We start from the raw sequence: 111,993 nt of genomic DNA, 5'->3' as shown, positions 1-111,993 counted from the left end.
CTGGAGGATCTGTGGACCTGAAGGTGAACGACTACACCACCGACGATGGCCTCACCGTCATCAACGTGGAGGGCGAGATCGACGTCTACACGGCGCCGAAGCTTCGGGAGAAGCTCATCGATCTGGTCAACAAGGGCAAGTTTCACCTGCTGGTGGACATGGAGAAGGTCGAGTTCCTCGACTCGACCGGGCTCGGCGTGCTGGTCGGTGGGCTCAAGCGGGTCCGCGCCCACGACGGTTCGCTGGAACTGGTGTGCACCCAGGAGCGCATCCTGAAGATTTTCCGGATCACCGGACTGACCAAGGTCTTCGGGATTCACGACTCCATCGAGGAGGCGCAGGAGAAGCGGAAGGGCGCCAAGTAACGGCTGCACACGAGACGGCCCCCGAGATGGCGACAGTTGAGGTCTCGTTCAGCGCGCTGCCCGTCCATGTGCGGACGGCACGCCTGATCGTCACCGCCGTGGCCCGGCGCAGTGGTGTGACGGAGACGCTGCTGGACGAGGTACGGCTGGCGGTCGGTGAGGCATGCTCGCGGGCGGTGGAGGCCCATCGACGGCACTGCCCGGACGAGCCCGTACGGCTGGAGTTGACCGCCGACGGCCGCCGGTTCGAGGCCGTCGTGAGCGATTCGGTCCCCGGAGACGACGCGGCGGGCACCGCGGCCATCGACCCGGCGCCCGCCGTGCCGTCCCTGCCGGCCGGTGAACCGCAGTACTCCGAGGACGCCTTCGGCCTGGGACTGGCCGACGACACGGCGGAACTGGGCCTCGCGGTGATCGCGGGCCTGGCCGACGACGTCGAGATCGAGACCACTCCCAAGGGCGTCCAGATCCGCATGAGCTGGCCCATCGGCGCCTGAAAGCACTCATCCCCCGGCAAGGGGCCACCCGTCCTTTGCCGGGCCCTTCCCGTTCGCCCTGCACCGGACGGCCCGTCCGGTGCAGGGCGCTCTGCTGCGTACCGGCCGGATCATCGGATCGGCTCGTGCCGAGGGTCGATGACCCAGTGGCAGGCCCGCAGGGTCCGGCCGGCGAAGGTGATGTCGAGTTCCCCGACGAAGCTGAAGCCGACCGAACGGCAGATGCCGTTGGACGGGGCGTTCGCGGCCCCGGGAAAGGCGTGCACCGGCCCCCAGCGGCCGTCGTCGCGGGCCAGGGTGAGCAGGGCGCGGACCGCGCGCCCGCCGAGCCCGCGCCCCTGGAACTCCGGCAGCACCATCCAGCCGATCTCGGAGATCGGCCCGGTGCCCACCGCGGGATCGGCCTCGTGCGACCACAGCGTCACGGTCCCGGCCACCTCGCCGGGCGAGCCCGCGTCCGGGACGATCATCTTGACCCAGGCGGTGTCCGCCACGGCGGCCGCGACGTCGCGCCGCACCTTCTCCTCGATGCCCGCACGGGGGAGCGGCCCGCCGAGCTCGGCCATCATGATCGGATCACACCGCATCCGGACGTAGGCGTCGACGTCGCCGGGCTCCACATCGCGCAACCTCATCCGCCGCTCCCTTCCTCAGGCCCGGTAGGCGTCCTGGCCTGATCAATGATGCGGTGCCCTCTCGCGCCCCCGCGGCGGTGACCGCTCGCCGCGCAGCGTCCCGGCACCGGCACGGCCGAACGGCAGCTCTCCCCGGTGGGCACATGGCAGCGGCCTGCCGACGGTCACTCTGCTTGGGAGGCCGTTCGTCCGCTGGGGTGGGCGGCGTGGTGGGCCGGGGTGGTCGATGGTCGCTCTGCCTGGGAGGCCCTGTGGTGCGGCCGTCGTTCGGGGGATGTCGGACTTGGGGTGGCCTGAGGGTGGCTTGATCCGGGGTTTCGGAGGCCCCCAGGTGCGGGAGGTGGGTTCCGTTATGAGATCATCTTTGCTGCGAAATTAATGATCTTGATATTCCGGTGCTGTGGTTAATTGTGTTTATCGCTCGGCCGTATGCGGCCCAGGTTTGCCGGGTGTCCTGGGGGTGCTGGTTCGGGTGTTGCCGGTGTGGCCGAGTGATTTTCTGATAACCGCTCTGACCTGCGTTGATCGGTCAAGGATTGAAAGCTGGAGGTATGCCGGGCGACCTTGTGGGGAAGCCGGGATTCGCGGATTCGAAGGCTTCTCATTCGGACGGGGCCTGCATAGACTCCCGGCACCCGCTACGCCCTGCGAGGTGTCCGAATTGCCCCGGCGGGGTAAGCGGTAAAGATCGTCCATTTGGCGGTCTCGATCGCAACGCCCTGTCGAGGAGGACGGATGTCTGGGCTTTCCCTGTCAAGCCCGGCCGGCAGTGCAGACGTCGATCTCGGCGGCGGCGACCTCACCCTGGTCGCCGTCGTCGCGGTGGTCGCACTGCTGGCGCTGGTCGTCGCCGGGCTGCTGGTCCGGGAGGTGCTGGCCGCCGGCCAGGGCACCGACAAGATGCAGAACATCGCGCGGGCGGTGCAGGAGGGCGCGGGGGCCTACCTGAAACGCCAGTTCCGCACAGTGGCGATCTTCGTCGTGCTGATCCCGCTGCTGCTGTTGCTGCTGCCGGCCGACGACACCGGGGTACGCATCGGCCGCTCGGTGTTCTTCGTGGTGGGGGCACTGTTCTCGGCGATCACCGGATTCGCCGGCATGTGGCTGGCCGTACGCGGCAATGTGCGGGTCGCCGCCGCGGCCCGTGACGGGGACCTTGCCGCCGAACGCAAGGCCATGCGCATCGCGTTCCGCACCGGTGGCGTGGCCGGCATGTTCACCGTGGGCCTGGGCCTGTTCGGCGCGGCCGTGGTCGTGCTGTCCTACCAGGGCGGCGCCCCGGGCGTGCTGGAGGGCTTCGGCTTCGGCGCCGCGCTGCTGGCGATGTTCATGCGGGTCGGCGGCGGCATCTTCACCAAGGCCGCCGACGTGGGCGCCGACCTGGTCGGCAAGGTCGAGCAGGGCATCCCCGAGGACGACCCGCGCAACGCGGCCACCATCGCCGACAACGTGGGCGACAACGTCGGCGACTGCGCCGGCATGGCCGCCGACCTGTTCGAGTCGTACGCGGTGACGCTGGTGGCGGCGCTGATCCTGGGAACGGCGGCGTTCGGCACCGACGGGCTGGTGTTCCCGCTGATCGTCCCGATGATCGGTGTGATCACCGCGGTGATCGGGATCTTCGCGGTGGCGCCGCGGGCCCGGGACCGCTCGGGCATGTCGGCCATCAACCGGGGCTTCTTCATCTCCGCGATGATCTCCGCGGTGCTGGTGGCGGTGGCCGCGTTCGTCTACCTGCCGTCGAGTTTCGCCGACCTGGAGGGCGTCACCGACACCGGCATCACCGGGCTGGACGCCGACCCGCGGATCGTGGCGCTGGGCGCGGTGCTGATCGGGATCGTGCTGGCCAGTGTGATCCAGTTGCTGACCGGCTACTTCACCGAGACCAACCGCAAGCCGGTGCGGGAGGTCACCGAAAGCGCCCGGACCGGCCCGGCCACCGTGGTGCTGTCGGGCATCTCGCTGGGCCTGGAGTCGGCGGTCTACTCCGCGCTGGTGATCAGCGCCGCCGTGTACGGGGCGTTCCTGCTGGGCTTCGGCAACACCACGGTGGCGCTGTTCGCGGTGGCCATGGCCGGCACCGGGCTGCTCACCACGGTCGGCGTGATCGTGTCGATGGACACCTTCGGCCCGGTCTCCGACAACGCCCAGGGCATCGCGGAGATGTCCGGCGACGTGCAGGGCGAGGGCGCCAAGGTGCTGGAGCGGCTGGACGCCGTCGGCAACACCACCAAGGCGATCACCAAGGGCATCGCCATCGCCACCGCCGTGCTGGCCGCCACCGCGCTGTTCGGCGCCTACCGGACGACCGTGGAGAAGGCGCTGGCCGAGGCGTCCGAGAGCGCGCGGGACGCGCTCGGCAGCTACGCCGACTTCAGCCTGTCGATCGACTCGCCGAACGTGCTGATCGGGCTGATCGTGGGCGCCGCGGTGGTGTTCCTGTTCTCCGGACTGGCGATCATGGCGGTCAGCCGGGCGGCCGGCCGGGTGGTGATCGAGGTCCGCGAGCAGTTCCGCACCAAGCCCGGGATCATGGACTACACCGACAAGCCCGACTACGACCGGGTGGTCGACATCTGCACCCGGGACGCCCAGCGCGAACTGGCCACCCCCGGCCTGCTGGCCATCCTGACGCCGATCGCGGTGGGCTTCGCGCTCGGGTACGCCCCGCTGGGTGCGTTCCTGGGCGGCGCCATCGCGGCCGGGGTGCTGATGGCGGTGTTCCTGGCCAACTCCGGCGGCGCCTGGGACAACGCCAAGAAGCTGGTCGAGGAGGGCCACCTGGGCGGCAAGGGCAGCGAGGCGCACGAGGCCACGGTGATCGGTGACACCGTCGGCGACCCGTTCAAGGACACCGCGGGCCCGGCCATCAACCCGCTGATCAAGGTGATGAACCTGGTGTCGCTGCTGATCGCGAACGCGGTCGTGACGTACGCGGCCAACCTGCCGCTGCGGGTCGGGGTCACCGTCGCCGCGGTGATCGTCGTGGTCGGTGCGATCGTGTGGTCCAAGCGGCGGGCGACCGAGGCCGGTCCCGGTGCGGGCACACCGCCCGCCGTGACCGAAGCCGCGCAGCCGGTCGCCGTGGGCGCCCCCGTCGGCGCGTCGGCGGCGGAGTCGGCGTCCGGCGCCGAGGCCCGGCAGCCCGCCGAGCCCGCCGAGACACCCGTGCCCAAGGCGACGAACAACACCCAGACAGCGGACAACATCCAGCCAACAGGCAACGCCCACGTGACGGGCAACGCTCCGGCAACGGGCAACGCCCAAGCGATGGGCAACGCCCAGGCAGCAGGCAACGCCCAGGCAGCAGGCAACGCCCAGGCGACACAGCCCGAGCCCGCCGACGACGCCGCGTCCGAGCCCAAGTCCACCTGACCCGCCCGCCTGTCATCCCCTAAGGGCTCCCCGCCGCACCGCCGATCGCCGCCACGCGATCCCGGGGCGGTGGGGAGCCCTCGGTTTCTGCCGGTATGGCCCAGGCCAAGGCGTGACCGGCACCGCGCTGCTCCGAGAGGCCTCCGACGCTCGCCAGGGTGCGCGGCTCAGACCCGAGGCACTGCCGATATCGCCGTAGGCACCCCGCAGCCCGGCGAGCCGCCCCCAACACCGCCGCCCAGCCGACCACCAAGCCCCTCAAATCCGTCGAGGGTGAGGAGGTCTGTGCCTTGGCGTGGGGCCGATGCCGAGGTTGGGTGGGCGTTCGTGTTCGCGCTGGTTGTGGTGTAGATAACGGGGGCGGGCCGAGCCTGACGGCGGGGGTGCGGGCGGGCGGTCGTACGCTTGGTGGAAGAGCTCTCCGGCCTCAGCCGGTGGGCATTGATGGAGCCCCGTCCGGCGATGGGCGCGGCGGCGAGGACGCTGCGTTCAACCGCCTTCCGCGGCACCGTGCGTGCCGCACGGGGCGCAGGGGCCATCGCACCGAAGGGAAGGCGGCGGGATGAGCGGCGGGAAGGCTCCGATGTCGGGGGCGAAGGGATTCGCCGTGGTCATCGGCGGGATGTTCGCCATCATTCTCGTGCTCTGGGTGCTTGCTGCCCTCCTCGCCCCCTGAGCCTGCGCACGGCCGGGGTCTAGGCCGCCGTGGGCGTGTGTGCGGCGGCACTAGGGTGGGGGGATGCCCACGTTGATCGTGCTGCGTCATGCCAAGGCCGCCGAGGGTCTCGGGCTGGCCGACATCGACCGGCCGCTGGCCGGCCGCGGCCGCCGCGACGCCGCGGCCACCGGTGACTGGCTCCGCGAGAACGACCTGGTGCCCGATCTGGTGCTGTGCTCCACGGCGCTGCGCACGCGCGAGACCCTCGAAGGGCTGGCGCTCCCGTCGCCGGTGGAGTTCGAGCCGGGCATCTACGACAACCACGTCGACGTGCTGCTGTCGCTGGTGCAGGCGGTCGACGACGAGGTGGACAGGCTGCTGCTGATCGGCCACAACCCCTCGGTGCACGGGCTCGTCCACGAGCTCACCAACCAGGCCCCCAGGGAGTTCCCCACCTGCGCGCTCGCGGTGATCGAGCTGTCCGGCGGGTGGTACGACACCTGGTCCGGCACCGGCACCCTCGCCCTGTACCGCACTCCGAAGGACTGAACGGGTTATAGGCGTTGACTTATATAAGCGGTCATTAATAGGTTCGTCTCGTGCATGCGTTCGACGTACTCGGGGATCCGGTACGGCGCAGGATCCTGGAGCTGCTGGCCGAGGGGGAGATGACCTCCGGCGCGGTGAGCTCGGTGATCCAGGAGGAGTTCGGGATCTCCCAGCCGGCGGTGTCGCAGCATCTGCGGGTGCTGCGGGACGGCGGGTTCGCGACCGTACGGCCCCAGGGAGCCCGGCGGTTGTACGCGGTCAATCCCGAGCCGCTGCGGGACGTCGACGCATGGCTCGACCGGTTCCGGGGCTTCTGGGCCCCCCGTCTGGACGCGCTGGCCACCGAGCTGGCCCGGGGCAGGCGGGAGCGGCGCCGGAACGGGTCCGACCATCGAGACGAGACGGGAAGTGACCCATGATCGATGCGACCGAGCAGATCAACGCCGTGCGGCGGCAGATCGGCGAGCGCGTGCTGGAGGCCGGGAAGGCGCGGGTGTCGACCATCGGCCAGACCTACGAGGCGCCCATCGAGGACGTGTGGGACGCCTGCACCAACGCCGAGCGGATCCCGCGCTGGTTCCTGCCGGTCAGCGGGGAGCTGAAGGTGGGCGGCCGCTACCAGCTGGAGGGCAACGCCGGCGGGACGGTCGAGCGGTGCGACCCGCCGCGGAGCTTCGCCGCCACCTGGGAGTTCGGCGGGCAGGTCAGCTGGATCGAGGTGCGGCTGACCGAGGAGGGCGACGGCCGCACGCGGCTCGAACTGGAGCACATCGCGCACGTCGACGACGACCTGTGGGCCCAGTACGGGCCGGGCGCGGTCGGCATCGGCTGGGACCTGAGCCTGCTCGGGCTGGCGACCCACCTGTCGTCCGGCGCCGCCCTGGACCCGGCGGAGGTGGCGGCGTGGTCCGCCTCCGAGGACGGCAGGCTGTTCACGGCGCTCAGCAGCGAGCGCTGGTGCGAGGCGAGCATTGCGGCGGGCACCGACAAGGACGCCGCACAGGCCGCCGCGGAACGGGTCTTCGCCTTCTACACCACCCCGCCCGAGGGGGCCGGAGAGCCCGCGCAGACGTGAACCGGCCGCCCAGAGCGGGCGAGAGGTTCACACGGCCGTAGGGGTCCTGAGGGACCGGCGCGGTGGTGGTGGACGTCCTGGACGTTGGGCGAGCTCATACGGACGCATGGCCTTGAGGACCTGTGTGGCGGTGGCCGTGTCGTCCGGAGGGCGGGAGGCCGTGTGGCTCCCGTTACTCGGCGGGTGGCGGGTCCTCGGCGTCGGCGGCCTCGATCTCGTCGCGGGAGATGCCCAGCAGGAACAGGATGGTGTCCAGATAGGGCACGTTGACGGCGGTGTCGGCGGCCTGGCGGACCACCGGCTTGGCGTTGTAGGCGATGCCGAGCCCGGCGGCCTGCAGCATGTCCAGGTCGTTGGCGCCGTCGCCGATCGCCACCGTCTGGTTGATCGGGATGCCGGCCTGCTGGGCGAAGTGCTCCAGCGCGCGGGCCTTGCCCGCCCGGTCGATCACCCGGCCGGTGACCCGGCCGGTCAGCTTGCCGTCGACGATCTCCAGCGTGTTGGCGGCCGAGTAGTCGATCCCCAGATCCTCCACCAGGGCATCGGTGACCTGGGTGAAGCCACCGCTGACGATGGCGAACTTGTAGTCCAGCCGCTTGAGGGTCCGCACCATGGTGCGGGCGCCGGAGGCCAGCCGGATCTTGTTGCGCACCTCGTCGATGGCGGCGGCGTCCAGCCCGGCCAGCAGGGCGACGCGCTCGCGCAGGGAGCCCTCGAAGTCCAGTTCGCCGCGCATGGCCGCCTCGGTGACCTTGGCGACCTCGTCCAGGCAGCCCGCGTGCTCGGCCAGCAGCTCGATGACCTCGCCCTGGATCAGGGTGGAGTCCACGTCCATCACGATCAGCCGCTTGGCGCGGCGGTGCAGGCCGGACCGCTGGACGGCCACGTCCACCTGCTGCTGGGCGGCCTCGGCGGCCAGCGCGGCGCGCAGCGTCTCCGGGTCGGCGCCCGAGACGTCCATCTCGATGCAGGTGACCGGGTAGCGGGAGAGCCGTTCGATGCGGTCGATGTTGGCGCCGCCGGCGGCGATCCGGCCGGCGATCCCGGCCATCGCGGCGGGCCGCAGCGGGTTGCCCAGGACGGTGACGTGCAGCCGCCCGCGCCGCCGGGGGGTGTCCCGGTCCCGGCCGGTGGAGATCTCGATGTCCATGTCCAGGTCGGCGGCCACCTTCTCGGCGGACGACCACACCTGACCCATGTCGGTGCTCGCGGGGTAGGACAGCAGTACGCCGAGGATCAGCCGGCCGCGGATCACGACCTGCTCCACGTCGGTTACCGTCAGCGGGAACCCGGCGAGCGTGGTGAACAGGCGTGAGGTGACACCTGGTCGGTCGCGGCCGGTGAGCGTGATGAGCAGCGTGCGCTGTGACCCGTCCATGCTGCTCACTACGCTACCGGCCGGGCGACGGTACTTCGTTCGCGGGGGCGCCCCCACAGGGGTACGGGTCAGGGAAGCAGCAGGTTCAGATCGCCGAACTCGTGCCAAAGGTAGCTCTCGGCGAGCGCGGCCTCGTAAGCCCTCTCCAGCAGCCGGGGACCGGCGATGGCGGTGAGCATCCGCAGGTGGGACGACTTGGGCTCGTGCAGGCCGGTGAGCAGGCCGTCCACCACGCGCACGCCCGTTTCCGGGGTGACGACGTGCCGCGTCCACCCGCGGGACGGCCGGACCCCGCCGGACGGCTCGGCGGCCGTCTCCAGCGCGCGGACCACGGTGGTGCCCACCGCGATCACCCGTCCGCCCCGGGCCCGCACGTGGCCGACCAGGTCGGCGGTCACCGCCGGGACGTCGTAGCGCTCGGCGTACGGGGGCTCGTGCGCCTCGGGCGAGGCGACGCCGGTGTGCAGGGACAGCGGGCTCATCAGGACGCCGCGGGAGACCAGCCGGGTCACCAGTTCCGGGGTGAACGGGCGGCCCGCGCTGGGCATCTCGGCGCTGCCCTCCCGCCGGTCCAGTGCGAACGCCGTCTGGTAGGCCGTCGCCGGCCAGTCGCGCCGTACGTACCCGTACCGGATCGGCACCCCGTACCGCCGCAGGTAGGGCACCACGTCGGTGCTGAGGCGGGCCTGCCACAGGCGTTCGGTCTGTCGCCGGACGAGGGCGAGCGTGGCCCCGCCGGGCATCGGTATCCACTCGCCGGGGCTGCCTCCCCGGTACGGCCGGCTGGTCTTGCCCACGCGGCGGCGCAGTTCGACCAGCCACAGGTCGGAGTCCTCGGCGTACGGGGTGGAGAAGTGGACTGCCAGCTTGTCCAGCCGTACCGCCGCGGGCAGGGTCGCCGAGGTGTTGACGACCAGCAGGTCGCCGGGGTTCAGCAGGTCCGGCAGTTCGGTGAAGGCGTGGTGGCCGATGCCGTCGCCGCGGGCGACCAGCAGGCGGACGCCGTCGCGGGTGCGGCCGTGCGCCTCCGGCGGCTCGTGGGCCTCCAGGGCGGGGGGCAGCGCGAAATCGATCATGACCGGATCTCCACCCGCCGGGCCGCGAAGATCGCCAGCACCGCGATGGCGACCAGCGGCACCGCGCCCACGCCCAGCCCCAGCGCCAGCCGGTCGGTGCCGAACGCGGTGACCAGCGCGCCCGTCACGCCGACCGCCAGCGACGACCCGAGGGTGTCGCTGAGCTGCAGCGCGGAGGTGTTGACCCCCTGCTCCTCCACCGGCGACTGGTTGAGGATCAGCACGCTGAGGCTGCTGAGCGCCATCCCCATCCCGGCCCCGCCGATGATCCACGCCGGTGCCGCCCACCAGCCGGAGACCTGCAGCGCGACGGACGCGACGACGACCCCCGTGGTGACCAGCACCGACCCGGTCAGCACGAAGAACGTGCGCGGGCGCCTGGAGCGGCCCTGGTACTGGGAGGCGGCCGACCAGCCCAGCGCCCCCACGGTCAGCACCATGCCCGCCTGGGTCGGGGTGAAGTCGTGCAGCGAGGTCAGCGCCAGCGGGATGAACACGTCCGTGCCGAAGAAGGCGCCCGCCAGCAGGCCGCGCATCACGACCGTGGTGGGCACGCCCCGCCGCAGCCGCAGCGCCCCGGCCGGCAGCAGCCTCGGCAGCCCCCAGCCCAGCCCGGCCAGGCCCAGCACCGCCGCCGGCAGCGACGGCCAGGACAGGGCGTCCACCGCGTACAGCACCCCTCCGGCGCCGATGGCGGCGGCGAACGCGGCGGTCACCCGGCCGCGCCGGGCGGGCACGACCTCCTGCGGGTCGTTCGGCGCGATCGTCCGCAGCGCCGGGACGAGCATCAGCGTGGCCGGGACGACCAGCGGGATCAGGCCCAGGAAGACCCAGCGCCAGTGCGCGTGCTCGGCGATGAGCCCGCCGACGCCCGGCCCGAGCAGCGAGGGCAGCACCCAGGCGGTGGAGGTCGCTGCGAACACCCGGGGCCGCAACGAGTCCGGATAGACCCGGGCGACCATCACGTACACGCCGACGAGCGCCAGGCCGGAGCCGAGGCCCTGCACGGTGCGGCCCACGACCAGCATCCACATGGTGGGGGCGGCCCCGGCGATCACCAGCCCGGCCACGAAGACGGCCAGCCCGGTCAGCAGCGGTCGGGCCGGGCCGACGCGGTCGATCCAGCCCCCGGCCAGCACGGTGGCGAGCATGCTGGCGATCAGCAGCGAGCTGAAGCTCCAGCCGTACAGGGCCAGCCCGTGCAGCTCGCGGGCGACCACCGGCATCACCGTGCCGATCGACATGGCCTCGAACGCCAGCAGCGTGATGACCAGGACGATGCCCAGAGTCGGCAGCCGGTAGCGGGCGGCCAGCAGGCCGGGCTCGGTACGCCGGGATTCGGCCTTGGTCTGTTCGACGTCCGTGTCGAGCTCCTTCGTCGCGGTCATGACGCGGCCCCGATCTCGGCGGCCCGGTAGCGACCGCTGGGCGGCCGCCCGGCGATGAGCCGGTGCAGCGCGGCGGCGGCCACCTCGGGGGGCGGGATTTCGGACAGGTCGTCCGAGGGCATCGCATCCGCGAGCATAGGGGTACGCATCTCACCTGGATCAACCCAATAAACCCGCAGATCGGGCTCCTCGGCCGCCAGGACGTTGGACAACTGCTCCAGGGCGGCCTTGGTGGCCCCGTACCCGCCCCACGTCGGGTACGCCTCCACGGCGGCGTCGGAGCTGATGTTGAGGATCGTCCCGCCGTGGGCGCGCAGCGCGGGCAGCAGCGCCTGGATCAGCGCCAGCGGGGCCAGCGCGTTGACCCGGAAGGCCGCCTCCAGCTCGTCGAGGGGCTGGTCGGCGAGCCTGGGCAGCGGGACGGTCCCGAGTGTGCTCGCGTTGTTGACCAGCAGGTCCAGCCCGCCGTGTACGGCGTCGGCGAGCGCGGCCCGGTGCGCCGGGTCGGCGACGTCGCCCGGCACGGCCGTGACCGTCCCCGTATGCCCGGCCAGTTCCCCGGCCACGGCCCGCAGCTCGGCGGCGCCGCGTGCGGTGATGATCAGGTTCCAGCCGTCGGGGGCGAGCGCGTGCGCCAGCGCACGCCCCAGCCCCCGGGAGGCCCCGGTGATGAGTGCCGTACCCGGGGAGGTCTTGGAGCCATGTGCCGTGCCCGGGGAGGTCTTGGTGCTGGGTGCCGTACCCCCGGAGGCTTCAGTGTCGGGTGCCGTTCGTTCCATGTCTGCGACGCTAGGAACGCGGGGCGCGTCCGGCATCGGCCGCCGGTCCCCGGACGTCGTCGGCAGATGGTCCTAGGCCGGTGGTCCGGTGACCCGGCGGGGCATCCGGACACAGGGCGCCGAAGGCGGTATAACGCCCGAGGGGGACGTCGCCGTGACCGGTGCCCGGATCCGGGATGACCGGGCGGTTGCGCGATTCCCCCGAGAGACTGATTCGGGACGCCTTTGCGGGGAGTACGGTCAGCAACGTGGGCACTGAGCGGGAGACCTGCCGGGACGCCGGGCCGGGCGCGGCCCTGCACGCGGTGAGCTCCGCGGTGCTCGCGGTCACCCGGCACCTGTCGGTGCACGAGGTGCTGCAGGTGATCGTCCGGGGCGCCGCGCAACTGCTGGACGCCCGCTACGCAGCCCTGGGCGTGCCCGACGACGAGGGCTCGTTCGCCGAGTTCGTGGTCGAGGGTGTCACCGACGCCGAGTGGCGGGCGATCGGCCCGCTGCCCCGCCAGCACGGCATGCTGGCGGTGATGCTGCGCGACAAGGCCCCGCAGCGGCTGGCCGACATCCGCACCGAGCCCGCCTTCGAGGGGTGGCCGGTGGCGCATCCGGTGCTCAAGGACTTCCTCGGGGTGCCGATCAGGGACGGCGAGGACGTCCTGGGGATCATCTTCCTGGCCAACAAGCGGGCGCCCGGCGGCTTCACCGAGGCCGACCAGGAGCTGCTCACGCTGTTCGCCGCGCACGCCGCCATCGCCATCGCCAACGCCCGGCTGCACGAGCGCAACCGCGAGCTGACCGTGGTGGAGGAGCGCAACCGGCTGGCCCGCGAGCTGCACGACGCGGTCGCCCAGAAGCTGTTCTCGCTGCGGCTGACCGCCCAGGCCGCCGCCGCGCTGGCCGAGCGCGACCCGGCCCGCACGGTCCGCGAGCTGGACCAGGTGCAGCGGCTGGCGGGCGAGGCGCTGGCCGAGTTGCGGGCGGTGATCCACGAGCTGCGGCCGGCCGACCTGGCCGGCGACGGGCTGGTGGCCTCGCTGCGCAAGCACGTGGAGGTGCTCGACCGGGCCCACGAGACCCGGGTCGGGCTGACGGTGGAGCGCGAGGCGGCCGGGCTGGCGGCCGAACTGTCCGACGAGCACGAGATCGCGGTGTTCCGCATCGCCCAGGAAGCCGTGCACAACGCGCTGCGGCACGCGGGCGCGCGGACCGTCGAGGTACGGCTGGCCGGCGCCGGTGCCGGCGGTGGCCTGCGGCTGGAGGTCGTCGACGACGGCCGGGGCCTCGACGCCGAGGCCGCCGACCCGTCCCGCCAGGGCGGCTTGGGCCTGGCCTCGATGCGCGAACGGGCCGCTTCGGTCGGCGGGGCGCTGACCGTCGACTCGCGGCCGGCCCCCGGCACGGGCACCCGGGTGCGGCTGGAGGTGCCCGGTGGCTGACCGGCCGATCACCGTGCTGATCGCCGACGACCATCCGGTGGTCCGGCAGGGGCTGCGCACCTTTCTGGGCGTGCAGGACGATCTGCGGGTCGTCGGCGAGGCGGCCGACGGCGCGCAGGCGGTATCTCTGGCCGAGACGCTGCGGCCCGATATCGTGCTGCTCGATCTGAACATGCCCGCCGGTGGCGGCTTGGCGGCGCTGCGGGAACTGCGGGCGCGCGGGCTGCCGACGCGGGTGCTGGTCCTGACGAGCATGACGGAACGGGGGCATGTGCTGCCGGCAGTACGGGCGGGCGCCGCTGGGTACCTCTACAAGGACGTCGACCCGCCCGCCCTCGCCCAGGCGATCCGGGCGGTGGCGGGCGGCAACGTGCTGTTCGCGCCGGAGGCCGCCGAGGCGGTGCTGGACGGGGGGTCGTCGTCCGGCCCGCGGCCCGGCCCGGACGAGCCGCGGCTCACGGACCGGGAACGGGAGGTGCTGGTGCAGATAGCGCTGGGCCGTTCGAACCGGGAGATCGCACGCGCGCTGGTGGTCTCCGAGAAAACGGTCAAGACCCATGTCAGTAATCTGCTCATGAAGCTGGGGGTGCAGGATCGTACTCAGGCGGCTTTGTACGCCGTCCGCCATGGCCTGGCAGACGGCTGACGGCTGATCGAACTCCTATGACTGGATCGTCATCGAAATCGGTATGAACGTAACAATCAAGTATGCGGCAGGCTCCGACATAGGCTGCGTCCGGGAGAACAATGAGGACTCGGCCTACGCCGGGTCCCGGCTCATCGCGGTCGCCGACGGGATGGGCGGTTACGCGGGCGGTGAGGTGGCCAGCTCCACCGTCATCGGATCGTTGCGCTCGCTGGACGCCGACGTCCCCGTTGACGATCTGGAGGACGCCCTGGGCCGTGCGGTGGCCGAGGCCAACGAGAAATTGCGGATCGCCCGGGAAGAGCGCCCCGATCTGAGCAGAATGGGTACCACCCTGACCGCGATGCTGTGGTCGGGGGCGCATATCGCGCTGGCCCACATCGGTGATTCGCGCGGCTATCTGCTGCGCGACGGTGAGCTGTTCCAGATCACCAAGGACCACACGATGAAGGAACTGCTCAACCCCGACTCCGGCGACGGGCCGGACGATGGGGGGGAGGCGTCCCGGCTGTCCCATGTGCTGTACCGGGTGCTCGACGGGCGCGAGGACCGCGATCCCGATCTGCGCCGCCGTGAGGCGCTGCTGGGGGACCGCTACCTGCTGTGCTCCGACGGGCTGTCCGGTGTGGTGGACGCGCAGACCATCTACGAGGTGCTCTCCGAGGAGGCCGAGCCCGCCGACGCCATCGGACGGCTGATCGCCCTGGCCAGGGAGGGCGGCGGGCCCGACAACATCACCTGTGTGATCGCCGACGTGGTCGAGGGCGACCCCAACAGCACCATGCGCGATCCCCAGATCGTGGGCGCGGCCCGGCAGCGGTAGGCCGCCCCGTTTCGCACACCCGGCCTGACCTGCGGCCGGGTGATCACCCCGCCATGCCGGGTCACGGTCTGATCCCGGATGTCCGGCTTTACTTGACCCCGCTAGGGTTGCTCCCGGTATATGGGTCACTCGGACATTGCCATCACGGTGGAGGGATCGCATGGCGGGGGTGCCGGATTCGGCGATCACCGGGGCGCCGCACGGCGTCGCCGGCGTCGTCGACCGGACGCGGACCGCCGCGCGGCACGGAGTCCTGGGCGTCGCGCTGCGGGTCGGCGCGATGACTGTGGCGGCCGTCGCCGTGGCCTGGCTCCACCGTGTGAACGACCCCGGAGTGCTGTGCCCCATGAGGGCTCTCACCGGGATCCCCTGTCCCCTGTGCGGTGGGACGACCGTGTTCATCGAACTGGGCTCGGGCCATCCGGTCCGTGCCGCGGCCGCCAACCCGGCCGTGCTGGTGGCCGCCGTGGCGCTGGCCACCGCGCCGCTGGGGCCGGGCGGCCGCTGGTGGGCACTGCGGCCGAAAACCCGTGCCTGGATGCTCGGCGCCGCCCTCGCGGCGTCGGAGCTTTGGCAGCTCGCCAGATTCGATCTCCTGCGCATGTAGAGCGCGCACGGCGTCGAACCGCAAGGTGGACGCATGTCCGTCATCGGTGAGCTTCATGGAGCCCGGCGAGTCTGGCGTGCGTCGGACGAACCATAGGGTCAATCAACAAGGAGTAAGCGTGGGCAATCCCTACGACCCGTACGGCCAGCAGCAGCCGGGGTACGGTCAGCAGCAGCCGGGTTATGGTCAGCAGCAGCCCGGTTACGGTCAGCAGCAGCCGGGCTACGGTCAGCAGCCCGGCTATGGCCAGCAGCAGCCGGGGTACGGTCAGCAGCAGCCGGGTTATGGTCAGCAGCAGCCCGGTTACGGTCAGCAGCAGCCCGGCTATGGCCAGCAGCCGGGATACCCGCAGCAGGCCGAGGTGCATCACCACCACTACGGCACGTCCCACGGCAGCCTGGCCGAGTGGGGTTCCCGGGTCGGCGCGTACCTGATCGACGCCCTGGTCATCGGTGTGCCGACGGGCGTGCTGTACGTCATCGGCGCCATCTGCGTCGGCGCCGGCGCCCCCGACCCGTACACCGGTGACGGCGGCAGCGGCGCGCTGGCCGGTCTGGGCGTCATCTTCTTCCTACTGGCGGCGGCGCTCGGCCTGGCCGCCGGCCTGTGGCTGATCCACCAGGAGGGCACCACCGGTCAGACGATCGGCAAGCGGCAGATGGGCATCAAGCTCATCGGCGAGCACTCCGGGCAGCCGATCGGCTTCGGCTCGGCGTTCGTCCGCAAGCTCGCCCACTTCCTGGACAGCTTCGCCTGCTACATCGGCTACTTCTGGCCGCTGTTCGACGACAAGAAGCAGACCTTCGCCGACAAGGTGATGAACACCCTCGTGGTCCGGGTCTGACGCCGATCGTGTTCTCCGGTGGGGCGCTCCCGGCAGGGGGCGCCCCACCGGCGTTCCCGCGCCCCCGAGGTCACGGGACGGGGTCGAAAGCGCTGTTGTGGGCCGCCACCCGGGCGCGGCGCACCGCCCTGTCCAACACCCGCAGGGCGTCGTCCCGGCGGTGCATCTGGGCGGCGGTCAGGCCGTGCCCCTCCACGCGGCGGGCCAGGTCGACGACCCGCGCCAGCCGCCCGGCCAGCGCGGCCACCCGGTGGGCCTGCGGCGGGTAGCCCGGGGCCAGCGTCGCGCCCCGCTCCGGGTCGCGCAGGTCCGCCAGCGCGTCGGCGATCTCGGGCGGCACCCCGGCCGTCCCGTCCACGGTCAGCAGCGCCTCGGTGACCTCGCGCATCGCCAGGGTGAGCCGGTGGTCGGCCTCGGCCAGCGACGGCACGTCGGCGACGCCCGCCCGGGCCTCATGCGCCTGCCAGCGGACGCCCACGTACGACGAGCCGCGCCGGTCCTCGGCGGGCACCAGCGCGATCGGCGCGTCCGGCAGCGCCACCAGCACCGCCTCGCCGGCCTCCACGGCGGCGGCGTTCAGCGCGGGCGGCCCGGTCAGCCCGAGCGGGTCGCCGGGCGCCGGCAGCGCCAGCCGCAGCGTGGACATGCCCGCCACCCGCAGCACCGCCAGCCCCCGCCGCAGCGGCAGGTCCTGAGGGTCGTCCGGCAGACCACCGACGACCTGCGGGACCGTCGCCGCCTCGACGGCGTCGACCGCCTCGTCCAGCCCGACATGTCCGCCCAGCCAGGCATTCCCCCAGGCGACCAGAGCCGCTGCGGCGTCCCGGCGCGGAGGGAACGCGTCCTGCATGCAGACCACCTTGACCACTTGCGACAGCGATGTCCTTGTCATGGTGAGCATCCGGCCCGCCCGATGTCCAATCGAGTGTCGGCGAGGTCACCCGGACGTCGGTCGAGGGTAGTCGCCAGAACGGGCCGCCGATGACATAGGTTCGACGTGCGAGGGCGGATTCCCGGGACGACGGGTCTCCGGGAGGCGCTGGACAGGGGAACAGGGGCGGATGAGCGGCGAGGTACTCCGGCTGAGCGATGTGGGAGTGCGGCGCGAGCAGTCCATGCTGCTGCGCGAGGTCACCTGGACCGTGCAGGAGAACGAACGGTGGGTCGTCATCGGGCCGAACGGGGCGGGCAAGACCACGCTCCTGCAGCTCGCCGCGGCCATGCTGTTCCCCACCGAGGGGACGGTGGAGGTGCTGGGCGAACGGCTGGGCCGCACCGACGTGTTCGACCTGCGCCCGCGCATCGGCTTCGCCAGCTCCGCGGTGGCCGAGAAGGTGCCGGCCGACGAGAAGGTCATCGACGTGGTGCTGACCGCCTCGTACGCGATCCTGGGCCGCTGGAACGAGGAATACGAATCCGCCGACGTGACCCGCGCGGTCGAACTGCTGGACGCGCTGGGCTGCGCCGAGCTGATCCGCCGCAGGTTCGCCACCCTGTCGGAGGGTGAGCGCAAGCGGGTGCAGATCGCCCGCGCGCTGATGCCCGACCCGGAGCTGCTGCTGCTGGACGAGCCCGCCGCCGGCCTGGACCTGGGCGGCCGCGAGGAGCTGGTCTCCCGGCTGTCGGCGCTGGCCGACGACCCGATGGCCCCCACCATGGCGATGGTCACCCACCATGTGGAGGAGGTGCCCGAGGGCTTCACCCACGCGCTGCTGCTGCGCCGCGGCTCGGTGGTCGCGATGGGCAAGGTGGACGAGGTCTTCACCGAGGAGCACCTGACCCGCTGCTTCGGCCTGCCGCTGACGGTGGAACGCCAGTCCGGCCGCTGGTACGCCCGCGCCCGCTGACCCGGCCCACCGACCCGGTCGCGCTGGTACGCCTACGCCCGCTGATCCGGCCACTGAGGCGGCCGTGTTGGTACGCCTGTGTCCGCTGGCCCGGCCACTGACGCGGCTGCGTTGGTACGCCTACGCCCGCTGATCCGGCCACTGACGCGGTTGCGCTGGTACGCCCCGCCCGCTGATCCGGACATTGCCGCCGACGCGGTTGCGCTGGTACGCCCCGCCCGCTGATCCGGACATTGCCGCCGACGCGGCCGAGGCCCCGCGCCAGGGCGTTCCGTTAGCCGGCGAGGAGGTTGACGATGGCGGTCAGGCCGACCGCCACGATCACGCCGCGCAGCACCGCGGGCGGCAGGCGGCGGCCGACCCGGGCGCCCAGCAGGCCGCCCACCGTGGCGCCGAGCGCGATGAGCAGCACCACCATCCAGTCGATCTCGGCGCGACCCAGCGCCCACATCACGGTGAACAGCAGTGCCGCCACCCCGTTGACCACGGCGGACAGCACGTTTTTGGCGGCGTTGGCCCGCTGCAGCCCGTCATCGAGGAAGATGCCCAGCAGTGCGATCAGGATGATGCCCTGGGCGGCGCCGAAGTAGCCGCCGTAGATGCCGGCGGCGAGCACGCCCGCCCACAGCCAGGGCCCGCCATGCGGGTGGTGGTGCTCGCGCCGCGCGGACAGCCAGGCGTTCAGCCTCGGCTGTACCACCACCAGCACCAGCGCCGCCGTGATCAGCACCGGCACGATCACCCGGAACGCCTCGGCCGGCAGCCCGAGCAGCAGTCCCGCCCCGATCAGCGCCCCGGCCAGGGAGGCCGTGACCAGGCGCAGCAGCCGCTCCCGCTGCCCGTTGAGCTCGGCTCGGTAGCCGTAGGCGCCGGCCACCGAGCCGGGGACCAGCCCGATGTTGTTGGAGATGTTGGCCACCACCGGCGGGAATCCGAGCGCCACCAGGGTCGGGAAGGTGATCAGGGTCCCTGACCCCACCGCCGCGTTGATCCCGCCCGCGCCGACCCCGGCGGCGAACACCGCCCCCGCCTCCAGCGCGTTCACACCCGAATCCCGAAAATCGCCATGTCCCGATCGTAGGGAGGTGCCCGATTCGCCACCCCGGCGGGGCGTTTCCCCGGCCAGGGGCCACCACGGCGGCCGCGACCCACCCTCCTGGCCACCGGCCATCGCCGTCGCCATCCGCATTGCTGTTGGCCGCGAACGACTGGCCGCTTCCCGGCCGGGGCCGCCGCGATGATCGTGGCCCACTCTTTTGGACACCGGCCGTCGGCGTCGCCATCGCCGGCCTCGCCGTCGCGGTCGATCGCCAACGAAGCGCCGTCGGCCTCGGCGTTGGTCGCGGACGACCGGCCGCGTCGGTCGCCGTGTTCCGGGAGTCGCGGCGGGGCGCGGGGTGGGTCAGCCGGCGTCGCGGAGGGGGGCGTGCTCCTCGGGGTGGACGTCGCTGACCGGGTGCTCGACCAGGGCGAGCACCCGGCTGGCCATGAAGCGGGCGGTGCGGACGGGGGTGCCGTTGCGGGTGACCTCGCTGACCTCCACCACGCCGCGTCTGGTGTCGACCTCCACCCGGCGGCCCGCTCGGGTGGCCTTCACCTCGTAGGTCCGGGGGGTGCCCTCCCCGGCGTCGATCATGATCTCGACCCTGTCGCCTTTCATGGCACGCTCCCCGCGGTCGAACGTATATTCGACATATACCCCTTGGCGGGTGGTTCAACCGGTGTCGGAGCAGGCAATGGCTAGGAGACCGGCCGTACCTGAAGGGTGCCGTTCTCGACGCGGGTCTCGAAGGAGGGCTGGCGGGCGGTGGCCGGGCCGTGCACCACCGAGCCGTCCGCCACCCGGAAGGTGCTGCCGTGCCACGGGCACACCACGCAGGTCTCCTCGTCCCGGTCGGTGATGATGCGGCCCTGGTGCAGCGGCCCGCCCAGGTGGGCGCAGCGGTCGGCCAGCACGTGGATCTCCTCGCCCTGGCGCAGCACGAACATGGTGATGTACCCCAGTCGCCGCTGTACCGGCCAGCCGTCCGGCAGGTCCTCCACCGAGCACAGGTCGTGCCAGCCCAGCGAGACGAGATGGGCGACCTTGTCGGCGTGGTTGGCCCCGGCCGCCTGCCGGAACGCCAGGTGGCCGCCCAGGTACGCGCCGGTGAGCACGGCGGCGAACCCGGCGAACCCCAGCAGCCGGCCCGCTCCCGTCAGGCCGCGCCGCCGGGCGGCCAGCGACGCGGTGTACAGCACCGCGGCGGTGCCGTTGGCGGAGGCGTGCACCAGCCCCACCCGTTGCTGCTCGCGGTGCAGCGCCGACCAGTCGGTCCATCCGGTGAGCACCGTCGGCACGGCCCCCACCAGCCCGGCGATGATCAGGGTCCGGGAGGCCCGTTCGGTGCCCGGCAGCAGATCCAAGATCGCCGCCGACGTCCAGCAGCCCACCGACACGTCCGTCAGCGGCGGATGCGCCGGATGCCCGACCGGCACCCCGTGCAGCAGGTCCTTGACCGGTCCGGGTCTCAGCACTCGCGAGATCGCCGACGAGATCGTGCGGATTGCCCCGTCCAGCCCGTCGGCATGCTCTAGATCCTCGACCGCGTCGGCCAGGCGCGTGGCGCCCGGCCTGGACCCGCGCCGGAACATCTTGCTCGCCCGTTCACTCATTGATTCCCCCAGAGAACCGGGTGCGATGTCGCGCTTCGGACTGCCGGTGACCGCTGGTCCGGTGGGGCGGCCCGGCCGGGATGCCCGTTGCACATTAGCCGCCCTACCCCGAACGGGCCACCACAGCCCCGGCCACCTACCCCGAATGATCGCCATGATGGCCGCGGGGAGTGTGATCCGGCTCTCGCCTGAGACCGGAGGATCGCTTACAGTGAGGACGAGCGCCGCCGAACTCACCGACGGGTTGATGGAGATGGACGGTCCCCCGCCGCCGGAAGGCCTGGCCGAGGCGGCGCATGCCGAAGCGCCCGCGGTCACCGATACGGCACCGGACACGGCGCCGATCGGACGGATCGAGGACGAGTTCCCCGGCTGGGGGGTCTGGCGCAGCGACACCGGCCGCTGGTGGGCGTTCCGCACGGCCGCCAGACCGCTGACCATCGAGCAGATCCGGGCCGGCTGCCGACTGATCGTCCAGGCCGACACGGTGGACAGGCTGCGGGCGGCGATCCTGGACGAGATCGACTGCACGCGGCGCGACGCCGGCTGACGAGGCGCCGCCGGACACCGAGACGGACCTCGACGGGCGACGGGCCCGCGCCGGGTCGCACTCGCGGACGGTCGCCATGCCTCAGCCCAGGCTTCGGGTCGGGTCTCGGGCCGGGTCTCGGGTCGGGTCTTGAGCCGGGTCAGCCGGGTCTTGGGCCGGGTCTCGGGCTGGGTCTCGGGCTGGGTCTTGGGCCGGGCTTCGGGCTGGGTCTCGGGTCGGGCCTTAGGCCGGGTCTCAGGTCGGGCCTTAGGCCGGGCTTCAGGCCGGGTCGGCGGCGCAGCGGAAACCTGTGTGGGCCGTGGTGGAGTCGGGGGCGTTGCGGGTGCGGGCGGCGACCCGGTAGCGGTTGCAGTACGACTCGTGGCACAGGAACGAGCCGCCCCTGATGACCCGGGCGGTGCCGGTGGACGGGCCGCGCGGGTCCTGGCGGGTCTCGGGCGACTCGGTGGCGTGCCAGTCGGTGCTCCACCAGTCGGCGCACCACTCCCAGACGTTGCCCGCGACGTTGTGCAGACCGTAGCCGTTGGGGGCGAAGGCGTTCACCGGGGCGGTGCCCGTGAAGCCGTCCTCGCCGGTGTCATGGACGGGGAACTCGCCTTGCCAGATGTTGCAGCGGTGCCGCCCGCGCGGGGCCAGCTCGTCGCCCCACGGGAAGCGGGCCTGGTCCAGGCCGCCGCGCGCGGCCATCTCCCACTCGGCCTCGGTGGGCAGGCGCTTGCCCGCCCAGGCGGCGTAGGCGGACGCGTCGTTCCACGAGACGTGGACGACCGGATGGTTGGGGCGGCGCTCGATGGAGGAGCCGGGCCCCTCAGGGGCCTTCCAATAGGCGCCGGGGACCGCCGCCCACCAGGGGGCCTCGGGCACCGTGGCGTCCATGACCGGGGTGTCCGGCCGCAGGTGGGCGTGGAAGACGAACGACCAGCCGAACCGTTCGGCCTCGGTGACGTAGCCGGTGTCCTTCACGAACACGGCGAACTGCCGGTTGGCCACCGCGTACCGGTCGATCAGGAAGGGGGAGAGCCGGACGGTGCGGACCGGCCCCTCCCCGTCCTGGGGGAAGGCGTCGGGGTCGGCCCCGCCCATCCGGAACGCCCCGCCCGGGACGGCCGCCATCCCCTTGGCGACATCCCGCGGGGAGCGCCGCGGGATGTCGAAGCCGAAGGTGGGCGCGGCCGTGACCTCCGCGGAGAGCGCGGGGGCACAGCAGGCGGGGCGCTCGTGTGGTCGGTCAGCCAAGATGCTCCACTGTCACCGGGACCCCGTTGAAGACCGCGTTGCCGGACAGGGGGTCGATCTCCTGCTCGTCGGTGACCGCGTTGACGTTGACGCCGGCGTGCTCGCCCGCCACCCGGGTGCGGGTGCCCGGCCGGTCGTGCCCCCACCCGTGCGGCAGGCTCACCACCCCGGTCATCACGGTGTCGGTCGGCTCGGCCACCGCGTCGAGCGTACCGGCCCGGGAGGTGACCCGGACGAGGTCCCCGGCGGCCACGCCCAGCCGTGCGGCGTCGGCGGGGTTGAGCTGGAGGGTGCAGCGGTTGCTGCCGCCGACCAGTTCCGGCACGTTGTGCAGCCAGCTGTTGTTGGAGCGCAGGTGCCGCCGCCCGATCAGGACCAGCCCTTGGGGGGCGGGCGCGCCGAGGTCGGCGCGCAGCCGGTCGGCGTCGGCGGCGAAGGACGGCGGGCACAGTTCGACCAGGCCGGAGGCGGTGCACAGCACCTCGTCCAGGCGCGGCTCCAGCGGGCCGAGGTCGATGCCGTGCGGATGCTCGTCGCGCAGCCGGGCCAGGGTGAGTCCCTCGGGGTCGGCGCCGAAGCCCTCGCCGTAGGGGCCGAGCCGCAGCATCATGTCCAGCCGTAGCTCGGCGCCTCGGCCGGTCAGGGACTTGCGCAGCTCCTCGGGCTCCCGGCCGTGGACGGGGGAGCCGGGCATGGCGACGGCCTTGGCCAGGGTGTCGCCGACGATCATCTCGTCCAGGGCGGCCGGGTCGCCGTCGGCGCCAGAGGCGAGCAGGGCGAGCCTGGCCAGGATCTCCGCTTCGCTGGGACGGCCCTCCGGCAGCGGCACCACGGGGGCGGAGTAGCGCGCGTAGTTGCGGACGGTGAAGCCCAGCAGCGCCACGTCGTAGTGCGGGGTCTGGGCCGGGCGGGGCGGCGGCAGCACGACGTGGGCGTGCCGGGTGGTCTCGTTGAGGTACGGGTCGACGCTGACCATGAACTCCAGCCCGGCCATCGCCGCGTCCAGCCGGTCGGCGTTCGGCGCCGACAGCGCCGGGTTGCCGCCGATGGTGACCAGCGCCCGGATCTGCCCCTCGCCGGGGGTGAGGATCTCGTCGGCCAGGGTGGCGACCGGGAACTCCCCGAGGACCTCGGGCAGGTCGCGGACGCGGCTGCGCCACCGTCCGGTGGTGAACGGACGCTTGCGGCGGTAGACGGGCACGTGGGCGGCGCGGGGGAACATGGCGCCGCCGGGCCGGTCGAGGTTGCCGGTGAGGATGTTGAGGACGTCGATCAGCCAGCTTCCCAGCGTGCCGTGCGCCTGGGTGCAGGTGCCGATCCGGCCGTAGACGGCGGCCCGTTCGGCGGCGGCCAGCTCGCGGGCCATCCGGCGGATCTGCAGCGGGCGGATCCCGGTGATCCCGGTGACCAGTTCGGGGGTGAAGTCGACCGCCAGCGCCCGCAGTTCGTCCAGGCCGTGTACCCGGCCGGCCAGGTGGGCGAGGTCGACCAGGTCCTCGGCGAACAGCGTGTGGACGAGCGCGAGCAGCAGGTGGGCGTCGGTGCCGGGGCGGATGGGGACGTGCTGGTCGGCCAGCGCGGCGGTGCGGGTGCGGCGGGGGTCGACCACGGTGACCCGGCCGCCGCGGGCGCGGATGGCCTTGAGTCGCCCGGGGAAGTCGGGCGCCGAGCACAGGCTGCCGTTGGACTCCAGCGGGTTGGCGCCCAGCATCAGCAGGTGGTCGGTGCGGTCGAGGTCGGGCACCGGGATGGCCACCGGGTCGCCGAACATGTAGCCCGCGCTGACGTGCTTGGGCATCTGGTCGGCGGTGCTGGCCGAGTAGACGTTGCGGGTGCCGAGCGCCTTGATGATGGCGCCGCCGTACAGCGGCCCGGCGATGGAGTGGGCGGTCGGGTTGCCGACGTAGACCGCGACCGCGTCCCTGCCGTGCCGTTCCACGACCTCGCGCAGCCCGCGTCGCACCGCCGCGAACGCCTCGTCCCAGCCGGTCTCGGTGTGCCCGTCGCCGTCGCGCAGCAGGGGGACGGCCAGCCGGTCCGGGTCGCCGTCGAGGCGGCCGAGGGTCGCCCCCTTCGGGCAGACGAAGCCCTTGCTGAACGGGTCGGCGAAGTCCCCCCGCACGCCGGTGATCCGGTCGTCGCCGTCGAGGATGAGCTCCAGCCCGCAGAGGGCCTCGCAAAGCGGGCAGGTCCGATACGCCGTACGACTCATGGCCGCGCTCCTTATAGGTACGGGATCAGTCCAATGATGACCCCGTACCGCGGCGCAGCGCCATGACCCCTCGGGAAAGGGTACGGACCGGTTCACCCGGAGCCCGCTAACGCCCCCCGGCCTGTTCCTCCCGACTGTCGAAACGTTCGGCATCCGGGCCGGCGCGGTTCAGCGCTCCTTGACCTGCTCCTCCTTGGTGCCGAAGCGCTCGGCGTAGGGGGCCAGCGCGCTCCGCCGCTCGGCCAGGTCGAGGCCGATGTCGGCCAGCCGGTAGTCCACCCGGCCGTGCCGGCCGCGGGGGTGCTCGGCCATGTACGCCTCCATGGCCGCGCGGGTTTCGGTGGTGAACGGCTGGCCGGCCACCTCGTAGATGCGCTCCACCATGGCGATGTCGTCGGCCATGAACTCGTGGAACAGCACGTCGATCGACTGCTCCTTGGGGACCAGGTCGCGGTCGCGCAGGCAGCGTTCCATGTAGACCGCGGCCCGGTCGCGCCAGTACGCGCCGACGGCGTGCGGGTCGATCGGGGCGGTGGTCATCCGCAGCCCGTAGCACAGCATCGTGGTGAGCGAGGCGGTCACCGCCACCGGATCGCGGTGGGTGATCACCACGGTGGCGTCGGGGAAGACGCTCGTCAGCGGGCCGAGCTGCTCCAGGTGCTGGGGGGCCTTGAGCACCCAGCGCCCGCCGCCGCGCTGCCAGGTGACGGCCTTGAGCGCGGTGCGCAGATACTCGTAGGCGAACGTCTGGTCGGTGCCCAGGTACCAGTCCCGGTAGGACGGCAGCATGGCCTGGATCTCCAGGTGCGTGGACGCGAACGTCAGCGCCAGCAGGCCGCCCTCCTCGTGGGAGTAGGTCGGCGTCAGGTCGAACATGCGCTTCAGGTACGGCAGCGTGGTGTGCACCATGTGCAGCGAGCCGGCGACCCGTTCGACGCGCGGCTCGATCGTGCCCTCCTCGCCGGGCGGCGGGACGGGCTCGCACGCCTCCCAGTACGGCAGCGGGCGCAGCGCCGGGTCGGCCGACAGCAGGTTGTGCAGGTGGGTGGTGCCGGTACGGGGGAGCCCGGCGATGATGATCGGCCGTTCGATCTGCACGTCGTGGATCTCGGGGTGCCGGGTGAGCAGGTCCTGCAGCCGCAGCCGCTGGGTGAGCTGGGCGACCATCTGTACGTGCCAGACGACCTTGCCGTGGTCGGCCAGCCCGGCCTCCTCGCGCAGCGACCGGCACAGGATCTCCAGCGGCTCGCGGAACGCCTCGTCGCCGAAGTCCTCCAGCCGCCGCCCGGTCGCCTCGGTCTGCTGGACGGCGGCGGCCATCAGCGCCTCCGGCTCCAGCGGGCAGGCCGGCGCCATCGCGGCCATGACGGTGACGAGTTCCTGGGCCTCCGCGGAGAAACGCGGTTCGGCGAGATCATCGATATGGACGTCTGCGGGCCTCATGTCTCCCCTTCACCCAGTGGTCATCGCCGGACGCTACGGTCATATCGGCGGTGATCGGCACGCTATCCAATGAGGCGCGGACCGCCATTGGACGATGCGATAAGCGAAGAGGCGCGAATCCGTCTTCAGGCGATAAACTTGATCTACTGGTCAAGTAGGGAAAAAGACCATTACTCCCGGCACGGAGAGGAGCTACGGTGAAGGTAAGAAACCCGCTCGCCTGCCGCCGGGGGTGGTCATGGAGGCCTGGATCGTCTGGTTGATCGTGGCCGCCGCGCTGGGCACGGCGGAGTTGTTCACGCTGACCCTGGCCCTCGGGCTGCTGGCGGTCGCCGCGGTGGCCGCCGGGGTGACCGGCGCTCTCGGGCTGCCCCTGGCGGTCCAGGTGCTGGTGTTCGTGGCCACCTCGGTGGCCGGGCTGGGGGTGGTACGGCCGATCGCCGCCCGGCACGTCCGCCAGCCCCCGCCGCTGCGCTCGGGCGTCGCCGCGCTGATCGGCAAGCAGGCGCTGACGCTGACCGAGGTCAGCAAACGCGGCGGCCGGGTGCGCATCGGCGGCGAGGAGTGGAGCGCCCGGCCCTATGACCCCGACCTGGTCATCCCCGCCGACGTCGACGTGGACGTCCTGGGCATCGAAGGCGCCGTCGCGTTGGTCTACCCGAGGGAGTGAATCGTGGCCGCAGTGATCACCGGTCTCGTCATCGCATTGGTCGTGCTGATCGTGATGCTCCGCACCGTGCGGATCGTCCCCCAGGCGCGGGCCGGGAACGTGGAGCGGCTCGGCCGCTACCTGCGCACCCTGGAGGCGGGCCTGAACTTCGTCATCCCGTTCGTGGACCGGGTGCGCCCGCTGATCGACCTGCGCGAGCAGGTGGTCTCGTTCAAGCCGCAGCCGGTCATCACCGAGGACAACCTGGTGGTGCACATCGACACCGTGCAGTACTTCCAGGTCACCGACCCGCGGGCGGCCCAGTACGAGATCGCCGACTACATCCAGGCGATCGAGCAGTTGACCATCACCACGCTGCGGAACGTGATCGGCAGCATGGACCTGGAGGCCACCCTGACCTCCCGGGAGAAGATCAGCACCCAGTTGCGCGCGGTGCTGGACGAGGCGTCCGGCAAGTGGGGGGTGCGGGTCAACCGGGTGGAGATCAAGGCCATCGACCCGCCGCCCACCATCAAGGAGGCGATGGAGAAGCAGATGCGGGCCGAGCGGGACAAGCGGGCGGCCATCCTGACCGCCGAGGGCACCCGGCAGTCGGCCATCCTCACCGCCGAGGGTGAGAAGCAGAGCGCCATCCTGCGCGCCGAGGGCGCCAAAGCCGCCGCCGTCCTGGAGGCCGAGGGCCAGTCGCAGGCCATCGGCCGGGTCTTCAGCGCCATCCACCGCTACAACGCCGACCCCAAGCTGCTGGCCTACCAGTACCTGCAGATGCTGCCGGAGCTCGCCAAGGGCCAGGGCAACACGTTCTTTGTCATCCCCAGCGAGGTCACCAGCGCGCTGCAGGCGGTCAGCAAGGCGTTCGGCGGCTCCATCGAGGAGGCCACCCGGATCCCTGACGAGCCCACCGAGGCGCCTGAGCACGCCGAGCCCGTCCAGCACCTGGACGAGGAGGAGATGTCCAAGCCCAACGGCCCGGCGGAGCTGACCGCCCCCGCCCCCGAGGTCCCCGCCGCGTACGAGACGGCTCCGGAGCAGGCCCGGGACACCGCCAAGTCCTGAGCTCCGCCCGCCGCCGGATCCCGTCTTTTGTCACGTCCGTTACAAGATCGTTCGGGTGGAATCGTCCCGGAGGGTGATATCCCTCCGGGGCCCGGCCGGGTTAGGTTCTGCGCACTCGCGTGCGGTGGCGCCCGCATCCCCGTGGCCGTTCGGCGACGCGCGCCATCGGGAGCAGCGGAAGGACGTCCCGGCGATGACGATTTCCCATGGCGTGCGTTCCCATGGCGTGCGTTCCCATGGTGTGCGCCGGACACTCGGCGCGCTGGGCGCGGCGGTCCTCGGCCTCGGCCTGCTGCCGGGCCTGCCCGCCTCGGCGTGGGCCGCGGCGGCCTACCGGCCCGCCGACAACGGCGCGCGGATCGTCGGGCAGCGGCAGGTGGACGCCTCCAGGCTGGAGATCACGGTGCGCTCGCCGGCCGTGGGCCGCGACCTCAAGGCCACGGTGCTGGTGCCCAAGGGCTGGCGGCGCAACGCCAAGCGGACGTGGCCGACCGTCTACATGTACGGGGGCGGCGGCGGGGACGACCACACCACCTGGATCAAGCAGACCGGCCTGGCCGCGCTGGCCCGCAAGTGGGACACCCTCGTGGTCCTGCCCTACGCGGGATCGTTCGGCGGATACGTCAACCACTTCAACTACGGACGGCGCGGCAAGCCCCGCTGGGAGACCCACCACACCGTGGAGCTGACCCAGCTGGTGGAACGCAACCTGCGCGCCGGCTCCCGCCGGGCGGTGATGGGCATCTCCGCGGGGGCGCTGGGGGCGATGACCTACGCCGGGCACAAGCCCGGCCTGTTCAAGTACGTCGCGGCCTTCAGCGGCGTCCTGCACATAAGCCGCCCCGGGGTGCCGGCGATCCTCATGGCGATCAACGCCCGCTCCAACCAGGGCGACCCGTTCAACATCTGGGGTGTGCCGGGCGTGCACGAGGCGAACTGGAAGGCCCACGACCCGTACGAGCTCGCCCCCAGGCTGCGCGGCACCAAGCTCTACATCTCCTCGGGAACGACCGGTGAGCGCGGTCCCCTCGACCCCAAGAACCTCTCCGAGGAGGAGGCGACCCGCCTGCGGATCCTCGGCGGCCTCAGCGAGCAGCTCACCGGCGAGGCCTCCAAGTCCTTCACGACCCGGCTCCGCCAGCTCAAGATCCCGGTGACCACCCACTTCTACGGCAACGGCTGGCACGCCTGGCCCTACTGGAACCGCGAGATGCGCCGCGCCTGGCCGACCGCGATGAAGACCATCGGCGCAAAGCAGATCACCTGACACCGCCCCTGCGACAACGGCCGGGACCACCGCGGCCCGGTCGACCGTCGATGCCGTGAGGGGTACGGCGCTACTCGGTGGGCTGGGCGGCCTCTGTTTCCGCGGTGATCCAGCTGGGGTAGTCGTCCAGCCCGCCGATGATCGGGATGGCGGACACGGCGACGGCCGGGCCGTTCGTCGGCCCGGCCGTTCGGCGTCGCGTCGGCGGTCAGCCGGATCCGGCGGTCTCCCGTTGGCAGCCGGGGCACAGGCCCCAGTAGATGACCTCGGCTTCGTCGATCCGGTAGCCCGCGTCGGAGGCGGGCTCCAGGCAGGGCGCCTGCCCCACAGCGCAGTCGACGTCGGTGACCGCCCCGCAGCGGCGGCACACCAGGTGGTGGTGGTTGTCGCCGATGCGCCCCTCGTAGCGGGCGGGACTGCCGGCCGGCTCGATCCGCCGCACCAGGCCCGCGCCGGTGAGGGCGTGCAGGGCCTCGTAGACGGCCTGGGTCGAGACGGTCCCCACCCGCTGGCGGACCCGCTCGGCCACGGTCTCGGCGACCAGATGGTCACCGGACCGCACGGCCTCCAGGATCGCGACTCTGGCGGCCGTGACCCGCAGGCCCGCGCCCCGCAGGGCTTCGGCCGGGGTGGGCGGCTCGGGCGGGGTGGTCGGGTGGGCGGTCACGGGTGACACTCTGGACTCCTAAACCTGAATGGTTCAAGTTAATGAATGGTATTTCTCTGACTGGGGCGTGCGAGCCCATGCCGGGCTCAGCGGACGGCGGCGGCGACGGCGGATACGGCCAGGTCGAGCTCCTCTTCGGTGTTGTAGTAGTGGGGCGAGATCCGGACTCGCAGCGGCGGGCGGGCGCCCGCGTCGTACCGGTAGGTCTGCTCGGTCACCCGGACGTTGACGGGGCGCGGGGCGGCGGCCAGGCGCGCCACGATCTCGGGGGCGCCCACCGTCTCGTGGGTGAACGTCACGATGCCGCTCTTGCGCAGCCCCTGGTCGTGCACCGTGACCCCGGGCAGCTCGGCCAGCGCCGCGCGCAGCCGCTCGCCCAGCCCCGTCACCCGTTCCTGGATCGCCTCCAGGCCCAGGCCGAGGGCGTACGAGGCGGCGGCGGCCAGACCGAGCTGCCCCGCCGCGAACCGTTCCCAGGTCTCGAAACGGCGGGCGTCGGGGCGCAGCTCGTAGGAGTCGGGCCCCGTCCAGTCGGCGGCCCGCAGGTCCACGAAGGGCGGGACCAACTGCTGCGCCACCTCCCGGCGCGCGTACAGGAACCCGGTGCCTCGCGGCCCCCGCAGGAACTTGCGCCCGGTCGCCGACAGCAGGTCACAGCCGATCTCGGCCACGTCCACCACGAGCTGCCCCACCGACTGGCAGGCGTCCAGCAGGTACAGCGCGCCCGCCTCCCGGGCCAGCTTGCCCACCTCGGCCGCCGGGTTGACCAGCCCGTCATGGGTCGGGACGTGGTTGATCGCCACCAGCCGGACGTTCCCGGCGTCCAGCATCCGGGCCAGCGAGTCCAGGCAGATCTGCCCGTGCCCGTCGTCGGGCACCACCTCCACCACCGCGCCGTGCCGCTGCGCCGCCTGTAGGAAGCCCAGCGCGTTGCTGGCGTACTCGCTGCTGGTGGTCAGGATCCGCTCCCCGGCGCGAAAGGGGATGGCGTAGAAGGCCATGTCCCAGGCCCGGGTGGCGTTCTCCACGAAGGCGATCTCGTCCGGATGCGCGCCGACCAGCCGGGCCAGCACGTCGTAGGAGGCGGTGAACGCCTCGGCGGCGGCGTCGGCCGCCTCGTACCCGCCGATCCGGCTCTCCAGTTCCAGGTGACCGAGCACGGTGTCGTGGACGACGGCGGGCGGCAGCGCGGCGCCGGCGTTGTTGAGGTGGACGACGTTCTGGCAGCCCGGCGTCTGCGCCCGGATCCGGTCGAGGTCCAAGATCGGGTCCTTCCTGGGGGTTTGGTGCAGTATGGCCGCTACGTTGAGTGTGCCCAGCGAGCCGCCTAGATCACAAAGAGATCTCTCCGACATACCCGGACCGGCGGGGCGAACCCGGCGTTCCGGACCCGCGTCCAACCTGGCGACACGGATACAGGCGAAGCGGCGCGCACGGAGGCACACCATGGGACGTCGGCTGCGGGCCGCCATGACGGGAGCCGCCGCGACGGCGGCGATGACGCTGGTGACGGGGTGCGGGCCCCTGTCCCTGGCGATCGACGACAGTACCGGCCACAGCGCCGAGAACGCAGGCCCCGTCACCGTGGCCTTCGGCGGCGACGTGCACTTCGAGGGCCAGATCAGGGCCCGGCTCGACGCCGACCCCCGTACCGCCCTGGGACCCGTCGCCAAGCAGCTCAGCGCCGCCGACCTGGCGATGGTCAACCTGGAGACGGCCGTCACCACCGGCGGCACCCCCGCCCCCAAGCAGTTCGTCTTCCGCACGCCGCCGACCGCGTTCACCGCACTGGAAGCGGCCGGGGTGGACGTGGCCACCATGGCCAACAACCACGGGATGGACTACGGCGAGACCGGTCTGCGCGACTCGCTGGCCGCCGCCAAGCAGGCGAAATTCCCGGTCGTGGGCATCGGCAACAACGCCGCCGAGGCGTACCGGCCGTGGGGCACGGTGGTCGGGGCCACCAAGGTCGGCGTCATCGGCGCCACCCAGGTGCTCGACGACAACCTGATCGAGGCGTGGACCGCCACCGACGCCAAGCCGGGCCTGGCCTCGGCCAAGAACGCCCAGCGCCTGGTGCAGGAGGTACAGCGCGCCCGCAAGGACTACGACGTGCTGATCGTCAACCTGCACTGGGGGCAGGAGCTCAACAAGTGCGCCACCGACGCCCAGAAGCAACTCGCCGACCAGCTCATCACGGCCGGGGCCGACGCGGTGATCGGCAGCCACGCCCACGTGCTACAGGCGGGCGGCTACCTCAAGGGCAAGTACGTCCACTACGGGCTGGGCAACTTCGTCTTCTACAACTCCGGCCCCACCACCGGGCAGACGGGCGTGCTCACCCTCACCTTCACTCCTCCCGCCGGCCACAAGCGGGAGAGCGGCGCCAAGGTCACCAAGTCGCACTGGGCCCCGGCCTTCATCAACGGCGGCATCCCGCAGCCGCTCACCGGCGCCGAGGCCCAGCAGGCCCGCACCCAGTGGGAGGGCCTGCGGTCCTGCGCCAACGTCACCGCGAACCCCGCCTGACCTCCACCGAGCATCCGGAAGAACACACCCGGCGGAGGTAACCGCAGGTGGCCGCCGAAGCGTCCTGCCACTTGGCTAGGCTTGGGCGACTTCAGACCCGGAGGTGGGACACCGTGCGAAGGACGAGCGCCACAGCGGCGGCCCTGGTGGCGTTTGCGCTTGTGGCCACCGCGTGCGGCGGTGACGGGGGAGGCTCCGAGGCCCAGGGCGACACGAGCCCCTCCGCGTCCTCCGCACCGGCCAAGCGGCAGCGCCCGTCCGCCCCGCCCAAGGAGCCGATCATCCTGGCGTTCGGCGGCGACGTGCACTTCGAGGGCCAGCTCCGCGCCCGGCTGTCGAACCCCAGGACCGCGCTCGGCCCCATCGCCAAGACGCTGCGCGCCGCCGACTTCGCGATGGTGAACCTGGAGACGGCCATCACCACCGGCGGCACCCCCGCCCCCGGCAAGCAGTTCGTGTTCCGCGCCCCGTCGTCGGCGTTCACCGCGCTGAAGGCGGCCGGGGTGGACGCCACCTCGATGGCCAACAACCACGGCATGGACTTCATGGAGTCCGGCCTGCGCGACTCGCTGGTGGCCATCAGGAAGACCCGCTTCCCCACCGTCGGCATCGGCCGTAACGCCGACGAGGCCTACAAGGCGTACCGGACGACCGTCAAGGGCAACCGGCTGGCGGTGGTCGGCGCGACCCAGGTGCTGGACGACCACCTGATCCCGGCGTGGACCGCCACCGACTCCAAGGGCGGCCTGGCCTCGGCCAAGGAGGTCGACCGCATGGTGCAGGCGGTCCGCGACGCCCGCAAGGGCTCCGACATCGTGGTGGTCCACCTGCACTGGGGCGCGGAGATGCAGCCCTGCCCGCTGCCCCGCCAGCAGGAGCTGGCCGAGCAGCTCATCGAGGCGGGGGCGGACATCATCGTCGGCGGCCACGCCCACATCCCGCTGGGCGGCGGCTTCCTCAAGGGCAGGTACGTCCACTACGGGCTGGGCAACTTCGTCTTCTACTCGGCCAACGGCGCCACCGCCAACTCCGGTGTCCTGCTGCTGAAGGTCGAGGGCCGCAAGGTCACCAAGGCCGCGTGGAAGCCCGCCCGGATCTCCGGCGGCATCCCCCAGCTGATGACCGGCTCGGCCGCCACCGCCGAGTACCGGCGCTGGGTCGGCCTGCGCCGCTGCACCGGCCTGTCCGCCAGGCCGTGACGCCCGGCCGTGCCGCCCGGCTGGACTCTCCCACCGTGGGAGGGGCCAGGGTGACGGGGTGAGCGAAGACCTCCTCCCCATCGGGCGGTTCGCGCGGCTGTGCAGGCTGAGCGTCAAGCAACTGAGGCACTATGACGACCTCGGCCTGCTGACGCCCGCGTGGGTCGATCCCGGCTCCGGCTACCGCTACTACCGGCGGTCCCAGGCCCGTACCGCGATGTCCATCGGGTTGCTGCGGTCGCTGGACGTTCCGCTGGTGGCGATCGGCCGGGTGCTGTCGGGCGACGATCCGGCCGGGGCGCTGGGCGAGGTACGCGACCGGATGGAGGCGGATCTCGCCCGCCGCAGGCGCACGCTGGCGGCGCTCGACCGGGTGCTGGCCGACGGGCTGCCCCGCGTCGAGGTCACCGTGCTGCACGAGCCGGCCCGGCGCGTCCGGGTCGTACGGGACACGGCGACACCGTCCACCATCGCCGAGGTCACCGGCCGCTGTGTGGCGCGCCTGCTGGACGAACTCGGTGGCGCGCCTCCCACCGGGCTGCTGCTCGGCCTGTTCCCGCAGGACCTGGCCGAGGAGTTCACGGTGGGCGTCGCCGCCGAGGCCGGGGACGCGCAGGCCACCGACGTGCTGCCGGGCGGCGTGTTCGCGGTCGCCACCCATGTCGGCCCGTACGACCAGATCGATCTCACCGGTCACGGCCTGCTGGCCTGGTGCGGTGAGCGCGGCCACCTCCCGGTCGGCCCGATCAGGGAGGTCTATCTGACGAACCCCGCCGACACACCTCCCGAACGGCTGGTGACCCAGTTGATGATCCGGCTGGAGGACGCCCCATGACCCGGTACGAAGCCGAAGACGCCGAAGACAAGGCGGAGGCCGCCGAGACCGGCCCGGTGTGCGGGCTCGCGGCCGTCGGCCTGTCGGGCCCGCGGCCTGGAGCCGGCCGGTCCGCCCTCGGGCGGGGCGGACCGGCCGTGGGTCAGGCTTGGAGGCGGCGGAGCTTCAGGACGTTGTCGGGGCGGGTGGCGGGCCGTCCCTCGGGGTCGGTCATCGCGCTTTCGACGACTTCCTGACGTTCCACCCGCCAGTGCCCGGGGGGCAGGGCGAGGGAGTCGAGCACCTCCTGTGTCGTGGGCAGGTGCATGTCGTGGTGGCTGTCGGGCTTCCAGGACGGGGGGCCGGCGTGTCCGGCGATCAGGAGGACGCCGCCCGGCGCCACGGCCGAGGCGGCCTGCCGCAGGATCCGCTCGCGGGGCATGTCCAGCGGGGAGTGCAGGAAGCAGGCGGAGACCAGGTCGAAGGTCCCGGCCGGGAAGGTGTCCGCCAGGTCGTGCCGCTGCCAGTCGACGCGGTCGCCGACGCCCGCCGCCGTCGCGTGCTCGGCGGCCCGCTCCAGCGCGGTGGGCGAGATGTCGACGGCGGTGACCCGCCAGCCCCGCCCGGCGAGCCAGACGGCGTCGGCCCCCTCGCCGCATCCCAGGTCCAGGGCGGTGCCGGGGGTGAGGTCGGCGGTCTCACGGACGAGGATCTCGTTGGGCTTGCCGCTCCAGATCCGGTCGTCGCCGCGGTAACGCTCCTCCCAGAACCGTTCGGCCTCGGTGAGGGTTTCGTCGTTCATCGGTCGTCCTCCGTGTTCTCGATGGGAAGGGTTCACAGTCCGTGGCGGCGGTCGCCCAGGACGCGGTCGGCGACCTCCCGTTCCGCCGCGGCGGAGAAGGGGACGCGCCGGGCGGCGACGGCCAGGCGGGTGTCCTCGGAGATCAGGTCGCCGTTGATCGCCACGGCCGCGCGCATCCCCGCGGCGGCGGCCCCGATGACCGTCGCGGTGAGGTCGGCGACGTTGCCGGCCGCCCACACTCCGGGGACCTCGGTGGCCCCGGTGGGGTCGGTGGCGAAGTAGTGGCCCATGAAGTGGCCGTTCATGAGGTGTTCGGTGGTCCGCAGCCCCAGGGAGGCGAGCATCTCGCGGCGGACGGTCATGTTCGGGCTCACCACCAGCGCCTCGCACGGCACCGTCCGCCCGTCGGCCAGCCGCACGCCGGTCAGCCGGTCCCCGGTGATCTGCAGGCTCTCCACTCGGCCGGTCACCACCGTGACACCGCGGGCGGCCAGTTGCTCCCGCTCCTCCTCGGTGGGCTCGGGCGCGGTGTGCTGGAACAGCGTCACCCGCTCGCTCCACTGCCGCCACAGCAACGCCTGGTGGGCCATGAACGGGCTGGTCCCCAGCACTCCCACGGCCCCGTCGCGCACCTCCCAGCCGTGGCAGTACGGGCAGTGCAGCACGTCGCGTCCCCAGCGTTCGGCCAGGCCGGGCAACTGCGGCAGTTCGTCCTCCAGGCCGGTCGTCACCAGCAGTCGCCGTGCCCGGTGCCTGGTCCCGTCCCGCAGTACGACGTCGAACCCGCCCGCCTCCTGGTCCCGGCCGGGAAGCGCGTGGGCGGAGACGACCTCGCCGTTGACGATCCGGCCGCCGTAGGCGGTCACCTCGTCCCTGCCGACGGTCAGCAGTTCCGCCGGCGGCCTCCCTTCGTGTCCCAGGTAGCCGTGGACGTGCCCGGCGGGAGCGTTGCGCGGCTGGGCCGCGTCTATCACCAGGACGGAACGGCGGGCGCGGGCCAGCGTCAGCGCGCCGCTCAGACCGGCCGCACCGCCTCCGACGACCACCACGTCGTAGCCGTCCTGCTTCGAAGACTCTTGGTTCATTGAGCACCTCCGCGCCGAGGATCGGTGCTACCCGCCGGGATTGACAAGATTTGTTGCCAGGACGGCAAAATAACCGCATGGAAGACATGGACGATGTTCTGGAGGCCGTCGGGCCGCGGCTGCGGGCGCTGCGCCGTCAGCGCGGCGTCACCCTGGCCGAGCTGTCGCGGGTCACCGGCATCTCCTCCAGCACACTTTCCCGTCTGGAGTCCGGCAAGCGGCGGCCCACCCTGGAACTGCTGCTGCCGCTGGCACGCGCCCACCGGGTGCCGCTGGACGAGCTCGTCGGCGCCCCGATGACCGGCGACCCGCGCGTTCACCCGCGTCCCTTCACCCGGCACGGGAGGACCTTCGTGCCGCTCACCCGCAACCTGGGCGGGCTGCGCGCCTACAAGCTGATCATCCCCGGCGGGCGCCGCGACTTCGAACAGCGGACGCACGAGGGATACGAGTGGATGTACGTGCTGTCCGGCCGGCTGCGCCTGCTGCTCGGCGAGCACGACCTGGAGCTCAGTGCGGGCGAGGCCGCCGAGTTCGACACCCACATCCCGCACGCCTTCAGCAGCGCTGGTCCCGAGCCGGTGGAGATCCTGAGCCTGTTCGGCCTGCAGGGCGAACGCATGCACGTACGCGCCCGCCCTTCGTCCTGAGCCGTTCCCGGCGTGCGGTGGCCTGAGGCGCTCTTGGGGCGTGGCGCCCTGAGGCATTCCGGGGGCGTGGCTGCCTGAGGCGTTCCCGGGGTGCGGTGGTTTGAGGCGTTCCCGGGGTGCGGCGGCCGGGGCCGGGGATCTGGCGGTGGCGCGTGGTGAGCCGCCCTCCGTGGCGGGCATGCCCGTACCGGAGCGCCGTCGAGCCGAAGGAGCCCGTGATGCCGACCGGCCCACCTGCCGCGGGAGAGGTTCCGCCACCGGCAGGGTGATCGCGGATGAGCCGGCGCGGCAGCAGAGCATCCTCCCGCAGGCCGGGCCGTTCGGCCTCCGGGTCCACCACCGTGTACCAGGTCGGCAGGATCCCGCTGCGCCACGGCGAGGGCGGCCGGCGGCATCTCAACAGCGTGCAGGGGCTGGCCGCGCTCTCCCTGGACGCGCTCAGCTCGGTGGCCTACGGACCCGAGGCGGCCCTGCTGGTGCTGGCCGGGGCGGGCGCCGCCGCGATCGGCTCCACGTTGCCGATCACACTGGCCATCGTGGGCCTGCTGGCGGTGCTGGTGGTCTCCTACCGCCAGGTGATCGCCGCGCATCCGGACGGCGGCGGCTCCTACGCGGTGGCCAGGAGCCGGCTCGGCGGGCCGGTGAGCCTGCTGGCCGCCGCGGCGCTCATCGTCGACTACGTGCTCACCGTGGCGGTCAGCCTCGCGGCCGGCGCGGCCAGCCTGGCCTCGGCCTTTCCCGTCCTGACCCCGTACCTGCTGGAGACCTGCCTGGCGGGGCTGGCCCTGCTGGCGGCCGTGAACCTGTTCGGCATCGCGGAGAGCGCGCGGGTGCTGATGCTGCCCACCGTGCTGTTCGTGGGGAGCATCCTCGGCGTCGTGGCGCTGGGGCTGGCGCACTCCCACCCGGCCGCGGTGGTGGGGACGCCGACGCACGCCCCGGTGGTCGAGACGCTGGGGGTCCTGCTGGTCCTGAAGGCGTTCTCCGCCGGCTGCTCGGCGCTGACCGGTGTGGAGGCCGTCGCCAACGGCGTGCCCGTGTTCCGCGAGCCGCGGGTCCGGCGAGCCCAGCGGACCGAGCTGATGCTCGGCGTGCTGCTCGGGCTGATGCTGGTCGGGCTGGCGGTGCTCATCCACCGCTACCACGTACAACCCCGGGGGAACGTCACCGTCCTGGCCCAGCTGATCGCCACCGCCTACGGCACGGGCTGGCCCTACTACGCCACCAACATCGTGGTCACGCTGACCCTGGCGCTGGCCGCCAACACCAGCTTCGGTGGCATGCCGGTGCTGATGAGCCGGCTGGCCGAGGACGACCGGCTGCCCCATCTGTTCGAGCTACGCACCGAACGGCCCGTCCACCGGTACGGCGTCGTGGCCGTCGCGGTGTCGGCCGCCGTGCTGTTGGTGGCGGTGGACGCGCAGACCCACCGGCTGATCCCGCTGTTCGCCGTCGGGGTGTTCACCGGCTTCACCATCAGCCAGGTCGGCCTGGTCAGGCACTGGGTGACCCTGCGCCCGCGCCGCTGGCTCGGCAGGGTGCTGCTGAACGGGGCCGGCGCGGTGCTCACCTTCGTCGCCACGGCGGTGCTGCTCATCACCAAGTTCTGGGCTGGCGCCTGGGTGGTGGTCGTCGTCGTTCCCCTGCTCATGCTGCTGTTCGCCCGTATCCAGCGCTACTACGCCAGGGCGGGCGAGGAGCTCGGGCTCGGGCGGACACCGCCCAGGCCCGTTCCGTCGAGCGTGGCCACCGGCTCCGCGAGGCTGATCGTCATCCCCATCGCCGATATCAGCATCATGGTGGAACGGGCCCTCAGCACGGCCTTGGCCCTCGGCGGCGAGGTCGTCGCGGTCGCGGTGCGCTTCAATGCCGAGGAGGCGGAGGAGCTGAGCAGACGGTGGCTGCGCTGGGACCCCGGAGTCCGGCTGGAGATCATCGAGAACCCGCACCGTACGGTGGTGGGCCCCGTCGTGCACTACGTCCGTGAGGCGGCCGGCGAGGGCAGGTGGGTGATCGTGCTGATCCCCAGCGTCGAGCCGTGGCACCTGCGCTACGAGATACTGCACAACCAGCGTGAAGTGTTCCTGGCCGCCTGCCTGCAGCGGAACACCGATGTTCTGGTGTGCCTGCTGCCCTTCCGGCTCAGCGTCTGACGCCCTCCCCGGGCCGCCTTCAGTGTGGGTGCCGGGCCGTGAAGCACTCCGCGAGCCGGCGCAGTCCCTCGGCTATCTCGGACGGCCGTATGCCGCCGTAGCCCAGCATGAGGCCCGCCTGGGCGGGGTGCTCGCCGCAGTAGTCGGCGAGGGAGTCGACACCGACCCCCGACGCGTGGGCGGCCGCGATCACCCCTTCCAGATCAACGGCGGCGTCCGGGGCGAGCCGCGCGCACAGGTGCAGGCCGGCGGCCGAGGGCACCGGCTGGAGCAGGCCGGGCAGGTGCTCCCGGAGGCCCGTCAGGATCTTCGTACGGCGCACCGCGTACTCCCGGGTCGCCCTGCGGACGTGACGGGCCATCAGCCCCTCGTCGAGGAAGCTCGCCAGCGCCCCCTGGGAGATCGGGTCGCCGTGCCAGTCGGTGAGCCGCTTGGCGGCGCGCAGCGCGGGCCGCAGCGAAGCCGGGGCGACCAGGAAGCCCAGCCGCAGCATGGGCAGCAGCGTCTTGGAGAAGGACCCGACGTAGACGACACGGCCGTAGCGGTCGAGGCTCTGCAGCGGTTCGAGCGGACGGCCCTCGAACCGGTACTCGCTGTCGTAGTCGTCCTCGATCACCACGGCGTCGTTGCGCTCGGCCCAGTCCAGCAGCGCGGCGCGGCGCGCCAGGGACATCGGCGTGCCCAGCGGGAACTGGTGGGACGGCGTGACGTACACCAGTCGGGCATCGCGCGGCAGACGCGCCACGTCCAGCCCCTCGGAGTCGACCGGGACACCGGTCACCCGGGCGCCCAGCGACTGCAGCAGCAGCCGTGCCGGGCGGTGCCCCGGCTCCTCGACCGCCACGCGACACCCGGGCTCGACCAGCACCCGGGCGATGATGTCGAGCGCCTGCTGCGCCCCCTGGGTGACGATGATGTCGTCGGCGCCCGCCTTCACCGACCGTGCGACGCCCACGTACCGGGCGATCGCCGCCCGCAGGCCGGCGTGCCCGGCGGGCTCGGCATAGCCCGAGGGCAGGGAGGACCGCCGCAGCTCGCGGGCGATGAGCCGCCGCCACGTCTCCAGCGGGAACAGCGCGGGATCCGGCATCCCGACACGGAAGTCGTACGGCGGCGGCTCGGCGTGCCCGGCCAGGTCGGCAAGGGACTCCCACAGCGCCCGCGGTCGCACGCCGCCGCCCGCCGGCGCGTTCCTGGGCCGGGCCTGGGAGAGGGGCTGCTCGCACACGAACGTTCCGGCGCCGACCCGTCCGACGAGGAACCCTTCGGCGGTGAGGCGGTCGTAGGCCACCGCCACGGTGTTGCGCGAGACGCCCAGCCGCCGCGCCAGTTCGCGCGTGGACGGCAGGCGCTCCCCGGCCCGCAGCCGGCCGTCCAGGACGGCGTCGAGGAGCTGCCGGTAGATCCGGGTGGCCAGGTCGCCGCGTCCGGCGAGGCTGACGTGGAACTCCATCGGCGGCTCCAATGGCCCAATCTGTTCAACGGTTATTGGATCTTATGTCCGGCCAATCGCCCTCATAGCGTGCTGCTCAGAAGGTTCCGAGTGAACGGGTGTGAATCGTGAGCGGTCGTGGCTGGGCGCTGTTCGCCCTGATGAGCGTGATCTGGGGGATCCCCTACCTGATGATCAAAGTGGTGGTGGAGGGGGTGTCCGTCCCCGTCCTGGTGTTCGCGCGGACCGCGGTGGGTGCCGCGGTGCTGCTGCCGCTGGCCCTGCGCGGCGGCGGACTGGCCGGGCTGCGCCCGTACTGGCGGCCCCTGGCGGCCTTCGCGGCGCTGGAGATCATCGTCCCATGGTGGCTGCTGTCGGACGCCGAGCGCCATCTCACCAGCTCGATGACCGGCCTGCTCATCGCGGCCTCGCCCATCGTCGCGGCGGTGCTGTCCCGGCTGACCGCCAACGCCGAGCGGCTCAGCGCCGTCCGGTGGGCGGGCCTGGCCGTGGGGCTGGCCGGGGTGGCCGTCCTGGCCGGGCCGCAACTGCACGGCGGCGCCCCCTGGCCGATCGCCGAGGTGCTGCTGGCCGCCGCCTGCTATGCCACGGCCCCGCTCATCGCCGCACACTGGCTGCGGGACGTCCCGGCCCTGCCGATGACCGCCGCGTGCCTGGGCCTGGCGGCGCTGGTCTACACGCCCCCGGCCGCCATGACCTGGCCGGACGCCCTGCCCGCCGGACGGGTGCTGGCCGCCCTCGCCGGCCTGGCCATCGTCTGCACCGCCCTGGCGTTCATCGTCTTCTTCGCCCTCATCCGCGAGGTCGGCACGTCCCGGGCGCTGGTCTTCACCTACGTCAACCCGGCGGTCGCCGTCACCGCCGGAGTCCTGGTGCTCAACGAGCCCCTCACCGCCACGATCCTCGCCTCGTTCGCCCTGATCCTCGGCGGCTCCGTACTGGCCACCGCCTCCCAGTCCGGCGACAAGAACGAGACCACCACCGCCTCCCAGGCAGACGGGAACGAGGCCACCGCCTCCCAGGCCGGTGAGAACGAGACCGCCGCGTCCCAGGTCGGCGACGGGAACGAGGCCGGCGCCGCCCGGCAGGCTCCTGCGCCGGAACGCGCACCGGCGGGCTGCTGAACGGCCTCGCCGAGCCGGTTACGCCCCGGGCGCCGAGGGCCGGAGCAAAACCGTAAAGGTCCCGTAAGCGCCCCTTGCCATGGTGGACCCATCGAGCCGATCACCGGACCGGCCGGAACCGGAGAGACCGGTTCCCGTTCCTCACCGAAGGAGTTACCGCCATGACCACCGTGACCGCCGCTCAGACCGTTCAGACCGCTCCGTCCCAGCCCGCGCGCCGGCGGGCCCGCCTCACCGCCGTGGGGAGCGCGGTGCTGGTCAACAGCGTGCTGTACGTCGCCGGCCGCCTGGCGGGCGTCGACTTCAAGCTGACCGCGCCGGGCACCGTGGAGCCGCACCAGCTGATCCTGCCGGAGATCATCGCCTTCACCCTGCTGTTCGGCCTGCTGGGATGGGGGGCGCTGGCTGCCCTGGAGCGGCTGACCCGCCGCGCCCACGCCATCTGGGCGGTGCTGGCCACCACGGTGCTGGTCGTCTCGTTCGCGCCGATCTGGATCGAGCACGCCACCAGCAGCACCAGGGCCATGCTGGTCGTCCTCCACCTGGTGGTGGCCACCGCCCTGTTCCCCCTGCTGCGCCAGGGCCCCGGCGTCCCGGCGAAGTGACCCACCGGATCCACTCCGAAAACTCGAATACCGGACACGGCTGACGGCCCGGGACGTGACGTCCCGGGCCGCCGACGTTCCACGGACCGTACGGCTGCCTTCGAGGGGCATCCTGTGATCCGGCCACCGCGAAGGCCGAACGATCCCCCGGCCTGCTGCTATCCGTTCGGTTGCCGTCCGAGGCGGGTGAGCAGCGCCAGGGTCGTGTCGATGATCTGGCTGCCGTCAGGGGGAGGGGCGTCCGTGTCCCACCAGTGGACGGCGCTGATCTCCTGGTTGGGAGTGAAGTCGTCGTGGCGGGTGGCGACGTGGGCGGTGTAGATGGCGGCGTACTCGTCGCGCGGCGGGCCGGTGAGCCGGAAGCGTGCGTACCCGGCGAGGGTGAGGGCGGGCAGGTGCAGCCCGCTCTCCTCGTGCAGTTCCCGGACGGCTGCCTGGCGGGGTGTCTCGCCGGGGTCGATCCGGCCGCCCGGCAGTTCCCACTGCCGCCGGAACCGGTCGAAGACCAGCAGCAGATGCCGCCCGCACCAGACCACGGCCAAAGCCGCGGGCATCGGCGCGTCGTCCGGCACACCGGGAACGCGCATGACCGGTAGGAACGCCGTCAGTGCGTTCCCCTTCCCGTCCAGAGCCAAGACTCGGTCCATGCCCCCATGGTGAGCATTCGGTGCGCCCTGCGGCGACCCCTGCGTCGGCCCGGCGCCCGCCGGGCGGGTGCTGCCGGGGCCAGGGACGGGCGGCTTCCCGGATCGGCCGCGCACCTTGCTAATGGTAAGCAACCTATTGACACATTAGATCGGCGATCGTTATATCTAATGCTTGATCACCGGAGAAAGGCGTTAGAGATGGCCGTCGCCCCGATCGCCCGCACCGCTCACCGCCACCTCGACGTCGATGGCGTCCGGGTCTTCTACCGCGAGTCCCTGCCCGAGCGGACGGACGCGCCCGTGCTGCTGCTCCTGCACGGCTTCCCGTCCGCGTCGCACCAGTTCCGCCGCCTCATCGACGTCCTCGGCGCGAGCTACCGGCTGGTCGCCCCCGACTACCCCGGCTTCGGGCACACCGAGGTCCCGGACGGCTTCACCTACTCCTTCGACCGGCTCGCCGACATCACCGAGGGGTTCGTCCAGCGCCTGGGCCTGACCCGGTTCGTGATGTACGTGTTCGACTTCGGCGCCCCGGTCGGCTTCCGGCTGGCCGAGCGGCACCCGGAGTGGATCGCGGGCCTGGTCGTCCAGAACGGCAACGCCTACACCGAGGGCCTGTCGGACGGTGCCCGCGACTTCATCGCGCTGCGCCCCGGCACGCCCGGCGCCGAGGAGACCATCCGCGGCCTGCTGACCCTCGACGGAACGCGCGGCCAGTACGAGACCGGCGTACCCGACCCGGCGCTACTGGCCTTTGACGGCTGGACCCTCGACCAGCACTTCCTCGACCTGCCCGGCCGCAAGGAGGCCCAGGTCGCCCTGGCCTTCGACTACCACTCCAACCTCCAGCACTACGACCGCTGGCAGTCCTGGCTGCGCAAGCACACCCCGCCCACCCTCATCACCTGGGGCGTCGGCGACCCGTTCTTCCCCGAGCCCGGCGCCCGCGCCTACCTGCGCGACCTCCCCGACGCCGAACTCCACCTCTTCGACACCGGCCACTTCGCCCTGGAAACCCACCTCCCCGAGATAGCCCCCCTCATCGCCACCTTCCTCGACCGCACCTGGCCCCAGCAGCCCGCCGCGCGGCGCAGCCGGTGATTTCGCTGCGTCAGCTCGGCACCCGGGCGTCTCGATACGGGTCGTCGAAAGGCTGCGTGGAACGCTTCACGGCATCCATGACCGGTTGCATCGCCGGTCCCGCGGTGTAGTAGCGGCCTCGTGCCTCACCCTGGGGGGCGAGCCAGCGGAGACGGCACAGTTCCCGGATGTCCCTGATGGACTGCTGCACGCTCAGCTCGGCGTCCTGCTGGTAGATCGTGCGCCGTACGCGGGATCCCCAGAACGCGGGCAGGAGGGCGAACGCCGTCCGCTCGTCCAGGCCGGCTCCGGTGACGGCCTCCGAGAGGGCGATCCAGGCCCGGTCGAGGAGGTCGATGCGCCGCCTGGCCTGCTGAGCCTGTATGTGGTGGGCGCGCAGGCAGAACCTGATCCACGGATGGGTGTCGCGCTGCGGGCTCCAGCGCGGCCCGCCGACCTCTTCGAGCACCTGGTAGTAGGCATAGGTGTTCTGACCTCTGCCGAGCCACTCCTCGATCGAGGAGAACTCCGGCGGCATCAGCGCCTCCCGGGAGAACACCAGCGTCGACAGTGCACGGGACATCCGGCCGTTGGTGGCCTTGAGCACCTTCGGCTGCGGGGCCACCGTGACGTCGGCTGCGGGCCACCGTGACATTGGGTGCAGGGTCGCCGGTGCTGCGGTGTCACCCTGCTCGGGATGGTCTCAGCGGCTTTGGGGGCCGGGTCTTGGGAGCGGTCGGGGTGGGTCAGGGGGTCGCTGTTTCCTGTCGGGTGGGGCGGAAGGTGGTGAGGGATCCGGCGTAGACGGCGTGCAGCAGGTCGTCTGGGCCCCAGGCCAGGTCGGTGATGGGGGCGGGGCAGACGGCGATGGTCTGCTGCCGGATGCCGGTGAGGGGGTCCCAGAGGGCGATGACGCCGCTTTTGTTGCCGGTGGCTACCAGGGGGTGGCCGTTCTTGAGGGCGACGGTGTCGTGGTTGCTTCCGAAGGTGGGGCCGTAGGTGGTGCCGCCGAACGGGTCCCACAGTTGCAGTGTTCCGTGCCACGGCGGCTCTCCTGGGCCCTGGATGAGGAGCCGGGTGCCCGATTCGGCGAAGGTCAGGACGCGGTGGCCGTGGTTCACGGTGCCCAGGGGGGTGCCGAAGCGGAGGCCGTACATGTCCAGCCTTCCGTTCTCCAGCCGGTCGTCGTGCCAGGCGAGCAGGAGGGTGGGCAGGCCGTCCAGTTCGGTGATGTGCAGCAGTGGTGCCGGTCCGTGGGCGGGCAGGGGGCGCCGCCAGATCGGGGCGCCGGTCATCGCATCCACGAGGCTGAGCGTGCGGTTGTGCAGGTGGGCCAGCACCGGCCGGTGGTGCAGTTCGCCCACGGCCCAGGTGCGGTCGTCACCGATGCGGATGCCGGGGCCCAGGGGCTCGCCGGTGACCGGGTCCAGGTGCCGGATGTCGGGGCCGTCCTGCATGAATGCCACGTTCCGGTCGCCGACCGTTCGTACGGCCAGGTGATGGTGCTCCCAGGGAAGCGGGCGGCCGGGCAGGGAACGCGGCCGGTGCCTTGGAGGGGCGGCGAGTTTCCACCGGTTGTGGAGGGTGGGGTCGGGGCTCGGTTCGCCCTGCGGCGCCAGGACCGCCAGGTCGTGGCCGAAGGCCACCACCAGGCGGCCGTCCGGGCTCCAGGCGATCGCGCCGACCTGGTCGGGGAAGCGCAGCGGCGTGCCGATCGGCCGCCGGGTCCGCAGGTCCCACACCAGCACGGAGCCGTCCTGCGCGCCGGTCGCCACCAGGTGCCCGGCCACGGCCGCCGTGCAGCCCGGCTGCCAGGCGCCGAACGTTCCGCCCCGGCAGGTCGCGTCCACGGGATCCAGTACGCGCAGGCCCCCGCCGTACGAGACGGTCAGGAAGCCGGGGCCGTCCTGGTCCTCGACCACAGCGACGTCCGTGATGCGGGCGGACTCGTCGGAGGCGATCTGCCTGCCGGTGCGCAGGTCCCACAGCGGCGACGCCTGGCCGATGGCGGTGGCGACGACCGGTCCCCGGGCGGTCGGCAGCGCCGCCACCGCACGGGCCTCCTCGCCGTAGAGCGGGACCAGGCGCGGGCCGACCTGTTCGCCCGTGGCCGCGTCGAACACCAGGGCGCGGCGGCCGGAGTCCCCGACGACGATCGTCTTTCGGCCGTCCAGGTCGGCGCAGGCGACCGCCGTGGCAGAGCCGGTGGCGATCCGGGCGGTGCCGCCCAGGGGGGTGCGGGCGGCCGGGTCCAGCAGCGACACCGTGCCGTCGCTGCGGCCCAGGACGGCGGCGGTACGCCCGTCCAACTCGGTGAGGGCCACCGCCTCGACGTCTGTGCCGAGCGGGTCGCCGATCGGGCGGCCGTCGGTGAGGTCCCGTACCCGGGCGGTCCGGTCCTCGCCCAGGGAGACCACGATGGGACGGCCGTCGAGTACGCCGCACGCGATCTGCCGCACTGGCCGCTCGTGGGCGGGATGTTGCGGCCCGGTCGCCCACACCGGGCGCCAGGGCGAAGGCAAGCCCTGGGCCAGTTCGGCGGCGAGGTCGGGGGCGCCCCGGCGTACGGCGTCCAGGGTCAGCATCCACCGGCGGGTCACCGGGTCGGCGTGCTCGTGGCGGTGGTGGGATGTGCGGTAGACCGTGGCGATCAGCTTCTCCCGCGCCGAGCGCGCCATGCCGTGCGCGTGCAGCATCTCACCGGGTGCGCCCTCGGCCAGGGACTGCGGGGACCAGGGCTGCGGGACGTTCCCGCTCATCGGGCGGCTCCTCGGGTCGCGACGTGACCGGCACCGGGTTCGCCGCTTCCCGCTCGTGCCACGTACAGATCTTGGCCGCCGACGCGTCCGCAGACCATGCAGAACGACACACGGAGCTGTTTCCATCCTCAGTTGATGTGGTGGTGCAGGGTGAGGATCGCTTGAACGATGGCGGTGATTCGGCTGGGCGAGCAGCGGGCGCGACGCAGGATGTGCCAGCGTTTGAGAGCGGCGGCTCCTTGCTCGCCAACAGCGCGGACCTGGGCGTGATGCCGGTTGAAGAGCTTCTTGCGCCGACCGGGCTTGCGGTGCTCACGGCGTTTGAACGGGGTGCCGACGGCGCCGCCCGCCCCTTGATAAGCCTTGTCGGCGTAGCAGGCGATGGCTCGCTGGGTGAGCGCGTCGATGATGCCGTGAGCACGGGCTGCGGTCAGATCATGAGTTGAGCCGGGCAACGCCGGGGAGGCCCACGGCAACCGGCCGTGCGGATCGGTCAGGAACTGGATGTTCACCCCGTGCCGGTGGTGCTTGCCGGAGTAGTACAGCCGGTCGTTCGTTCCCGACAGCCGGTCGATCCCGGCCAGGGTGCTGTCCAGTTCCTCACCGGAATGGTCACGGGCTTCTGGCTGGTCGCCGGGCTCGCGGCCGTCTGCGGCGGCCCGTCCGTGGACGACGGGTAGCGCCTGGAGACCCCTCCGGGCCGGCAGAAGGTACGGCTCCTCGGCCGGTCCGGAGGCTGTGATCCGCCAGGCCGGGCGTGCGCGGTCTCTCGTCCGGAATACGAGAGATGCCCGGCCTGGAACCGACCGGGAAAGGGGTGATGCGATGTAGCGAACAATGTGCCGGAGCGTCAGGGCGGGATTTCCCGGCAGCCCCCGATGGGGAGTCCCGCCCGCCTCGCGGGAACGGCCATGGGCGGGAGAGCGCGTCCATGGCCCGTCAGAAAACGTGAACAATCCTCGGCAACGAACGGGATTCTGCCGATACAAGGAGGCCGGTATGGGAGAACACGAGAACAAGGACGAAAAGAAGATCAGGCAAGACGGCCGGCAGAAGGGCCGTCCGATTCCCCCCCAAGGACAAAGGCAAGGGCGGTGGCCGGCATGAGAAGTGACGTCCCCGACGTACGGGCGCTCGTTGACGCGCTCGCCGATCGGCTCACCGTAAGCGGCGCCATGACCGACCCCTCCTGGCGCGAAGTACTCCGCGAGGTGCCCCGGCACCTGTTCGCGCCGCCCGTGGCGTGGGCGGCCCCCGGGGGCGGCGGGCCGTACCGGATCGACGTGCGCAAGGACCCCGCCCGCTGGTGGGAGGCGGTGTACGCGCCCGGCACGGTGGTGCTCACCCAGTTCGAGGACGGCGCGGCGGACATCACCGGCGAGCCGGACGAGCCCGGCGAGCTGGGAGCGCCGACCTCGTCGCTGTCGGCCCCCGACATCGTCCTGCCGTTCCTGGAACTGCTGCACCCGATCCCCGGCCAGCGGATCCTGGACGTCGGAACGGGCAACGGCTGGACCGCCGCGCTGCTGTGCGAGCGGGTCGGCGACCGGCACGTGGTGTCGGCCGAGGTGGACGAACGCGTCGCCGCGCAGGCGGCGGCCAACCTGGAGACGGCCGGATACGCGCCGGAGCTCATCGTCGGTGACGCCGCGTCCTGCCTGCCGGATGGCGGCGGCGTCCCGTTCGACATCGTGCACGTCACCTGCGGTGTGGCGACGCTTCCCTACGCCTGGGTACAGCGGGCGCGGCCCGGGGCGGCCATCGCGTTCCCCTGGATGCCCGACTTCGGCTACGGCTACCGGGTGCGCCTGGACGTCATGCCCGATGGGACGGCCCTGGGACGGCTGGCCGGATCGGCGGGGTACATGATGATGCGGTCACAGCGCGGGCACCGCAGCACTCCCGTACGGGAGTGGACCGCCGCAGTGGAGGACTTCGCCACGTCGGAGACCCGCCTCGACCCCCGCCTGATCTGGCACACGCCGGGCGGCGGGCTGGAGGCGGCGATGTCCATGCTCGTTCCGGGTGTACGCGCCGCCCTGTTCCACGACACCGAGCCGACGGGCGAGTCCACCCTGTGGCTGCTGGACGCCGCCGGGCCGGGCGGACCCTGGGCCTCGGTGGACTACGTGCCCGGCAAGGACCACTTCACCGTCGAGCAGGCCGGCGACCGGAAGCTGTGGGACGAGGTCGAGGCCGCCTACTTCCAGTGGGTCCGCTGGGGCCGCCCCGGCCTGGATCGCTTCGGCCTGACCGTTGCCCCGGACGGCCAGCGCGTCTGGCTCGACGATCCCGTTCCCCACATCTGAACGGGATCGGCTCAGGGGCGACCGGCCTCGCCGTCCGACCTGGATCGGGCGATGAAGTCGCGGTACCAGGCGTAGGAGCTCTTGGGGGTGCGGCGTTGGGTCTCGTAGTCGATGTGGACGAGGCCGAAGCGGGGGTGGTAGCCCTCGGACCACTCGAAGTTGTCCATGAGCGACCAGACGAAGTAGCCCCGCACGTCGATGCCCTCGTCCACAGCCCTGTGGATGGAGGACAGGTGGGCGCCGAGGAAGGCGATGCGGGCCGGGTCGTCCACCGTGCCGGACGGGCCGGGCCGGTCGTCGTAGGAGCAGCCGTTCTCGGTGATGTGGACGGGCGGCAGGGACGTCGAGTAGGTCTCGTTCAGGGTGCGCAGCAGTGACAGCAGCGCGTCGGGGACGACGGGCCAGCCCATGCCGGTCACCGGATACTCCTCGACCGGGACGATCTCGAACGGCAGGGGGTCGCCGGGGGCCGGGGCCCTGAGGCGGGTCGGCTGGTAGTAGTTGACGCCCAGGAAGTCGATCGGCGCCCCGATCGCCGCCAGGTCGCCGTCCCGGACGTGGGACGAGGGGTCCGGGCCGCCGAGGACGGACAGGTCGGGGTACTGGGCGAGCAGCACCGGCTCGGTGAACAGGCGGTTCATGAACAGGTCGAAGGTCGCCGCCGCCCGCCGGTCGGCCGCCGAGGACTCGTCCTGCGCCCAGGCGGGCGAGTAGTGGTTGGCCAGGCCGACCCGCCGGGCGCCCTGGTCGCGCAGCGCGTCGACCGCCAGGCCGTGGCCGAGCAACTGGTGGTGGGCGGTGGGCAGGGCGTCGAGCAGGAGGGCGCGGCCGGGGGCGTAGACGCCGAAGGCGTATCCGTAGGCGGTGACCACGACCGGCTCGTTCAGGGTGATCCAGGTGTCGACGCGGTCGGCGAGCCGCCCGGCCACCAGGGCGGCGTAGTCGGCGAACCGGTGGGCGACCTCGCGGCTCAGCCAGCCGCCCGCGTCCTCCAGCGCCTGCGGCAGGTCCCAGTGGAAGAGGGTGGGGAACGGGGTGATGCCGCGTTCCAGCAGCCCGTCCACCAGCCGTTCGTAGAAGTCCAGGCCCTTGGGGTTGGCAGGCCCGCGCCCGTCCGGCTGCACGCGCGGCCAGGCGATGGAGAAGCGGTAGGCGTCCACGCCCAGGCCCGCCAGGAGCGCGAGGTCCTCGGGCCAGCGGTGGTAGTGGTCGCAGGCCACGTCGCCGGTGTGGCCGTCGCGGACTCGGCCGGGCTCGCGGCAGAAGGTGTCCCAGACCGAGACGCCGCGGCCGTCCTCGGCGACGCCGCCCTCGATCTGGTAGGCGGCGGTCGCCACGCCCCAGCGGAAGCCTGCCGGAAACGCCATCGGTCCTCCTCGGGCATGAACGCCAGGAACGCCAGGAACGTGAATAAGTCTCGCATTCTACCGGCGGGCAGGTCCGTACGGCGCGCCATCCGCCGGTTACGGGAAGAATGGGAGGGTGATAGAGACCCGGTCGACCCCACTGCGCCGTCGTCCCGCCCAGCGCCGCAGTGCCGAGAGGGTTCAGCGCATGCTCGACGCCTGCGCCGAGATCCTGGACGAGAGCGGCTACGACGGCCTGTCCACCACGCGCATCGCGCAGCGCGCCGAGGTGGCGATCGGCTCGGTGTACCAGTTCTTCCCCGACAAGCGGGCGGTGGCGCAGGCGCTGGCGCTGCGCAACCTGGAGACGTTCGGCGAACGGGTCTCGCGGCTGCTGGCCGAGGAGAGCTTCGCGCACTGGTCCGACACGGTCGGCGCCATCATCGACATCTTCGTCGACATGAACCGCACCGTGCCCGGCTTCCGGGTGCTGCGCTTCGGGGACGTGGCCGACGTCAACCTGCTGGACGAGTCGGCCGACAACAACTCGGTGGTGGCCGAGCGGCTGCGGCTGCTCATCGTGGGCGTGTTCGGGGTCGCCGACACCCCGGAGACGGCACGGGCGATCTCCATCGCGGTGGAGGCCGCCGACGCGGTGCTCAAGATGGCCTTCCGCCGCGACCCGGACGGCGACCCCGCCGTGCTGGCCGAGGCCAAGCGGCTCATCCACGGCTACCTGGCCGGACATATCGACATGTCATGATTTGCCGCTGGTGTGGAAGACTCCGCTTGCTTTGACGGGATCCACAATGGAGGGCTCGGTGAGCGGTATGAACGTCGACAGACTCCAGGCGTGCACCAGATTCCTGGTGCGGCAGCGCATTCGGTTCATGGTCAACCAGTACGAGGTCCACACCGAGGCTCAGGGCGGCTCGGAGGGGGAGTTGGTCGCCTTCGCCCAGCAGAAGCGGCTGGCCTTCAAGGAGGAGGTCACCCTCTACAGCGACACCGACAAGAAGAACCCGTTCCTGAGGTTCAAGGCGCGCAAGCGGATCGACCTGGGGGCGACCTACGACGTCACCGACGCGGCCGGGCAGCCGATCGGCACGTTCAAGAAGGACTTCGCCAAGTCCCTGCTGTCCTCGACCTGGCATCTGGAGCAGCCCGGCCTGGGCGTCACCACCGGCAGCGAACGCAGCCGGGCCGTGGCGTTGCTGCGGCGGGGCTGGGAGTTCATCCCGTTCGTGTCGAACCTGCCGTTCGCCTGGCCGTACCACTTCGACTTCGTGGCCGGTGACCAGGTGGTCTTCTCGGTGGACAAGAAGTTCGGGCTGCGCGACCGCTACGTGGTCGACATCCGCGACCCGCGGCTGGACCGCCGGCTGGTCATCGCCCAGGCCATCGCACTGGACGCGTTGCAGTCCCGCTGATGTGCCGCTGACGTACCCGCTGACGTACGGCCCCGCCGGGACGCTTTGCGGGACCTAGCATGACCGACTGGTCACGCTATGAGGTGGAAGGCGCCGAGGTATGGTCTGGCCTCTCTTTACATGTTAGGAAGTGATGTAAAGAACGGTGGGCCTGCCGTCCGCCCCGCCTCATTCCGAGGAGGCTTCGCCCGTGAGCTCATTCGACCGTTACGCCACCACTGTGCCGAAGGACACCTGGGATGTCCCGATGGCCGGAGACGCCCGTTTCACCTGGGAGTACGACGGGGGCCGCGACCGGCTGCTGGCGCTCTACCAGAAGGGCAAGGACAAGCAGTGGGACGCCCAGCTGCGCATCGACTGGGACCAGGAGGTGGACCCGTACAACGTGGCGGGGCTGCCGGAGAACTTCAACCCGCTGTTCGGCTCCCAGATCTGGGAGAAGATGAGCGAGGCCGACCGCCAGGAGTTCGGCCGGCACCAGGGCTCCTGGCTGTTCAGCCAGTTCCTGCACGGTGAGCAGGGCGCGCTGAACGTCTCCGCGCGGATCGTGCAGTCCGTGCCCGACCTGGACTCGAAGTTCTACGCGGCCACCCAGACGATGGACGAGGCCCGGCACGTGGAGCTGTACGCCAAGTTCGTGCACGAGAAGATCGGGATGTATTACCCGATCAACCAGGACCTGGCCAAGCTGCTCAAGGAGTCCCTCGACGACAGCCGCTGGGACCTGCCCTACCTCGGCATGCAGGTGCTCATCGAGGGCCTGGCGCTGGCGGCCTTCGGCCTCTACCGGGACATGGCGACCAACCCCCTGGTCAAGCAGTTGCTGGCGTACGTGATGCAGGACGAGGCGCGGCACGTGGCGTTCGGCCGGCTGGCGCTCAAGGACTACTACGCCGAGCTGACCGAGAAAGAGCGCGCCGAGCGCGAGGAGTTCGTGGTCGAGGGCTGTTACCTCATGCGCGACCGGTTCAAGGGGCGGGAGATCTTCGAAACCCTCGACATGCCGGTCAAGGAGTGCATGGCGTACGTCGACAACTCCGACATGTACACGCTCTACCAGTCGCTGCTGTTCAGCCGGATCGTGCCCTGCGTGAAGGACATCGGGCTGTGGGGCGACAAGGTGCAGGCCGCCTACGCGGACATGGGCGTGCTGGAGAACGCCAAGGCCGATCTGACCGCCCTGATGAAGCAGGACGAGGAGATCGCCGAGAAGTACGACGAGCAGCGCCACCAGCAGGAGCTCGCCGTCCGCAGGCAGGAGGTCGACGAGGCCATCGCCCTGGGCTCGCAGTAGCCCGGCGCACGGCGACGGTGCCCGCGGGGGCGCCCGGCGACGGCCGGGCGCCCCCGCGGCTTTTTGCGACATAAGACCATTGAACGCGGTATATCGATGGCCGCGGATTGGTTTACGGCAATCTCCAGAGGTCCCCAAATTCCTTCTTGAATTCGTTGTGTCCGGCGGGTGGATGTACTAGCGTGCCCGCTCGACGGTGCCGCCATGGCCGCGGCACATGTGCAGGGTCGAGCGAAATTCTCGGGGGAAAAATGAATCGATCTCTCAACAGTCTGGTCAGAGTCTCGCTACTGGCGTCGGTGGTCGCGGCCGTCGTGCTGTCGGCGGGGGTCCGGGCGCCGGCGCACGCCACGGTGGGGCCGGTCGACAACGTGACCGAGGGGGCGACGCGCGCCATCGTTCCGCTGGTGGCCGGCTTGGCGGCCCCGAAGGCGGCGCCGGCGGGGGCGGCCCGGGCGGATGCCGGCGCGCAGGCCGGAGTCCGGCAGCGGCCGCCGGCCGGGTACGCCGAGGGCACCGTCATCCAGACCAGCCGGCAGCCCGGCCGCGGTCGAGCGCAGTCCGAGTGCATGCCCGCCCGCCGGGGCACGGCGGAGTTCGAGGGCACGGTGGACGGCCTGTACGGCCCCGACGACCGGGCGCAGCGTGCCGCCCGGCCCGACAAGTCCACCACCGGCAAGTCCACCACTGGCAAGGCCGCCACCGGCAAGCTCGCCGCCAAGCCCGGTCAGGCCCGGCAGTGCGGGTCCGCGGAGGACGCGGGCGAGCAGGGCATGGCGCGGTCGGCCGGTGACCTTATCGCCGGCCTCACCGGCGCCATCCTGCCCGCTCTGCCGGTGCTCGGCTCCCTGGGCAACCCCCAGGTGGCCCCGACGGCGATGCGTACGACCGCCCCGTCGAACGCCCGTGTGGCGGAGCAGTCCGGCCCGCTGCCTCTCGGCCCGCTGAACGATGTGCTGCCGCTGGACGGGCAGAGCCCGCTGAGCGCGCTGCTCGGCGGCCTCCCCGGCATGACGACGGGCACCGGGCCGTCAGGGGCCCTGCCCGGCCTCACCGAGTCACTGCCCCTGGCGGGCTGACTCCCACAGTCGACGCCACAGGACACCAGGTCGAAGGGCGTGCGTTCCGGATCTTCCGGGTCGCACGCCCTTCTACTTTCCTTTTAGTCATTATCTTGTTACCTGGTCGAGATGGGCACTGGTGCACACAGTGATTTGATCTTGGATGTGGTCACGATGTGCATTCAGGCGAACTCGCCTCGTCGAGGAATGCCGTGACAAATCCCACAAACCCCCCTTCGATGGCTTGATTCACGGCAGGGGCGACGTACGGTCTTGGACTTGTGTGCGGTTCCGGCATGCCGGAGAGGCCGGAAGAGAAAACCGGGGCCGCGCGTACCGGACGCCATTGCGCGTGTGCTCCGCGACGATGCGGACCATCCGCGCGCATATGTTCCGCGACGACGCGGAACGCCTGACCCGCTTTCCGAGGGACGACCCCGCGGACCCCGCGATGCCGGGCAGGCCGATCTCAGCTCCGGTGGCGCCCACGGGTGGAGACGCATGGCCGCATGCCGCCCACAGGGTGCCCGGAGGCGGTGTCCGGGGTCCTGTCCCCCAACGAAGGATCTCTTTGTGCGTGCCTGTCTTCGCACCCTGCTGACCGTTTCCGGAGTCGCCGTCGCCGCCGTTCCCGCCGGCGCGTGGGCGCTGAACAACACCGAGGAGACCGGCCGGGCCGCCGCGGCGCCGCCCGCGACTCCCGCCACCTCCCGCCCCCTGGCCAAGGACCCGACCAAGGACCCGGCCAAGGACCCGGCTCCCCGCAGGCCCGCCGCCACGGCCGAGCCGAGCAAGACCCGCGAGGCCGAGCCGCGCGAGAGCCGCGAGCCCGCCGCGGCCCAGGACTCCAAGCCCCGCAAGCCGAAGTACCGGGTCGTCGACACCGGCGCGTGCCAGGCGTCCTACTACTGGGAGCCGCAGCCCACCGCCAGCGGCGAGCGCTTCGACCCGGACGCGCTCACCGCCGCGCACAAGACGCTGCCGATGCACTCCAAGGTCAAGGTGACCAACAAGAACAACGGCAAGTCGGTCGTCGTCCGCATCAACGACCGGGGCCCCTACGTCGGCGGTCGCTGCCTCGACCTCTCCAAGGCCGCGATGGCCTCGGTCGGCGGCACCGGCTCCGGCGTCATCCCGGTCAGGTACCAGGTCCTCGCCAAGTCCTGACCCGCCCCGCCTCCCTTCGCCGACCGCGCGACCCGCTCAGGGAACGCCGCCGTCCGCATCTCCGCAACGAAGCGGAACGGACGCGGCCGCCCGGCGGTCCGAAGCCGTTCCAGACATCGGGGCGGTCAGACCGTGCGGCCGGGGAACAGGGACTCGCGCCGGACGATGCGTCCCTCGCGGAAGTGGTGCCAGTCGGTGAAGCGGATCCGGACCTGCTGGCCGTCGCGCAGCCGGCCGTCGAACCTGCCGCGGACCGCCACCCACTCGGCGCCGGTCAGCACCTGGTCCAGGGTGTGCGCGCCGGAGTCGATGATCCGTTCCTGCTCGTAGAAGCGGCGCAGGGCGGCGATCCCCATGATGCGGGGAGTGCCCTGCCGCTCGTAGACGATGTCCTCGTCGAACAGCGCCAGCAACTCCTCCAGCCGGTGCGCGTCGACGTGGTCGTAGTAGCTGCGGACGATGGCTTCGAGCGTGGCCGTGGCATGGGGCATACGGGCTCCAAGAGGGGGGGAGAGCTCCGGCGCCGGTCGAAGATCGGCGGTGCGCGCACGTTATCCGCGCGCCGCCGGGGACCGCCAGGGAGGTCGTGGGATTTCGCCGAGGACGCCAGAACGCCCGGCCAAGACATGGCCGGGATGTCTTGCGCCGCGTCCGGCGGCGCGCTAGCCCCCGGCCGCCGGGCGATTCGGGTGGATTCGGCCGCTCCCGGAGGGAACATCTGGGGCCCGTGAGGCGTCCTAAACAAGTGTGGGCGCCTCGGGGGCGCGTCCACACATGCTTTGTGTCGGAGGACGACCATGGACAAGAGCCGGCGAACGGCCGCGGCGGGCCAGGCGTGGCAGATCTACCGCGAGACCCAGCGGCCGGGGGCCCCTGGCCTGTGGCAACGGGCCAGGGCCGTGCCCGGTATGATCCGTGACGCCGCGCGCGGCGACTACAAGGGGCTGGGCCACGGCAAGCTGGCCCTGCTGCTCTTCGGCGTGGTGTACCTGCTGTCGCCGCTGGACGCCATCCCGGAGTTCCTCCCGTTCATCGGCGTCGCCGACGACCTCGGCGTCGCCCTGTGGATGCTGGCCACCCTCGTCTCCAACGCCGGCGACTACGTCGACTGGCGCCAGGGCCGACCCGGCGTGGTCACCGGCGAGGTCATCACCGACCCGTCCTGACCACCCGCCCGGAGCGGGTCGCCCGTCCGGAGGTGGCTGTCCGAGGCCGCTCGCCTGGCACCGGCCACTCGCCGGTCCGCTTCGCAGCGCGGGTGGTCGTGCCGCGTGCTGCGGTGTCGCGACCGTTCCGGAGGTCATGTCGGCCTGGCCTGATCCCCGTTCCGAGGAGGCGGGTCAATGCCTGACCCCGTTCCGGGGGTGTGGGCCGGGTCAGTCGCCGGGAGTGAGGTCGCGGGCGAAGTGTTCGGCGGTGCGGTGCATGAGGGGGACGACGTCGGTCACCATCTCGCGGGTCAGCCGGCCGGACGGGCCGGAGACCGAGATGGCCGCGGGGGTGGGGGCGCCCGGCAGCGGTACGGCGACGCAGCGGACGCCGACCTCCTGCTCCTCGTCGTCGATGGCGTAGCCCTGCTCGCGGATGCGCGCCAGCTCGGTCAGCAGGGTGTCCGGGTCGGTGATGGTGTGCGGGGTGTGCGCGGCCATGCCGGTACGGCCGATGATCTCGCGGACCGTCTCGGCGGGGAGCTGGGCCAGCAGGGCCTTGCCCACGCCCGTGCAGTGCGGCTGCACCCGTCGTCCCACCTCGGTGAACATCCGCATGGAGTGGCGGGAGGGGACCTGCGCGACGTACACCGCGGCGTCGCCCTCCAGCACCGCCATGTTGGCCGTCTCGCCCACCTCGTCCACCAGCCGGGCCAGGGCGGGACGCGCCCAGGTGCCCAGTAGCCGGGTGGCGCTCTCGCCGAGCCGGATCAGGCGGGGCCCCAGGGCGTAGCGCTTGGACGGCTCCTGCCTGACATAGCCCTGGTTGACCATGGTCCGCATGAGCCGGTAGATCGTCGGCATCGGCAGCCCGGACCTGTCGGTCAGCTCCGACAGCGCCATCTCGCCTCCCGCGTCGGCGAGATGCTCCAGCAGCTCGAAGGCGCGTTCCAGGGACCGTACGGCCTCGGCCACCGACGACTCCTCTCCACGGGCTCCCGGCCTGGTGCCGGTGGGCGGACCCCATCTTACGGAGTTCGTTTTTCACTGTACGAAACGAACGGCCGGAGTCGCGGGTCACGTTACGGGCGGTCGTCGCCGGGCAATACTGACAAAGCCCGGTGCAGGACGCGCCGGCCCCCCGGCGACCGGCTCACGGGAAGGGGGCGGGCATGGTCCTCGGGGCGCGCACCAGGTCCTCCTCGGCCGGCCGTGCCCTGGCCTGCGCCGTCCTCGGGGTCGCGCTGCTGCTGATCACCCCGCCCGTGACGGCGTTACCCAGGGACCTGGCGATCTCACCGGCCCGCCACACCGACCGCTCCGCGCCCGGCGTGACGACCTATGCCGTCACCGTCCGCCCGCGCGCCGCCATGGCCGAGGGCGTGACGCTCACGCTCGGGGCCGGGCCGGGAAGACCGGCCAAACGTCGCTCGCCCGGCCGGGACGCCGAGGGCGTGCGGATCGTTCCCCCGCCGGGCTGGCGCCCGCAGAGCTGGGCCGGCCACCCGCGGTACTGCCATCCCGCGCACGGCGCGATCATGCTGCACTGCGCGCTCGGCAACCTCGACCGTCCCCGGACGGTCCATCTCACCGTGCGCGGGCCCGGCGCCGCCGCGCCGCCCGGCCTCACCGCCGTGGCGCAGAGCCGGACCTCGCGGGGCCTGGCCATGGCCCGGCTGCCGGCCGCCCCGGCCGCACGGGGCGTGACCGAGGAGTCCCCCTGGGCGGTGATGATCGCGATCGTGCTGGCGGTCGAGGTCGCGCTGTTCTGGATCGTGGCCTGCGTGGGGCTGTGGCGGCACCGGGTCACCGGCGACCGGGACTCCGCCGACGAGTGATCGCCGCCGGCGGTTGTCACCGCCATGACAAACCCTGCGTCCGCTAATGTGCGGCGTAGACAATGGCGACCCTTCCTACCATTGGGTAGTTTTTCGCACGATGATCGCCGTCTGCCGGCTCGGCCTGCTCCGAACCGGCGTTCTTGGTCGCCTGCCGGCGGTGCCCCTCCCTCCGGCGCCTTCCGGCCTTCCACCGGGAGATGAACCATGGCCTTGGGTGCCCTGCTGGCCGAGCTGTCCTCCGACGGTCCCGGCCGCCGGCCGCTGATCGAGCTGGTCGGCCGCTGGGCGGTGGAGAAGCCGGACGCCCCGGCGTTCACGTTCGTCGACTTCTCCCTGGACCCCCAGGGCGCCGAGATCACCCTGAGCTGGGCGGAGACCGACCGGCGGGCGCGGGCCACCGCGGCCGCGCTGCGCCAGGCAGCCAAGCCGGGGGAGCGGGCCGCGCTGCTGCTGCCGCAGCGGCACGAGTACATGATGACGATGCTGGGCGCCATGTACGCCCGGGTGGTCGCCGTCCCGCTGTTCTCCCCGGACCTGCCCGGCTACGCCGAGCGGCTGATCGGCGCCTACACCGACTCCGAGCCGGCGGTCATCGTCACCACCCGCGGCTCGCTGCCGCACGTGGAGAAGTTCCTGGCCGACCAGGACGTCACACCGCCCCGGCAGATCCTGTTCGCCGACGAGATCGACCCGGCCCTGGCCGACACCTGGCGGGACGAGCCGATCAGCATCGACGAGGTCGCCTACCTGCAGTACACCTCGGGCTCGACCCGCCGCCCGGCCGGCGTGGAGATCACCCACGGCAACGTGGCGGCCAACGCCCGGCAGCTGTGGTCCGGCTGGGCGCCCGACCACCCCGACCCCGAGCTGGTGACCTGGCTGCCGCTGTTCCACGACATGGGTCTGATCGCGGCGATGGCGCTGCCGCTGGTCAAGGGCGACCACGTCACCTACACCGACCCGGTCGCGTTCCTGATGAACCCGATGCGCTGGATGCGGCTGCTGTCCGGCCGCACGTGGGTCTACACCGCCGGGCCCAACTTCGCCTACGACTACGTGGCGAGCCTGGCGAGCCCCGACAAGATCGCCGACCTGGACCTGAGCGGGCTGGTGACCTGCCTGAACGGGGCCGAGCCGATCCGCCCGGCGACGCTGAACGCCTTCTACGAGGCGTTCGCCCCGGCGGGGCTGCGGCAGAGCGCGCAGGGACCGGGGTACGGGCTGGCCGAAGCGACCGTGTTCGTGACCGCCGCGGCCGACGACGTCCCCCCGAAGATCGTCACCGTGGACCGGGACAAGCTGGCCCAGGGCGAGCTGGCGGTGGCCGACGAGACGGCCGAACGGACGACGGCGCTGGTGTCGTGCGGCCGCCCGATGGGCCAGTACGTGGCGATCGTGGACCCCGACACTTGCGCCGAGCAGCCGGACGGCCGGGTCGGCGAGATCTGGGTGCACGGCCCCAACGTGGCCCCCGGCTACTGGCGCAACTCCGAGCGCAGCCAGGAGACGTTCGGCGGCGTGCTGGCCGATCCGGGCGACCTGCCGGCCGGGCCGTGGCTGCGCACCGGCGACTACGGCGTCGTCTTCGAGGGCGAGCTGTACGTCACCGGCCGCATCAAGGACCTCATCATCGTCGACGGCCGCAACCACTATCCGCAGGACATCGAGCTGACCGTCCAGGAGGCGCACCCGGCGATCCGGCCCGACCACGTCGCCGCGTTCGCCGTCGAGGGCGCCGAGACCGAACGGCTCGTCGTGATCGCCGAGCGGAACCGCCGGGTGCCGCTGCGTCAGCTCGACCTGGCAGAGGTGGACAACGCCGTGCGCAGCGCCGTCAACGTCGAGCACGAGATGAGCGTGCACGAGTTCGTTCTGGTCGAACCTGGCGTAGTGTCGCGTACCACCAGTGGGAAGGTGGCCAGAGCCGCCACCCGGCAGCGTTACCTCGACGGCGCGCTCCAGACCACGGCCGCGCGCCTGGCCGCCCACACCTAGCGCCGTCGGCCGCCCCCGGGGGCTGCGGTACGACTGAGGAGGACCATGCTCGCGGGTCTCGGCCGTCTTCTGCACAGACGACGGTGGACCAGTCTTGTGCTGATCCTGCTGCTCACCGTGGTGGCGGGCGGCTGGGGCCTGGGGGTGCTGGCCAAGTTCAAGCAGGGCGGCTTCGAGGACCCCAAGGCGGACTCGACCCTGGTGGCCAAGCTGGGGGCCACCTACTTCACCAGCACCAACCCCGACATCCTCGTGCTGTACCGCAGCGAGACGATGACGGTGGACGACCCCCGGTACATGGCCGCCGTGGTCGGCACGGTGGCCAGGCTGCCCAAGCAGCACGTCCAGGAGATCATCACCTACTGGTCCTTCGAGGGCGAGGCCGCCACGTCGTTCGCCTCCCACGACCGGCACGCCACGTTCGCCGTGATCAAGCTGACCGGCAAGGACGACCTCGCCAGGCTGACCGCCTACCAGGAGGTGCAGGACCGGCTGGCGGCGCCGGGGCTGGAGACCAGCCTCGGCGGCTCGATCCCGTTCGGGGTGGAGTTCAGCGAACTGGTCGTCAGCGACATCGTGAAGGCCGAGATCGTCTCGATGCCGATCCTGATGGTGCTGCTGGTCATCGTCTTCGGCGCGGTGGTGTCGGCGGCGCTGCCGCTGGTCGTGGCGCTGTTCTCGATCGTCGGCGGGCTGGCCGTGCTGCACGTCGTCACCTATGTCACCGACGTCACCGCGACGGCCCTGGAGGTCGTCACGATGATGGGTGTCGGGCTGGCCATCGACTACTCGCTGTTCATCGTCAGCCGCTTCCGGGAGGAACTGGCCCGCGACGGCGACCGGGAACGGGCACTGGCGGTCACCATGGCCACCGCCGGGCGCACCATCGCGGTCTCCGGCATCACGGTGACCGCCGCGCTCAGCGGGCTGCTGCTGTTCCCGCAGATGTTCCTGCGCACCCTCGGTCTGGCCGGGATGGCGACCGTGCTGGTCGCGGTGTTCGGCGCGGTGGTGCTGCTGCCGACCATGCTGGCCCTCCTGGGCCCGCGGGTGGAGCTGGGGCGGGTACGGGGACGGCGCGGCCGCAAACGCGAGCGCAACCCCGAGAGCGGCTTCTGGTACCGGCTCGGCCACAGCGTGATGAAGCGCCCGCTGCCGTACTTCGCGGTCACTCTGGCGATCCTCGCCGTGCTGTTCGGACCGTTCCTGAACGTCCAGTTCAGCGCGGTGGACGCACGGGTGCTACCCAAGGACAGCCCGACCCGCGAGGTGGTGGAGACGGTCAAGCGGGAGTTCCCCAACGGCTCGGCCGAGCCCATCGACGTGGTGATCTCCGGCGACCTCATCCCGCGCAACTGGCGGCCGGCCCGCAAGAACGACGTCATCCCGCCCTACCTGGAGAGCTTCCGGCTGCGGCTGGAGAACCTGCCGCACGTGGTGAAGGCCGAGTACACCGGCTACTCCGAGGACTACGGCGGGGTACGGATCTCGGTCACCCACGACCAGGAACCGATGTCGCAGACGGCCCAGTCACTGGTCAAGACGATCCGCCAGATGACCCTGAGCAAAGACGGCTTCCCCATGCACATCGACGTGGGGGGCAGCACCGCCGCGCAGCTCGACCTGATGAACAGCCTGATGCGCACCCTGCCGAAGATGGCGCTGCACGTCGGCGTGCTGACGTTCGTGCTGCTGTTCATGTTCTTCGGGTCGATCCTGCTGCCGCTGAAGGCCATCGCCATGAACGTGCTGTCGATCGGCGCCTCGTTCGGCGTGATCGTCTGGGGCTTCCAGTACGGCCATCTGGCGGGGCTGCTGGACTTCACCCCCACCGGCGGGGTCGAGGCCACCAGCATGATCCTCATCCTGGCCGTGGTGTTCGGCCTGTCCATGGACTACGAGGTCTTCCTGCTCAGCCGGATCCGCGAGGAGTGGGACCGCACCCACGACAACCGCACCGCCGTCGCGGTCGGCATGCAGCGCACCGGCGGCATCATCTCCAGCGCCGCGGTGCTGTTCCTGATCGTCATCGCGGGCTTCGCGATGGCCGGGATCACGGTGGTCAAGCTGATCGGCGTGGGCATGTTCGTGGCCGTGGTGGTGGACGCCGTACTGGTCCGCTCGCTGCTCGTCCCGTCCACCATGCGCTTCATGGGCGCGGCCAACTGGTGGCTGCCGCGCCCGCTGGCGTTCCTGCACGCCAAGATGGACCTGCGCGAACGCGACGACCTCGACTTCGACCCCGTCCCCCCGGCCCCGCCGCCCCTGGCCCACGGCACGGCTCCGCCCGCCGCCCCGCCTGCCGCCTCGCCCCGCCGCAGGCGGCAGCCCCAGCCCAAGCGCCCGCGCACGTCCGTCCCGTCCGGCCGCACCGCCGCACGGACCCCGGCCCCCGCCACCCGTTCCGGCACCGCTCCGAATGGCCTTGGCCCGAACGGCACCGGCTCGAACGGCACCGCCCCGAACGGCACCGGCGAACCCTGGCGCCCCTGGCAGGACGGACCGCCGCAGCACCATCCGGCCCCGCCGCAGCCCCGCACCACCCGCCGCATCGTCCCCAACCCGGACGGCGTGGGCTGGCACTGGGAGACCGACGACCCGTCCTGACCTCCCCGGCCGACCTTGGGGAACCGCCGTGATCCCGCCCCGCGCGGGATCACGGCGGAGCTCAGGGGGTGCCCGCGGACTTCTCCCGGGGGTCGAAGGAACGGGTGCCGAAGTCCTCCGGCCACGCCGCCCCCAGCGCGGCCCACCACCGGAGGTAGGGCTCGCCGATACAGCTCGGCATGGGGCCCTCCTCGGCCCACGTCGCCGACACCTCGTCCAGCGCCTCGGGCCGCACACCGAACAACTCGGCGGCGGCACGGCGAGTCTGCGGAGTGTCGGCGTCGGGCAGCCCCTCGATCTCTTCACTGATCGAGGCCACATGGACGGCCTGCGCCTCCGGCCCGAGCACGGTGTTCTCCACGCCGTACTCGTCGTAGTCGGCGGCCGTGATGGCCCGCCGAGCCCAGTGGGGCACCAGCCCGTCCACCACGGCGGAGAACTGCGGCGCGAAGTCGGCGAGGACGAACACCCGGCGCCCGTCCACGTACACCCGCAGAGGGTCGGAACAGGCGTCGCACAGCACGCCGACGAACTCCCCGGGGTCGCGCCCCTCGTCCAGGTCGACGACGGCCCACCCACTGAACGAAGACATGCCCGCGACCCTAACGACGACCACCGACAAAACCGCTCCGTCCGTCACGGCCACAGGCTTCATCGGGTCGGCTGGGAGGTGGTGGAGCCGGCGAGGGGGAGGGTCACGGTGATGCGGGTTCCGGTGCCGGTGGGTGGGGCGGTGACCGTGACGGTGCCGCCGTGCAGGACGACCTGCTGGTGGACCAGGGTCAGGCCCAGGCCGGAGCCGGGGCTGCCGGGGCGGCGGGTGAAGCGGTCGAAGATCCGGGGGCGGAGCGCGTCGGGGATGCCGGGGCCGTCGTCGGTGATGGTGAGGGCGGCGGACTCGGGAGTGCGGGTGAGGGCGATTTCGATGGTGGGACGGCCGGACGGGGCGGCGCCGTGGACGGCGGCGTTGTCGAGCAGGTTGTCGATGACCAGGCGGAGCCCTTCGACCCACGCCCGGACGGGTGTCGGCTCGGCGGGGGCGTGGACGATCGTGGCGTGGGGGTGGCGGCGTCCGGCGTCCTCGACCGCGGCGTCCACCAGGTCGGTCAGGTCCACGGCGGCGAAGCTGGCGGCGTCGAGGAGTTCGCCGCGGGCGAGCTGGCGGAGCATCGTGATCAGGCGCTGGATTCGGTGGTGCTCGGCGGTGAGGTCGTCGAGGATCTCGCGGCGGCCGGGCTCGTCCAGCTCGGGGTGGGTCAGCAGGCCGAGATTGGTGCCCATGCTGGTCAGCGGGGTGCGCAACTCGTGCGCGGCGGTCGCGGCGAACGCCCGTGCGGTCTCCAGCGCCTCGGCGGTCCGGGCGACCGCGGCGTCCCGGCGGTCCAGCAGCTCGTTCAGCAGCCGGGCCAGCTCGTCGATCTCGGTCACTCGGGACGCGGTGGGCAGCCGCCGGCCCGGTGCGCGGTCCAGCGCACCGGCCCGCCGGGCCAGCGCCGACAGCGGCCGGACGGCGTACCGGCCCAGGCCGAAACCCGCCGCCGCCCCGGCCGCCGCGGCGATCAGAACGCCCGCCAGCAGCCGGCCGCGCAGCCGCGCCACCTGGGCGTCGAGCTGCGACTGCGGCTCGAACACCCACAGCCGGCCCGCCCGTCCGGCCCCACCGAGAGCGGTGACGGCGTACCGCCACCTGGAACCGTCCCGGTCGGACATGTCGGCCGGGCTCGCCGCACCGCGCACCGGCAGCGTGACCGGGACGTCCCCGATGACGAGCGGCTCCTCCCCGGGCAGCTCCACGAAGACCCCGCCGGCGCCGTTCTCGCCGAGCGCCGCCGTGCTGAGCCGTCGCTCCGCCCGGCTGCCGGGCGTCGGGGGCAGCACCCGGGCGCGCTGGGTGTAGGTGGTGGCCAGCGGGGCCAGCGCCGCCAGCTTGGCGCTGATCCGCCGGTCCCGTTCGGCGTGCAGGTCGCGGACGGCCAGCCAGGTGACCAGCGTCCCCGACACCAGAACGAGCAGCGGCACCAGTACGGCGACGCACAGGGCGAACCGGGTCGACAGCTTCATCGCTCTCCTGGGGCGGCCGTCAGCCGGGAGCGCGCAGCACGAACCCGACGCCCCGGACGGTGTGCAGCATCCGGGGCTCGCCGCCCGCCTCCAGCTTGCGTCGCAGATAGCCGACGAAAGTATCGACGGCGTTGTCGGTGACCTGGAAGTCGTAGCCCCACACCCGTTCCAGCAGCACCGACCGGGACAGCACCATGCCGGCGTTGAAGGCCAGCACCTCCAGCAGGTCGAACTCGCGGCGGGTCAGCGCCAGCTCCCGCCCGCCCAGCACGGCCCGCCGGGCCTGCGGATCGACGACCAGCGCCCCGACCCGCAGCCGCCCACCCGCGGGCGCGGCCCGGCGCAGCAGGGCGCGCAGCCGCAGCGCCAGCTCGGTGAGGTCGAACGGCTTGACCAGGTAGTCGTCGGCGCCCGCGGCCAGCCCGGCGACCCGGTCGGCCACCTCGTCCAGTGCCGACAGCATCAGGATCGGCACCTGGACACCCTCGTCCTGCAGGGTCCGGCATACCTCGATCCCGGACAGGTCCGGCAGCGACACGTCCAGCACGATCGCGTCGGCGCCCGCCGCCCCCTTCAGCGCGGCCTCCCCGCACTCGGCGACGGCGACCTCGAAGCCCTCCAGCGTCAGGCCCCGGCGCAGCGCCCGCAGAATCGCCGGGTCGTCGTCCACGACCAGAATCCGCCGATTGCTCCCCATTGTTCTCCCGCCACCGCCCTCAGCGTAGGCCCGCCGGACCGCCGCACGGCTCGCACCCTCCCGGGCGGCCCGCTCGGCACCGGCCAGGATCCGGCCCGGCGGGCATGGTCCCGCCGGGCCGGCACTACCCTGCCGCGACAACGGCCCGGACGGCACCGGTCCGGCGGTCGCATTCACCGGCCCGGCTCACGGCTCGCGCAGGTCCTGTTCGCCGTCCTGGGCGGCCCGCTCGGCGTCGGTCACGATCCGCTCCAGCTCGGCGGGCATCGTCGTGCCGCCCTGCGGTGACGCGGGGCCGGACGTGGCCGGGTCCGTGGTGCAGCCGGCCAGGAGGGCGGCGGCCACGCCGGTCAGCAGTAGCCGCCGCAGCCGGTCAGTCATGCGTGGGGAAGCCCTGGGAGAGGCACCACTGCTTGGCCTTGGCGAGGCCCTGCCGGTGCTGCTTGAGCTTGCCGATCCGCTGCTCGCGGCGGTCCGCCCGCTTGTCGAGCCGCGCCGCCCGCTCCGGCCGCCGCTCCTGCATCCGGTCGGCACGGGCACGCAGCTCCGCGACCGAACCACGGGTCTGCGGCCCGCCGGAGAAGACGCCGATCAGCTTGTCGAGCCGCTGCTCCGCCCTGTCCACCCGCTGGCACAGCCACTTGGCTCCCTGCTGGTCGGCGGGCGACGGTTCGGCCGTGTCGGCGGCGGCGGGAACGGCCGTCAGCGCGAGCACCAGCACCAGCCCCGCACCCGGCAAGCTCCTGCGCAACCCCTTACGCGACCCTTCACGAGACATGGTCCACCTCCGTGATCCGATGTGACCGGACCGAAGGTAGCCACCGTTCTTGGCAGAACTCTGGGAACTAAGAGCGGCGCGTCAGGAGGGACTCGATGACGTCGCAGGCCATTGCCGTGCCGTTCTCCTGGGAGAGGCGGTGGCCTGTGTTCTTGGCGCCGAGCTGGAGGGTGGGGTCGTGCATGGACTGGCGGATGGCCTCGGCGAGGGTGCGGACGGACAGGGTGCGGAAGGGGATGGGGGCGGGGCCTGCGCGGAGGGCGGCCACGCGTTCGCCCCAGTAGGGCTGGTCGCCGAAGAACGGGCAGACGACGGTGGGGACACCGGCGCGTAGGCCGGCGGCGGTCGTTCCGGCACCGCCGTGGTGGACGACGGCGGCCATGCGGGGGAACAGCCACGAGTGGGGGACGTCCTCGACGACCATGATGTCCTCGTCGGAGGAGACGGGTGTGTTCTTCGGGTCGCCCATGATGACGGCGCGGACGCCCGCCATGCGGATGGCGGCGCGGACGAGCCGGTCGGTGGCCTCGGGCTCGGCCGGGACCATGCTGCCGAACCCCACGTAGACGGGAGGCGGGCCGGCCTCAAGGAAAGCGACCAGCTCGTCGGAGGGGCGGTAGTCGGGCTCGTCCAAGAACCAGTAGCCGGTCAGGTGGACGTTGGACGGCCAGTCGCGCGGGCGCGGCACCACCGTGGGGCTGAAGCAGCACAGCGCGGGGCGCTCGCGGTACACCCGTCGCATGAGCCCGAGCGCCGATGCCTTCGGCAGCCCCAGCTCGGCGCGGCGCCAGGGGTTGATGAACCGCCCGGCCAGCAGCCAGGCGATCAGGTCGACGGCCTGGAAGCTCAGCCGGTTGCCCCACGGTCCCAGGCGGCGGGCCTGCGGTACGAGCGGATGGGGGAACGCCCGGGTGGGGTGGCTCGGCTGGTAGTGGACCACCGCCGACGGGATGCCGAGGTGCTCGCCGAGGTGTTCGCCCAGCCAGCCGGCGCTGGGGGCCAGGACCAGGTCGGCGCCCCGGGCGGCGGTGCGGATCTCCGCCAGCAGCCGTTCGGCCAGCGGGCCGAGGACCCGCTTCATGCCGCGTAGGAACCGGACCGGGTTACGGCCGCCGGCCAGCAGTTCCTGGCCCTCCTCGGTGTTGAGCAGGTCGGCGGGGTCGACGCTGAGCGGGGCCGGGTCGAGACCAGCGGCGGCGATCAGGTTCGCGTAACGGGCGGCGGCGATGACGCGCACCGACGCGCCCCGGGCCGCCAGGCCCTGCCCGAGCGCCACGCAGGGCTGGATGTCACCACGCGATCCCAGCGCGAACAGCACGATGGTCTGCTGCAAGGGGCCCTCCCGTGTCCGTGGGCGGTCGGCACGCTACCCGACGTACGGGTCGTCGGTTATACGGCCGGACTGCCAAACGGGGTTCGGATTTGTGGGTTTCCGGACAAGCGCCGGACGTGGTCCGTCCCTCACCAGGCGTCCCCGCGCAGGGGCGGAGGCCGGGTGTCGTCGCCCTCGGAGCCGGGGTCGTCGTAGTAGTCGTCCGGATCGTACGGCTTGTACCAGCCGGGCGGAGGCGGGGGCCACAGCTCCGCCGACGCCCTGGACGCCCGCTCCCAGCCGGACTGCCCGCTCTGCCGCGGGAGGCGGGGCGGCTGCCGGTGGTCGGACGGGTCATGCGGGTCGGACGACCTCTGCGAGCGTGCCGAGGAGGTGCCGTAGCGGGGGGTGCGCCTGACGAGCCGTCTGGCCCGTCCCTTCCCACCGGTCCCGGTGGCGCCCGTCCCGGTGGCGTCCGGCACTTCCGGCTCACCGGGTCGGCCCGGGCGACCGGATCCGTCCGGCCCGTGCGCGATGACCGGCAGGTCCGGGCGGGTGGCGTCGATCGGCCCGGAAGGCCCGCTCGGGTCGTTCCCGTTGATCGGCCGCTCTGGACGAACGGGATCGGCCGGTCCGACAGGACCGCCGGGTCTGGCCGGTCTGTTCTGGTCGTTCGCGGCGATCGGCCGGCCTGCACGGGTAGGACCGACTGGCCCGAAACGGCCGCTGGACTGCTGCGGCCCGTTCAGGTCGCCCGTGGCGACCGGCTGGTCCGGACGAACGGGATCGGACGGTCCGAAGGGCCCGCCGGTCTCGTGTGCGCTGCTCGGACCGTCGGTCATGCTCAGCCCGCTCGGCGCATCCAAGCCGCCCGGCGCGCCCAAGCTGCCCGGCGCGTTCAGGTCGTTCGGCTGTTCTGGGTGGATCGGGTCGGCCGGGCCGGACGGACGGCCCGGATCGTTCGGCGTGTCCGGTGTGACCGGGGCCGCGTACACGGGGGCGCCCACGCCGACCGGCTCCGGCTCGCGGATCGGCTCGGGCCTGGAGGCGGCCCCGGCCGTCTGCTCGGTGGCGGGCTCGGCCGTGGGCTCGGGCTTCTTGGCGCCGTCTGCGGCGCCGGCCTCCCGCTTGGTGGGCAGGGTCAGGGCGCTGACCACCGCGCCGATGATGACCAGCCCGGCACCCACCAGCAGCCCCACCGAGGCCCCCTGGCGGAACGCCTCCGCCCGGCCCGCACCGGACTGCGCGGCGTGCCGCTCCAGGGTGTCGACGACCACGCCGAGCACGGCGATGCCGATCCCGGCCGACAGTTCCCGGACCACGTTGATGATGCCGCCGGCGACCCCGGCCCGTTCGTCCGGCACCGACTTCAGCACGTACATCGCCAGCGGCAGCGTCAGCGCCGAGCCCACGCTGACCAGCGCGATGCCGGGCATCAGCTCGCCGAACCCGTGGCCGGGCCGCAGCGCGGTGAACGCCGCCATCCCGGCGGCCATCAGCACCATGCCGACGGAGATGGTCAGCCGGGACCCGACCTTGGCCGCCAGCATGAACGACACCGGCGTCATCACCAGCACCAGCAGGGCCGAGGGGACGTAGGCCAGCGCCGCGGTGGTGGGCCGGAACCCCAGCACCGTCTGCATGAACAGCGAGGAGAAGTACATCACCCCGTTGAACCCGATGCCCCACAGCATCGAGGTGACGATCCCGCCGGAGAACACCCGGTTGCGGAAGAACCCCAGGTCGATCATTGGGTCGGGGGCCCAGGACTCCACCACCACGAAGCAGGCCGCGGCGACGGCGGCCAGCGCCAGCACGCTCAGCACGGCCGGGTCGGTGAAGCCGAGGTCGGTGCCGACGTGGAAGGCGTAGACGAAGGCGAACAGCGTGGTGGCCGACAGCAGCACGCCGGGCAGGTCCACCGGGACGCCCTCGGTGTTGTCCCGGCCGACCAGCACCACCAGGCCCAGCCCGATCACCACCACGCCCACCGGTACGTTGATCAGGAAGATCCAGCCCCAGTGCCAGTGCTCGACGATGATCCCGCCGATGCTGGGGCCGCCGGCCATGGCCAGCGCCAGCGAGGCCAGCCAGGTGATCTGGCCCAGTGCGCGCTGCCGGTCCGAGCGGCCCACGGTGACCATGACCAGGGTGGCGGGCAGCGCCAGGGCCGAGCCGGCGCCCTGCACCACCCGGGCCAGGATCAGCACCGCGTCCGAGCCGGCCAGCCCGCACACCGCCGAGGCCCCGGTGAAGATCGTCATGCCGGTGACGTAGGTGACGCGGCAGCCGTAGATGTCGGTCAGCCTGCCCCCGGCGATCATCAGGCAGGAGAACATCAGGATGTAGCCGACCGTCACCCAACGCAGCTCGGAGTAGTTGAGCCCCAGGTCCTTGCGGATGCTCTCCTGGGCGATCGCGACCACCGTGTTGTCCATGGTGATCATGAAGGCGCTGACGGCCACCACCGCCAGCGCCCATCTGTATCGGCCGCGGGTCAACGGGTCTTGGCGGCGGACCGCCCGCTCGGGGCGCCGCCGCGTCCTCCTATACCGGGGTGTCGATCAAGATGACGATTCGTTCGCACCGCGTCACCAATCCAGTCCCTATACGCTATCCGGACACAGGATGGCGACCATCCCATATGGCCACATCAGCCCCTTGGGGGTCTTGTCTTGTCCGTGACAGGTGACCACCGAGAAAAGTGGGCTGGGTGCGCATCAAGAGGTGGTCGAAGTAGGACAAGGTGGTCCCTCCTGCTTCGAACGATCCGGGCTTCATCGTTGGGGGAACCGCACCCATGCAGTCGAACGATCGTTCTGGAGTCGCGCCGGACGAGACGCGGATCACCGAGGATTCGGTTCGTCAGTACCTGATCGAGCAGATCGCGCGTCGCTCCAGGATCACGGCCGCCGAGGTCGATCCCGACCGTCCTGTTGAGGAGTTCGGGCTCGCCTCCCGCGACGCCGTCGCCATCGCCGGCGAGCTGGAGCAACTGCTCGGCCGCGCGCTGCCCGCCACCCTGGTGTGGGAGCACCCCACGATCAACGGGCTGGCCACCGCGCTGGCGGGCGGCCAGACCGCCCCCGCGCCCGTCGCCCCGCCCGCCAGGGACGCCGCGCCCGACGAGCCGATCGCCGTGATCGGCATCGGCTGCCGCTTCCCCGGCGGGGCGCGCGGCGACCTGTCCGGGCCGCAGGCGTACTGGCGCTTCCTGCTCGGTGAGGGCGACGCGATCCGCGAGGTCCCCGACGGCCGCTGGGACGCCTTCGACGACGGCTCGCCCGAGGTCGGCGACCTGCTGGCACGCACCACCAGGCTGGGCGGGTTCCTGGACGACCTGGCCGGCTTCGACGCCCGCTTCTTCGGCATCACCCCGGGCGAGGCCCAGCTGATGGACCCGCAGCAGCGGCTCGTCCTGGAGGTGGCCTGGGAGGCGTTCGAGCACGCGGGCCTGGCCCCGGCACGGCTGCGCGGCACTCGCACCGGCGTGTTCGTGGGCGTCTCGGCGCCGGAGTACGCCGCGTTCACCGCCTCCGACCTGACCTTGGTGGAGCCGTTCACCACCACCGGCGCCGCACTCAGCATCATCGCCAACCGGCTGTCGTACCTGCTGGACCTGCGCGGCCCCAGCATGATCGTTGACACCGCCTGCTCGTCCTCCCTGGTGTCGGCCCACCTGGCGGTGCGCGCGCTGCGCGCCGGGGACGCCGACGTGGCGCTGGCCGGCGGGGTCAACCTGCTGCTGTCGCCGACCGTCACGATGACGTTCGACCAAGGCGGCGGCACGTCCCCCGACGGCCGCTGCAAGGCGTTCGACGCCTCTGCCGACGGGATGGTCCGCGCCGAGGGCTGCGGCGCCGTCGTGCTCAAGCGCCTGTCGGACGCGGTCCGCGACGGCGACCGGGTGCTGGCGGTCATCCGGGGAACGGGCGTCAACTCCGACGGCCGCTCCAACGGGCTGGTGGCCCCCAACTCCGAGGCGCAGAAGGCGCTGCTGCGCGAGGTGTACGCGGCCTGCGGCGTGGACCCGCGCGAGGTCGACTACGTCGAGGCGCACGGCACCGGCACGTTCCTGGGCGACCCGATCGAGGCCCGCGCGCTCGGCGAGGTGCTGGGCGCGGGCGGCGGCCGCGCCGAGGACGAGCCGCTGCTGATCGGCTCGGCCAAGTCCAACCTGGGCCACATGGAGTCGGCCGCCGGGATCGCCGGGCTGATCAAGGCCGTGCTGGCGCTGCACCACCGGACGATCCCGCCGAGCCTGCACTTCAAGGAGCCCAACCCGCACATCCCGTTCGAGGAGATGCGGCTGGCGGTCACCGCCGAGGAGACCCCGTGGCCCCGGCGGGGCCACCCGGCCCGCGCGGGCGTGTCGGGCTTCGGCTTCGGCGGGACGAACGCGCACGTGATCCTGGAGGAGGCCCCGCCCCGGCAGGTCCCGTCCGACTCCGCTCTGGTCCGCTCGTTCCCGCTGTCGGACACCGCCGCCGACCGGATCCCCGCGCACGCCGCAGACCTGGCCGCCTGGGTCGAGGCGAACGAGGACGTCCCGCTCGGGGACCTGGCGCACACGCTGCACCGCCGTGGCGGCCGGGGCCGCGCCCGCGCCGCCGTGGTCGCCCGCGACCGGGCCGGGCTGCGGGACGGGCTGAACGCGCTGGCCGCCGGTGAGCCGCATCCGTCCGTGGTGTCGGGCACCGCGCTGGGCATGCCGCGCCCGCCGGTCTGGGTGTTCTCCGGGTACGGGGCGCAACGTCCGGAGATGGCGCGCCGGCTGCTGCAGGAGGAGTCGGCCTTCACCGAGGCCATCGACGACATCGACCCGCTGATGCAGGAGGAGGGCGGGTTCTCCCTGTGGGAGTTCATCGAGAGCGGTGAGGCCAAGCCCCATCCGGCGCACGTGATGATGGCGCTGTTCGGCATCCAGGTCGGGCTGGCCCGGATGTGGGCGTCCTACGGCGTCACCCCGGCCGCCGTGGTCGGGCACTCGATGGGCGAGATCGCCGCCGCCGTGGTCGCCGGGAAGCTCACCCTGGAGGACGGGGTCAAGGTCATCTGCCGCCGTACCAAGCTGATGCTGCGGCTGGTGGGCGGTGGCGCGATGGCGATGCTCGGCGCGTCCGAGGAGGAGGTCCGGGCGCTGGCCCACGACCTGCCGGACGTGTACCCGGCCGTGTTCTCCTCGCCCCGGCAGACGGTGGTCACCGGCGACGCCGACCAGATCGCCGCCATCGTGGAACGGGCCGAGGCCGAAGGCCGGCTGGCCCGGATGGTCAAGGCCGAGGGCGCCGGGCACTCCCCGCAGACCGAGCCGCTGCTGCCCGAGCTGCGCGAGGCCCTCGCCGACATCGCCGCCGAGGAGGGCACCCCGCTGGCCCCCGGCATCGCGTTCTACTCCACCGCCCTGGAGGACCCGCGCGCCGCCGGCACCCTGGACGCCGACTACTGGGCGGCCAACCTGCGCAACCCGGTGCGGCTCACCGGTGCGGTCAGCGCCGCCGCCGACGACGGGCACCGTACGTTCGTCGAGGTCAACGCGCATCCGATCCTGGCCGCCGCGCTCACCGAGACGCTGGAGGGCACCGGCGCGCTGGTCACCCACACGCTCAAGCGGGCGCCCAAGGGTCAGCCGACCGACGACACCCTCACCTTCCACGCCCAGCTCGCCACGCTGACGGCCAACGGCTACCAGACGGCCGAGCCCGCCGGTTCGGTCATCGAGCTGCCGCCCGCGCGTTGGTGGCACGAGCACCACTGGGCCGAGCCGGCCGCCCGCCGTTCCACCGGCCGCGACGAGCATCCGCTGCTCGGCGCGCACGTGGAGCTGCCCGGCGAGGACCGGCACGCCTGGCGCGGCGACGTCGGCACCGCCGCCCAGCCGTGGATCGCCGCGACCGGCGTGCACGGGCTGACGGTCCTGCCGCCCGCCGCGCTGGCGGAGATGGCGCTGGCCGCCGGGGCGCACGCGCTCGGCACCGGCGACGTCCGCGTCAACAGCCTGTGGATGGAACGGCCGCTCGCGCTGGGCGAGCACGCCACCGTCACCACCACGTTCAACGAGGCCGACCAGCGGGTGGAGATCCACGCGCTGAGCGCCGCGGGCCGGTGGACGCGGCTGGCCAGCGCCGACGTCGGCCCCGACCACCGTCCCCCCGGCGATGGCCCGGCCGGTCCGGTCATCGACGTCGCCGCCGCGTCGGCGGGGGCGGGCCCCCGTCAGGGGGTTGGAGCCAGCACGCGGGGGTCCAGGCACTATCGGGTGCATCCGGAGGTGTTCGGCCGCTGCCTGGCCGCCCTGTACGCCGAGGCCGCCGTGGTCGAGACCGGCACCTGGCTGGCGGAGACCATCGGCAGCCTGCGCGTGCACGGACCCACCCACCGGGGCGGGCACTGCCAGGTCTCGGTCGTCCACGACGACGAGGTCACCGGCGCGCTGCGGCTGCTCAGCCCCGAAGGCGACGTGCTGATCGAGGCCACCGGCATCACCCTGCGCAAAGTCGAACGGGCCGACATCCCCGTGCCGCTCGCCGACAAGCTCGTCGAGCTGGTCTGGGACGAGACCGGCGCACCCGACCCGTCCGCCACCGAGGGCACCTGGCTGGTGCTCGCCGGGGACGGCGACGCGTTCGCCGACGCGCTCGACGCCGGGCTGCGCGCACGCGGCGGGCATGTCGTCCGGCACGCCCTCACCCGGCGTCCCCCCGACGACCACCCGCCGATGGAGCAGCCGCCGACCGGCGTCGTGCTGGTCCCGTCCCCCGACCTGGTGGACGAGGAACTCGTGCTGATGGTCGCCGGGGTGAGCCGGAGCGTCCCGGACGGTACCCGGCTGTGGGTGGCCACCCGGGAGGCGCTGCCCGTCCGCGATGGCGAGGCCGGCCACCCCCGGCAGGGTTTCGTGCGTGCGCTGACCCGTGTGCTCGGGTTCGAGCGGGCGTCGCTGAAGGCCACCCTCGTGGACGTCGACGACCCGGCCGCCCTGGTGACCGAGCTGCTCGGCGACGCCGACGCCACCGAGGTCGCCTGGCGCGACGGCGTCCGCCGCGTGGCCCGCCTGGACCGGGCCGCGCTGCCGGACAGCGGGGACACCCGGCCCCGCCGGGTCGTGCGGCGCGGCGGCGCGTACGTCATCACCGGCGGCTACGGCGGCATCGGCCTGGTCGTCGCGCGGCTGCTGGCCGAGCGCGGCGCGGGCCGGATCGTGCTGTCCGGCCGCGGCGGGCCCGGCCCCGACGCCGAGAAGGTGATCGCCGAGCTGCGCGAGAGCGGCGTGGACGTCGGTGTGGTCCTCGGCGACATCGCCGCCCCCGGCGTGGCCGAACGGCTGGTCTCCGTAGCCGTCGAGGGCGGCGAGCGGCTGCGCGGCGTCGTGCACGGCGCGGCAGGGCTGGACGACCGGCTCATCGCCGACCTGGGTGCCGACGACCTGCACCGGGTCTGGTCGCCGAAGGTGGCCGGGGCGTGGCGGCTGCACGAGGCGCTGCAGGAGGCCGGAGCAGAGGCCGACCTGGACTTTTTCGTGGTGCACTCCTCGGCCGCGGCGCTGCTCGGCTCCCCGGGCCAGGCGTCCTACGCCGCCGCCAACGCCGCGCTGGACGCGCTGGTCGCCTGGCGGCGGGCGCACGGCCTGACCGGCACCACCGTCAACTGGGGCACCTGGTCCCAGGTGGGCGGGGCGGCCGAGCTGTCGGTCACCGTGCTCGACCCGATCAGCCCGCAGGAGGGCGCCGAGGCGCTGGAGGCGCTGCTGGCCCACGACCGGGCCGCCACCGGCGTGCTGCGCTTCGACCCGGCCACGGCGGTGGACCTGTTCCCCGAGATCAGGCGGCTGCCGTACTTCGCGGCGCTGGTGGCGGCCGCCGACGCCGGCGACGACGACACGGCCGACTGGCCCGGCGTCGCCGCGCTCCGCGAGATGGACGCCGATGCCGCCCGCGCCGCCATCGCCGCCCGCGTCCGCCACCGCATCGCCTCCGTCCTCGGCTATCCGCCCGAACGGCTGGACCCGGCGACGCCGCTCACCGACCTGGGCATCGACTCGCTGGTCGCGGTACGGATCAAGAGCGGGGTCGAGCACGACCTGGGGCTGACCGTCCCGGCCGCGCTGCTGTTGCAGGGCGCGAGCATCGACGCCATCGAGGACTGGGCGGCCGGGGAGCTGGGCATCGGCGAACGCACCGGCCCGCGCCCCTCGGCGGTCTCCAACGCCGAGGCGGGCTATGTGATGCCGCGCGACGCCGCCGAGCGGCTCGCCGTGCGGATCTTCGAGGACGTGCTGGGCCTGGAACGGGTCAGCGTCACCGCCGACTTCTTCGAGCTCGGCGGCGACGACCACCGGGCCGACCAGGTGGTCGCCGCGCTGGCCCGCGAGCTGGGCGGCGACCTGAACCGCTCGCAGGTGCTGGCCACGCCGACCGCCGAGGGGGTCGCCGCGCTGATCCGCGCGGTGGACGAGGAGGCCGCCCGGCAGACCGTCCGGCCGCTGCGGCCGGGCCGCCCCGGCCGGCTCCCGATCTTCATCGCGCACCCGGCCGGCGGCACCACCGCCTGCTACCGGCAGCTGGCCGCGCTGCTCGGCGACGACCAGCCGGTGTTCGGCCTCGAACGGTTCGACGACGCCCCCAGCGTCGAGGAACGGGCCGCCCGCTACGTCGAGCATCTGGTCCGGGCGCAGCCGGAGGGCCCCTTCCGGCTCGCCGGCTGGTCGTTCGGCGGCGTGCTGGCCTACGAGACCGCCCGGCAGCTCACCGCGGCCGGCCGCGAGGTCGAGCTGGTGGCGTTGTTCGACGCCGGCATCCCGCACGAGGTCGAGGACGAGGCCGACACGCTGGCCCGCCGGTTCGCCGCGTTCGCCGACTACCTCAACGAGACCTACGGGCTGGGCGCTGAGCTGCGCTACGAGGAGCTGGCGGGCCGGTCCGAGGAAGACCAGTTCGCGCTGGTGATGGAGCGGGCGGCCGGGCTCGCCGAGCTGCTGCCCCCGGCCGTGCTGCACCACCAGCTCACCTCCCACCAGGACACCCGCTCGCTGGAGGCCTACCGGCCGCAGCCCTACGACGGCCGGGTGGTGCTTTACCGCGCTCCGGAGGAGACCCCCTGGGCGGTGAAGGACGCCCGCTACGTGCCCGACCCCACCAACCGGTTCGGGCCGTACTGCGCCGGCCTGGAGATCGTCACGATCGCCGGGGCCCACCACCTCAACCTGCTGGACCCGCCCGCCGTGGACGTCGTCGCGGCGCACCTGGCGCAGCAGCTGGCCACCGGAGCCCCCGAGACCCCGGGCCCGGACGCGGACGGCACCGCCGGAGCCGTCTGACCCCGCACCATCCCGACCGCTCCGCCTCCCCGGAAAAGGTGAACGATGTCTGAACTGCTCGACGCCGTACGATCTGGCGCCTCCCCCGCCGAGCTGCTCGACTGCGAGGTCCCCACCCGGTTCCAGGCCGCCTACACCCGCCTCGACGAGATCGGCATCTTCGAGGGCGAGACCGACAAGGACGTGCGCCGCTCGATCCATGTCGGCGAGGTCGACATGCCGGAGCTGGCGCCGGACGAGGCGCTGGTCGCGGTGATGTCCGCGGCGGTCAACTTCAACTCGGTCTGGACGGCCATCTTCGAGCCGATCCCGACCTTCTACTTCCTCAACAAGCTCGGCCAGCGCGACCGCCGCCACGAGCTGCCGTACCACGTGTTCGGCTCCGACGCCGCCGGGGTCGTGGTCCGCACCGGGTCGATGGTGCGGCACTACAAGGTCGGCGACAAGGTGGTCGTCTCCCCGGCCATCGTGGACGACCAGGACCCCATCATCCAGGAGGACGGCGTCCTCACCCACGAGCCGCTGGCCTGGGGCTACGAGAACAACTACGGCGCGTTCGGCCAGTACTGCATCGTCAAGGCCCACCAGTTGATGCCCAAGCCCGCCCACCTGTCGTGGGAGGAGTCGGCGGCCAACACGTTGTGCGCCGGCACCGCCTACCGGATGCTCATCGGCGGGCACGGCGCCCGCATGAAGATGGGCGACGTCGTGCTGGTGTGGGGCGCCACCGGGGGTCTCGGCTCGTACGCGGTGCAGCTGGTCAAGCAGGCCGGCGGCATCCCGGTCGCGGTGGTCTCCTCCGAGGAGAAGGCCGAGCTGGTCCGCCGCCAGGGCTGTGAGCACGTGCTCAACCGGTCCGAGATCGACTTCGGCGACCGCGGCATGAACCACCCCAAGGCGTGGCGCCGCCTCGGCGAGGAGATCCGCCGCCTGACCGGCGAGGACCCGCACATCGTGTTCGAGTACCTGGGCCGGGAGACCTTCGGCGCCTCCACCTATGTCGCCCGCCGCGGCGGCAAGGTGGTGACCTGCGGCTCCAGCACCGGCTACCGGCACGAGTACGACAACCGGTACCTGTGGATGAACGTCAAGAGCATCGTCGGCAGCCATGGCTTCAACTACCAGGAGGCCATCGAGACCAACCGGCTGTTCCAGCTCGGCATGCTCTACCCGACGCTGTCGAAGGTCTACCCGATGGAGCAGACCGCCGAGGCCGTCCGCGCCGTCCAGACCAACAACCACATCGGCAAGGTCGGCGTCCTCGTCGGCGCCACCGCCGAGCACCAGGGCATCGACGACCCCGCCGCCCGTGAGCGCTTCGGCGAGGACATGATCACTCTCTACCGCCAGTAGTGAGACCCCCGGCGGGACGGCCGTGGCTCGGGGACCGCGGCCGCCCTGCCCCTCGTGCGGCCCCGGCCCGCAACCGCGGGCCGGGGCCGCACCGGTGGGCCGGGGCCGTCCGCTCACGCCGAGGGGGGGTCGTCCAGGCGGGCCACCAGGGCCTTGAGCGCGGCCACTTCCTCGGTCAGCGCCTGGGCGCCCTGATCGGTCAGGCTGAGCCAGGTGCGGGGGCGGCGGCCGTGGTAACCCTTGTGGATCTCGACGTATCCGGCCTGCTCCAGGGTGCGGATGTGGCGGGACAGGTTGCCGTCGGTGAGGTCCAGCGTGTCGCGGAGGTGGCCGAACTCGGCACGGTCGACCTCGCGCAGGACGGCCATGATGCCCAGCCGGGTGCGGTGGTGGACGGTGTCGTTGAGGCGTTGCGTGGGGTGCGGAACGCTTTCGGTGTCCTCGTTCATGCGGGCTGGACGGTGGCGGCCCGCAGGCGGGCCGACGTGTGCAGGTGGGAGGCCAGTGCGCCGACCAGGAGCACGGCCGCCAGCAGGACGAGGTTGTTGCCGGGCCAGGTGAGCGGATCGATCGTGCCGCCGGGGATCTGGCCGAGTCCGTAGACGTTCATCATCGTCGACAGTGTGCCGTAGACCAGCGCGGACGCGGCCAGGCCCCGGCTCCGTTCGGCCCAGGCCAGGACCAGCAGGCCGAGGGCGACGGCCGGCAGCGGGCCGATCACGTTCTGCGGGGACGCAGGGAGCGGCCCGCCGGGCAGCCCGCGCAGGTACACGCCGAGCAGCATCATCACCAGCAGCGCCAGGCCGACGATGACCCAGGGGCGCCAGCGCATGGCCAGCCCGACCCGCTCGGCGCGCTCCCGGTACCACCAGGCGCAGCCGAGGTAGCACAGCGGCCCCACGATCAGCCAGAACGCGATGGAGACGGCGGCGGAGCGGTCGTTGCCCTCCAGCCCGGCGTAGCCGCTCGCCGTCCAGTCCGGTATCAGGGAGTAGGCGCCTCCTCCGCCGATCTCACCGATGGGCGCGCTCCAGCCGAACGGGGACTCGTACAGCACCGCGGACAGCAGTGTCAGCAGGCCGAACACGGCGAACGGCACGGCCGCCCCGTGCGCTCGGGCCCGGGTGAGCCGGCCCAGCCGCTCCACCTCGTCCAGCACTTGCCGGGGGGATTCTTCGGTCATCGACCGTCCTCCTCATCTCTCTGTTGCAGATTACTTTGCATCAGCGAGTAGTTGGCGGTCAAGAGCGAAGGGGTGCGGGAGTGCGCGGCTCGTGCCCGGTCCGGTGGGCGGGTCAGGCGTCGTCGTGCGGGCGTTCGGCGAGGTCCGCGGCGAAACGGCGGTTGAGGGTCGTACGGACCCTGGTCAGGACGCCCCGGGACTCGGGCGGCCGGATGCCGGCGAGTTCCGGGCGTTCCACCATGGCGATCGCAGCGGGCCGCTTCGCGTCGGTGAGGTGGGCCGTCGCCTCGGCCGGCAGCCGGCGCTGGACCTCGTCGTAGGCGCCGGTGGGCGACAGCCGGATGACGCCGGTCTCCAGGCCGTGCTCGATGAGCAGGCGGTCGCGGTGCTGGAGGCCCAGGCAGATCCGGTACGCGACGACGTAGCCCAGCACCGGGCCGAGGACCAGGACCGCGCGGAAGAACCAGGTCGTCCAGAACAGCGGGATGTGGAAGGTCTCCGCAATGACGTCGTTGCCTCCGGCGGCCCACAGCGTCCCGTAGAAGACGATCCCGGCCGTGCCGACGCCGGTGCGCGCGGGCACGTCGCGGGGCCGGTCGAGCAGGTGGTGGTCCGCCCTGTCGCCGGTGACCCAGCGTTCGACGAACGGGTACACGGCCAGGCCGGTGAACAGCAGGCCGGGCACCACCAGGGCGGGGACGAGCACGCTCAGCACCAGCGTGTGGCCCCACAGATTGATCTCCCAAGCGGGCATCATCCGCAGCGCGCCCTCCAGCCAGCCCATGTACCAGTCGGGCTGGGAGCCGGCACTGATGGCGCCCGGGTCGTACGGCCCGTACAGCCACACCGGGTTGATCTGGAAGAAGGTCGCCAGGAACGCGACCACGCCGAAGACGAACAGCAGGAAGGCGGTCGTCTTGGCGACGAAGACGGGGAAGAACGGATACCCCCGCTGCGTCCGTTCGGTGGCGCCCCGTCCGGGGAAGGTGGTGTGGGTCTGCCGCCAGGTGAGCACGACGGCGTGCAGCGGGATCAGGGCCAGCAGGACGCCGGGGATCAGCAGGACGTGGATCGTGAACAGCCGGGGGATGAGCGCCTCGCCCGGGAACTCGCCGCCGAACAGGAACATCGTGGCGTAGGAGCCGACCACCGGGATCGACAGCAGCGCCCCCTCCAGGATGCGCAGGCCCGTGCCGGACAGCAGGTCGTCCGGGAGCGAGTAGCCGAACAGGCCGTTCAGCATGACCAGCACGAACAGCAGCACCCCGATCAGCCAGTTGAGGTCGCGGGGCTTGCGGAACGACCCGGTGAAGAAGTGCCGCAGCAGATGGACGACGATGGCGGCCAGGAAGATGTTGGTCGCCCAGTGGTGGATCTGCCGGACCAGCAGCCCGCCCCGCACGTCGAAGGAGATGTGCAGGGTGGAGGCGTACGCCTCGCTCATCCGCACGCCGCGCAGATGCTCATAGGAGCCGTCGTAGACCACCTGGGTGGCGCTGGGTTTGAAGAACAGCGTCAGGAACACACCCGACAGCAGGATGACGACGAACGCGTACAGGGCGATCTCGCCGAGCAGGAAGCTCCAGTGGTCGGGGAAGGCCTTCCGGAGGGCCTTGGCGCCGAACCGGCCGCCTCCCAGCCGGTCATCGAGGCCCCGGCCGACGGCGGCCAGGCGGGGGGAAGAAGCGGGACGTGGGGGACGTGCCATCTGCGGACCTCCTGTCACGGAAGTTCCATCACCGTGAGTGATCACCTACGGGCCGTGACGGATGCTCGTCGGCCCTGTGAAGGTGACGATGTGCGGCGGCGAAGTGTGACGTCCGAAGCGGCCGGAGCCGGTCTTTCCCCGGCTTACACTGGCGTTCCGCTGTTCCCGGGACATGATTTGCGGCACACTCGTTGTGAAAGTAACCAATTACCTAAACGGTCACGGGAATTATACGGAGAGTAAAAAGCCGAGGAGGCTGAGGGTGGCAGGCGACGGCTCGACCGGCTCCGACCGACCCTGGACGCAGGTGCCCCGGGAACTGGCCGACCGCATGCGGCCGCATCTGGACGCGGTGGCCGACGACATGATCGCCGAGATCCAGGCACGGGTGCGCGAGTACGACCGTCCTCCCGACGCCCCCTACTCCAGCGCCCTGCGGACGGCCGTCGAACGGGTGCTGCACTACTTCGTGGAACGGGTCGCCGACCCGGACGGCGAACCGGAGTCCGTCACCGCCTTCTTCCACGCCATCGGCCGCGGCGAGGCCGGCGAGGGCCGCAGCCTGGACGCCATGCAGGCCGCGCTGCGGGTGGGCGGCATGGTCGCCTGGCGCCGGATCGCCGCCGACGCCGTCCGCCTGAACGTGCCCCCCGCCGCCCTGGGCGCGATCGGTGCGGCACTGCTGGCCTACCAGGACGAACTGGCCGCGGCCGCCGCGGCGGGCCACGCCCAGGCCCGGGCCGCCGTGGCCGGCGAGATGCAGCGCCGCCGCCGCCGGCTGCTGGACATGCTGCTGGCCGAGCCGCCGGCCTCGCCCGAGTCGATCGCCGACCAGGCCGCCGCCGCGCACTGGCCGGTGCCGCGCACCGTCGCCGCCGTGGCTCTGGGCCGGCACCACGCCGACGCCCGGCAGCCGGCGTTCCCGCCCGACGTGCTGGCCGACCTGAACCGCCCGGCGCCCAGCCTGATCATCCCGGACCCGGACGGGCCCGGCCGGGCCAAGCTGATCGACCGGGCACTGGCCGGCTGCATAGCGGTGGTCGGCCCCACCGTGCCGGTGGCCGAGGCGGGCCGCTCGATGGAGTGGGCGCGCCGGACGCTGGCCCTGGCCGAACGCGGCGTCATCGACGAGCCCGACGGCGTGATCCGCAGCGTGGAGCACATGTCCACGCTGATTCTCTTCCAGGACGAGGAACTGCTGGCGGCGCTGTCCCGGCTGCGGCTGGCCCCGCTGTCGCATCTGCGCTCCAGCCAGCAGGACCGGCTGGCCGAGACGCTGCTGGCCTGGCTGCAGTCGGGACGCAACGCCAACGAGGTCGCGATGCGGCTGCACGTCCACCCGCAGACCGTGCGCTACCGGCTGCGCCAGCTGGAGGACCTGTTCGGCGACCAGCTGCTGGACCCGGACCTGCGCTTCGACCTGGAGATCGTGCTGCGCGCCCGGCACATGACCGACCGGGAGCGCATCATGCCGCCCGCCCGGCGGACCGCCTCCGGCGAGGTCGTCACCCTGCGCCGCTGACCGCCGCCGACCCGTGCCCGGTCCCGGAGGGGATGGTTCCGGAGGGACCGGGCACGGGCGGCCGTCAGGCGCCGATCGGCCAGGTGTGCACCGGCTCGTTGGTGCGCATCAGCTCGATGTAGCGGCGGGTCATCAGGCGCAGCGCCTCCTGCCGGTCCCTGCCCGACTCCTCCATGGCGCGGACGGTCTCGATCTGCCAGGAGGCCCCGGTGCGCCCCGTCAGGCAGCGCTGCTCGATGATGCCGAGCAGGCGGTCCCGCCGGGCCGGGTCCACGCCCCACTTGTCCAGCCCCTCGTAGGCCAAGGGCAGCAGCTTGCGCAGCGTCAGCTCCGCGACGGGCAGCTCCCCGTAGCCCGGCCAGTGCACCGACGCCCCGATGCCGTCCCGCGCGGCGCGGTGCAGGTTGTCCTCGGCGGTGCGGAACGACATCCGGGTCCAGATCGGCCGCTCCTCCTCGGCCAGCATCCGGACCAGCCCGTAGTAGAAGGCGCCGTTGGCCACGATGTCGGCGACGGTGGGCCCGGCGGGCAGCACCCGGTTCTCCACCCGCAGGTGCGGCCTGCCGTCCACGACCGCGTAGATCGGCCGGTTCCAGCGGTAGATCGTCCCGTTGTGCAGGGACAGCTCGCCGAGCTGCGGGATGTCGCCCCGCTCCAGCGTGGCGATCGGGTCCTCCTCCTCGCACAGCGGCAGCAGTGCCGGGAAGTAACGGGTGTTCTCCTCGAACAGGTCGAAGACCGAGGTGATCCAGCGTTCGCCGAACCACACCCGGGGCCGCACCCCCTGGGACTGCAGCTCCACCGGCCGGGTGTCGGTGGCCTGCTCGAACAACGTGATCCGGGTCTCATGCCACAACTGCCGGCCGAACAGGAACGGCGAGTTGGCCGCCAGCGCCACCTGGACGCCGGAGATGGCCTGGGCGGCGTTCCAGTACGGGGCGAAGCCGTCCGGGCTGACCTGTAGATGGAACTGCGCGCTGGTGCAGGCCGACTCCGGGGCGATGTTGTCGATGTCGATCGCCAACCGTTCCGCCCCGTCGATGCGGATGTGCATCTCCTCCCCGCGCGCGGCGAAGATCTGCTCGTTGAGCAGCTTGTAGCGGTCGTTGGCCGACAGCGCCTCCTCGCCGATGTCGGACTCGCGCAACGTGGGCAGGATGCCCACCATGATCAGCCCGCCGCCGAGCTCGGTGGCCCGCGCGATGGCGTGGTCCAGATAGCCCAGGATCTCCCGCTCCAGCTCGCCGGTGCCGCCTCCGCCCAGCTCGCGCGGCGGAATGTTCATCTCGATGTTGAACTGTCCGAGCTCGGTGGCCCACCGGGGGTCGGCGATGGCCTTGAGCACGTCGGCGTTGCGCATCAGCGGCTCGCCACGGCCGTCCACCAGGTTGAGCTCGATCTCCAGGCCGATGTGCGGCCGGTCGAACTCGAACTGCGACTCCCGCAGCATGCGGGCCAGCACGTCCAGGTTGCGGCGCACCTTGTCGCGGTACCGGCGCCGGTCCTCTCCGCTGATGGCGAATCGTGGCACGTCCTTGCCCATACGAGAGCCTTTCGAATCGGACGAACAACTACAAAACGCTTCTCCGTTACCGAGGGTCGCCAAACCCTCGACCACCTACCCCAACCGGCGTGATCGCCGTCACCCCGGAGCGCTGCGGACATGTCCGCCCGGGTGCCGTGTGCCGGGCGGACATCACCGTCACTCCAGGTGAGCATCCCGTTATTCGGTGTCAAAGAAGCCTGTGCGACGACCGGGGATGGTATGACGGGTTGCGGCCCATCCCGCGGTGAAGGGACTGCGATGCGACTGCGACCCCGGTCGATCCGTGCCCGGGACACGCTGGTCGCCGCCGTGATCTCGGTCCTGGTGCTCGGTGCGCTGGCGGTCGCGGCCGACCTCATCATCCGCGCCAACACCACGGCCCGGCTGCTGCACGAGACCCAGCTCGCCGGACGGCGGGTGAGCGGTGCCGTACGGGACGGCACGCTGCGCCCCCCGATCCCCGACGACGCCAAGGGCATCATCCTCCAAGTGGTCGGCCCGGACGGCAGGGTGCGGGCCACCACCCGGGCCGACCGGGGCCGTCCCCCGGTCAGCGACCTGCGCCCCACCGTCGCGCAGCGCATTCACGACTATGTCGAGTGCGACATGCCCGGCTATGACCGTTGCATGCTGGTCGAGGCGATCAGGGCCACCACCGCGCCGGACTCGGTGGTGATCTACGCCGCCCAGCCGATGCCGGTGCTGCTCACCTCCGGGCTGCTGGAGCTGCTGCTGGCCGCCGGCGTGCTGCTGATGTCGGCGCCGGTGGCCTGGACGACCTGGCACATCGTGGGGCGGACACTGCGTCCGGTGGAGGCGATCCGCGCCCAGCTGTCGGAGATCACCGCCAGCGACCTGAGCCGCCGAGTGCCACAGCCGGCCGGCGAGGACGAGATCGCCGAACTCGCCCGGACCGCCAACGACACCCTGGACCGGCTGGAGTACTCGGTCTCCCGGCAGCGCCAGTTCGCCTCCGACGCCTCCCACGAGCTGCGCACCCCGATCGCCGGGCTGCGCGCCAACCTGGAGGACGCCTCGATGCACCCGGACGACACCGACCTGCAGGCGGTCGTCCACGCCGCGCTGCGCGACACCGTCCGGCTGGAGTCGATCATCACCGACCTGCTGCTGCTGGCCCGGATCGGCACCGGAGGCGCGGCCGCCCAGGAACGGATCGACTTCACCGACCTGGTCCGCACCGAGGTGGGCCGCCGTACGCCGCCGGTCGCCATCCGCACCCTGCTGCAGGACCGGCTGACGGTCCGCGGGGTGCGCATGCAACTGGTCCGGCTGCTGCACAACCTGCTCGACAACGCCGAACGGTACGCCGAGTCGGTCATCGAGATCGCGGCGGGCAGAGTGGACGGCCACCTCCTGCTCACCATCACCGACGACGGCGTGGGCATCCCCGAACCCGACCGCGAACGGGTCTTCGAACGCTTCACCCGCCTGGACACCGCCCGCAGCAGAGCCTCCGGCGGCACCGGCCTGGGCCTGGCCATCGCCCGCGACATCGCCAACGCCCACGGCGGCTCCCTGCACGTCGAGGACAGCCCCTACGGAGCCCGCTTCGCCCTCCGCCTCCCTCTCGCCCCCGACATCTTGTGAGGGGCTGGTGGTGGCTGGGGTGTGAGGACAGCCGCGTGTCGTAGGCCCGCTTCGCCCTCCGCCTCCCTCTCGCCCCCGACATCCTGTGAGCGCGGCACCCGGGGAACGGGAAGGGCCGTCCACCGAGTGGTGGACGGCCCTGGTGCCGGAGGTTTCCGGTGCGGGGTTCAGGAACGGACGGCCTGGACTTCGAGCTGGATGTCGACCTTGTCGCTGAGCAGGACCTTCTCGCCCTGCAGCGGGACGTTGAACTCCACGCCCCAGTCCTTGCGGTTGATCGCGGTCTTGGCGGAGAAGCCGGCGCGGAAGCCGCCCCACGGGTCCTCGCCCACGCCGTTGTACTCGACCTCGAGGGTGACCGGACGGGTGACGCCCTTGATGGTCAGCTCGCCGTCCAGGTAGTGGTCACCGCCCTCGACACGCAGCCCGGTGGACCGGAAGGTCATCGTCGGGTGGGCGGCGATGTCGAGGATCTCCGCGGACCGGATGTGGTTGTCGCGGTCGGCGTTGCGGGTATCCACCGAGGCCATCTTGATCTCGACGTTGGCCGAGGACGCGGAGAGCTGGTCGGCGATCACGACCGTTCCGGAGAATTCGGTGAACGTGCCGCGCACCTTGCTCATCAGGTGCCGGATGGTGAAGGTCACCTCCGAGTGCGACGGGTCGATGTTCCAGGTGCCGGCGGTCAGGCCGGGAGCGACGGCGGCGAGGCTCATCACGGGCTCCTCTGTGGGAATGCTTGAAGCTTCAACTACAACCGTGAAATCTAGTTTAATATTCAACAAGTGTCAAGCCGAACGGCCCGCCGGCGTACCGGCGGGCCGTTCGTACGAGAATCGTTCTGGAACCCTGGATCAGGCGGTGGCCTGTCCGGCGTCGAGCGCGGCCTCCGCGGAGAGGCCGCGCGGGCCGTCCGGGCGGACCGGCTCCAGCAACGGGGTGGAGCTGCCCTCCAGGAGGACCTTGGCGACCAGGTCGGGGTCGTCGCCCATCGGCACATGGCCGCAGTCCGGCAGCCAGACGAAGCGGGCGTTCGGCAGCCGCTGCTGGGCGCGCAGCGCCTGGATGGGCAGCAGCAGGCGGTCGCGGGTGCCCCAGGCCACGGTGACGGGGACGTCGGCGCAGGCGCCGGCGAAACGGACCCGGCGCCCGGCCCGCAGCGTGGGCTCGAAGCCGGCGCAGTCGCGCAGCGCACGGGCGTCGGCCAGCAGTTCGGCCGCCTCCAGGCGGTCCGGGTGGCCGTAGATCATCCCGAACAGGGCCCGGCGCCGCTTGGGCGAACGGGCGAGCAGGTCGATCAGCGGCTCGGGCGTGCGCGCCGCCAGCCGGGAGGCGCGCAGCACGGTGCTGGCCCAGCGCAACTCCGGTGCGGTGAAGAACCCGGCCGGGGACAGCACGGTGGCGGAGCTGACCAGCCCGCGGTCGGCCGCCTCCAGGGAGAACAGGCCGCCCAGGGAGTTGCCCGCGATGTGCGGACGGCGCAGCCCGAACTCCTCGAACAGCTCGGCCATGACCGACAACACGGTGTCGACCGTGTAGGGGGTGCCGTCGGGCAGCGGCGGGGAGGCGCCGAAGCCGGGCAGATCGACGGCGATGACCTCGCGCTCGCGCGCCAGCCGGTCCATGACCGGCCGCCACGCCTGCCAGCGGTGGCCGATTCCGTGCAGCAGGACCAGCGGGGGGCCGTCACCACGACGCTCGAAGACGATGTCCACGGCCCTGAGCGTAGGCCGCGGTTACCCACCGGTCACTAGTGATGAACGTTACTGTTTTCCGAACGTGAACCGTCCCCGACTGAGGAAAAAATCAAACCGGCACGGCGGGCAGCTCGTCGGTGGTGAGCGGGCGGCGGTGCTCCAGGGCGTCACGGAGCTGGGCGCGGCCGCGGTGGATGCGGCTGCGGACGGTGCCGAGCTTGACGCCCAGGGTCGCGGCGATCTCCTCGTAGGTCAGGCCCTCGATGTCGCACAGCACCACGGCGGCCCGGTACTCGGGGGCGAGGTCGTCCAGCGCGCGCTGGATGTCGGCGTCCAGCAGCTGGTCGTCGTAGAGCTGGGCCGGGCTCGGCTCACCTCCCTGGAGGCGTTCGGCATCGTCGGGGAGCGCGTCGAAGCGGATGCGCTGCCTGCGCCGGGCCCGGTCCAGGAAGAGGTTGGTGGTGATGCGGTGCAGCCACCCCTCGAACGTCCCGGGGGTGTAGGACGACAGGGAGCGGAAGACCCGGATGAAGACGTCCTGGGTGAGATCCTCGGCATCGTGCCGGTTGCCGGTCAGCCGATAGGCCAGCCGGAACACCCGCGTGGAGTGCTCCTGGACAATCTCCTCCCAGGTCGGCGGCGTCCACGCCATCGAACCTGCGCTCACCGGCACCCCCGCGTGTGATGCTAAATCGTTACGGCCAAGCATGCCTGTACCCAGATAAGAGCCGCGTAAGGACGACGGGAGGAGTGGGGCGCGTTACAAAATCCTGCCCCCCGCGGTGTGACCCAAGTCATGGTGGACGCTGTCGACAGATAATTGAACACTTACGGTCCGGTGGGGAAGATTTCGGACATCGCACCCCGACCCGCGAGGACGTGACATGGCGCGCAGCTACAACCTGGCCGACCTCTTGGAGATCCTGGCCGAGGCTGGCCCCGACCGGCCCGCCCTGGTCGCGGGCGCCGAACGTCGCACGTACCGCGAGCTGAACGAGCGGGCCTGCCGGGTCGGCCACCACCTGGCCGCCGCCGGGGTGCAGCCGGGCGAGCACGTGGCGATCCTGTCGTGGAACCGCGCCGAGTGGATCGAGACCATGCTCGGCATCTTCAAGATCCGCGCGGTCCCGATCCCGGTGAACTACCGCTACGTCGCCGCCGAACTGCGCCACGTGCTGGCCGACTCCGACTCGGTCGCGCTGGTCGGCGAGCGGTCGCTGCTGGCCCGGGTCGAGGAGATCCGCGCCGGTCTGCCGAAGCTGCGGCACGTGGTGGTGCTGGAGGACGGCGGCGAGCACGAGATCCCCGGCTCCGTCCGCTACGAGGACGCGCTCAAGGACGCCTCGCCCGCCGACGACTTTCCCGAGCGGTCCAGCGACGACCGCTACATCATGTACACCGGCGGCACCACCGGCTATCCCAAGGGCGTCGAGTGGCGCTGCGAGGACATCTTCTTCGGTGCCCTCGGCGGCGGCAACGTCCTGGGCGACCCCGTCGCCAGCCCCGAGGCCCTGGCCGCCAACGCCGAGCAGCCGCCCATGGCGGTGCTCGACTGCGCGCCCGTCATGCACGGCGCCGGCCAGTGGGTGGCGTTCATGGGGCTGTTCAGCGGCGCCAAGGTCGTCCTCTACACCGAGCACGCCTTCGACCCGGCCACCGCGCTTAACCTGCTCGCCGCCGAGCAGGCCAACGTGCTGATGCTGGTCGGCGACGTGATGGCCCGCCCGATCGCCGCGGAGCTGGCCAAAGGCGGCTACGACACCTCCTCGCTGCTGGCCGTCGCCTCCGGCGGGGCGCCGCTCACCGAGGCCGCCAAGGACGAGATCAGGGCGCACCTGCCGGACGTGCTGTTCCTCGACAACTACGGCGCTTCCGAGACCGGCGCCTGCGGCCCGTCCGTCGGCGGCAAGGAGGGCACCGCCCGCTTCATGATGAAGCCCGGCATCACCGTCCTGGACGAGAACCTGCGGCCCGTCCGCCCCGGCGAGATCGGCCGGCTGGCGCGCAGCGGCCACATCCCGCTCGGCTACTACAACGACCCCGACAAGACCGCCTCGACGTTCTTCACCGACGCCGAGGGCACCCGCTGGTCGGTCCCCGGCGACTTCGCTTCCCTGGAGGAGGACGGCACGATCGTGCTGCTCGGCCGGGGCTCGCTGGTCATCAACACCGGCGGCGAGAAGGTCTACCCCGAAGAGGTCGAGGTCGCGCTCAAGGACCACCCGGACGTGTACGACTGCGTCGTGGTCGGGCTGCCGGACGAGCGGTTCGGCCAGTGCGTCGCGGCGGTGGTCGCCCCCCGTCCCGGTGCGCGGCCCACGCTGGAGGAGCTGACCGAGCACTGCCGCGACCGGCTGGCCGGCTACAAGCTTCCGCGCCGGCTCCGGCTCGTTCCCGAAGTGCAGCGCACGGCCGTCGGCAAGTCCGACTACAAGTGGGCCCGGTCGGTCCTCGCCGACGCCTGAGCGCCCGCTCGGCGGTCAAGGATCGATGGTGTGTCGCGGAGGATGACTTGGGGCCGATTGCGCAATAAACCGCCACATGAGGGTCGAAGCGGAGAAACCGCTCGCCGGGCGCTACCGGCTGCTCTCCGTGATCGGCAAGGGCGGCATGGGAACCGTCTGGCGCGCCTATGACGAACTGCTCGACCGGGATGTGGCGATCAAGGAGGCGGTCCTTCCAGAAGGGCTGACGAGTTCGGAACGGTGCGCCATGTGCCGCCGTATCGTCGCCGAGGCCCGCGCCACCGCCGCACTGCGGCATCCCGGGGTCGTCACCGTGTACGACGTCCTCAACGAGGACGGCCGGCCGTGGATCGTCATGGAACTGCTGCGCGCCCGTTCCCTCCGCGAGGTGCTGGCCCGGGACGGCCCGCTGGACTCGGCGCGCGCCGCCGAGATAGGACGCGCGGTGCTCGCCGTGCTCAACACCGCGCACGCCAAGGGCATCCTCCACCGCGACGTCAAGCCCAGCAACGTGATGCTCGCCGAGGACGGGCGGATACTCCTGACCGACTTCGGGCTGGCCGTCCACATGCTGAACGGCCACACCGTCGTGGACACGATGGTGTCGGGCATCCAGGGCTCGCCCGCCTATCTGTCGCCCGAGCAGATCCTCGGCATGCCCGGAGGGACGGCCTCGGATCTGTGGTCGCTGGGCGTCACCCTGTACGCCGCCGTCGAGGGCGGCTCCCCCTTCCGGCGTTCTCACGCGCTGGCGACGATGGTCGCGGTGCTGATAGGGGAGTACGCCCCGCCCTGGAACGCCGGCCCGCCGATGCGCGCCCTCATCGAAGGTCTTTTACGCCAGGACCCGTCCACCAGGTTGAGCGCCGCCGAAGTCGCCGCACTGCTGGACCTGGCCGCCGACCGCCCCGACGACACCTGGCGTTCCCGCCGCGCCACCTGGTGGGAGAACGGCCGCACGAGCATGTTCCGGCGTTCGCGCATAACGGCGTTGGTCGGTGTGGCGATACTCGCCGCGACGGTCATCGTCATAGGCGCGTGGACGGCCCGCCTGCGGCCGGGCGGCACAATGGCCGCCCTGTCCGCACAGGACCGAGGAACCCACACCGCCGCCTATCGCGAAGCCGACGGGTACAGCGTGGAGATCCCCTCCGGCTGGGTGCGCGAACGCAGGCGGGACGGCGTCCACTGGAACGACCCCCTGACCGACCGCCACCTGCGCATCAGCCCCGTGCAGGGCGACGCGCTGGCGGGTCTGCAACAGGCCGAACGCGACGCCATCGCCGCCAACGCCTACCCGGGCTACCGCAGGATCCGCCTCGAAGCCACACCGGACGTGGCCAAGGACGCCGCCGAGTGGGAGTTCACCACCCACCGGTTCCGCTACCTGCGAAGCCGCATGGCGGGGTACGAGTTCCTGTTCATCACCCCCGAGGATCGCTGGACCCCCGGGCAGCGTGCCTTCGAGGCGATCCTGCGCACGTTCCGGACCAGCGGGTCCTAAAAGGGCGGGCGCTCAGCCGCTCCGCTGGATCTGCAGCAGGATCTCGGCGTTGGAGGAGGTGTCCTTCACCTTCTCCAGCAGCAGTTCGATGGCCTGCTGCGGGTCCAGCGAGTGCAGCAGCCTGATCAGCCGCCAGTGCAGGGCCAGCTCCTGCGGCGACATGAGCAGTTCCTCGCGCCGGGTGCTGGAGGCGATGACGTCCACCGCCGGGAAGACGCGCTTGTCGGCCAGGCCCCGGTCGAGCTTGATCTCCATGTTGCCGGTGCCCTTGAACTCCTCGAAGAACACGTCGTCCATCCGCGACCCGGTCTCCACCAGCGCGGTGGCCAGGATCGTCAGCGACCCGCCGTTCTCGATGTTGCGGGCGGCGCCGAAGAACTTCTTCGGCGGGTACAGCGCGCCGGCCGCCACACCGCCGGCCAGGATCCGGGCGCTGGACGGCGCGGCCAGGTTGTAGGCGCGGCCCAGCCGGGTGATGGAGTCCAGCAGCATCACCACGTCGTGGCCCATCTCCACCAGCCGCTTGGCCCGCTCCACCGCCAGCTCCGCGACCTCGGTGTGCTCACCGGCGGGCCGGTCGAACGTCGAGTAGATGACCTCGCCGCGCACCGACCGCTGCATGTCGGTGACCTCTTCGGGACGCTCGTCGACGAGCACCACCATCAGGTGGCACTCGGGGTTGTTGACGGCGATCGCGTTGGCGAGGGCCTGCAGCACCATCGTCTTGCCGACCTTGGGCGGCGACACGATCAGCCCGCGCTGCCCCTTGCCGACCGGCGCGACCAGGTCGATGACGCGGGTCGCCGCGGCCCCGGTGTCCAAGCGCAGCCGCTCCTGCGGGAACAGCGGCGTCAGCGTGCCGAACTCGGGACGCTCACCACCGGGCGCCCCGCCGTTCACCGACTCCACGTGCACCAGCGCGGGCCACTTCTCCCGCGCCGACCGCGGCGCCCGCGCCGTGCCGGTCACGATGTCGCCGGGCCGCAGCCCGTTCGCCCTGACCTGCGCCAGCGATACGTACACGTCCTGCGGCCCGGTCAGGTAGCCGGTGGTCCGCACGAAGGCGTGCTTGTCCTGCACGGCCAGCACACCGGAGAAGGGGATGGTCAGCGGCGCGTCGCCGGCGCCGCGCTGTGCGGGCGCGACGACCTGCGCGGACGCCGCTTTGCGCGGTGGCGCGGTGGTTGTCAATGCGTGGTCCTTAGGTAGGGGACGACTCACGTACGCGGTACCAAACACACCACACGCACGCGGCCCAGGGAAAAACATGATCACCGGGCACTCAGATCGACCCGGGACTCAGGGAAAGCACCCTCACCGCCTCATCTCGAGCGGGATCCACCGGTGCTACCACAAGACTACAGCACACCAACCATCCACTACGCAAGCCCGCATCCACCAGGAAACCCCGCCTTCTCCACCCTGCCGGTGCTCGGCCGGGCCGCCGCCGGGCTACCCGGCCTCTTCGAGGTCCTTTTGGAGGCGTTGTAGTTCTCGTACCTTCTCTTCGATCTCCGCCATCTTCTGTGCCATCTCGGCCTGGAGGCGCTGCAGCTTGCGGAGGGTGTCGGCGGGGACCACCTGCTGGCCCTCGCTCGTCGCCTCCCGCCACTTCTCGCCGAACCTCTCCATGTGCGGGGTGATCTCCGCGTCGAACAGCGCACCGCCCGCCACCTCCCGCAGCGACCTGCGGCCGTCCAGGACGTCCTGGAGCAGGGCCTTGAACTCCGGGTCGGTGGATCCGTCCCGCAGGATCTCCAGGTTCTGCCGGATCCGGCGTGAGGCGGCGACGTCGCCTCGGGCCACGTCCATCATCGGCAGGCCGTCATCGTCGAACTCGGTCATCGTCACATCGCCTTGTCGCCGTAGGAGCCTTGGGGGAACGGCTGCGCGTCCAGGCCGTGGATCGCGCCGAGCAGACCGCTGATCACGCCGATGAGGAGGTGGACCGATGAGACGACCAGGCCGACCTTGCCGATGATGTCCAGCCACAGCAGGATGCCCGCGCCGATCTGGGACATGATCAGGGCCAGGCCGGCCGAGGGTCCCACGACGGTCCAGCCGGTGGCGGCCGAGGCGGCGGCCTCGATGGCGATCATGACGGCCAGGTCGCAGAGCGCCTCCAGGGCGCTCACCACGGCCTTGCTCGTGGCCCAGGCGCCGAACGCGACCGAACGGCACTCCCTGGCCACGGTCCTGATCGCCGGCTCCTGCTCCTTGAGGACGCCGGCGAAGTCGCTGAAGTACTGCCCGCATGCGGTGGCCGCGTTCCCCTCCCAGCTCTTCAGCATGGTCGTGGAGCCCCGTCTCAGCTCGCCGGCGTAGGCCGTGTAGAAGTCGCCGACGTGCTCCAGGGCGGAGGAGACCGTCGCTATCGGCTCCCAGTCACCGCCGACGTGTTGTCCCACCCACTCGGCGGGGTTGACTCCGCAGATCTTGCCTAACGCCCACAGGACCCAGTGCGAGGGGCTCACGAAGTCGCTGAGCGAGAGCGTCACGTCGACGGCTTTCGGCATCGGCTCCGCGGGCCGGGGGGCGATCAGCTTGGCGGCGGGTGAATCGGTCATCGGTGTTACTCCGAGGGGGGTCTTGTCGGTATTTTGTTATTTTGGGGAGATCTGCTCCATGAGCTTGGTGTTCTTCTTGTCGGTGCGCCGGTAGACGTCGGCGCAGTGCGTCAGCTCCGTGGCCGATGCGGTGGTCAGGCTCTCCAGCCGTCGGGTGTTCTGCTGGACCGCCTCGCAGATCCGCAGGACTCCCAGGCTGTAGAGGAGTCCCAGTGCGTATCCGCGGCTCTGCTCCACCTGCTCGCCGTGCGTCCCGACATACTGCACGGCCTTTTCCGCGTCACCGGCCAGGACGTGCAGTGACCTGCTGAACTCCTCCAGGGCGGATGGGGTGACCCGAAAAGTCATCCGGCCTCTCTCCTGCGGTGGGATCGTGTGAGGTGCGCCGTTCTTGTCAGCCGCTCCGATCGCCTGACAGGGCGCCGTCGTCGAAGCCGGGCAAGGGTGGTGGAAATAATAGAGCATTATCGGACTCGGCTCCTGCTGGTGGCGATCATTTTCTTCGGCATGGGAAGCGTGACCGTGGTCGCCTCGCTGCTTCTCCTGCAACCTCCGCCGATCGCGAGCGGAGCAGGGCTCATCTTGGCCGGTATCCTCGCCATTCGGGCAAGAGTGCAGAAAAAGGGTTCCCGTGCGGTGGTCTACGCACTCTCGGCGGTGGGAGTGATATTCGCGGCGATGGGACTCGCCTCACTTCTCCCCGTCCGGGGATGACGGTACGGCATCCGATCGTCCGTCATGCTGGAACGAAAAACGGCCGGGACCATTTCCATGGCCCCGGCCGTTCCGTTTTTCCGGAGGTGTCCTCGGACGGGTGTTCAGTGGTGGTACTGGTGGGCGGCGGCGTGGCCGAGGCCTCGGGCGATCATCCAGCGGTTGACCGGGAGGGTGGCGGCGAAGGCCACTGCCAGGGAGAAGGCCAGGGAGGTCCAGAACAGGAGGCTGGACAGGCCGGCCTCCATGGCGCCGGGGACGCCGAGCATGACGCCGTTGTCGACGAGTTCCATCACGGCGATGGAGACCGTGTCGGCGGCCAGGGCGACCTTCAGGGCGCGGCGGAACGGCAGGTCGGCGCGCAGCATGCCGCGCATGGTCAGGGCGTACCCGAAGAAGAAGGCCAGTGCGACGGCCAGGGCCACGGTGGCGACGCCGTGCAGGCCCAGGGCGGTGCCGATGACCATGCCCAGCACCTCGCCGATGGCGCAGCCGGTGAGGCAGTGCAGGGTGGCCTGCGCGGCGGTGCGCCAGCCGCTGCCGCCGTGGGTGTGCTCAGCGTGGTCCATGTCGTCTCCAGGGTGCGGGCCGGTCGTCGTGCGCCTGACTGCAACGGTATACCCCCCTCCCGTATTCCATTGGCCGGGAGATCTCGGCGCCCTGTACGGCGGTGATGTCGGCGGCCGGTGCGTCACCATGGGCCGGAGCGACCATGGGCGCATCCCGGAGAGGCTCAGCCGGGGTCCGGATGGACGGATATGACGCGGAAGCTGCCGTGGTCGACCACCGCGTCGCTGAGACAGCCCTTCAGCCGGCGCAGGGCGTACTCCCCGAGAGCGGGCTGCACGACCAGGGCGTAACGGCCGCCGCCGATCGACGTGAGACCGCCCTGGTCCAGGTAAGGCCGGGTGGAGCCCCGGCAGTACTCCCACAGACGCCGGGCCATCAGGTCGGCGGGCACCTGGCCGTTGGCGTCCGCCTGGATGACGACCGTGCTGGCGGCGGCGTGCACGGGCTCGTCCGGACGGTCCTGGGTGTGGTCGGCCAGTTCGGCCACCGCGACGGCGGCGACCAAGGCGACGATCACCGACCAGAGGAGCGGGCGCAGCCACCGGCCCGGGGAACGCTCCGGCCGGGCCGGGTCCGGTCCGCCCGCCAGCACGCCCCCGGACGGCACGCTCAGTGAGGCGAGCCTGCGCGCCGTGCCGCGCCCCCCGAACGAGGAGGCGATCCGCTCCACCAGGGCGGCCAGCCCGGACACCGCGATGCCCGCGCCGAGCAGGACCGGGATGAAGACCCGGTACGAGTCGGGCTCGGGACGCATCCAGCGGAACGCCGGGGTCTCCACTCCCGGAGTCCCGTAGGGGAGCGAGAACGGCTCCGGTGGGGCGGCGTCGGCCTTGGACAGCTCGGCGATTCGGCGTTCCAGCCGGTTGAGACGGTCGGCCCCCGCCACGGCGACCACCACCAGCAGGCTCACCAGCAGCAGTTCGCCGGCCATGAGCGCACGCTGCCACTCCCAGCGCGCCGTGTAGACGACGAGATACCCGCCGGTGAACAGCACCATCGCGCCCAGCCCGGCGTACACCAGCCGCTTCATGCCACAGACTCCTCGCCGGAGGGGCGGGTGCCGGTGGCAGAAGGCAACGGCTCGACCCGGCCGGTGTCGCCGTCCACCAGGACGTGGGTGCCGGGTGGGAAGCGGTCCAGAGCGCCGCGCAGGCCCACCACGGTCGGTACGCCCAGCTCGCGGGCCAGGATCGCCAGGTGCGACAGAGGGCTGCCGGTCTCGGCGACCAGCCCGGCCACCGAGGGCAGGTGGACGGCCAGCGACGGGGCGAGCGTGCGGACGACCAGCACGGAGCCCGGTGTCGGGTCGCCGTCGCCGGAGTGCACCGGGCCGGTGCCGCGGCCGCCACCGGCGGGGCGGGCACCGTCGCCGGACGGCGCGGCCTCGGCCACGATCCGGTCGCCGGCCAACCGGAACACCGCCGGCAGCGGGGCGGTACGGGGAGGAGCGGGGCGGCGCTCCAGATCGGCGGGGAGGGGACCGCCCTGGAGCACCGCCGCCAGCTCCGGCATACGGAGGGCGCGGACGAGTTCGGGCCGGGCCAGTGCGCCCCGGGCGTGCAGCCGCCGGCCGGCGGCCCAGGCGACCCGGGCGGACAGCTCCTGCACCCAGCGGATGCGCAGCCGCAACGCCTCGCGCGGCGGAAGCGGCTCACGTGGCCGTCCGGCCCGCGCGGGAACGTCCGGCAGCGGGCCGGGCGCCCCGATGGCGGGCGGGGTGAGGGCCAGGACGACCGGATCCTCGGTGAGGATGCGCGGATCGTCCCAGCCCCGCCGGCGGTCCTCGTGCAGCGCCGCTAGGGCGAGCTGCGCCGTGGTGACCGAAGCCGGCTCGTCCAGCAGCGAACCGGCGAGCGCCTCCAGCCCGTGCAGGGCGGCCAGCGTGGCACGCGACCAGCGCAGCGCCGCCGTCAGGTCCTCGTCGTCCAGCTCGGCCAGCGGCGGGACGGCGGCCAGGTCGGCGTCCACCCCGGCCACGGTCTCGGCGGCCAGCGCGGGCAGGTCGGCCCGCAACCGGCCGACCTGCCAGGCCACCGACAGCCGCCGCACCGCCGGGACCGGGTTGAGCAGCCGCAGCCGGGAGGGACGACCCGGGGCGGCGCCAAGCCGCCGCAGGTCGGCCGCCGCGCGACCGCCGACCGACCGGACGGTAGGGCCGCGCCGCAGCGCCCGGCGGGACACGGCGCCGACCGTGGCGAGGGCTTCGGAGATGCCGTGGTCGAGCGGCGCCAGCCACAGGTCCTCCTCCAGCGGGGCCAGCGCGTCCGGCAGCGTCTCGGCGACCGGGCCGGGCCCCAGCAGCGGGGCGCGGCGCGGCGGCGGCGGGGCCAGCGCAGTGACGGGGCGGCTCTGCAGCAGCCACAGCGCGCCGGCCCCGTCGAAGGCGAACTCGACGTCCTGCGGGCCGCCGAACACCGCCGCGGCGCGGGCGGCCAGCCGGGCCAGCTCGCGCAGTCGCGGGCGGGTCAGCGGGCCGCCTGCGGCACCCTCGATCACCCGGCCGCGCCTGGTCAGCACGTAGCGGGTGCCGTCGGCCTCCCCGCCGACCAGCGTGTGCGGGCCGCCGCGCACCGCCGCGACCACGACCCGGTCGGTGCGCCCGTCCACCGGATCGGCGCCGAACATGACCCCGCCGCACGCCGCCTCCAGATGCGGCTGGACGAGCACCGCCATCGTGTCCGGGCCGTGCGCCGACCCGACCACCTCGCCGACGGCCTCGCGGAACGCCGGCCTGCCGCGTACGCCCAGTACCGAGACGAACCGGCCCGCCATCGAGGAGACTGCGCCGTCCTCGGCGGTCGAGGACGAACGGACCACCAGCGCGCGGGAACCGTCCTCGCTGAGCCGGGTCCACGCCTCGCGCAGCCGCCGCTTGAGGGCCAGGTCAGTGTCGAGGTCGCCGACGGCCTGCACGGGTATGACGAATCCGGGCAGCACGGGCAGCCCCCGCCGGGCCGCGCGCGCGAGGTTGGCCGCCTTGGCCCCCGCCACGGCCGAGTCCGCGGCCAGGGGATGGTCCAGTCTCAGGATGCTGAGAGCGCGGTCGCTGTCCGACACCACGAGCTCCGTTCCTTCAGGGCCGCCCAGAACCAGAATCCGCCTCGGTGTCGCCGGACGCCTCCCTCGGGGGAGGTGTCTTGCGCCTCGCCCTCAGGTGTACGGCGGGCCGCCGCGCCTCGTCCCGGAGACGGAGACGGGCCCCTGAGAGCATCGGGGTCGCCGCCCCGTACGATGACGCCGCAACCGACGGAGGAGGCCCGAATTGTCCGCTGAAGCGCTGCTGAGGTGCGAGGTCGCCGAGGGCGTCGGCACCGTCACGATCGACCGGCCGGACAAGCGCAACGCCATGTCGGCGGCCATGTGGCGCGCGCTGCCCGCCCTGCTGGAGCGGCTGGCCACGGACCCGGCCGTGCGGGCGGTGGTGCTGACCGGGGCGGGCGGGCACTTCTGCGCCGGCGCCGACATCGGCGAGCTGGCCGACATCAACCCCGGGGACCTGCCGGTGGCCGCCGAGGAGGCGCTGGTCGCGTTCCCCAAGCCGACCCTCGCCGTCATCCGGGGCTTCGCCGTGGGCGGCGGCTGCCAGCTCGCCGCCGCCTGCGACCTGCGGTTCGCCGCCGAGGACGCCCGGTTCGGCATCACCCCGGCCAAGCTCGGCATCGTCTATCCGGGGGCGAGCACCGCCCGGCTGGTCCGGCTGGTCGGCCCGGCCGCCGCCAAGTACCTGCTGTTCTCCGGCGAACTGGTGGACGCGGCGCACGCGCTGCGCATCGGGCTGCTGGACGAGGTGCTGCCCGCCGCCGACCTGGACGGGCGGGTCGCGGAGTTCACCCGCGTCCTGACCGCCCGTTCGCAGCTCACCCAGCAGGGCGCCAAGGAGATCGTGAACGCGGCCGCGGCGGGCGCCCTGACCCCGGACCTGGTCGACGCCTGGGAACGGGAGTCACGCAAGGGCGTCGACTCGACCGAGGGCGTGGCGGCCTTCCTGGAGCGCCGCGCCCCCAGGTTCACGTGGACTGGACCAGCCGCCCATAAGCGATGACCCGCTGCGGATACCGGCCGCTGGAGCCCCCGATGGAGACGAGCCGGATCCCCGGATAGGACACCTTCCCGTACACCTTGCGGGTGGGGAAGCCGCCCTGCTCGACGAGCTCCACCCGGTCGATGCGGAACACGGCGACGCGGCGGTCCCGGCGCAGCACGGTGACGTGGTCGCCGGGCACCAGCTCGCCGAGCCGGTGGAAGACGGCCGGACCGGCGGCAGAGTCCACGTACCCGGCGATGACGGCCGGGCCGGGCGAGCCGGGCGCCGCGCCGTACCGGTACCAGCCCGCCCGCTGGACGTGGGCCGCCGAGGGCACCTCCAGCGAGCCGTCGGCGTTCCTACCGAGCGTCAGCAACGCGGTACGCACCTGGAGCCGCGGAATCTCCAGGGTGACCGGCCGCGAGGGCGGCAGGCCGTCGGCCGGTCCGAGCTCGCGGACCGGGCTCGGCGAGGGACTTGCGGCGGCCTGAGGTACGGGCGGCCGCGCGGCGACCGCCGGTATGCGCACGACGACCGTGATGGCCAGGATTCCCAGCAGCGTGATACCGATACCACAGAAAGTGATCATCCGGCGATGCGTGGCCTCGCCGGGCCGGGCAGCTCTTCCCACGTGAGCATCTTTTCGTAACGAACCGATCGCGGGGGTGGTTATGGCCGGTTACGCCCCGGGGTGCGCGTGAAACCGTACGAACCCGTGCAACACGACGACCGGAGGGTCATGGACATCGAGGAACTGCGACTGGGCGTCTATCGGGGATTCGCCGCCACCGGCCGGGCGCCCGACCCCGCCGACCTGGCCAAAGGCCTGCGCGCCACCCCTGAGGAGGTCGCGCGCGGCCTGCGGGAGCTGGCCGACCGGCGGCATGTGGTGCTGGACGGGGCCGGGCGCGTGGTGATGGCGCATCCGTTCTCGGCGGTCCCGCTCGGCTTCTCGGTGATGGGCGCCGCCACGCTGTGGTGGGGCGGCTGCGCCTGGGACTCGTTCGCGCTGCCCCATCTGCTGCGCGGCGAGTTCGACGAGCCGGAGGTCGTGGTGGCCACCCGCTGCCTCGGCTGCGGCACCGCGCACGCCTGGGCGGTCGGCCGGGACGCCCCGCCGCCCGGCGACCAGGTGGCGCACTTCCTGGTGCCGGTCGCGCACATGTGGGACGACGTCGTCCACACCTGCGGCAACCAGCGGATCTTCTGTGGTGAGGCGTGCGTCGGCCACTGGCTGGAACGCACCGGCCACGAGCGCGGCTACGTCATGGACCTGCCGACGCTGTGGCGCTTCGCCCGGCACTGGTACGACGGCCGCCTCGACCGGGGCTACGTCCGCCGCGAGCCGGACGCCGCGGCCGGCTACTTCCGCGAGGTCGGCCTCGAAGGCTCCTTCTGGGGTCTTTAGGGCGGTGGCCGCGACCGGACGGTCAGCGGTTGAGGTAGGCGAGCACGGCCAGGACGCGGCGGTTGTCGTCGTCGGAGACCGCCAGGTCGAGCTTGGTGAAGATGTTGGCGATGTGCTTGGCGACCGCCCGTTCGGTCACCACCATCTGCTGGGCGATGGCGGCGTTGGAACGGCCCTGCGCCATCAGCTCCAGCGTCTCCAGCTCGCGCGGCGTCAGCCGGGACAGCGGCTGCCCGCCCCGCGTCATCAGCTTGGAGACCACCTCCGGGTCCATCGCGGTGCCGCCCGCGGCCACCCGCCGCACCGCGTCGACGAACTGCTCGGAGTCGAACACCCGGTCCTTGAGCAGGTAGCCCACCCCGCCGCTGCCGTCGGCCAGCAGCTCGCGCGCGTACAACTGCTCCACGTACTGCGACAGCACCAGCACCGGCAGGCCGGGCACCTCGCGGCGGGCCGCCAGCGCCGCCTGCAGCCCCTCGTCGGTGAACGACGGCGGCAGGCGCACGTCGACCACCGCCACGTCAGGACGGTGGTCGACGAGCGCCCGCAGCAGGTCCGGGCCGTTGTCCACGGCCGCCGCGATCTCGAACCCGGTGGCCTCCAGCAGCCGGACCAGCCCCTCTCTCAGGAGGGCGAGATCCTCGGCGAGGACAACGCGCACGGCAACTCCAGGGTGACGATGGTCGGACCGCCCGGCGGAGAGCTGACCGCCAGCACGCCGTCGAATGTACCGATCCGGCGCTCGATCCCGCGCAGCCCGCCGCCGGACGCCATCGCGCCGCCCTGGCCGTCATCGGTCACCGAGATCCGCAACATCCCGTCCTCGTGCCGTACGTCCACCCACACCTGCCGGGCCCCGGAGTGCTTGGCCGCGTTGGTGAGGATCTCGGCGACCGCGAAGTAGGCGGCCGACTCCACCGGCGGCTCCAGCCGTCCCGGCAGTTCGGCGGCGACCTCCACCGGCAGCGGGTGGTCCAGCGCCAGCGCCCGGACCGCGTCCACCAGCCCCCGGTCGGCCAGCACCGGCGGGTGGATGCCCCGCACCAGGTCGCGCAGCTCGCTCAGCGCCTTGGCGGAGTTCTGCCGGGCCTCGGCCAGCAGCAGCCGCGCCTTGTCGGGGTCGCGGTCCAGCAGGTGCTCGATCGCGCCCAGGCTCATGCCCATCGCCACCAGCCGGGCCTGCGCCCCGTCGTGCAGGTCCCGTTCGATCCGGCGCAGCTCGGCGGCCTGCGAGTCCACCGCGTCCGAGCGGGTCTGCGTCAGCCGCTGCACCCGCAGCGCCAGCCGCGCCTTCTCGGTCGGCGCCAGCAACTGGTGGGCCCACCTGCCGTGCACGGCCAGCAGCGGCCGGGCGATCTTGAGTCCGAGCCCGATGTACAGCAGGCCCACCACCCCGGCCGTGATCGCCGTCGGCCAGTCGCTCACCGGGACGAACGTGTACCACTGGGTGCCGCCGAGCTCGTGGATCGGCACCCACAGCCCGGCCGCCAGCAGGATTCCGTGGATCCCCATGCCGATCAGCGAGATCGGCAGCAGCGCGGTGAAGCAGGCCACGAGCGGGTCGGTCACCATCCAGGCGAGGTCCCGCCAGGTGGCCGGGTCCGACAGCGTGTGCACCGTCCGGTTCCACCAGCCGGTGAGGCCGGGCCGGTGCGGCGGCTCGGGCAGGTACGGCGACTCGATCCGCGTCCCCGTCCACCGGCCGGTCAGCTCCCGGTACTTGTTGGCGTACCGGCGGGACTTCGCCCCGATGACCGGCACCAGGAACAGCCCGAGCCCCATGCCGATCATCGTGATGCTGTTGACCATCAAGCAGAACAGCAGCAGCCCCACGACCATCGACATCAGATACAGGCCCAGGCCGCGCACCGCCGCCCGCCCACTGGCCTCGATGCGCTCGATGATTCCCACGTCGCCGTCCACCGTCGCCCTCCTCGGCCCGTTGTCGCCTGTGGACCCCAGTGTCGGACGAGCGGGGCGCCGGGCACAGTGTCCCCCGAACCCGGATAGAGGGTGTACCTACCTACACCCCGTCCCCCGGACCCCCGGAGGAGCCGCCTTTCATGCCTTCAGGGCGGCGGCTCCGAAGGACACGCTGAAGCGCTTGCACCAGATGCTGACGCTGGTGAGCTTGTCCAGGTCGGCGTCGGCGGGGATGTCGTAGTTCTGGTTGCCCTTGTTGCCCTTGAGCTTGCCCAACTCCACGTACGCGCCGTCGTCGAACACGAACCACCCGCCGGTGCCCTCCTTGACCGGCTGGTCCGACAGCCACACCCGCAGGTCGGGGCCGTTGGAGGTGTCGAGGTCCTCCAGCCGCAGCACCCGCCTGCCGTCCGCCAGCCGGATCACCTTGGCGGTGCCGGACGTCCCGTGCTCGTGCGAGACGAACGACCCGGACGACAGCACCTGGTCCTGCGCCGGAGCCTGCCCGCCCGGAGCCTGCCCCGCCGGGACCTGGGGCGCGCTCGCCGCAGGTCCGGACTCGTTCACCGTCTCGTCCACGAACAACAGCCAGGGCTGGAACAACGCCAGCGCCACGGCCGCCACGACCGCGAGCACCACCAGCAAGACCCAGACCACCGGCTTCCGCAGCAGTGCGCCCATCATGTTTCTCCGCTCGGACGGTTACGACTTCCCACCTGTTGGACGCCCCCATCCCACCGGAAGATGGGCCCGACAACCCTTACCGAGTGATGACGTCCGCCTCCCCCGCCGCCTGGAACGGCGGTTCTCTATGGGACTGAACGGCCGTGCGGTTCTCCCGCCCCTGGGCCAGGACCGGTGCGCAGCTCCAGCGCGTCGGCCAGCGCGGCGTTCAACCGGTCGGCGGCGCGGTGGTAGGCCATCGCCGTACCCAGGCAGAAGGCGGCCTTGCGCCTGCCGCACCGGCGGAGCTTCCAGCGCGCCGCCGTCTCGCGCTGCTCCCTCGCCTCCCGGCGGAGGTCGTCACGCGTCTCCAGCAGATTCGTGACCGCCTCCACCAGCCGAACGGCGTCCTCGGCGAGCGCCCGTTCATGGCCGGACGGCCCCGCCTTGAGCACCGCTTCGGCCCGGACCCGGACGGCGAGCAGGCGGATCGTCAGCCCACGCTCCAGGGGCGACATGGGTATCCGTCTCATGCCGCCACGTCCAGCGGCCAGGCGGCCTTGAGCTCGAACCACACGGTCTTGCCGAACGGCGTCGGCGTCCACCCACACGCGTCGGTCAGCTCCCGGACGAGCAGCAGCCCGCGCCCGTTCTCGTCGTCGTGCCCCCGGCCGCGATCGACCGGCGCGGCCGACGACCCGTCCCGCACCTGTACGTGAAAGCACGCCTCCACCCGCCGCACCTCCACCAGAACGGTCGAACCGGGCATTCCGGCCGCATGAACGAACGCATTCGTCACCAATTCGGAAACGGCGATCTTCACCGCGTCCTCGATCTCCGCGATTCCCCACGAACGGGCCAGCCGCGCCACCACCTCTCGCGCGATCTTCGGCGCCGTCGCGTTCAACGGCAGCCGGCACATTCCGATCATCACCCCCGCCCCCGGCGCACGATCCGACATCCGTGTCCCCCTTCGGCCAATCAAAGCGAACGACTGGCCCCATCGAATCCCAGCCCGCAATACTCAGCGTGACAATGCCCTCACATACATGCAAACAAGGCTGTGTTGCTCAGCGGTTACTTGCGAACGCGCTCTGGCCGCTTGGCACCGCTTGGGAGAGGATGGACACATGGCCCGCAAGCCTCGCCGGTCGTCGGATGCGGTCAGCCCGGCCCTCAGGGCGTTCGGCAACCAGGTCCGCCACCACCGCGAACGCCTCGGCCTCAGCCAGGACCGCCTCGGCGACCGCTTCCCGGTGAGCGGCTCCTACATCGGCCTCATCGAAACCGGCAAGACCCGCTGCACCGAGGACTTCGCGAAGAAACTGGACGACCACCTCACCGCCTACGGCGCCCTGGCCCTCCTGTGGGAGGACCTCGTCCAGCACGCCGCCTATCCCACCTGGTTCGACTGGTACCTCGTCGAACGTCAGGCGGCCATGCTCCAGACGTTCCAACTCGCCGTTGTCTACGGCCTTTTGCAGACGCCGGAGTACGCCCGGGTACTGCTGGGCGATGAGGCGGCCGTCGAAGCAAGGCTGGCCCGCCAGGCCATCCTGACCCGCAGCGACCCCGAGCCTCCCATGCTGGTGGCACTGCTGGATGAGAGCGTCCTCTACCGGCAGATCGGCGACAGGAAAGTCATGCGGGAGCAGCTCGAACACCTCATCGCTGTCTCCTCGCGCCGGATCAGTGTCCAGATCGTCCCCATGGGTGTTCATGACGGACTGTCAGGCTCCTTTGTCCTCGCGACGATGGAAGATCGAAGTGAGGTGGCCTATATGGACACCGCCTTGCGCGGCATGACTCTGGGCGGCAAGGATGGGCTGAAGAAGATCTCTGAATCCCTGTTCGACCTGCGTTCCAAGGCCCTTTCAGCGCGAGACTCCCAGAACTTGATCCAAAAGACGTTGGAGGAGAGATGGATCTGAGCGGAGCTGTATGGCGTAAGTCGTCGCGCAGCACGAACAACGGAGGTGACTGCGTCGAGCTGGCCAGCCTGACGGGTGTGGTGGCCGTGCGAGATTCCAAGGACCCGTCCGGCCCGGTGCTGGCGTTCGCTCGCCGAGAGTGGGGTAGTCTCCTGCGTTCCCTCAAGGGGACGTGATGGACCTGAGCACCGCCAAGTGGCGCAAGTCCAGCTACTCCGGCGACAACGGCGGCCACTGTGTAGAACTGGCGTGGGTGGCCGCCACCCCGTTGTCTTGGCGCAAGTCATCTCGCAGTACGGACAACGGCGGCAACTGCGTTGAGCTGGCCGACCTTCCCGGTGTGGTCGCGGTGCGCGATTCCAAGGACCCGGACGGCCCCGCCCTGGCGTTCACCCGCCGTCAGTGGAGCGTCCTCCTGCGCAAGCTCAAGGACGCCTGATCCTTGGTGGGGCGGACTGGTCTCTGAGTTCGTCGTGGTCTCGCTACGCTCCGGCCGCCCGTTGGGTGCTTCGCATCGCGGGGCGACGGCCGGAGGGTGGCGGTGGCATCAACCGTCGTCCAGTTGGATGGGACTCGATGCCGAGCGCGAGTGACGGGGACCGGAAGGCCCCCCGATTGCATTGGGGACTGGCGGTCCTGCTGATCGGGCTGTCCGGCTACCTGTCGCTCGTGGGCACCGGGCCGGTCCTGTGGACGCTCGCCCTGGTGCCCGCCGTACTCGGAATGCTCCTGGCGACCTGGGTCGCGGTCCGCCTGAACCGACGAGCAGCAGTGCGCGGCGGCAGGATCTGGCTCGACGGGCTCCTGATATTCCTCGCCGGCCTGTCCCCGGCGCTCACCTACCTCGGGCTCCTGCTCCTGGTCCCTCTACTCCAATAGTCGGCGTCGGCAAGGCAGGTACCAGGCATGTGCGACGCCGGGTCGAGTACCGGATTCTTCGCCTCCGGCGGCCTTGATGTGCTCTGCTGGGAGCAGAAACCTTTTGAGGTGCGTAGGGGCGACCCGAACACCACGTCCTAAGGCCGTCCTCCGGGGCGGCCTTAGCGCTGTCTTGGCCCAGGTGTACGTCTGCCGTTTGGATCAGTCGGGTGGGTGCGAGGACCCGGACAGTGGCGCGGAGGCCGGCGGTCAGTGACCCCAGCGGGAAGCAACCGGGTGCTCGGCTGTTCTCCCCCTAACCGATCGGGCCTTCGGTCTCGCCCTGCGCGACGTGGGCCGGACCAGGGCGTGTGGTGGCGGGACTTTTCGGTGTGCGGTGGGCGCCGGACGGGGCGCGTACCTAGACTCGGAGGCATGAGCGCCCAGCCCGTGCACTACGAGGATCCGCAGGACCCGCAGGTCATCATGCGCGATCTGCCGCCCCGCGAGCGGGAGCTCTTCCTGCAGCAGTACCAGGCGGCGGCGCGGGCGGCGGCCGCGGACCCCGGCAGGTATCAGGATCTGCGGCGGCTCCTGCACACGTACAGCTTGATCGTTGTGGCCGCCAACCGGCCCGGCTACTACGAGAGCATCCAGGAGGCCAAGAGCGGCGTCGGTGACGCCGTCCCTCTCGACGAGGCGCTCGCCGAAGAACTCGCACGCCGGTCGTGACGTACAAGCCCTTCCTGGCCGAGCGGGCACTTGCCCAGCTCGGCGGGTTCCCCGTTGACGCACTGGGTGCGCTGGCCCAGGTCATGGCCGTGGTGTGCGAGGACCCCCGCGATCCGCTGGTGACGTTGCCGACTGATGATCCTGAGATCCGCCGTGCCCCCTTCGGAGGGCATGGACTGGTGACGTTCCTGATCGTCGAGCCTGCGCAGGTGGTGCGGATCACCGACATCACCTGGGTCGGATGACCTCGCGTCCGCAGGACATCGCCCTTGGGCGCACCCCTGAGCCGGACAAGAGCCTGGGTGCCATCCGGGCGGCCCTGGTGGTCTCCGAGGACCGTGAAGCGTTCGACGCCGGGCTCAGGGCGGTGCTCGACGAGGTCCGGGTGGGCCTGGATCTGGGTATGCTGAACGACTTCGTGCATCGCTGGTGGATCTCGGCCTGCGACTCGGTGGGAGATCCCGAAGGACGTCGGCGGATGCATGCCCGCGCCAGGCAGATCCTCGCAGAGGGAGCGGCTCATCAGGGAAGACCGTGGCGCGAGGTCCTCGCCGAGCGTGAGAGCCGCCGGTAGGTGTACCGACTCGGTGTTGGTCGAGGTCAGTCGTCGGGCGGTTCGGGCGCGGGCGCCGCTTTCGCCAGGGCACCCGGCCGTTCGGTTCCTTCCACGGCGACGCAGATTCCGAAGACTCGGCCGAAGCTCGTCCATCCGTTGACGCGGCCCCGGTTGTTGCTGATCTGAACCCGGCGCCGGGCCGGGTCGAGGGCCGAGACCAGATGCAGGTAGGTGGTTCCGGCGACCCTGGCGAGGACGATGTCGCCGACCTCCAGTCGCGCGGGGTCGACGGGAACGACCGTGACCAGATTCCCGCTTCGGATCAATGGGACCATCGAAGATCCCGTCGGGCGGAACTCCACGGTTTTCCCATCGCGGACCCGGAGGGCGATGGCGTCCATTCTCCCCATCGGGCACAGGATGCTGCCCTCATTCACCGCTGTCCACCGGTTATCCGGGGCGCAAGAAGCACGAGTGACCTCACCTGCTGAGGGCCGCGGCTGGATGCGAGGATCCCACGGTCCGCTGGTGAGGTTGCCGGCGTCCCTGCTCTGACCGTACGGGCGGGGCGGGCCTAGCCGGATGCGGCACCGTGATCTGGCTGTGCTGGTCGGGCCTCTGCTGGGGCGGGATAGTGCCGGCATGGCCGATGGTGAGTCCGGTGAAGCGGTCCCGGGCGTTCAGCCGTCGGGGGCGCGGATCGCGGTGGCGCTGGGTGCCTCGGTCGTCGCCTGCTGGCAGTTGCTGGTGTACGGGTTCGGCCTCGTCTGGTACCTGCCTGACATCACCGTGCGCAGCGAGTGCGATCCGAGGGAGACGTTGGGTTGCGGGCACGAGTACGGGGAGGCGTGGTGGATCGGGACCTTCCTGGTGTGCGTGGCGGGGGCGCTGTGCATGATCCTGACCTGGGTGCGGACGTACAGGGGCGGACGCTGGTGGCCCTGGCCGCCGGCAACGGAGGTGATCATGGTCGGCTGGATGGTGCCGCAGTCCTGGCTGGCCTGAGCGTGTGGGGCGGGCGGGGATCGCGACCCTGGCCGGTGAGCTTCGCCGGGCGTTCTCTCAACGCTGATTTCGGGCGGTGAGGAGAGCGTCGCAGGCTGCTTACACGGTGCTGATGGCGGGGTAACCGGGCGCTGGTGTGGTGGAGGCGGTTCGGCAGCCATCACGGATGTGGAAGGGCGTTGACATGGGCGAAACCGCCGGCAAGACCATCTACGAGGCCATCGGGGGCGAGGACGCGCTGATCGCGGTGGTCGAGGACCTGTACCGACGGATCTTCGCCGATCCTGCGTTGCAGGGGTTTTTCACCTCGGCGAACATGCCGCGGCTGAAGGGGCGTCAGGTGGAGTTCTTCGGCGCGGCCCTGGGCGGGCCGATGACCTACACGGGCGCCTCGATGCGCGACGCGCACGCCGGCATGGCCATCACCCCCGAGCACTTCAACGCCGTGGCCGGGCACCTCACCGGCGCGCTGCTGGACGCCGGGGTGCCGCAGGCCACGGTGGACGAGATCATCGGCCTGGTGGCGCCACTGGCCGACGACATCGTCACCACGCCCGCCGCCACCGCCTAGACGACCGCCTGGCCGAGCGGCCGGATGAGTGGACGGGGCCTGGTCGAGTTGACGGGCCTGGTCGAGTTGACGGGCCTGGTCGAGTGGACGGTGCCTGGGCGAGCGGGCGCGGTCAGGTCGAGCGGAAGGGGTCCGGGTCGGCCGGAGGGCCCTTGATCTCGTGGAAGCCCGGGGTGCCCGCCACCAGGAGGGTGCCGTCCCACAGGCGGCCGGCCTGCTCGCCTCGGGGTACGCGGGAGATGACCGGGCCGAAGAAGGCGATCCGGCCGCCGTCCGGAGCGGTGACCGCGACGATCGGGGTTCCTACGTGGTCGCCGACCAGGCCGACGCCTTCCGCGTGGGAGGCGCGTATGACCTCGTCATAGGCGGTGGACCGGGCGGCCTCGGCCGGCTTCTCCGGTAGCCCGGCCTCGGCCAGCGCGGAGTGGAAGAGATCGGGACCCCATTCGGGGGCGGGGGCGTGCACCCGCGCGGCCAGCGCCGTGTAGAAGCGCACCAGCGCGTCCTGCCCGTACTCCTGCTCCACGGCGGCGCAGATGCGGACCGGAAGCCACAGGTAGCCCTCCGGATCCCCTTCCGGATCGTCCTCGCGGCCCTCGTTCAGCACCGACAGGCTCATCAGGTGCCACCGCAGCTCGACCGGGCGGACCGTCACCACCTCGCGCAGCCACTGCGCGGTGATCCAGGAGTACGGGCAGGACGGATCGAACCAGAAGTCCGCGAGCACCCGGACGACGCTACCAGGACGCGATCCGGGGCTCCGGGGAGTCTGCCACGCCGGTGTCCGTCGGCGAAGAGAGGGGTCCGGGCGGAATCTTCGCTGGGATTCGGATGGCGCATCGGGTAGGGTTTCGGGCGGCGAAGGGGAGTAGTCCCGGTTTGCCGAGTGGTCGACATGCTGGTGGCCCTGCCTGAACGGTGGGGGTGCCCGGCCCTCGGGCCGCGGGCCGTCCGTCGGGGCGGTGGCGTGGTGGACGAGACCTTCGGCCTGGTAAGGCGTGCCCGGATTCCTCCGGGTGCTTCGTCGTGCCGGGCCGAGGCGGTCCTCTCCGCGCCCGATCCCCCGGCGCGTCAGTCGGCCGGTGCGGCCCGGACCTCGTGGAAGGCCGCCGCTGCGGATGACATTCAACCTGGTCACGTTCTTCACCACGTTCGCCGTGATCTTCCTGGCCGAGCTGCCGGACAAGACCATGTTCGCCTCGCTGGCCATGGGCACCCGGATGCGCCCGCTGTGGGTGTGGTTCGGCACCTCCAGCGCCTTCGTGGTGCACGTCGCCATCGCGGTCCTGGCGGGCAGCGCGTTCGCCCTGCTGCCCAAGCCGCTGGTGCAGGTCATCGCCGCCGTACTGTTCGCGTTCGGCGCGTACACGCTGCTCAAGGGCGGTGACGACGACGAGGACGGCGAGTCGTCCGGCCCCCGGGTCCTGGGGCTGTGGGCCACCTACACCACCGCGTTCATGGTCGTGTTCATCGGCGAGTGGGGTGATCTGACCCAGCTCACCACCGCGAACCTGGCCGCCACCCGCGAGCCCCTGCCGGTGGCGCTGGGCGCGCTGCTGGCGCTGGTGTCGGTGTCGGCGCTGGCGCTGGTCGCCGGGCGGTTCATCGCCGAACGGGTTCCGCTCAAGGTGGTGCAGCGGATCGGCGGGCTTGTCATGATCGTGCTGGCGGTCTGGTCGCTGAGCGAAGCCGTCCTTTGACGGAACGCAGGCACGACGGCCGTTCGTCCCCCAACCGGTGTCGCGGAGGTGCACATGGGCGCTGACCATTCCCATCACCACAGGGCGGTGCCCGCGCCGCCCGGCGCGGTACGGGCCGTGCTGGCGGTCATCATTCCGCTGGCACTGCTCGCACTGGCGGCGCTGATCTGGATGTGGCCGGACGGGACCGGACCCAAGAACGCCGCGCCGAGCGGGGATCCCGTGCAGATGACCAGGGTGACCGGCACGGTCATCGGCATCGAGCACCAGAAGTGCTCGGAAACCGGGGCCTTCCCCGGGGACTGGCTGGCGCCGTCCGACCCGCCGCCGGGCAGTGCGGCCAAGTGCGGCCAGGCCACCGTACGGCTGACCTCGGGGGCCGAGAACGGCAAGACGGTCGTCGTCGGGCTGCCCACCGGACCGGGGGCGCTGGAGTACGCCACCGGCGACAAGGTGGTGCTGCTCCACATGGCCGACACCGGGGACGGCAACCCGCCCTACCAGCTCAACGACCACGACCGGTCGAACGCGATGTGGCTGGTGGGGGCGGCGTTCGTGCTGGCGGTGGTCGCGTTCGGGCGGTGGCGGGGGCTGACCGCGCTGCTGGGCCTGGCGATCACGTTCGTGCTGCTGCTGAAGTTCCTGATCCCGGCGATCCTGGAGGGGCGGTCGCCGCTGCTGGCCGCCATCGTGTGCGCCGCCGCGATCATGCTCACGGTGCTGTACCTGACGCACGGGTTCACCATGGCCACCTCGATCGCGGTGATCGGCACGCTGGCCAGCCTCACCCTGACCGGTGTGCTGGCGTCGACGGCCATGGGCATGACGCATCTGAGCGGCGTCACCGACGAGAGTTCGCTGAATCTGAGCCTGGGCTACGACCTCAACCTGCAGGGCCTGCTGCTGGCCGGGATCATCATCGGCTCGCTCGGTGTCCTGGACGACGTCACCGTCACCCAGGCCGCCACCGTCAGCGAACTCGCCCACGCCAACCCGGCCTACCGCTTCGGGCAGCTCTACCGGGCCGCCGCCCGGGTCGGCCGGGCGCACATCGCCTCGGTGATCAACACGATCATCCTGGCCTACGCCGGGGCGTCGCTGCCGCTGATGCTGCTGCTCAGCGTCGGGAAGCAGCCGCTGGCCGAGGTGGTCACCGGCCCCATCCTGGCCCAGGAGATCGTCCGCAGCGTGG

Annotated in this window: 106 protein-coding genes and 1 pseudogene (1 of these 107 running past the window's edge); 54 read left to right on the top strand and 53 right to left on the bottom strand. The window is 71.9% G+C overall.

From position 1 onward, the window contains the following. Positions 1-11: 11 nt before the first annotated feature. Both C4U03_RS21845 and C4U03_RS21840 read left to right on the top strand, forming a co-directional pair. On the top strand, positions 12-365 hold the full coding sequence (locus C4U03_RS21845; RefSeq protein ID WP_103939688.1) for an STAS domain-containing protein: 354 nt from the start codon (positions 12-14) through the stop codon (positions 363-365). A gap of 26 nt (positions 366-391) precedes the next feature. Then, the gene (locus C4U03_RS21840) at positions 392-862 is read left to right on the top strand and encodes an ATP-binding protein (RefSeq protein WP_103939687.1); all 471 of its coding nucleotides are present in this window, start codon (positions 392-394) and stop codon (positions 860-862) included. Positions 863-972: 110 nt separating this feature from the next. Here C4U03_RS21840 and C4U03_RS21835 read toward each other — a convergent pair whose 3' ends face one another. Continuing rightward, complete coding sequence (locus C4U03_RS21835; RefSeq protein ID WP_103939686.1) at positions 973-1,497, bottom strand: GNAT family N-acetyltransferase; 525 nt, start codon at positions 1,495-1,497, stop codon at positions 973-975. 735 nt (positions 1,498-2,232) lie between these two features. On the opposite strand from C4U03_RS21835, the gene C4U03_RS21830 reads away from it, so the two are divergent. The 4 genes from C4U03_RS21830 (at position 2,233) to C4U03_RS21815 (ending at position 7,154) form a co-directional block, all read left to right on the top strand. Beyond that, entirely contained in the window at positions 2,233-4,872 is a 2,640-nt protein-coding gene (locus tag C4U03_RS21830) for a sodium-translocating pyrophosphatase (protein ID WP_103939685.1), read from the top strand. Positions 4,873-5,611: 739 nt separating this feature from the next. Next, a complete protein-coding gene (locus tag C4U03_RS21825) occupies positions 5,612-6,079 on the top strand; it encodes a SixA phosphatase family protein (protein ID WP_103939684.1) in 468 nt (155 codons plus the stop codon). Between the two features lie 50 nt (positions 6,080-6,129). Then, on the top strand, positions 6,130-6,498 hold the full coding sequence (locus tag C4U03_RS21820; protein ID WP_103939683.1) for an ArsR/SmtB family transcription factor: 369 nt from the start codon (positions 6,130-6,132) through the stop codon (positions 6,496-6,498). Next, positions 6,495-7,154, top strand: coding sequence for an SRPBCC family protein (locus C4U03_RS21815; RefSeq protein WP_103939682.1), 660 nt, complete (start codon positions 6,495-6,497; stop codon positions 7,152-7,154). The genes C4U03_RS21820 and C4U03_RS21815 overlap by 4 nt, the downstream gene beginning before the upstream one ends. Positions 7,155-7,326: 172 nt before the next feature. Here C4U03_RS21815 and serB read toward each other — a convergent pair whose 3' ends face one another. The 4 genes from serB to C4U03_RS21795 form a co-directional block, all read right to left on the bottom strand. Continuing rightward, positions 7,327-8,532 (bottom strand): phosphoserine phosphatase SerB, encoded by a 1,206-nt coding sequence (gene serB / locus C4U03_RS21810; RefSeq protein WP_103939681.1) that lies wholly within the window; start codon positions 8,530-8,532, stop codon positions 7,327-7,329. Positions 8,533-8,600: 68 nt separating this feature from the next. Next, positions 8,601-9,608 carry an S-adenosylmethionine:tRNA ribosyltransferase-isomerase gene (locus tag C4U03_RS21805; protein WP_103939680.1) on the bottom strand — a complete coding sequence of 336 codons (1,008 nt, stop codon included), beginning with the start codon at positions 9,606-9,608 and terminating at the stop codon, positions 8,601-8,603. Continuing rightward, a complete protein-coding gene (locus tag C4U03_RS21800; RefSeq protein WP_103939679.1) occupies positions 9,605-10,996 on the bottom strand; it encodes an MFS transporter in 1,392 nt (463 codons plus the stop codon). Before C4U03_RS21800 ends, C4U03_RS21805 begins: the two co-directional genes overlap by 4 nt. Beyond that, on the bottom strand, positions 10,993-11,775 hold the full coding sequence (locus tag C4U03_RS21795; protein ID WP_103939678.1) for an SDR family NAD(P)-dependent oxidoreductase: 783 nt from the start codon (positions 11,773-11,775) through the stop codon (positions 10,993-10,995). The genes C4U03_RS21800 and C4U03_RS21795 overlap by 4 nt, the downstream gene beginning before the upstream one ends. A 248-nt stretch (positions 11,776-12,023) precedes the next feature. Here C4U03_RS21795 and C4U03_RS21790 point away from each other — a divergent pair, with 248 nt between their 5' ends. The 5 genes from C4U03_RS21790 (at position 12,024) to C4U03_RS21770 (ending at position 16,128) form a co-directional block, all read left to right on the top strand. Then, positions 12,024-13,208 carry a GAF domain-containing sensor histidine kinase gene (locus tag C4U03_RS21790; protein ID WP_235018021.1) on the top strand — a complete coding sequence of 395 codons (1,185 nt, stop codon included), beginning with the start codon at positions 12,024-12,026 and terminating at the stop codon, positions 13,206-13,208. Further along, positions 13,201-13,854 carry a response regulator gene (locus C4U03_RS21785; protein WP_103939676.1) on the top strand — a complete coding sequence of 218 codons (654 nt, stop codon included), beginning with the start codon at positions 13,201-13,203 and terminating at the stop codon, positions 13,852-13,854. The genes C4U03_RS21790 and C4U03_RS21785 overlap by 8 nt, the downstream gene beginning before the upstream one ends. A 43-nt stretch (positions 13,855-13,897) precedes the next feature. After that, positions 13,898-14,677 (top strand): PP2C family protein-serine/threonine phosphatase, encoded by a 780-nt coding sequence (locus C4U03_RS21780; RefSeq protein ID WP_103939675.1) that lies wholly within the window; start codon positions 13,898-13,900, stop codon positions 14,675-14,677. Positions 14,678-14,837: 160 nt separating this feature from the next. Beyond that, positions 14,838-15,284 (top strand): DUF2752 domain-containing protein, encoded by a 447-nt coding sequence (locus C4U03_RS21775; protein WP_103939674.1) that lies wholly within the window; start codon positions 14,838-14,840, stop codon positions 15,282-15,284. Positions 15,285-15,402: 118 nt separating this feature from the next. Beyond that, a complete protein-coding gene (locus tag C4U03_RS21770; protein WP_200827384.1) occupies positions 15,403-16,128 on the top strand; it encodes an RDD family protein in 726 nt (241 codons plus the stop codon). 70 nt (positions 16,129-16,198) lie between these two features. On the opposite strand, the gene C4U03_RS21765 is transcribed toward C4U03_RS21770, so the two are convergent. Next, complete coding sequence (locus tag C4U03_RS21765) at positions 16,199-16,978, bottom strand: hypothetical protein (protein WP_103939735.1); 780 nt, start codon at positions 16,976-16,978, stop codon at positions 16,199-16,201. A gap of 211 nt (positions 16,979-17,189) precedes the next feature. Here C4U03_RS21765 and C4U03_RS21760 point away from each other — a divergent pair, with 211 nt between their 5' ends. Further along, complete coding sequence (locus C4U03_RS21760) at positions 17,190-17,975, top strand: ABC transporter ATP-binding protein (RefSeq protein WP_103939672.1); 786 nt, start codon at positions 17,190-17,192, stop codon at positions 17,973-17,975. A gap of 274 nt (positions 17,976-18,249) precedes the next feature. Here the strand turns inward: C4U03_RS21760 and C4U03_RS21755 are convergent, their stop codons facing one another. The 3 genes from C4U03_RS21755 to C4U03_RS21745 all read right to left on the bottom strand — a co-directional run bounded on the left by C4U03_RS21755 (position 18,250) and on the right by C4U03_RS21745 (position 20,630). Continuing rightward, positions 18,250-19,020 (bottom strand): sulfite exporter TauE/SafE family protein, encoded by a 771-nt coding sequence (locus C4U03_RS21755; protein WP_103939671.1) that lies wholly within the window; start codon positions 19,018-19,020, stop codon positions 18,250-18,252. A 357-nt stretch (positions 19,021-19,377) separates the two neighbouring features. Next, positions 19,378-19,635: a hypothetical protein gene (locus C4U03_RS21750; protein ID WP_103939670.1), complete on the bottom strand. Its 258-nt coding sequence runs from the start codon at positions 19,633-19,635 to the stop codon at positions 19,378-19,380. Between the two features lie 80 nt (positions 19,636-19,715). Then, positions 19,716-20,630: a Rieske 2Fe-2S domain-containing protein gene (locus C4U03_RS21745; RefSeq protein WP_103939669.1), complete on the bottom strand. Its 915-nt coding sequence runs from the start codon at positions 20,628-20,630 to the stop codon at positions 19,716-19,718. A 211-nt stretch (positions 20,631-20,841) separates the two neighbouring features. On the opposite strand from C4U03_RS21745, the gene C4U03_RS41195 reads away from it, so the two are divergent. Next, a complete protein-coding gene (locus C4U03_RS41195; protein WP_200827383.1) occupies positions 20,842-21,180 on the top strand; it encodes a hypothetical protein in 339 nt (112 codons plus the stop codon). 258 nt (positions 21,181-21,438) lie between these two features. Here C4U03_RS41195 and C4U03_RS21735 read toward each other — a convergent pair whose 3' ends face one another. From C4U03_RS21735 to C4U03_RS21725, 3 genes are all read right to left on the bottom strand, one after another. Further along, positions 21,439-22,416: a formylglycine-generating enzyme family protein gene (locus C4U03_RS21735; RefSeq protein ID WP_327373315.1), complete on the bottom strand. Its 978-nt coding sequence runs from the start codon at positions 22,414-22,416 to the stop codon at positions 21,439-21,441. Further along, positions 22,409-24,628 (bottom strand): molybdopterin oxidoreductase family protein, encoded by a 2,220-nt coding sequence (locus tag C4U03_RS21730; RefSeq protein ID WP_103939668.1) that lies wholly within the window; start codon positions 24,626-24,628, stop codon positions 22,409-22,411. The genes C4U03_RS21735 and C4U03_RS21730 overlap by 8 nt, the downstream gene beginning before the upstream one ends. A 168-nt stretch (positions 24,629-24,796) precedes the next feature. Beyond that, complete coding sequence (locus C4U03_RS21725; RefSeq protein WP_103939667.1) at positions 24,797-26,071, bottom strand: sulfotransferase family protein; 1,275 nt, start codon at positions 26,069-26,071, stop codon at positions 24,797-24,799. Positions 26,072-26,309: 238 nt separating this feature from the next. Between C4U03_RS21725 and C4U03_RS21720 the strand changes: the two genes are divergently transcribed. The 3 genes from C4U03_RS21720 to C4U03_RS21710 all read left to right on the top strand — a co-directional run bounded on the left by C4U03_RS21720 (position 26,310) and on the right by C4U03_RS21710 (position 29,064). Then, on the top strand, positions 26,310-26,741 hold the full coding sequence (locus tag C4U03_RS21720; protein WP_103939666.1) for an NfeD family protein: 432 nt from the start codon (positions 26,310-26,312) through the stop codon (positions 26,739-26,741). Positions 26,742-26,744: 3 nt separating this feature from the next. After that, the gene (locus C4U03_RS21715) at positions 26,745-27,797 is read left to right on the top strand and encodes an SPFH domain-containing protein (RefSeq protein ID WP_407701442.1); all 1,053 of its coding nucleotides are present in this window, start codon (positions 26,745-26,747) and stop codon (positions 27,795-27,797) included. A 193-nt stretch (positions 27,798-27,990) separates the two neighbouring features. Then, positions 27,991-29,064: an alpha/beta hydrolase gene (locus tag C4U03_RS21710; protein ID WP_146087461.1), complete on the top strand. Its 1,074-nt coding sequence runs from the start codon at positions 27,991-27,993 to the stop codon at positions 29,062-29,064. A gap of 208 nt (positions 29,065-29,272) precedes the next feature. Here the strand turns inward: C4U03_RS21710 and C4U03_RS21705 are convergent, their stop codons facing one another. Beyond that, on the bottom strand, positions 29,273-29,740 hold the full coding sequence (locus tag C4U03_RS21705; protein WP_103939664.1) for a Fur family transcriptional regulator: 468 nt from the start codon (positions 29,738-29,740) through the stop codon (positions 29,273-29,275). Positions 29,741-29,817: 77 nt separating this feature from the next. After that, entirely contained in the window at positions 29,818-30,993 is a 1,176-nt protein-coding gene (locus C4U03_RS21700) for an aminotransferase class V-fold PLP-dependent enzyme (RefSeq protein ID WP_103939663.1), read from the bottom strand. A gap of 184 nt (positions 30,994-31,177) precedes the next feature. On the opposite strand from C4U03_RS21700, the gene C4U03_RS21695 reads away from it, so the two are divergent. From C4U03_RS21695 to C4U03_RS21685, 3 genes are all read left to right on the top strand, one after another. After that, positions 31,178-32,260: a CapA family protein gene (locus tag C4U03_RS21695; RefSeq protein ID WP_103939662.1), complete on the top strand. Its 1,083-nt coding sequence runs from the start codon at positions 31,178-31,180 to the stop codon at positions 32,258-32,260. 113 nt (positions 32,261-32,373) lie between these two features. Next, positions 32,374-33,459 carry a CapA family protein gene (locus tag C4U03_RS21690; RefSeq protein ID WP_103939661.1) on the top strand — a complete coding sequence of 362 codons (1,086 nt, stop codon included), beginning with the start codon at positions 32,374-32,376 and terminating at the stop codon, positions 33,457-33,459. A gap of 58 nt (positions 33,460-33,517) precedes the next feature. Continuing rightward, the gene (locus C4U03_RS21685; protein WP_103939660.1) at positions 33,518-34,294 is read left to right on the top strand and encodes a MerR family transcriptional regulator; all 777 of its coding nucleotides are present in this window, start codon (positions 33,518-33,520) and stop codon (positions 34,292-34,294) included. A gap of 142 nt (positions 34,295-34,436) precedes the next feature. On the opposite strand, the gene C4U03_RS21680 is transcribed toward C4U03_RS21685, so the two are convergent. Both C4U03_RS21680 and C4U03_RS21675 read right to left on the bottom strand, forming a co-directional pair. Continuing rightward, positions 34,437-35,075 carry an SAM-dependent methyltransferase gene (locus C4U03_RS21680; RefSeq protein WP_103939659.1) on the bottom strand — a complete coding sequence of 213 codons (639 nt, stop codon included), beginning with the start codon at positions 35,073-35,075 and terminating at the stop codon, positions 34,437-34,439. 32 nt (positions 35,076-35,107) lie between these two features. Beyond that, a complete protein-coding gene (locus C4U03_RS21675; protein ID WP_103939658.1) occupies positions 35,108-36,160 on the bottom strand; it encodes an NAD(P)/FAD-dependent oxidoreductase in 1,053 nt (350 codons plus the stop codon). 77 nt (positions 36,161-36,237) lie between these two features. On the opposite strand from C4U03_RS21675, the gene C4U03_RS21670 reads away from it, so the two are divergent. Together C4U03_RS21670 and C4U03_RS21665 are read left to right on the top strand one after the other, a co-directional pair. Further along, positions 36,238-36,810, top strand: coding sequence for a helix-turn-helix domain-containing protein (locus tag C4U03_RS21670; protein WP_103939657.1), 573 nt, complete (start codon positions 36,238-36,240; stop codon positions 36,808-36,810). 275 nt (positions 36,811-37,085) lie between these two features. Then, the gene (locus tag C4U03_RS21665) at positions 37,086-38,963 is read left to right on the top strand and encodes an APC family permease (RefSeq protein WP_103939656.1); all 1,878 of its coding nucleotides are present in this window, start codon (positions 37,086-37,088) and stop codon (positions 38,961-38,963) included. A gap of 19 nt (positions 38,964-38,982) precedes the next feature. On the opposite strand, the gene pdxR is transcribed toward C4U03_RS21665, so the two are convergent. Beyond that, positions 38,983-40,416 carry a MocR-like pyridoxine biosynthesis transcription factor PdxR gene (gene pdxR / locus C4U03_RS21660; RefSeq protein ID WP_103939655.1) on the bottom strand — a complete coding sequence of 478 codons (1,434 nt, stop codon included), beginning with the start codon at positions 40,414-40,416 and terminating at the stop codon, positions 38,983-38,985. Between the two features lie 107 nt (positions 40,417-40,523). Here pdxR and C4U03_RS21655 point away from each other — a divergent pair, with 107 nt between their 5' ends. Together C4U03_RS21655 and C4U03_RS21650 are read left to right on the top strand one after the other, a co-directional pair. After that, on the top strand, positions 40,524-41,540 hold the full coding sequence (locus C4U03_RS21655; RefSeq protein WP_103939654.1) for a DMT family transporter: 1,017 nt from the start codon (positions 40,524-40,526) through the stop codon (positions 41,538-41,540). A 161-nt stretch (positions 41,541-41,701) separates the two neighbouring features. After that, positions 41,702-42,145: a DUF6069 family protein gene (locus C4U03_RS21650; RefSeq protein ID WP_103939653.1), complete on the top strand. Its 444-nt coding sequence runs from the start codon at positions 41,702-41,704 to the stop codon at positions 42,143-42,145. A gap of 158 nt (positions 42,146-42,303) precedes the next feature. Here the strand turns inward: C4U03_RS21650 and C4U03_RS21645 are convergent, their stop codons facing one another. Further along, complete coding sequence (locus C4U03_RS21645) at positions 42,304-42,792, bottom strand: NUDIX hydrolase (protein WP_200827381.1); 489 nt, start codon at positions 42,790-42,792, stop codon at positions 42,304-42,306. A gap of 198 nt (positions 42,793-42,990) precedes the next feature. Between C4U03_RS21645 and C4U03_RS21640 the strand changes: the two genes are divergently transcribed. Then, positions 42,991-43,893, top strand: a complete 903-nt coding sequence (locus C4U03_RS21640; protein WP_103939652.1) for an alpha/beta fold hydrolase — start codon at positions 42,991-42,993, stop codon at positions 43,891-43,893. Positions 43,894-43,903: 10 nt separating this feature from the next. Here the strand turns inward: C4U03_RS21640 and C4U03_RS21635 are convergent, their stop codons facing one another. The 3 genes from C4U03_RS21635 to C4U03_RS21625 all read right to left on the bottom strand — a co-directional run bounded on the left by C4U03_RS21635 (position 43,904) and on the right by C4U03_RS21625 (position 47,854). Next, on the bottom strand, positions 43,904-44,527 hold the full coding sequence (locus tag C4U03_RS21635; RefSeq protein ID WP_200827380.1) for a Fic family protein: 624 nt from the start codon (positions 44,525-44,527) through the stop codon (positions 43,904-43,906). A 91-nt stretch (positions 44,528-44,618) separates the two neighbouring features. Continuing rightward, positions 44,619-46,631 carry a WD40 repeat domain-containing protein gene (locus tag C4U03_RS21630; RefSeq protein WP_103939651.1) on the bottom strand — a complete coding sequence of 671 codons (2,013 nt, stop codon included), beginning with the start codon at positions 46,629-46,631 and terminating at the stop codon, positions 44,619-44,621. Between the two features lie 128 nt (positions 46,632-46,759). Next, positions 46,760-47,854: a transposase family protein gene (locus tag C4U03_RS21625; protein WP_103939650.1), complete on the bottom strand. Its 1,095-nt coding sequence runs from the start codon at positions 47,852-47,854 to the stop codon at positions 46,760-46,762. Between C4U03_RS21625 and C4U03_RS21620 the strand changes: the two genes are divergently transcribed. Next, on the top strand, positions 47,735-48,940 hold the full coding sequence (locus C4U03_RS21620) for a methyltransferase domain-containing protein (protein ID WP_103939649.1): 1,206 nt from the start codon (positions 47,735-47,737) through the stop codon (positions 48,938-48,940). The genes C4U03_RS21625 and C4U03_RS21620 overlap by 120 nt on opposite strands. Before the next feature lie 11 nt (positions 48,941-48,951). On the opposite strand, the gene C4U03_RS21615 is transcribed toward C4U03_RS21620, so the two are convergent. Beyond that, on the bottom strand, positions 48,952-50,307 hold the full coding sequence (locus C4U03_RS21615; RefSeq protein ID WP_103939648.1) for a GH1 family beta-glucosidase: 1,356 nt from the start codon (positions 50,305-50,307) through the stop codon (positions 48,952-48,954). Between the two features lie 187 nt (positions 50,308-50,494). Here C4U03_RS21615 and C4U03_RS21610 point away from each other — a divergent pair, with 187 nt between their 5' ends. The 5 genes from C4U03_RS21610 (at position 50,495) to C4U03_RS42545 (ending at position 55,238) form a co-directional block, all read left to right on the top strand. Then, positions 50,495-51,049 (top strand): TetR/AcrR family transcriptional regulator, encoded by a 555-nt coding sequence (locus tag C4U03_RS21610; protein WP_103939647.1) that lies wholly within the window; start codon positions 50,495-50,497, stop codon positions 51,047-51,049. 67 nt (positions 51,050-51,116) lie between these two features. Continuing rightward, positions 51,117-51,716: an LURP-one-related/scramblase family protein gene (locus C4U03_RS21605; RefSeq protein WP_103939646.1), complete on the top strand. Its 600-nt coding sequence runs from the start codon at positions 51,117-51,119 to the stop codon at positions 51,714-51,716. A gap of 190 nt (positions 51,717-51,906) precedes the next feature. Further along, positions 51,907-53,010 (top strand): ferritin-like domain-containing protein, encoded by a 1,104-nt coding sequence (locus C4U03_RS21600; protein ID WP_200827379.1) that lies wholly within the window; start codon positions 51,907-51,909, stop codon positions 53,008-53,010. Between the two features lie 251 nt (positions 53,011-53,261). After that, on the top strand, positions 53,262-54,089 hold the full coding sequence (locus C4U03_RS21595; protein WP_146087460.1) for a hypothetical protein: 828 nt from the start codon (positions 53,262-53,264) through the stop codon (positions 54,087-54,089). A gap of 555 nt (positions 54,090-54,644) precedes the next feature. Beyond that, the gene (locus C4U03_RS42545) at positions 54,645-55,238 is read left to right on the top strand and encodes a septal ring lytic transglycosylase RlpA family protein (protein ID WP_327373304.1); all 594 of its coding nucleotides are present in this window, start codon (positions 54,645-54,647) and stop codon (positions 55,236-55,238) included. Between the two features lie 125 nt (positions 55,239-55,363). Here C4U03_RS42545 and C4U03_RS21585 read toward each other — a convergent pair whose 3' ends face one another. Then, entirely contained in the window at positions 55,364-55,729 is a 366-nt protein-coding gene (locus tag C4U03_RS21585; RefSeq protein WP_103939643.1) for a nuclear transport factor 2 family protein, read from the bottom strand. Between the two features lie 306 nt (positions 55,730-56,035). Here C4U03_RS21585 and C4U03_RS21580 point away from each other — a divergent pair, with 306 nt between their 5' ends. Continuing rightward, positions 56,036-56,404 carry a YkvA family protein gene (locus C4U03_RS21580; RefSeq protein ID WP_103939642.1) on the top strand — a complete coding sequence of 123 codons (369 nt, stop codon included), beginning with the start codon at positions 56,036-56,038 and terminating at the stop codon, positions 56,402-56,404. Positions 56,405-56,614: 210 nt separating this feature from the next. Here C4U03_RS21580 and C4U03_RS21575 read toward each other — a convergent pair whose 3' ends face one another. Then, positions 56,615-57,361 carry an IclR family transcriptional regulator gene (locus C4U03_RS21575; RefSeq protein ID WP_103939641.1) on the bottom strand — a complete coding sequence of 249 codons (747 nt, stop codon included), beginning with the start codon at positions 57,359-57,361 and terminating at the stop codon, positions 56,615-56,617. Between the two features lie 197 nt (positions 57,362-57,558). Between C4U03_RS21575 and C4U03_RS21570 the strand changes: the two genes are divergently transcribed. The 3 genes from C4U03_RS21570 to C4U03_RS21560 all read left to right on the top strand — a co-directional run bounded on the left by C4U03_RS21570 (position 57,559) and on the right by C4U03_RS21560 (position 62,829). Beyond that, entirely contained in the window at positions 57,559-58,224 is a 666-nt protein-coding gene (locus C4U03_RS21570) for a hypothetical protein (protein ID WP_103939640.1), read from the top strand. Positions 58,225-58,431: 207 nt separating this feature from the next. Further along, positions 58,432-60,222 (top strand): fatty acyl-AMP ligase, encoded by a 1,791-nt coding sequence (locus tag C4U03_RS21565; protein WP_103939639.1) that lies wholly within the window; start codon positions 58,432-58,434, stop codon positions 60,220-60,222. Between the two features lie 96 nt (positions 60,223-60,318). Then, the gene (locus C4U03_RS21560) at positions 60,319-62,829 is read left to right on the top strand and encodes an MMPL family transporter (RefSeq protein ID WP_235018020.1); all 2,511 of its coding nucleotides are present in this window, start codon (positions 60,319-60,321) and stop codon (positions 62,827-62,829) included. A gap of 61 nt (positions 62,830-62,890) precedes the next feature. Here the strand turns inward: C4U03_RS21560 and C4U03_RS21555 are convergent, their stop codons facing one another. From C4U03_RS21555 to C4U03_RS21525, 7 genes are all read right to left on the bottom strand, one after another. Continuing rightward, positions 62,891-63,421: a hypothetical protein gene (locus tag C4U03_RS21555; protein ID WP_103939637.1), complete on the bottom strand. Its 531-nt coding sequence runs from the start codon at positions 63,419-63,421 to the stop codon at positions 62,891-62,893. 59 nt (positions 63,422-63,480) lie between these two features. Beyond that, positions 63,481-64,890, bottom strand: coding sequence for a sensor histidine kinase (locus tag C4U03_RS21550; protein ID WP_103939636.1), 1,410 nt, complete (start codon positions 64,888-64,890; stop codon positions 63,481-63,483). Positions 64,891-64,909: 19 nt separating this feature from the next. After that, positions 64,910-65,587 (bottom strand): response regulator transcription factor, encoded by a 678-nt coding sequence (locus C4U03_RS21545; protein WP_103939635.1) that lies wholly within the window; start codon positions 65,585-65,587, stop codon positions 64,910-64,912. A 186-nt stretch (positions 65,588-65,773) separates the two neighbouring features. Next, positions 65,774-65,968, bottom strand: a complete 195-nt coding sequence (locus tag C4U03_RS21540) for a hypothetical protein (protein WP_103939634.1) — start codon at positions 65,966-65,968, stop codon at positions 65,774-65,776. Further along, positions 65,961-66,365 carry a hypothetical protein gene (locus C4U03_RS21535; protein WP_146087459.1) on the bottom strand — a complete coding sequence of 135 codons (405 nt, stop codon included), beginning with the start codon at positions 66,363-66,365 and terminating at the stop codon, positions 65,961-65,963. The genes C4U03_RS21540 and C4U03_RS21535 overlap by 8 nt, the downstream gene beginning before the upstream one ends. A gap of 67 nt (positions 66,366-66,432) precedes the next feature. Then, on the bottom strand, positions 66,433-67,698 hold the full coding sequence (locus tag C4U03_RS21530; protein WP_103939632.1) for a glycosyltransferase: 1,266 nt from the start codon (positions 67,696-67,698) through the stop codon (positions 66,433-66,435). Positions 67,699-67,826: 128 nt separating this feature from the next. Beyond that, positions 67,827-70,178 (bottom strand): MFS transporter, encoded by a 2,352-nt coding sequence (locus C4U03_RS21525; RefSeq protein WP_235018019.1) that lies wholly within the window; start codon positions 70,176-70,178, stop codon positions 67,827-67,829. Between the two features lie 299 nt (positions 70,179-70,477). Between C4U03_RS21525 and C4U03_RS21520 the strand changes: the two genes are divergently transcribed. Together C4U03_RS21520 and ccrA are read left to right on the top strand one after the other, a co-directional pair. Next, positions 70,478-76,993: a type I polyketide synthase gene (locus C4U03_RS21520; RefSeq protein WP_103939631.1), complete on the top strand. Its 6,516-nt coding sequence runs from the start codon at positions 70,478-70,480 to the stop codon at positions 76,991-76,993. Between the two features lie 45 nt (positions 76,994-77,038). Further along, the gene (gene ccrA, locus C4U03_RS21515; RefSeq protein ID WP_103939630.1) at positions 77,039-78,346 is read left to right on the top strand and encodes a crotonyl-CoA carboxylase/reductase; all 1,308 of its coding nucleotides are present in this window, start codon (positions 77,039-77,041) and stop codon (positions 78,344-78,346) included. 113 nt (positions 78,347-78,459) lie between these two features. Here ccrA and C4U03_RS21510 read toward each other — a convergent pair whose 3' ends face one another. The 3 genes from C4U03_RS21510 to qcrB form a co-directional block, all read right to left on the bottom strand. Continuing rightward, positions 78,460-78,795 (bottom strand): winged helix-turn-helix domain-containing protein, encoded by a 336-nt coding sequence (locus C4U03_RS21510; protein ID WP_103939629.1) that lies wholly within the window; start codon positions 78,793-78,795, stop codon positions 78,460-78,462. Then, complete coding sequence (locus C4U03_RS21505; RefSeq protein WP_146087458.1) at positions 78,792-79,529, bottom strand: hypothetical protein; 738 nt, start codon at positions 79,527-79,529, stop codon at positions 78,792-78,794. Before C4U03_RS21505 ends, C4U03_RS21510 begins: the two co-directional genes overlap by 4 nt. 112 nt (positions 79,530-79,641) lie before the next feature. Continuing rightward, positions 79,642-81,237, bottom strand: a complete 1,596-nt coding sequence (gene qcrB / locus C4U03_RS21500; RefSeq protein ID WP_103939627.1) for a cytochrome bc1 complex cytochrome b subunit — start codon at positions 81,235-81,237, stop codon at positions 79,642-79,644. A gap of 262 nt (positions 81,238-81,499) precedes the next feature. On the opposite strand from qcrB, the gene C4U03_RS21495 reads away from it, so the two are divergent. Further along, positions 81,500-82,759, top strand: coding sequence for a PucR family transcriptional regulator (locus C4U03_RS21495; RefSeq protein WP_200827378.1), 1,260 nt, complete (start codon positions 81,500-81,502; stop codon positions 82,757-82,759). Between the two features lie 64 nt (positions 82,760-82,823). Here C4U03_RS21495 and C4U03_RS21490 read toward each other — a convergent pair whose 3' ends face one another. Then, the gene (locus tag C4U03_RS21490; protein WP_103939625.1) at positions 82,824-84,302 is read right to left on the bottom strand and encodes a glutamate-cysteine ligase family protein; all 1,479 of its coding nucleotides are present in this window, start codon (positions 84,300-84,302) and stop codon (positions 82,824-82,826) included. A gap of 261 nt (positions 84,303-84,563) precedes the next feature. Here C4U03_RS21490 and C4U03_RS21485 point away from each other — a divergent pair, with 261 nt between their 5' ends. Beyond that, on the top strand, positions 84,564-85,913 hold the full coding sequence (locus tag C4U03_RS21485; protein ID WP_103939624.1) for a sensor histidine kinase: 1,350 nt from the start codon (positions 84,564-84,566) through the stop codon (positions 85,911-85,913). 167 nt (positions 85,914-86,080) lie between these two features. Here the strand turns inward: C4U03_RS21485 and C4U03_RS21480 are convergent, their stop codons facing one another. The 3 genes from C4U03_RS21480 to sigE form a co-directional block, all read right to left on the bottom strand. Then, positions 86,081-86,629: a YceI family protein gene (locus C4U03_RS21480; RefSeq protein WP_103939623.1), complete on the bottom strand. Its 549-nt coding sequence runs from the start codon at positions 86,627-86,629 to the stop codon at positions 86,081-86,083. A gap of 138 nt (positions 86,630-86,767) precedes the next feature. Continuing rightward, positions 86,768-87,628 carry an alpha/beta fold hydrolase gene (locus C4U03_RS21475; RefSeq protein WP_103939622.1) on the bottom strand — a complete coding sequence of 287 codons (861 nt, stop codon included), beginning with the start codon at positions 87,626-87,628 and terminating at the stop codon, positions 86,768-86,770. 91 nt (positions 87,629-87,719) lie between these two features. Next, on the bottom strand, positions 87,720-88,319 hold the full coding sequence (gene sigE, locus C4U03_RS21470; RefSeq protein WP_103939621.1) for an RNA polymerase sigma factor SigE: 600 nt from the start codon (positions 88,317-88,319) through the stop codon (positions 87,720-87,722). Between the two features lie 175 nt (positions 88,320-88,494). On the opposite strand from sigE, the gene C4U03_RS21465 reads away from it, so the two are divergent. Together C4U03_RS21465 and C4U03_RS21460 are read left to right on the top strand one after the other, a co-directional pair. Further along, positions 88,495-90,075 (top strand): acyl-CoA synthetase, encoded by a 1,581-nt coding sequence (locus tag C4U03_RS21465; protein WP_103939620.1) that lies wholly within the window; start codon positions 88,495-88,497, stop codon positions 90,073-90,075. A gap of 76 nt (positions 90,076-90,151) precedes the next feature. Continuing rightward, positions 90,152-91,579 carry a serine/threonine-protein kinase gene (locus C4U03_RS21460; RefSeq protein WP_103939619.1) on the top strand — a complete coding sequence of 476 codons (1,428 nt, stop codon included), beginning with the start codon at positions 90,152-90,154 and terminating at the stop codon, positions 91,577-91,579. 12 nt (positions 91,580-91,591) lie between these two features. On the opposite strand, the pseudogene rho reads toward C4U03_RS21460, so the two are convergent. The 4 genes and pseudogenes from rho to C4U03_RS21440 all read right to left on the bottom strand — a co-directional run. Continuing rightward, positions 91,592-92,683, bottom strand: a pseudogene (rho, locus tag C4U03_RS21455) (transcription termination factor Rho); the annotation flags it as partial. A 348-nt stretch (positions 92,684-93,031) separates the two neighbouring features. Next, complete coding sequence (locus C4U03_RS21450) at positions 93,032-93,424, bottom strand: hypothetical protein (RefSeq protein WP_103939617.1); 393 nt, start codon at positions 93,422-93,424, stop codon at positions 93,032-93,034. 2 nt (positions 93,425-93,426) lie between these two features. After that, entirely contained in the window at positions 93,427-94,146 is a 720-nt protein-coding gene (locus tag C4U03_RS21445) for a hypothetical protein (RefSeq protein WP_103939616.1), read from the bottom strand. Between the two features lie 36 nt (positions 94,147-94,182). After that, positions 94,183-94,494, bottom strand: coding sequence for a hypothetical protein (locus tag C4U03_RS21440; RefSeq protein WP_103939615.1), 312 nt, complete (start codon positions 94,492-94,494; stop codon positions 94,183-94,185). Positions 94,495-94,632: 138 nt separating this feature from the next. Here C4U03_RS21440 and C4U03_RS21435 point away from each other — a divergent pair, with 138 nt between their 5' ends. Then, positions 94,633-94,860, top strand: a complete 228-nt coding sequence (locus tag C4U03_RS21435; RefSeq protein WP_146087457.1) for a hypothetical protein — start codon at positions 94,633-94,635, stop codon at positions 94,858-94,860. Positions 94,861-94,964: 104 nt separating this feature from the next. Here C4U03_RS21435 and C4U03_RS21430 read toward each other — a convergent pair whose 3' ends face one another. The 3 genes from C4U03_RS21430 to C4U03_RS21420 all read right to left on the bottom strand — a co-directional run bounded on the left by C4U03_RS21430 (position 94,965) and on the right by C4U03_RS21420 (position 98,487). Then, the gene (locus tag C4U03_RS21430) at positions 94,965-95,429 is read right to left on the bottom strand and encodes a DUF4396 domain-containing protein (protein WP_103939728.1); all 465 of its coding nucleotides are present in this window, start codon (positions 95,427-95,429) and stop codon (positions 94,965-94,967) included. A 164-nt stretch (positions 95,430-95,593) separates the two neighbouring features. After that, positions 95,594-96,460 carry a hypothetical protein gene (locus tag C4U03_RS21425; RefSeq protein ID WP_103939613.1) on the bottom strand — a complete coding sequence of 289 codons (867 nt, stop codon included), beginning with the start codon at positions 96,458-96,460 and terminating at the stop codon, positions 95,594-95,596. Beyond that, entirely contained in the window at positions 96,457-98,487 is a 2,031-nt protein-coding gene (locus tag C4U03_RS21420) for a PEP/pyruvate-binding domain-containing protein (protein ID WP_103939727.1), read from the bottom strand. Before C4U03_RS21420 ends, C4U03_RS21425 begins: the two co-directional genes overlap by 4 nt. Before the next feature lie 205 nt (positions 98,488-98,692). Here C4U03_RS21420 and C4U03_RS21415 point away from each other — a divergent pair, with 205 nt between their 5' ends. After that, positions 98,693-99,472: an enoyl-CoA hydratase/isomerase family protein gene (locus C4U03_RS21415; protein ID WP_103939612.1), complete on the top strand. Its 780-nt coding sequence runs from the start codon at positions 98,693-98,695 to the stop codon at positions 99,470-99,472. Here the strand turns inward: C4U03_RS21415 and C4U03_RS21410 are convergent. Next, entirely contained in the window at positions 99,438-100,043 is a 606-nt protein-coding gene (locus C4U03_RS21410; RefSeq protein WP_103939611.1) for a sortase domain-containing protein, read from the bottom strand. The genes C4U03_RS21415 and C4U03_RS21410 overlap by 35 nt on opposite strands. Before the next feature lie 126 nt (positions 100,044-100,169). Between C4U03_RS21410 and merB the strand changes: the two genes are divergently transcribed. Next, the gene (gene merB, locus C4U03_RS21405; RefSeq protein WP_200827377.1) at positions 100,170-100,862 is read left to right on the top strand and encodes an organomercurial lyase; all 693 of its coding nucleotides are present in this window, start codon (positions 100,170-100,172) and stop codon (positions 100,860-100,862) included. A 22-nt stretch (positions 100,863-100,884) separates the two neighbouring features. Here merB and C4U03_RS21400 read toward each other — a convergent pair whose 3' ends face one another. From C4U03_RS21400 to C4U03_RS21380, 5 genes are all read right to left on the bottom strand, one after another. Continuing rightward, positions 100,885-101,523 (bottom strand): response regulator transcription factor, encoded by a 639-nt coding sequence (locus C4U03_RS21400; protein WP_103939609.1) that lies wholly within the window; start codon positions 101,521-101,523, stop codon positions 100,885-100,887. Beyond that, positions 101,487-102,785, bottom strand: coding sequence for a sensor histidine kinase (locus tag C4U03_RS21395; protein ID WP_235018018.1), 1,299 nt, complete (start codon positions 102,783-102,785; stop codon positions 101,487-101,489). The genes C4U03_RS21400 and C4U03_RS21395 overlap by 37 nt, the downstream gene beginning before the upstream one ends. 138 nt (positions 102,786-102,923) lie before the next feature. After that, positions 102,924-103,469 carry a DM13 domain-containing protein gene (locus tag C4U03_RS21390; protein WP_235018017.1) on the bottom strand — a complete coding sequence of 182 codons (546 nt, stop codon included), beginning with the start codon at positions 103,467-103,469 and terminating at the stop codon, positions 102,924-102,926. A gap of 125 nt (positions 103,470-103,594) precedes the next feature. Beyond that, entirely contained in the window at positions 103,595-103,981 is a 387-nt protein-coding gene (locus C4U03_RS21385) for a hypothetical protein (RefSeq protein WP_146087456.1), read from the bottom strand. Further along, positions 103,978-104,355 (bottom strand): ATP-binding protein, encoded by a 378-nt coding sequence (locus C4U03_RS21380; RefSeq protein ID WP_160147055.1) that lies wholly within the window; start codon positions 104,353-104,355, stop codon positions 103,978-103,980. The genes C4U03_RS21385 and C4U03_RS21380 overlap by 4 nt, the downstream gene beginning before the upstream one ends. Positions 104,356-104,578: 223 nt before the next feature. Here C4U03_RS21380 and C4U03_RS21375 point away from each other — a divergent pair, with 223 nt between their 5' ends. From C4U03_RS21375 to C4U03_RS21345, 7 genes are all read left to right on the top strand, one after another. Beyond that, positions 104,579-105,379, top strand: coding sequence for a helix-turn-helix domain-containing protein (locus C4U03_RS21375; RefSeq protein WP_103939606.1), 801 nt, complete (start codon positions 104,579-104,581; stop codon positions 105,377-105,379). Beyond that, a complete protein-coding gene (locus tag C4U03_RS21370) occupies positions 105,370-105,555 on the top strand; it encodes a DUF397 domain-containing protein (RefSeq protein ID WP_103939605.1) in 186 nt (61 codons plus the stop codon). The genes C4U03_RS21375 and C4U03_RS21370 overlap by 10 nt, the downstream gene beginning before the upstream one ends. Beyond that, positions 105,555-105,818, top strand: a complete 264-nt coding sequence (locus C4U03_RS21365) for a DUF397 domain-containing protein (RefSeq protein ID WP_103939604.1) — start codon at positions 105,555-105,557, stop codon at positions 105,816-105,818. The genes C4U03_RS21370 and C4U03_RS21365 overlap by 1 nt, the downstream gene beginning before the upstream one ends. Positions 105,819-105,994: 176 nt before the next feature. Then, on the top strand, positions 105,995-106,258 hold the full coding sequence (locus tag C4U03_RS21360) for a hypothetical protein (RefSeq protein ID WP_146087455.1): 264 nt from the start codon (positions 105,995-105,997) through the stop codon (positions 106,256-106,258). 414 nt (positions 106,259-106,672) lie between these two features. Beyond that, positions 106,673-106,969 (top strand): DUF6247 family protein, encoded by a 297-nt coding sequence (locus C4U03_RS21355; protein WP_146087454.1) that lies wholly within the window; start codon positions 106,673-106,675, stop codon positions 106,967-106,969. Further along, positions 106,966-107,214, top strand: coding sequence for a hypothetical protein (locus C4U03_RS21350; protein WP_103939601.1), 249 nt, complete (start codon positions 106,966-106,968; stop codon positions 107,212-107,214). Before C4U03_RS21355 ends, C4U03_RS21350 begins: the two co-directional genes overlap by 4 nt. After that, positions 107,211-107,543: a DUF6247 family protein gene (locus C4U03_RS21345; protein WP_103939600.1), complete on the top strand. Its 333-nt coding sequence runs from the start codon at positions 107,211-107,213 to the stop codon at positions 107,541-107,543. The genes C4U03_RS21350 and C4U03_RS21345 overlap by 4 nt, the downstream gene beginning before the upstream one ends. A gap of 26 nt (positions 107,544-107,569) precedes the next feature. Here C4U03_RS21345 and C4U03_RS21340 read toward each other — a convergent pair whose 3' ends face one another. Continuing rightward, positions 107,570-107,926, bottom strand: a complete 357-nt coding sequence (locus C4U03_RS21340) for a S24/S26 family peptidase (protein ID WP_200827376.1) — start codon at positions 107,924-107,926, stop codon at positions 107,570-107,572. 241 nt (positions 107,927-108,167) lie between these two features. On the opposite strand from C4U03_RS21340, the gene C4U03_RS21335 reads away from it, so the two are divergent. Beyond that, entirely contained in the window at positions 108,168-108,530 is a 363-nt protein-coding gene (locus C4U03_RS21335; RefSeq protein ID WP_146087453.1) for a hypothetical protein, read from the top strand. A 184-nt stretch (positions 108,531-108,714) separates the two neighbouring features. After that, positions 108,715-109,101 carry a group I truncated hemoglobin gene (locus C4U03_RS21330; RefSeq protein WP_103939597.1) on the top strand — a complete coding sequence of 129 codons (387 nt, stop codon included), beginning with the start codon at positions 108,715-108,717 and terminating at the stop codon, positions 109,099-109,101. Between the two features lie 112 nt (positions 109,102-109,213). Here the strand turns inward: C4U03_RS21330 and C4U03_RS21325 are convergent, their stop codons facing one another. Next, positions 109,214-109,828: a DsbA family protein gene (locus C4U03_RS21325; protein ID WP_103939596.1), complete on the bottom strand. Its 615-nt coding sequence runs from the start codon at positions 109,826-109,828 to the stop codon at positions 109,214-109,216. 391 nt (positions 109,829-110,219) lie between these two features. Here C4U03_RS21325 and C4U03_RS21320 point away from each other — a divergent pair, with 391 nt between their 5' ends. After that, a complete protein-coding gene (locus C4U03_RS21320; RefSeq protein ID WP_103939595.1) occupies positions 110,220-110,801 on the top strand; it encodes a TMEM165/GDT1 family protein in 582 nt (193 codons plus the stop codon). Positions 110,802-110,855: 54 nt separating this feature from the next. Next, positions 110,856-111,993, top strand: the 5' portion of a protein-coding gene (locus C4U03_RS21315) for a YibE/F family protein (RefSeq protein ID WP_103939594.1). Its footprint extends 365 nt past the window's final position; the window shows 1,138 of its 1,503 coding nt (coding positions 1-1,138); its start codon is at positions 110,856-110,858; the stop codon falls past the right edge of the window.

It is taken from the genome of Thermomonospora echinospora (assembly GCF_900108175.1).
GTDB classification, from domain to species: Bacteria; Actinomycetota; Actinomycetes; order Streptosporangiales; family Streptosporangiaceae; genus Thermomonospora; species Thermomonospora echinospora.
The sequence above is the reverse complement of the archived record's forward strand: the minus strand, read 5'-3'. Positions and strand labels throughout refer to the sequence as shown.

Bases quoted from the DNA above. Each gene is read 5' to 3' on its own strand.
- C4U03_RS21725 (WP_103939667.1), bottom strand. From the start codon at position 26,071: ATGAGGCCCGCAGACGTCCATATCGATGATCTCGCCGAACCGCGTTTC.
- C4U03_RS21540 (WP_103939634.1), bottom strand. From the start codon at position 65,968: ATGACTGACCGGCTGCGGCGGCTACTGCTGACCGGCGTGGCCGCCGCC.
- C4U03_RS21465 (WP_103939620.1), top strand. From the start codon at position 88,495: ATGGCGCGCAGCTACAACCTGGCCGACCTCTTGGAGATCCTGGCCGAG.
- C4U03_RS21805 (WP_103939680.1), bottom strand. From the start codon at position 9,608: ATGATCGATTTCGCGCTGCCCCCCGCCCTGGAGGCCCACGAGCCGCCG.
- C4U03_RS21635 (WP_200827380.1), bottom strand. From the start codon at position 44,527: ATGTCACGGTGGCCCGCAGCCGACGTCACGGTGGCCCCGCAGCCGAAG.
- C4U03_RS21505 (WP_146087458.1), bottom strand. From the start codon at position 79,529: ATGACCGAAGAATCCCCCCGGCAAGTGCTGGACGAGGTGGAGCGGCTG.
- C4U03_RS21645 (WP_200827381.1), bottom strand. From the start codon at position 42,792: ATGGACCGAGTCTTGGCTCTGGACGGGAAGGGGAACGCACTGACGGCG.
- C4U03_RS21680 (WP_103939659.1), bottom strand. From the start codon at position 35,075: ATGAACGACGAAACCCTCACCGAGGCCGAACGGTTCTGGGAGGAGCGT.
- C4U03_RS21765 (WP_103939735.1), bottom strand. From the start codon at position 16,978: ATGCAGGACGCGTTCCCTCCGCGCCGGGACGCCGCAGCGGCTCTGGTC.
- C4U03_RS21825 (WP_103939684.1), top strand. From the start codon at position 5,612: ATGCCCACGTTGATCGTGCTGCGTCATGCCAAGGCCGCCGAGGGTCTC.
- C4U03_RS21665 (WP_103939656.1), top strand. From the start codon at position 37,086: ATGAGCCGGCGCGGCAGCAGAGCATCCTCCCGCAGGCCGGGCCGTTCG.
- C4U03_RS21555 (WP_103939637.1), bottom strand. From the start codon at position 63,421: ATGTCTTCGTTCAGTGGGTGGGCCGTCGTCGACCTGGACGAGGGGCGC.
- qcrB (WP_103939627.1), bottom strand. From the start codon at position 81,237: ATGGCACGTCCCCCACGTCCCGCTTCTTCCCCCCGCCTGGCCGCCGTC.
- C4U03_RS21640 (WP_103939652.1), top strand. From the start codon at position 42,991: ATGGCCGTCGCCCCGATCGCCCGCACCGCTCACCGCCACCTCGACGTC.
- C4U03_RS21490 (WP_103939625.1), bottom strand. From the start codon at position 84,302: ATGGGCAAGGACGTGCCACGATTCGCCATCAGCGGAGAGGACCGGCGC.
- C4U03_RS21750 (WP_103939670.1), bottom strand. From the start codon at position 19,635: ATGAAAGGCGACAGGGTCGAGATCATGATCGACGCCGGGGAGGGCACC.
- C4U03_RS21620 (WP_103939649.1), top strand. From the start codon at position 47,735: ATGAGAAGTGACGTCCCCGACGTACGGGCGCTCGTTGACGCGCTCGCC.
- C4U03_RS21720 (WP_103939666.1), top strand. From the start codon at position 26,310: ATGGAGGCCTGGATCGTCTGGTTGATCGTGGCCGCCGCGCTGGGCACG.
- serB (WP_103939681.1), bottom strand. From the start codon at position 8,532: ATGGACGGGTCACAGCGCACGCTGCTCATCACGCTCACCGGCCGCGAC.
- C4U03_RS21580 (WP_103939642.1), top strand. From the start codon at position 56,036: ATGGACAAGAGCCGGCGAACGGCCGCGGCGGGCCAGGCGTGGCAGATC.
- C4U03_RS21565 (WP_103939639.1), top strand. From the start codon at position 58,432: ATGGCCTTGGGTGCCCTGCTGGCCGAGCTGTCCTCCGACGGTCCCGGC.
- C4U03_RS21800 (WP_103939679.1), bottom strand. From the start codon at position 10,996: ATGACCGCGACGAAGGAGCTCGACACGGACGTCGAACAGACCAAGGCC.
- C4U03_RS21460 (WP_103939619.1), top strand. From the start codon at position 90,152: ATGAGGGTCGAAGCGGAGAAACCGCTCGCCGGGCGCTACCGGCTGCTC.
- C4U03_RS21835 (WP_103939686.1), bottom strand. From the start codon at position 1,497: ATGAGGTTGCGCGATGTGGAGCCCGGCGACGTCGACGCCTACGTCCGG.
- C4U03_RS21760 (WP_103939672.1), top strand. From the start codon at position 17,190: ATGAGCGGCGAGGTACTCCGGCTGAGCGATGTGGGAGTGCGGCGCGAG.
- C4U03_RS21480 (WP_103939623.1), bottom strand. From the start codon at position 86,629: ATGAGCCTCGCCGCCGTCGCTCCCGGCCTGACCGCCGGCACCTGGAAC.
- ccrA (WP_103939630.1), top strand. From the start codon at position 77,039: ATGTCTGAACTGCTCGACGCCGTACGATCTGGCGCCTCCCCCGCCGAG.
- C4U03_RS21815 (WP_103939682.1), top strand. From the start codon at position 6,495: ATGATCGATGCGACCGAGCAGATCAACGCCGTGCGGCGGCAGATCGGC.
- C4U03_RS21615 (WP_103939648.1), bottom strand. From the start codon at position 50,307: ATGGCGTTTCCGGCAGGCTTCCGCTGGGGCGTGGCGACCGCCGCCTAC.
- C4U03_RS21595 (WP_146087460.1), top strand. From the start codon at position 53,262: ATGAATCGATCTCTCAACAGTCTGGTCAGAGTCTCGCTACTGGCGTCG.
- C4U03_RS21675 (WP_103939658.1), bottom strand. From the start codon at position 36,160: ATGAACCAAGAGTCTTCGAAGCAGGACGGCTACGACGTGGTGGTCGTC.
- C4U03_RS21535 (WP_146087459.1), bottom strand. From the start codon at position 66,365: ATGTCTCGTGAAGGGTCGCGTAAGGGGTTGCGCAGGAGCTTGCCGGGT.
- C4U03_RS21390 (WP_235018017.1), bottom strand. From the start codon at position 103,469: ATGATGGGCGCACTGCTGCGGAAGCCGGTGGTCTGGGTCTTGCTGGTG.
- C4U03_RS21410 (WP_103939611.1), bottom strand. From the start codon at position 100,043: ATGATCACTTTCTGTGGTATCGGTATCACGCTGCTGGGAATCCTGGCC.
- C4U03_RS21585 (WP_103939643.1), bottom strand. From the start codon at position 55,729: ATGCCCCATGCCACGGCCACGCTCGAAGCCATCGTCCGCAGCTACTAC.
- C4U03_RS21330 (WP_103939597.1), top strand. From the start codon at position 108,715: ATGGGCGAAACCGCCGGCAAGACCATCTACGAGGCCATCGGGGGCGAG.
- C4U03_RS21650 (WP_103939653.1), top strand. From the start codon at position 41,702: ATGACCACCGTGACCGCCGCTCAGACCGTTCAGACCGCTCCGTCCCAG.
- C4U03_RS21730 (WP_103939668.1), bottom strand. From the start codon at position 24,628: ATGAGTCGTACGGCGTATCGGACCTGCCCGCTTTGCGAGGCCCTCTGC.
- C4U03_RS21545 (WP_103939635.1), bottom strand. From the start codon at position 65,587: ATGGGGAGCAATCGGCGGATTCTGGTCGTGGACGACGACCCGGCGATT.
- C4U03_RS21320 (WP_103939595.1), top strand. From the start codon at position 110,220: ATGACATTCAACCTGGTCACGTTCTTCACCACGTTCGCCGTGATCTTC.
- C4U03_RS21780 (WP_103939675.1), top strand. From the start codon at position 13,898: ATGAACGTAACAATCAAGTATGCGGCAGGCTCCGACATAGGCTGCGTC.
- C4U03_RS21355 (WP_146087454.1), top strand. From the start codon at position 106,673: ATGAGCGCCCAGCCCGTGCACTACGAGGATCCGCAGGACCCGCAGGTC.
- C4U03_RS21550 (WP_103939636.1), bottom strand. From the start codon at position 64,890: ATGAAGCTGTCGACCCGGTTCGCCCTGTGCGTCGCCGTACTGGTGCCG.
- C4U03_RS21605 (WP_103939646.1), top strand. From the start codon at position 51,117: ATGAACGTCGACAGACTCCAGGCGTGCACCAGATTCCTGGTGCGGCAG.
- C4U03_RS21450 (WP_103939617.1), bottom strand. From the start codon at position 93,424: ATGACCGAGTTCGACGATGACGGCCTGCCGATGATGGACGTGGCCCGA.
- C4U03_RS21570 (WP_103939640.1), top strand. From the start codon at position 57,559: ATGGTCCTCGGGGCGCGCACCAGGTCCTCCTCGGCCGGCCGTGCCCTG.
- C4U03_RS21670 (WP_103939657.1), top strand. From the start codon at position 36,238: ATGGAAGACATGGACGATGTTCTGGAGGCCGTCGGGCCGCGGCTGCGG.
- C4U03_RS21430 (WP_103939728.1), bottom strand. From the start codon at position 95,429: ATGGACCACGCTGAGCACACCCACGGCGGCAGCGGCTGGCGCACCGCC.
- C4U03_RS21375 (WP_103939606.1), top strand. From the start codon at position 104,579: ATGGCCCGCAAGCCTCGCCGGTCGTCGGATGCGGTCAGCCCGGCCCTC.
- C4U03_RS21370 (WP_103939605.1), top strand. From the start codon at position 105,370: ATGGATCTGAGCGGAGCTGTATGGCGTAAGTCGTCGCGCAGCACGAAC.
- C4U03_RS21610 (WP_103939647.1), top strand. From the start codon at position 50,495: ATGCTCGACGCCTGCGCCGAGATCCTGGACGAGAGCGGCTACGACGGC.
- C4U03_RS21840 (WP_103939687.1), top strand. From the start codon at position 392: ATGGCGACAGTTGAGGTCTCGTTCAGCGCGCTGCCCGTCCATGTGCGG.
- C4U03_RS21775 (WP_103939674.1), top strand. From the start codon at position 14,838: ATGGCGGGGGTGCCGGATTCGGCGATCACCGGGGCGCCGCACGGCGTC.
- sigE (WP_103939621.1), bottom strand. From the start codon at position 88,319: ATGCTTGGCCGTAACGATTTAGCATCACACGCGGGGGTGCCGGTGAGC.
- C4U03_RS21745 (WP_103939669.1), bottom strand. From the start codon at position 20,630: ATGAGTGAACGGGCGAGCAAGATGTTCCGGCGCGGGTCCAGGCCGGGC.
- C4U03_RS21485 (WP_103939624.1), top strand. From the start codon at position 84,564: ATGCGACTGCGACCCCGGTCGATCCGTGCCCGGGACACGCTGGTCGCC.
- C4U03_RS21710 (WP_146087461.1), top strand. From the start codon at position 27,991: ATGACGATTTCCCATGGCGTGCGTTCCCATGGCGTGCGTTCCCATGGT.
- C4U03_RS21630 (WP_103939651.1), bottom strand. From the start codon at position 46,631: ATGAGCGGGAACGTCCCGCAGCCCTGGTCCCCGCAGTCCCTGGCCGAG.
- C4U03_RS21340 (WP_200827376.1), bottom strand. From the start codon at position 107,926: ATGGACGCCATCGCCCTCCGGGTCCGCGATGGGAAAACCGTGGAGTTC.
- C4U03_RS21510 (WP_103939629.1), bottom strand. From the start codon at position 78,795: ATGAACGAGGACACCGAAAGCGTTCCGCACCCCACGCAACGCCTCAAC.
- C4U03_RS21335 (WP_146087453.1), top strand. From the start codon at position 108,168: ATGGCCGATGGTGAGTCCGGTGAAGCGGTCCCGGGCGTTCAGCCGTCG.
- C4U03_RS21385 (WP_146087456.1), bottom strand. From the start codon at position 103,981: ATGAGACGGATACCCATGTCGCCCCTGGAGCGTGGGCTGACGATCCGC.
- C4U03_RS21425 (WP_103939613.1), bottom strand. From the start codon at position 96,460: ATGAAGCGGCTGGTGTACGCCGGGCTGGGCGCGATGGTGCTGTTCACC.
- pdxR (WP_103939655.1), bottom strand. From the start codon at position 40,416: ATGGAGTTCCACGTCAGCCTCGCCGGACGCGGCGACCTGGCCACCCGG.
- C4U03_RS21440 (WP_103939615.1), bottom strand. From the start codon at position 94,494: ATGACTTTTCGGGTCACCCCATCCGCCCTGGAGGAGTTCAGCAGGTCA.
- C4U03_RS21795 (WP_103939678.1), bottom strand. From the start codon at position 11,775: ATGGAACGAACGGCACCCGACACTGAAGCCTCCGGGGGTACGGCACCC.
- C4U03_RS21345 (WP_103939600.1), top strand. From the start codon at position 107,211: ATGACCTCGCGTCCGCAGGACATCGCCCTTGGGCGCACCCCTGAGCCG.
- C4U03_RS21520 (WP_103939631.1), top strand. From the start codon at position 70,478: ATGCAGTCGAACGATCGTTCTGGAGTCGCGCCGGACGAGACGCGGATC.
- C4U03_RS21365 (WP_103939604.1), top strand. From the start codon at position 105,555: ATGGACCTGAGCACCGCCAAGTGGCGCAAGTCCAGCTACTCCGGCGAC.
- C4U03_RS21695 (WP_103939662.1), top strand. From the start codon at position 31,178: ATGGGACGTCGGCTGCGGGCCGCCATGACGGGAGCCGCCGCGACGGCG.
- C4U03_RS21445 (WP_103939616.1), bottom strand. From the start codon at position 94,146: ATGACCGATTCACCCGCCGCCAAGCTGATCGCCCCCCGGCCCGCGGAG.
- C4U03_RS21830 (WP_103939685.1), top strand. From the start codon at position 2,233: ATGTCTGGGCTTTCCCTGTCAAGCCCGGCCGGCAGTGCAGACGTCGAT.